The sequence below is a fragment of the Providencia burhodogranariea DSM 19968 genome (assembly GCF_000314855.2).
Lineage (GTDB): Bacteria > Pseudomonadota > Gammaproteobacteria > Enterobacterales > Enterobacteriaceae > Providencia > Providencia burhodogranariea.
Genome location: NZ_KB233222.1, coordinates 2,165,342 through 2,280,684, shown reverse-complemented (window position 1 = coordinate 2,280,684; position 115,343 = coordinate 2,165,342). Strand labels below are relative to the sequence as shown.

Below are 115,343 nucleotides of genomic sequence, written 5' to 3'. Positions count from 1 at the left end.
GGGGATATTGTGAAGTTAACTTGATGTCTACTCAAAGTGCAAAATTAATTGAAGAGTTGAAGCTGCAATCAATGCTTTATACTGTGGCTGAAAAAGGTCAGGATTGTACTGAACTGAAAATCATTGGCTCAATGAAAGAAGCTATGCATCCATTAATTGATGGGGTGAATGCAATAGTTGAGAAAATGGCGAATCCTTCAGTGAGTATTATTTCATTAACAGTAACTGAGAAAGGTTATTGCATCGATCCGGCTACCGGTCATTTAGATCTAAAAAACAGTTTGATTATTCAAGATTTAGCGACACCTTCGACACCCCGTTCTGCTCTTGGTTATATTACAGCAGCATTAAAATTACGTTTTGAGCGTCAATTACCACCGGTGACAATTTTATCGTGTGATAACGTGCGTGAAAATGGTCATATTGCACGTGAGGCGGTATTAGCGTTAGCGCGCTTACAGGATACGGCATTAGCACAATGGATTGACGATAATGTGACATTTCCTTGCACAATGGTTGACCGGATTGTTCCGGCTGCAACCGAGGAAACATTAACTGAAATCGCTCAGCTATTAGGGGTAGCAGATCCTTGTGCGATTGCATGTGAGCCTTTCCGTCAGTGGGTGATTGAAGATAATTTTGTCAATGGTCGTCCAGATTGGGATTTAGTTGGTGCGCAATTTGTGGCTGATGTTGTTCCGTTTGAAATGATGAAGCTACGTATGTTAAATGGTAGCCACTCTTTCTTAGCTTATCTCGGCTATTTAGGCGGTTACGCACATATTTCAGATACCATGACTAATGTAGATTATCGCAATGCAGCTAGAGCTCTAATGTTGGATGAACAAGTACCGACTTTAACTATGCCAGAGGAAACTGATTTAGAGGCATATGCGGATATGTTGATAGAACGTTTTACTAATCCTTCGTTAAAGCATCAAACTTGGCAAATTGCGATGGATGGTAGTCAAAAATTACCACAAAGGTTACTCGACTCTATAGCATGGCATATTGAAAATGGAACAGATTATCGTCATTTGGCCTTAGGTGTGGCGAGTTGGATGCGTTATGTCAGTGGTATCGATGAGAAAGGTCAACCAATTGATATACGTGATCCATTAAGTGATACATTTGCAGCAATTTATGAAAAAGATGGCCTTTCAATTGGAGTGGTCAAAGAGTTATTAGCAATTAAATCTATCTTTGGCGATAAGTTGAGTAAAAATAGCCAATTTGTGGAAAATGTGACTAATGCATATCAACAATTATTAACAGTTGGTGCACGCGCAGCTGTCGCAACCTTATAAGTCGGAGCTAACGATGAAAACATTTATGAGTGAAGATTTTTTGCTAAGTAATGAGGTTGCGCGCCGACTTTATCATGGTTACGCCGCGTCTATGCCAATATATGATTATCACTGTCACTTAAATCCGCAAGAAATTGCTGAAAACCGTCGTTTTGATAATCTCGGGCAAATTTGGTTAGACGGTGATCATTATAAATGGCGTGGTATGCGTTCAGCGGGAATTGATGAATCATTGATTACAGGTCATGCTACTCGTGATTATGATAAGTACCTGGCGTGGGCTAAAACCGTACCAATGACATTAGGTAATCCATTGTATCACTGGACACATCTTGAATTGCGCCGTCCGTTTGGCATTACCGGCAAATTATTTAGCCCTGAGACTGCAGAATTAATTTGGCATGAAGCGAATGAAAAACTCGCTCAACCCGAATTTTCTGCGCGCGGTATTATGCAGCAAATGAATGTGCACATGGTCGGAACTACTGATGACCCTTGCGATCCACTTATTTATCATCAACAAATCGCACAAGATGATAGCTTTCATATTGCAGTGTTGCCAAGCTGGCGCCCAGATAAAGCATTCAAAATTGAATTAGCAGGTTTTAGTGATTACTTGAAAAAACTTGGTCAAGTTGCTGATATTGAAATTGTTCGTTTTGCAGATTTACTGAGTGCACTTGAACGGCGCTTAGAACATTTTTCACAAATGGGATGTGTGGCTTCAGATCATGGGATTGAGAATTTACGTTATGCTGACATTCCAGATGAAAAACAGCTCGATAAAATCTTAAGTAAACGTTTAGAAGGTGAAGTTTTAGATGAGTTATCGGTAGCTCAGTTCACGACGGCGGTTCTAGTATGGCTAGGTAAACAATACGCGCAACGTAACTGGGTGATGCAATTACATATTGGTGCACTACGCAACAATAATAGTCGCATGTTCAAATTATTAGGCCCCGATAGTGGTTTTGATTCAATTGGCGATAATGCAATTGCTTGGCCGCTTTCGCGCCTGCTGGATGAGATGGATAAAACTAATCAATTACCACGCACCATTTTGTATTGCTTAAATCCTCGTGATAACGAAGTGTTAGCGACGATGATTGGTAATTTTCAAGGTGGTGGAATTGCTGGAAAAATTCAATTTGGTTCCGGCTGGTGGTTTAACGATCAAAAAGATGGCATGCAACGTCAATTAGAACAGCTTGCTCAACTTGGCTTGTTAAGTCAGTTTGTAGGGATGCTAACCGACTCTCGTAGCTTTTTATCTTATACGCGGCATGAATATTTCCGTCGTATTTTATGTAATATGCTTGGTGTGTGGGTAGCCAATGGGGAAGTCCCTAATGATGAAAAAATGTTAGGACAATTGGTTGAGGATATTTGTTTTCACAACGCCAGCCGTTACTTTCAGTCAATCAAAAATTAGTATTGTGAAGTTATGGCTTGTCGGATCTCATGGTGGAGGAGCGCTCTTATCGAATTAGAGCTATTATCGGCAAAGGAATGCCTTCACTCAATGTGAATAAAAATAATTTTCTTTTTATTCAATTGATTATCCATGATTTTAGTATCTTTAACTGCTCTTTGAAAGGTAAGTTATATGACTCTTAAAAGATTTTTAATGAAGTGGGGTGGGGTTTTGATTTTAGCATTGAGTTTATATTTTTTGCTTGATTAATCCGCACGTTTTCATTGATATTGATGAACTAATAACTAAAATAATATCACTCTAGTAATCGCCTACATTACTGTTAGTATTGATTGCTAGCGAATTAGGGTTAATGATTATAATAAGGTATTATATTGGTTAACCAATATGTTAGTTTTATTTAACCAGTCTATAAGAAGTTATATTACTCAATGTCAGAACATAAACGTCCTTATCAGAAAGTTGCTCATGATTTACGTCAGATGATCATCAGCAGGAATTATACGACCGGCTCACGTCTACCACCAGAACGTGAATTGGCTGAGATTCTTGATGTTTCTCGAATGGTGGTTCGCGAAGCACTAATCATGCTAGAACTGGAGAATCTGATCGAAGTACGTCAGGGCTCTGGTATTTATATTACAGATCAATTGGCTAAAAAAACGGATAGTCGTGCTGAATCAGTAAGTTCAGCGGGTCCTTTTGAGTTATTACAAGCTCGTCAACTATTAGAAAGTAATATCGCTGAATTCGCCGCTACTCAGGCTACTCCTATTGATATTAGCAACATGCGGCATGCATTAGAGCATCAACGCAAAGAGTTAGTCTCAGGTGAAGGTGATAATGGTGATAAAGAATTCCATTTAGCTATTGCAGAAGCCACGCATAACAGTATGGTGATTGAATTGCTAAAACAATCATGGTCTTGGCGTGACAATAATCCAATGTGGATTAAATTACATACTCATGTCACTAGCACGACTTATCGCCAAGAATGGATTAAAGATCATGAAGCTATTTTGGCAGCGATGGTTAAAAAAGATCCCGTAGCCGCTAAGCAAGCTATGTGGCAACACCTTGAAAATGTGAAACAGCGCCTGCTTGAGTTGTCTGATTTAGATGATCCTTATTTTGATGGTTTTTTGTTTGACTCTTATCCTGTGTGTTTTGCTGAAACTTTCAATAACTAGGTTTAATTTTAATAACGGAGTTTATGTTATTAACAATCAATAGGGCGTTTTCTAAACTGAGTAGTTGGTATATGTTTAAAATAGAAAAAATATTCATAATTGATAGAGGTGTTGGTTATTCAGCACCTTTTTTCATTAATACTTTGCGATAAAATCGTATGCATTTTTAATCTATTATGCTGATAAACATAGGGAAATAAATAATTTTATTACTGACCATAGTACCTTATGGGCATCATAATTAATTAATCAAAATTATGTCGAGTATAAAATCTACTATGGCTTTGATTTAACATACTGATAGAATCGTCCGCTACTTTTTGATTAGGAATGGCGAAAAGACTTCTTGCTGTAAACCTAAATTCATTCACTTTGTACTCTCAACCTTAGATTCCTGTTTATGAGAAAGTTTCTTATTCTGTTACTACTACTCGTTTTGCTGAGTCCATTAGCAATTGATCTCTATCTTCCGGTGATACCTGCTATTGCTATTGCATTGGGGACTCAAGAGTCGATTATCCAATCGACGATCGCGTTATTTATACTGATATTTGGTATAGGGCAATTAATATCGGGTCCTTTAATCGATCGATATGGACGTAAGCCTATCGCAATTATTGGTATTTTGATTTATATCGTTGGTTCTATTGTTGCAGCACTATCGACAACAGCTGAGATATTTATTACGGCTCGAGTACTACAAGGAATAGCTGTCTGCTGTACTGGTGTCGTGGCATTTAGTGGTGTTCGTGACAGATTGAATGGTACTGAGGCTGCAAGGGCGTTTGGTTTTCTTAACGGTACGCTGAATATTGTACCAGCCTTAGCGCCATTATTAGGTGGACTTCTCGCCGAAGTTTGGGGATGGCGTGCACCTTTTTGGTTTTTAACATTATATGCAGTTCTACTTTTAGTGTTGATTGCGGCGTATTTACCTGAAACACGCCCTGAGAGCTTGAAGAATGTTAAAAAAATCCACTTTAATCACTATTTACATATATTGCGTAATAAAAACTTTATTATTTTTGCACTTGTGAATGCTGGAAGTATGGGAATGGTACTGACCTATGTTTCATTTACCCCCACTGTTTTAATGGGTGAATCAGGTCTAACACCTCTCGAATTTTCGATTGTATTTGGTTTAAATGGTTTTTGGATTATGTTTGCCAGCTACGTTGCAAACTATTTTATTCCAAGAATAGGGCGTCCAAATTGCTTAAAGGTGGGAAGCATATTCATGGGGGTGGGTTGCTTAGGGCTTATATTTGGGTTGACTGCCTTACCAAATGCAGTTCAAACTCATTGGTTAGTCTATATGCTACCTGTTGCTTGTGCCTGTACTGGATTGGCTTTTATGATGGGAACAGCAACCAGCTTTGCACTAGAGCCTTTCGAGAAAGAAGCCGGAACAGCATCGGCATTAGTCGGATTTGTACAAATGGCGGGCGGTGCAACATTGGGATTGCTGGCAATTAATTCGTTTCTGCCTGAAAAACTTGCATTAGCAATAATGATGTTATTAGGTTGTATTATCGGATTAGTTGCAAGAAAAGCCAGCTTAAAGCTTGTTGTGAAGACAGGAAAATAAGTAGCGAGATGAGGTATCAATGATTAATCCGTTATTAAAACAACCCAGAGTGGCTAAGTGTGATGTGTTTTGAACGCGAATACATCACCATAGACTGCGTTCTATGGTAATAATAATTTTATTATCAGGACGGTTATCATGAATCAAAAACATTGGTCAAAATATCAATTACTTCATGAAGTTGTAACAAATACCAATATCCATGTTAAAGGTTGCCATAGCTACTATAGCCATTGTTGGGATGGCGGATTTGAACAATCAGTTGTTCGCTATTTGCAAGGCGATGAAGGTAGTCGTGATTGGCAACTCGCTTGGGAAGTTGACCAGCTTTATATTGGTGATTATGTTTGTATTGGCAGTGAGGCTGTCATCTTGATGGGAGGAAATCATACCCATAGAATGGATTGGTTTTGTCTATATCCCTTTATTGAACATATTAATGAAGCATATATAGGTAAAGGAGATACCATTATTAGCGATGGTGTTTGGATTGGCATGCGCGCATTTATTATGCCTGGTATCAAGATAGGAGAGGGCGCGGTGATCGCTGCCAACAGTGTAGTCGTCAAAGATGTAGAGCCTTACAGCATTGTCGGTGGTAATCCAGCTAAGCCGATTAATTATCGTTTTTGCCCTGACACCATTGTTGAGCTTTTGGCATTAAAAATTTATGAATGGCCGGAAGTAAAGTTTAAGGCGTTGAGACCTTATTTATGTGGTTCCGACTTAAAGGCATTAAAAAATGCATTGGCCGATTATCAACGTTGATGTAAAGCTGAATAAGTTAATATATCGTTAAACCTACAAACTAGTCTTTAAAATCCAAACAAAAAGCGAGAAAAATGGAGATCTTTCTCGCTTTTTCTGATGTCAGGGGAATGATCAATAATCATCCCGTTGGCATCCAAATTTATTTTTTACCGATTAGGTAGCCAAATACGAAACCTATACCAGCTGCAACAGTCGCAGCGGCTAATGGATTACTTTTAACTGTATCCACTGCGGTATTTAAGGTATCACAGCCTTGAGCAGCACACTTTTTTACAGCTCCCTTGATTTGATGCTCAGGGGAGTCGGTTGCTTCACCATAGGCTTGCTGTGCAGCACCAGCGGCTTCTTTTGTTTTACTTTCTGCTTTTTCGAATAAACTCATTATATTCTCCTTAATAGTGAACGACAGACATTATTAAGTTTAGCAGACTCTCAAAATTCGACCTGCTATCTACTAAAATTAAGACAATTCCATCTTTATTCGTCAGTACGAATAAAATCTACCAACGCTGGATTAGCAATTTGTTGATAATCTTCTGTATTGAGAATAATTGATCGCTTAAGAGTGCCTGCATTAAAGGCAAGTTCCTCAAAACGTGTAAATAAATGAGGATCAGCAATCAATTTTAATGACGGATGGAAGCTAAAAGGTGGAATGGCTCCAAATACACATTGAGTTAATTCATCAACTTCTTTTGGACTTGCTAGTGAAGCGCGAGTACCGCCAATTGCGTTAGCGATTTTACTCAAATCAGCTTGTTTATCGGCGGGAAGAATAGCAAGCACATGTTGACGGATACCATTTCCCTTTACATGACAGACAAGGCCTTTAGCACCTTGACCTAACTGTGTACCACGGATTTTTGCCACTTCTTCAGACTTACCTGCGGTTGGATGATCCATCACGCGGTATCTGGCATTATGTTTATCAAGTAATTGGATTAATTGGGTAAAAATAGGACTTTCTGACACGACTATTTCCTTTTCTGTTAGCCGAACTTTTAAAATGATAACAAGTTCATACGGATATACAACAATCCCCCCTTATACTTGAAAACGTATTGATTACGATCAGTTGCTGGTATTTGAATTTTATTTATCTAATTTATTATTTAAAAATAAACAAATAGGCATCTCTCATATTTAGTTGGAATTATTTTTAATATATAACTCGGCATCAAACTCTCATAAAAACCATCGAAGTATTTAATACTACATAACGAGTTGCATTTGGTTTTTTCCCTTAATTAATTTTATTTAATTATGGTTTGAATTCTTTGCTTTTAAAGTATCCCTTATAAAACAATAAGTTATTTGTTTTGTGTGATTCAGCTAGTTATGACGTTAATCGATTGTTATATAGCGGATTATTGAGATTGATCATTTATTCACTACCTTTCAAGTGGTAATATACTAAAGTATATAACGAAAATGATAATCTATATCAATCTAATTCGAGTTTACTTTAGGCAGAAAATCAAAATCTTTCTCGGAACATTAATAATATGATGGCCAGATTGCTGGATTGGCTTGCTTTCACTAACTTGAAGCATGGTGGATATAAATAATAGAAATAACAAAACGAATAAAAGATGAACAAAAAATGAATAATAAAATAAGAACATATGTACTATTACCTGTTATTGCAGGAATGACACCTCCTGTTTTTGCAGCTTCATTGCCGGATAATACAATACGTAAAAATGATAAAATGCTAGTCACTGCAAGTGAAATTAATCAAACTTCAAATTCTCAGGCAGGAGCTGGTTTCTTCACATCACAAATTAATATTGGTCCATTAGGTGATTTAGATTGGATAGATATACCCTATTCAACTAATACTATCAGTGGTGACATGATTGATAATCAGCAAGCGAAGAGTGTAAGTGAATTACTAAAATATGCGCCAAGTGCTCAGATGCAAGCTCGTGGCGGTATGGATGTTGGCCGGCCACAAAGCCGGGGTATGCAAGGTAGTGTCGTCGCGAATAGCCGACTTGATGGTTTATATGTTGTTTCAACAACGGCTTTTCCAGTCGAAATGTTAGATAGGCTAGATGTATTGAATAGCTTAACTGGAGCAATCTATGGACCTGCAAGCCCCTCTGGACAATTTAACTTCACCGCTAAGCGACCTGAAGATATTCATCGTCTAACACTTGGCTACCAAAGTCGAAATGCGTATAGCGGTCATGTTGATTTAGGTGGTTATTTTGATGCAGATAATCAATTTGGATATCGTGTGAACTTGCTAGACGAAGAAGGGGAAGGAAACCTCGGTGATAGCACACTTCGCCGTAAATTAGCTTCAGTAGCATTTGATTGGAATATTCAACCAGGTACTCAATTACAACTTAATGCTAGTCACTATAATTTTGTACAAAAAGGCTATCCAGCAGGTTTTAGCTATGGACCTAATATTAAGCTGCCTAAAGCGCCAAACTCGCAAGAAAAACATTTAGCGATGAGCACGGCAGGTAATGACTTAACAACAGATACAGTGAGTACCCGTTTGATTCATGATTTTAATGAGAAATGGACACTTAATGCTGCTGTTGGCTATCAGCAAGCTGATAGAGCGATGCGAACTGTTTCTAGCACAATTTTGAATGATAAAGGTGATATTAAACGTACATTACGAGATTCACCAGCATCCGGTCGATTCAGAGTGTTGAGTAATTCAGTGACATTGAATGGGCATGTGGATACAGGCTCAATAGGTCACGATTTGGCATTATCAACTAATGGTTATGTTTGGTCTATTTATAGTGCAAAAGATGCGAGTACTTCTTATAACTTAGGAAATACGAATATGCATCGTCCTTCACCGCTCGAAGAGCCCGCTAATGGAAAAATTCATACGAGTGGCTCCCGTTATAAAGCAAGTGAAAATAGCCAACAAACAATCACTATTGGTGACACGATAACATTTAACCCGCAATGGTCGGCGATGGTTTATCTGAGTCAAAGCTGGTTAGAGAGCCGCAGTTTCGATGAACAACATCATAAGACGAGCCAAACCAATGCGAATGGTTTGAGTCCAAACGCTGCATTAATGTATAAAATTAATCCACATTTAATGACTTACATTAGCTATGCCGATTCATTAGAAGAGGGGGGAACAGCTCCCCTTGAGGATTATATTAAAAACAAAGGCCAAACCCTCGATCCATACCGTAGCAAACAATATGAATTGGGAATTAAAGCCGATGTGGCGGAGATTAATTTAGGTGCAGCTATCTTTCATTTAGAGCGTCCATTTGCTTATGTTGATAGTAATAATGTGTATAAAGAACAGGGTAAACAAGTTAATACAGGACTGGAATTAACAGCGACAGGGCATGTTTGGCAAGGTCTAAATGTCTATAGTGGCGTTACTTTTTTAAATCCTAAATTAAAAGATACGGTCTCTGAAACGACGAGCGATAAACGAGTGGTTGGTGTACCAAAAGTGCAGGCTAACATTTTGATGGAATACAGCTTACCTTCCATACCTGATTTAGTTTACAGCGCAAACGTACATTATACGGGAAAACGAGCGGCGAACGATACCAACACTAGCTGGGCTGATAGTTATACAACCTTAGATTTAGGTACAAGGTACAGCACTAAAATCAATCAAGTTCCAACTACGCTTCGTCTTTCAGTGAATAATGTGACTGATGAACGTTATTGGGCGTCTATTTTCCCATCCGGTATTGATGGAGAAGGAAAAGGTGGAAGTGCCTTTTTAGGTTCTGGCCGTGAAGTTAGAGCATCAGTAACCTTCGATTTCTAATTTTATCTTCATCATATTTCATTTTGCCATTGGCTAGATAATTCGAGTCATCATCATATCTATGTTGACTCGAATATTATTGTAAGCCGTGAATAGGTAAAACGAATTATTTTGGCGATAGACATTCAAATAACTAGGGGGCTTTTCTTCATTAATTAATATGATTAATAAGAAAACGAATAATTAAATGAAAAAAAATGCATGTCTTTCCGCTGTTATCTTTTGTATGGGCTTATTATTAGCGGGAGTGGTGTCTGCAAAAACCGTTAATCCTGAATTGCGTATTGCAACGCCTTGGCCTGCACAAAATACCATTATCATGATGCTTGGGTATGGTGAACAAATTGTAGGTACTTCGATTATCGCAAAAAAAATCCCGCTTTTTCGGCAAATTTTGCCAAATATTGATCAAGTACCTGTCATTAGTATCAACAATCAGCTGAATCCTGAACAAATCTTAGCGTTACAAACTCAGCTTTTGTTTGTTGCTCAAGGAATGGAGGTACCTCAAATTGATTTACTTAAAAATGCGGGTGTCAAAGTGATTGCATATCCTGCAAATTCAATGCAGGGCATGGTTGATAGAGTGCTAGCGACAGCAAAAGAATTGGGGCCAGATGCGGAGCAAAAAGCATTAGCTTATCAACGTTATTTTAATCGTAATGTGATGATGGTTAATCAGAGATTAGCTGGGCTTAATGAGACTCAAAAACAATCTGTTTATCATAGTATGGGCAGTCCATTATTTACCTCTGGTCGACCATCGTTAAATCAGGATTGGATGGATTTATCAGGTGCTAATAATGTGGCGGAGAATTGGTTTTTAACTAAAAAAAATAACTCTGGAGAGGTATTACTGGAAACAATTATTACTGCAAATCCTAATGTGATTGTGGCGATGAATAAAGAAGATGCAGTAATGATGATGGAGTTTCCACAATGGAGAGAGATTAATGCTGTTAAAAATCATCGAGTGTATGTTAACCCAAAAGGAATGTTTTGGTGGTGCCGTGAAACTTCTGAAGAAGCATTGCAGTTTTTATGGTTAGCTCAAGTACTATATCCTGAACGCTTTGCCGATGTTGATATGAATAAGGAAACTACTGATTTTTATCGTCAATTTTTCGGTGTTGAATTAACGCCGGAGCAAGTAAATAAAATACTCAACCCTTAACCGGTTTTATTCAAACAAAATAAAGTACCCATTTATTGTTTTATTCAAACTACCCTAATTGTTGAGTTAGGGTTCTCATAATTCAAATGAATATTCATAATAAAATTTATGGGTGTATTAAAAAACTAACTTTTCAGAAATATTAGCTGATAAGACTCATTCCTTATTTGTTAACGCCTTAATGTTATGTTATCCAAGATATTTTATTTTGGATTCAACGTATGAATTAAGTTTTTTGAGCTATAAAAGATAATCATAATATTATCTTTTGGATGTAATTCATCACTATTTTGGTTTTTTATATATTGATTACTTTTAAATGATATCAACTGATAACTAATGAAACGAAACAAATAAATATCAATTAGTTATGGTTATTCTATTTTTATTTCTTGTAAACTATGACGAATAGCACACTTTTATAGCTTATTTAGATCTAACTCACAGATAGTGAAAACGTCTTTTGACATAAATTTAACGTATCACTAACATTCATCTTGTATACAAGATGTATTCAATATAAATACAAGACAAATAAACCTCTTTATTACCTAAAAAAGGGTATAGCTATGTCAATAAAAGAGACAACCATGGCTACAGTAAAAGAAAAAGCACCGCCAGGGCGTTTAAGGTGGGGATTAGCGATTATTTTCTTTGTTATTGGGCTAATCGCCTATATGGATCGCGCAAATTTATCGATTGTTGCCGAACATATGATGACAGATCTAGGGCTAAGTAAAGTTCAGTTTGGATTTCTAGGTGCATTATTTTCACTGGGTTATGCGTTAGCACAGATCCCAAGTGGTATTTTGGCCGAGCGTTTTGGCAGCCGAAGAGTTGTCACTATCAGTTTATATATATGGTCGGCATTTACCATACTCACCGTTGTTGCACCAACCTATATATGGCTTTGCATTGTCAGGTTTTTATTTGGTGTTGGAGAAGCGCCACTTTATCCATCAAACGCTGTTTTTAATAGCTGGTGGTTTAGACAAAACGAAAAAGCCAGAGCTGCTAGTTTTCTGCTTTCTGGTTCTTATTTTGGTCCAGTGATTGCGCCAACATTAACCGTTTTTATTATGATTACGTTAGGATGGCATGCCGTTTTTTGGATTTTTGGGGTTGTCGGTATTGTCATCGGTGCAATTTGGTACCTTGTGGCACGCAATAAACCTGAAGATCATCCTAATATTTCACAGTCTGAAATCGCACATATTCAAGAAGGGCGTTCATTTCAAGAAAGTTCCGTTGAATCAGTCAAAGCGCCATGGCGAATTTTTATGCAAGACCGTGCTTTCTGGGCGATTGGTATTCAATACTTCTTTGTTGGCTATATGACCACATTATTTATGATTTGGTTACCAACCTACTTACAAGAAGCTCAAGGTTTCTCATTAACCCACATGGGCATTGCTGCCAGTTTTCCATGGTTAGCCATTTGTATCGCGGTACTTAGTGCAGGAACAGTATCTGATTGGTTACTTAATAAAGGTTATTCTCAGTTGGTTGCTCGTGGATATGTGGCAATCATCGGTTTCATTTTATTCATTATTGGGATTTGTGGTGCAGCGACAACAGAGAGCGCCATTATGAGCGTTGCTTGGCTAACATTAGCACTAGGATCGCTTGGATTACCTGTCGTGACTTCATGGGCGATAGCGGCTGATAAAGGCAAACAATATGCAGGATCTGTCAGTAGCTGGATGAATTTATGGGGCAATTTGGGCGGTGTTATTTCCCCAATATTATGCGGTTGGTTAGCTCAAAATTTTGGTTGGAACGTCGCACTACTATTTAACATTATTCCTGTCTGTTTAGCTGTTATCTGTTGGTTTTTTATTCAACCAGATAAACCTTTAGCCGATACAAACCATTCTGTACTCAATTCTCATTAAAAGGATGAACTTATGTTTATATTAAATCAACGCATTGAAAATTATACACAAAATGACATTGAGCAATATCGTCAAATTTGCCCGTCTACTATAGGTCACATGACAGATTTCGGTTTTATTAAAAATTTGCGTCCACAAATTGATAACTGCCAGTTTATTGGAAATGCAGTGACGGTTCGTATACCACACATGGATTCTAGTGCAGTTCATAAAGTATTTGATATTGTTAAAGAAGGTGATGTCGTTTGCATTGATATGTCCGGTGATATCGACAGAGCATGCTGGGGTGAAATGGTTTCATATATGGCTCGTGAGAAAAAAATTGCGGGTGCTATTATTGATGGCTGTGTGACTGATATAAAAGCCTTACGTGAAATTGGTGTACCTGTTTTTGCTCGTAGAGTTAGCCCATTAACGACACGTATTTTAGGCATTGAAGGGGCTATTAATACCGCAGTTAATCTTGATGGCGTGACAGTTTTTCCAGGCGATTTGGTAATTGCTGATAATGACGGCATTTTTGTCGCAAATGAACAAACGTTAAATGAATATGCCAAACGAGCCTTACACGCGCAACACAGTGAAATTGCGATGAAACAGCGCATTGATGCTGGGGAAACGTTAGCTGCAATTTCTGGCGCCGCAAAATATTTCGAATAGGAATTCAATATGAAAATTGCAATTGCACAGTTAGTGAGTCATCACGATAAAAATCAGACATTAAATAAAGCGTGTTCTGCGATAGAAAAAGCCGCAGAAGGCGGTGCAGATTTAATTTTATTACCTGAAATGTATATGGCTTTTGTTTCGCCAGATAGTGGTATTAGTTATGCCGATATAGCGGAATCACTCGATGGCCCTTTTGTGCGTGGATTAGCAGCGAAAGCAAAAGAAATGGGTATTTATGTTGTTTGCGGAATGTATGAAAAAGCAGAAAATGATCCCAAAAGAGCATTCAACACAACAATTATGTTAAACCGACAAGGTGAGCTAGTATTCCATTACCAAAAAACACACCTTTATGATGCTTTTTCTTATCAGGAATCTCTGAACATTATTCAGAGTAATAATCCTTTAGTACCCGTGGAAACTGAGTTTGGTAAAATAGGTATTTTGGTTTGTTATGAATTACGTTTTCCTGAAGTGGCGAGAAAACTGACACTTGCGGGTGCTGATGTATTGTTAGTGCCAACAGCATGGGTGAGTGGGCCTTTAAAAGAAGAACATTATCAATCATTAGTTAAAGCGCGAGCACTCGAAAATACTATTCCAGTTTGCGCTTGTGACCAAACAGGTAATCTCTTTATTGGCCGAAGCCTTGTTTGTGATGCTCTTGGTGTCACGATAGCATCAGCAGGCTACGACGAAGCCGTATTCTTTGCTGATATTTCAATTGAACATACACATGAAACTCGACAAAAGTTACCGTGTATTCAAAATAGGCGTCCAGAGCTTTATTAAAAATAATTATATTAATTTTTAATATTTTCATCTTTATATATAAAATAATTCGAATTATCTGTAGTGATCGGATGATGTTATTTTTGCTAAACAAATTTTATGAGTGCAGGCAGAAATATTTAGCTGGTTGAGTGATACCAGCTGTATGCATCTTTAAGTATTATAAAGATATGAATATTGGAATGCTAAAAAACCTCATGTGTTATATGAGGTTTTTTGGTTTTTGTAATAAATTGCAGTGATATTTTTATTGGGGAGTTTATATAATGGCAAATGTGGTTAAATATCCAATATCAATAGTAACATGCCCATTCATAATTTACTGACACGTTATAAGTCATCGAATATTCTTCTGTACTGGTTTGGTTTATTACTTGTATACCAGTATTTTGATCTCTATACTCGTGGTACTTCAAGTTGCATGATTGTTGGCTAAATTCGGTTAGCCGAGCTACATAGTTTTCTATGCTCCCGCTTATCTTCCTTTGTCGCTTACATGCAAATCGAATTATTTAGAGTATATACTCAATAAGAATTGAATAAATGGCGTAACCGAAATGAAAGATAAAACACTAAGCCAACAAGCCTACGAAGCTATAAAAGCAAAAATTTTGGCAAAACAATTTGAAGAAGAAAGTTACACTTCTGAAAATATCCTTGTCAAAGAGTTGGGGATGAGTCGTACTCCTATCCGTGAAGCTTTGTACCAATTGCAGAATGAAGGGTTAGTTAAAATCATTCCTCGAAAAGGCGTATTTATTCAACGTTTATCTCTGAAAGAGACGCGGGATTATTACGATTTAAGACTAGCGATTGAAAACCATACATTAAAATTATTACGTGGTTACCTCACTGAAAACGATTTTGTGTTTTTACAAAAAATTATCGATGTGCAATTTGAGCTATTAGAAAGATCTAATTATCACGAGTGGGTTAAAGAGGATGAGCGTTTTCATCGTTATTTTTTATCGTTGCTCGATAACGCAGTTTTCTTAGATTTATCAACTAATATTCGCCAACGTGCTTATTTTGAACCCGATCCACTATATCGCAGTGATTACTATTTGGAATCCACGCGTCAGCATCAACAATTAATCGAACAATTAAAGGCAAAACAGTACGCTGAAGCAGAAGAAACATTGAATGAACATATCCTTCGCGGAAAACGTAATTTTGTTTAATTGGAGCGAACAATGAAAATTGACGATTTTATCGAAAAGCTCAAATCGATAAGATAAAAATTAACGTGACATGTCACATTTTTTATTGTTTTCTTTTAATATCAATTGGTTATTTTAAAATAGTTGTGTTGTTGAAGTAAAGTTTAGCGAGAATAAATGCAAGCGTAATTTAATACTGCCTGTAGTGGGACAGGCAGCAAAATAATTATTGATGGCGATCTTTAAGACGTTGAATAATGGTACTTAAATCTAAGTCTTGATCTTGCAATAACACCAGTAAGTGGTAAATCAAGTCAGCAGCTTCGTTGGTTAGTTCAGCTCGGTCATTGACGGTAGCAGCCAAGGCCGTTTCAACACCTTCCTCACCCACTTTTTGTGCAATGCGCTTGGTACCACTCGCATAAAGGCTTGCGGTATAAGAGCTTTTGGGATCTGCGGTTTTACGTGACTTGAGTAATGTCTCTAGTTCGAATAAGAAACCCCAGTCACTTTGTGCTGGTGCAAAACAGCTTTCAGTCCCATTGTGGCAAGTTGGCCCGACGGGCTGTACGAGAGCCAATAAAGTATCACTGTCACAATCCGGGTAGATATCAACTACGTTGAGGAAATTACCGGACGTTTCCCCTTTGGTCCATAAACGTTGTTTAGTTCTGGAAAAAAAAGTCACCTTGCGGCTTTCTAAGGTCGCTTGTAATGCTTCACGATTCATATAGCCTAGCATGAGTACATCACCTGAGGTGGCATGCTGGACGACGACGGGCATTAGTTCATCCACTTTTTCCCAAGCCAGTTGGTTACATTGTTCTGTCGTTAACATACTCTGATTTGAACTCCATTTTCTGCAAGGTATTGCTTTAATTCACCAATATTGATGATCTGCTTATGGAACACTGAAGCGGCTAATGCACCATCAACGCCAGCTTGGGTAAATGCATCAAGGAAATGCACTTGTTCACCCGCACCGCCAGAGGCAATTAATGGAACTTGGCAAACTTCACGAACTTTTTTAAGTTGTACCAGATCATAGCCTTGGCGTACACCATCTTGGTTCATCATATTTAAAACAATTTCACCAGCGCCACGTTGTTGAACTTCTTTAACCCAATCTAAGGTTTTCCAGCGAGTTTGTGTAGTACGTTTTTCATCACCAGTGAACTGATAAACTAAATAATCACCGGTTTCTGCATCGAACCAAGTATCGATACCAACAACGATACATTGCACACCAAAACGTTCTGCAAGGCGGCTGATCAGTGTTGGATCTGACAAGGCCGGTGAGTTGATAGAAATTTTGTCAGCACCAAATGATAGAATTTGCGCAGCATCGTCGACACTTTTAATGCCACCCGCGACACAAAATGGAATATCAATCACTTCAGCAACTTTTGACACCCAGCTTTTATCGACGACACGGCCATCAGACGATGCAGTAATATCATAAAAAACTAATTCGTCAGCACCTTCTTGGGCATAACGTTGAGCAAGAGGAACTATATCGCCAATGATTTCATGGTTGCGAAATTGAATGCCTTTAACCACTTGCCCATCACGAACATCTAAACAAGGAATTATGCGTTTTGCCAACATTCGATTGCCTCCGCAACAGTAAATTTACCTTCAAGTAATGCACGACCGACAATGACTCCTGCAGCACCAGATGCCGGGATTGCCGCTATATCATCCAGAGAGCCAATACCACCAGAAGCTTGAAACGCAATATCAGGATATTTTTGGCTGATTTCTTGGTATAAATTAACATTCGAGCCGGTCAATGTGCCGTCTTTAGAGATATCGGTACACAAAACATGTTTTAACCCGAAAGGTTGGTACATTTCAATGGCTTGCTCAAGAGAAAGATTTGAGTTTTCTTGCCATCCACTGATTGCAATCTCTTTGATGCCTTGCTCATTGATGCGTACATCTAGAGCTAGCACAATAGCGTTGCCACCGTATCGTTCAAACCAAGATTGAACTAATTCAGGTTGCTTTACGGCAGTTGAACCAATCACTACACGACTTGCACCAGCGTCAAGTAATGCTTTAACATCTTCTTCTGTGCGGATACCACCGCCAACCTGTACTGGAACAGAAACACCCGCTAATAATTTTTTAAGTAATGGGATTTGGCGTTTTTGTGGATCTTTGGCACCAGTTAAATCAACTAAGTGCAGTAACTTAGCACCTTCTTGTTCATATTGTTGCAAACGCGGTAGTGGGTCATTGCCATAAGCAGTTTGCTTGGCGTAATCGCCCTGGTGTAACCGAACAACGTTTCCATCAATTAAATCTAATGCAGGAATGATCATCTCAATTACATCTCCAAAAAGTTTTGGATCAGGCGAGATCCAGCTGCACCCGAACGTTCAGGGTGGAACTGAACGCCATAAAAATTATCTTTGCTCACCGCGCTGCTAAACTGATTTCCATATTGTGTGTGTGCAATGGTATTGGCTGAAATTGGCATTGCGTAGCTGTGCACAAAATAGAAATAAGCATCATCGCTAATGCCTCTAAATAAAGGGTGACCCGCTAAGGCTTGTACTTGATTCCAGCCGCTGTGCGGGACAGGTAAGCCATTGGCATTCATTTTTTCAATGGGGCTATCAATGAGATTAAGTAAAGTGATCGGGGTTTCCCCTTCTTCGCTAACACTTCCCATTAATTGCATTCCTAAGCAAATGCCTAAAACGGGTTGAGTTAACGCCTTGATTAAAGGCACCAGTTCACGTTCGTGAAGCTTTTCCATGGCCGCGCTAGCAGTACCGACACCCGGCAGAAAAACTTTATCTGCTTGCAAAATAGTATTGGTATCACGGCTGATTTGCGGATTATAGCCTAAGCGTTTCACGGCATAAGCTACTGATGCTAAATTGGCACAACCCGTATCAAGGATGATAACGTTCATTAGAGAACCCCTTTTGAGCTAGGTAGAGTATCCCCTTCGACACGGATAGCTTGGCGCAGTGTACGGCCAAAGACTTTGAATAAGCTTTCCGCTTTGTGGTGATCGTTTTTACCCTTAGTTTTGAGGTGTAGTGTGCAGCCCATTGCATAAGAGAGTGAGCTGAAAAAGTGTTCAATCATTTCAGTGCTCAAATCGCCAACGCGCTGATATTTAAATTCTGCTTTATATTCAAGGTGTGGGCGACCTGAAATATCTAATGCACAGCGAGCTTGGCATTCATCCATAGGAAGCACAAATCCAAAGCGTGCAATACCACGTTTATCACCTAGCGCTATTCTCAATGCTTCCCCAAGTGCTAACCCTGTATCTTCAACTGAGTGATGATCGTCAATAAATAAATCGCCTTTAACGTCGACATTTAAACGGAAGCCACCGTGGGTTGCGATTTGATCAAGCATATGATCAAAGAAGCCAACGCCAGTATTGATTACACTACCACCTTCACGATCTAGCCAAACTTCCACTTGGATATGGGTTTCTTTGGTGACTCGCTCAACCAGTGCGTGGCGGTCACGCTTGGTGAGTTTATCCGTAATAGCAACCCAATCGAACGACTCAGGACAATAACGTAAGCCTTGAATACCCATATTTTCAGCTAGTTGTAGGTCAGTTTCACGGTCACCAATCACATAGCTGTTGGCGAGATCCAACTTGCCTTCTGTGAGATAGTTTTCAACCAATCCTAATTTAGGCTTACGGCAAGTGCAGTTATCAGCGGGTTTATGAGGGCAGATTAATACTTCATCAAAATTGATGCCTTGTGATTCAAATATTTGCATCATTAAGTTATGAGGTGGCTCGAAGTCAGCGGTCGGGAAGCTGTCAGTCCCTAAGCCATCTTGGTTAGTTACCATCACTAAACGATAATTTGCTTTTTGTAATGCCAGTAAACTTGGAATAACGGCTTTTTCAAAGGCTAATTTGTTGAGGCTATCGACCTGAAAATCAGTTGGCGGCTCAGTAATTAATGTACCATCACGGTCAATAAAAAGTATTTTTTGGCTCATGAGTATTTCCTATTTTCAGGGTTAGCAAAGTGCTTCGATAGCTTCAATAACACGGACGTTCTCGATTTCAGTTCCAATCGTGATCCGCAGGCAATTAGTCAGTCCCGGTTGCTTACTTTGATCACGTAAAATAATGCCTTGATCCCACAACGCTTTAAAGACTTTATTGCCATCAGTAAAGCGAACTAAAATGTAGTTAGTCTCACTTGGATACACTTTTTCGACAACAGATAATTCATTTAAAGCTTCAAACAGCGCAATACGGCTTTCCGTAATGGTAGCAACACGATGTTTCATTGTCGCAATCCCATCCATATCCAACGCTTTAGCGGCAATCATAGCCACGGGTGTAGATAATGGGTAAGGTGCAATGACTTTCAGCAATACTTCAATAATTTCAGCAGAAGCTAAAGCAAAGCCACAACGTAGGCCTGCCAATGCAAATGCTTTAGATAACGTTCTTAATATGACAAGATGTGGGTAATTAACTAACCAACTTGCAACGCTGTATTGTGGGCAAAATTCTATATAAGCTTCGTCAATCACAACGAGTGCAAGGCCTGCCGCCATTTCTAATACTTCAACAAGATCTTTATTATCAATAATATTGCCCGTTGGATTATTTGGGCTACAAATATAGATCAGTTTGGTATTGGATAAGTTTTCACGAATGGACTCGATGTTGAGAGACCAGTCAGACAGTGCTGCAATTTTTTTCTGCTCAACGCCAAAAGCTTCAGCGCTCACACTATACATACCGTAAGTAGGTGGGCAGAACATAACGGCATCTTTACCGGGTTCGCAAAATGCACGAATTAATAGTTCGATAGATTCGTCAGCACCGCGGCACACCAAAACTTGTTCAGGCGCAACACCTGCATAGGCAGCATAATTAAGAATAACATCTTTTGGTTGGCATTCAGGATAGCGGTTTAGGTTATGCTCATTGAACTGATATTCAGGTGCAATAGGATATTCATTGGCATTCAACCAAACATCCCCATTTCCACCTAAACGGCGAGCTGACATATATGGCGTCATCTCTTTGACATTTTTACGCGCAAGGCTAGCAGCATTAAAAGTTTTGCTCATGGCTTACTCCTGATTTTGTTTTCTTAGTTCGTTAACTCGTAATGTAACGGCATTTTTATGAGCAGTAAGCCTTTCTGCTTGCGCTAATGTTTCAATGGTAGTCGCGAGTCCTAATAACCCTTGCGCTGAAAGCTTTTGAACGGTCATTCGTTTCATGAAATCGGCAAGGCCAAGACTTGAATAGGTTGAGGTATAACCATAAGTCGGTAATACATGGTTAGTGCCTGATGCATAATCGCCAGCAGATTCAGGTGACCAATCCCCCACGAAAATAGAGCCAGCACTGATGATCCTATCCACGAGATCATCTGCATTACGTGTTTGCAAGATCAAATGCTCAGGGCCATAGCGATTACTGATTTCAACGCATTGGTCAATAGAGTCAGCAATAATCACTCGACTTGAGTTAAGCGCCTCTCTGGCAATATCTGCACGAGAAAGTTCAGCAAGTTGTTTTTCCGTCTCGTTGATAACACGCTGAGCAAAATCTTGATTATCAGTCAGTAAAATAACTTGCGAATCAGGGCCATGCTCAGCCTGAGAAAGTAAATCAGCAGCCGTAAATGCGGGGTTAGCTAAGCTGTCGGCAATAACCAAAACTTCAGATGGACCCGCAGGCATGTCAATTGCAGCACCTTCATGACTTTGGCTTACTTGGCGCTTAGCTTCTGTTACATATGCATTACCCGGCCCAAAAATCTTATCTACAGCAGGAATGCTTTCAGTACCAAATGCCATTGCTGCAATTGCTTGTGCACCGCCTACTTGGAATATTTCACTAATACCGCACAATTTTGCCGCATATAAAATTTCATCTGCGATTGGTGGTGGTGAACACAAAATAATTTTACGGCAGCCTGCGATATTGGCAGGAGTTCCTAGCATCATCACGGTTGATAGTAATGGCGCAGAACCGCCTGGTATATATAAACCGACAGCATCAATCGGGCGAGTCACTTGCTGACAAACTACACCTGGCTGAGTCTCAACGCTAATCACTGTTGGTTTTTGTGCTTCATGAAAACGGCGAATATTGCCAATTGCCGTATTCATTGCAGTCTTAATATCATCACCAAGACGTGATTCAGCTTGTTCAACAGCGTCTTGAGCGATACGGATGGTGGAAATGGTCGTTTTGTCAAAGCGTTGACTAAACTCAATCAGCGCACTGTCACCTTGTGTTTGTACTTGCTCAATAATTTGCCTTACGGTAACACCGATGCTCGCAGATGCTGCGATAGCAGGGCGTGTTAGTAACGCGTTTTGTTCAGCAGCACTGCATGTTGACCAGCGAATAGGTTGGTTAAATCCCATTTCCATCATGCTTACTCCATCATTTTTTCAATTGGTAGAACTAAAATGGAACTTGCACCCAATGCTTTGAGTTTTTCCATTGTTTCCCAGAACAGGGTTTCACTACTGACCATGTGCATTGCAACGCGGTTTTGGTCACCCGCTAATGGTAGAAGTGTTGGTCTTTCGGCGCCCGGAAGTAGAGCGATAATCTCTTCTAAGCATTCGCTTGGTGCGTGCAGCATGATGTATTTGGATTCACGTGCTTGGATAACACCTTGAATACGCGTCATCATGCGGTCGATAAGCTGTTGCTTATCAGCAGACATTTCACCATCACGTTGAATTAAACAGGCTTTTGAGCGATAGATAACTTCAACTTCTTTCAGCCCGTTAGCTTCTAGTGTTGCACCTGTTGAAACAAGGTCACAAATGGCATCGGCAAGACCTGCACGCGGGGCAACTTCAACTGAACCGTTTAACAAGCAAGATTTGAATTGAATACCTTTCTCATCGAAGTAACGCTTTAGCAGGTGTGGATAGGAGGTGGCAATACGAGAACCATTTAAGCACTCTGCGCCTGTATAGTTAAAGTCAAGAGGGGCCGCGAGAGAAAGACGACAGCCGCCAAAGTCAAGGCGACGTAATGTTTTATAGGATGCATTGTCGCCTTGTGCTTGACGGTTTAATAACTCTTCTTCAAGCACGTTTTCACCAATAATTCCTAAGTCAACAACGCCATCCATTACGAGTCCTGGGATATCGTCATCACGTACACGAAGTAAATCAATAGGCATATTTTCTGCATAAGCAATCAGTCGCTGTTGTTGTAAATTGATTTTAATTCCGCAACGCGCTAGCAGTTCTCTTGATTCATCGCTCAGTCGACCAGATTTTTGAATTGCAATTCTTAAACGTGATTTGTCTAACATATGTTTACCCTGTCTATTCGGTTATATCTTTTTGATTAATCATAAAAAAACCCTCGGAAGATAATCTTCCGAGGGTTTTCTCTATTTCGCATTTCTGCCACCGGAAGAGTCGTTGATCGTCTTCCAGCACACATCGCCCAAAAGACTAATCAGGATGATGGTGATGATGATGGTTGCGTGAAATACGAGTCATAGTAGTTTCCGTTTTAGTTATTTAGTGATGCTATAAGTTGCTTAAACATTCATTACTCAACAAACTATCCGATTTCGCCCCCATAATGCAACTCTTTTTTTAAATAAGCGATAATAATTATATACCCTGATCATCTTAACATTGTTTAGAACACGGTTTAAAAGGTGAAAACCACTCAGTTAACTCAAATTATTTTGTGCCACTATTGAGTGGAGAGTATTAAATTAAGGTAAAACATACTCAACAGAACCTAATATGCTCGGAAATCAAACTATTTTCAGTTAACCTAATGAGCAATTAAGGCTGTTGCTTGACATGAAGAGATGAGAAATGAAAAAAGTTGCGATTGTTGGATTAGGTTGGCTAGGTTTACCATTAGCCAGAGCATTGTTGTCTGATGATATCGAAGTAACAGGAACTAAAACGACACCAGATGGCATTGCGGCTGCTCGCGCTATGGGAATTGATTGTTACTCTTTACAACTTACCCCTGAGTTAATATGCGATGCTGATGATTTGCAGCAATTACTAGATGGCACTGATGCTTTAATCGTTTTACTGCCACCTTCAAAGATTAATGTTGCTGATTATATTGATGCTGTTCAGCAGCTGGTTGATACCGCATTAGTATTTCATGTTCCACGAGTGATCTTCACTTCATCAACATCGGTTTATGGTAGTGCAAGTGGTGAAATTGATGAAAATAGTGATTTACAGGCAGAAACCGCTTCTGCGCAGGCATTAATCAAGGTTGAAAATTGGTTACATGATTTGCCGAATATTTCTGTCGATATTTTACGATTAGCTGGATTAGTGGGTAATAATCGCCATGCTGGGCGTTTTCTTGCAGGAAAAAAATCACTGAAAGGGGCTACTCAGCCAGTAAACATTGTCCATCAAGATGATGTCATTGAGGCGATCAGGCTATTGCTTAAACAGCCTCAAGGTGGTCATGTTTATAATCTTTGTGCACCAGAACATCCAACGCGAGCCAATTTTTATCGCCAAGCGACACAATCATTAAATCTTGAGTTGCCTGAATTTGCAAAAGAAGGCGAAGGGGTTGCGGGAAAAGAAGTGAATGGAAATTGTATTTGTGAAGAGCTTGGGTTTGAATATCAATATCCAAACCCAATAGATATGCCAATGAGCCTATAATTATTTAAGTGGGATCATGACAATCTTTTGAAATGCAGGACGTGTTTTAAGTTGTTCATACCAACGCTCTAAATTGTGAAATGCAGGGCGTTCGGTAGCGATTTCGCGCCAAGGATAGAACAGTGGTGCAATAGCAATGTCAGCAATACCAAATTTTTGACCGCTAAAATAAGCTTGTGCTGCAAGCGCGTCATCTGCGATTTTAAGTAGTTTCTCAATATTTTGATATATTGTACGAACAACCTCAGGATCACGTTCGTTAACAGGAACACGCACAATTTTATTCATCATTTGTTTGATATTATCGAATAAACTGCTGCCTCCCCAGTCTATCCACTTATCGGCAGCGGCTCTTTCTTGGATATCTTGAGACAATAATAAGTGAGAATGATCAAACTTTTCCGTAAGGTAACGTAAAATGGTATTCGATTCCCACAGGGTAAAGTGATCATCCTGTAAAGTTGGGATTGTGCTGTTTGGATTCATTTTCTTGTATTCAGGTGTATCAAGCCCACCAAAAGGGCCACCAACATCTTTTTGCGCATATGCCACGTTCAGCTCTTCAAGGCACCAAAGGACTTTTTTGACATTTGACGAATTTGTACGACCCCATACAGTTAACATAATTTTCCTCATAATTTCATTTTTGAGTTATTTAGCGAGATAAAGATAGATGAAATTGTATGATAGGAACAATCTTTATTTGTTGTTGATAGTCTCTTAGGGTAAAAAGTCCTATATTAATAATGAATTAACCGTTTGAGTATTTGTAAAGGAGTAACCGATGAATAGAAAAATTTTAACTTTAAAGGCTCGATATCTTGGAACTGGATTGGGCCTTTTAGTGGCTGTGAGTAGTTGCGTTTACGCAGCAGAGACACCGGTTGCTCCACAAATTGACGCAAAAGCCTTCGTCCTGATGGATTATGATAGTGGCAAAATTTTAGCGTCTAGCAATCCTGACGAGCGTTTAGATCCGGCAAGCCTAACCAAAATTATGACGAGTTATGTGATTGGGCAAGCGATTAAAGCAGGTAAAATTACGCCTCAGGATATGGTTACTGTTGGTGTTGATGCATGGGCAACAGGCAACCCTGTGCTAAAAGGCTCATCCTTGATGTTTTTAAAGCCGAAAGATCGTGTTTCAGTTTTAGATTTAAATAAAGGGATTGTGATTCAATCTGGTAATGATGCCAGTATTGCACTGGCTGATTATGTCGCAGGAAGCCAAGATTCTTTCGTTAGTTTGATGAATCAATATGTTCAACAAATTGGTTTGAAAAATACCCATTTTAAAACTGTGCATGGTTTAGACTCTGATGGTCAATATAGCACCGCGCGTGATATGGCTATTTTGACACAAGCAATGATCCACGATGTTCCTGATGAATACATCTTACATAAAGAAAAAGAGTTTACCTTTAATAAAATTCGTCAGCCTAACCGTAATCGTCTATTGTGGAATGAAAACCTGAAAGTAGATGGCGTAAAAACAGGACATACCAGTGGGGCAGGCCATAATTTAGTCGCCTCTGCGACTGATGGCCCAATGCGCTTAATTTCTGTTGTTTTAGGTGCCCCAAGTGACCGAGTACGTTTTTCTGAAAGTGAAAAGTTATTAACTTGGGGATTTCGTTTCTTTGAAACGATCACGCCAATCAAAGCAGATCAAACTTTGCAAACACAAAGGGTGTGGTTTGGTGATAAATCTGAGGTGGCACTAGGCGTTGAAAAGGATGCAGCGGTGACCATACCGAAAGGTCAACTACAGAACTTAAAAGTCAGCTATGAACTGACCAATCCTTCGCTTGAAGCCCCATTAGCAAAAAATCAAGTGGTTGGTACTGTAAACTTTATTTTAAATGATGAGGTTGTTGAGCAACGTCCACTTGTTGTGAAAGATGAAGTCGCAGAAGCAGGCTTTTTTGGTCGTATTTGGGATTATATTGCTAAAATGGTAAGTGGCTGGTGGAGTGCTATTTTTGGTTAATAAAAAATAGATATCTAATATTATTAAAAAAGGCGCATAAGAAGCGCCTTTTTTTAATAATATAAAAATACTCTTAAAAATACATTATATTTTACAGATAAACTTCAATTGCAATATTTTCATTTTACTTTAATAATTAAATATATCATTTGGTGTTTAATCATTTCTAAATAATCATTTGTTGAAATGATGTTCATTTAATTGATATATGATGTTGAGTTAATAAACGGATTTAATTTGTGTATTTAATATGGAGAATGATATTTATGGCTATGACTTTAGAAGAAAAAAAAGCAGAATTAGCAGCAAAAACAACAACCCAAGGCATTGGTGAAAATAAGGTATTAGGCGGGAATGCAATTAATCGTGGGCATAATCGAGGTGTTATTGAAGGTGGTTTGGCTTATGATGGTGGATTAGGTAATGGTATTACTCAAGGTGGTAAAGCAATAAATAATAACTTGAATGAAGATACCGTAGCAGGTGGATCCGTTATAAACCATGGTGCTAATAATGGTGGTATTGGTGGCGGAGATGGTATTAACGATGGTATAAACAAAAATACCCTTTTAGGTGGTTCTGTTGATAATAATTTAGGTTCTGTTAATAAATCAGATTCTTTTATTAAGGGCGGTGATGCAATTAGGGAAATACAGCGATGCGTTGAAAGCTATGAAGGCTTTCAAATTCAATTAAAAGAAATGCAAGAAGATTATGCAAAAATAAAAAGCCAAATTGAAATTGGTCAAATAGAAGGACACGAAATATCACATGCCGAACAACAACAATTAGGTAAATTATTAAAAGAAAAAAATGATGAAATTAATAGGTTGAATGATAATATAAAAAACAATCTTAATGAAATTGAAAAAATCACTACTGAATCATTAGAAAAAGATACTATAGTTAACGTTATAAAAGCAGATTTAGAAAAAGTCATTAATCAAAAAAATGAACTTATGACTCGTTTGTCCGAAGTTGAAATTAAAAAAGAAAATGCGTTCAGTCGTATTGAAAAATTAAAAGAAACTATCGAGCAAAAAAATAAGCAATTATCCGATTATCAAAAGAAAATTGAAGGGGATAGTGTAAATAAGGATGAACTAAATAAAAAAATATCAACATTACAAAGTGAATTGAAAAGTAAAGAAGCTGATTTAGTTAACAATCAAAATTTAATTGATAGAAGAGAAAAAACAATTTCTAAACTCAATAGCCAAATTTTGACAATTGAAGTTGAATATAATCAAAAACAAGATGAACTAAGATTACAATTGAAAGAAGTTATGGATCAGATCACTACCTTAGCTAAGGAAGGTAAAGATAAACTCTCTGATTCTGCAACTGCTACAGTCGGTACCACAATAACGGCGACAACAGTAGAAACAATCACTTCGATTGATGACTCTCAATCTTCAACATCTGCAATATCTTCGAACTCCTCAACAGTTAATGGTGGAAACGTTCAAAATACAGGCACTAACTCAGGCTTGATAAAAGCAGGAGATAGTAATAGTCAATCAATTATTATGAATACTGAAATTAATATTGATAAAGGGCATGCTGCTGATATCGTCGCAAGTAATTTAGTTGAATCAATGAGCGGAATGGTGAGTAAAGCTGAAGGTGTTGTCAGTGATGTTATTGGTTCGGTGGAAAAAAATACGAAAAGTGTTGTCGTGTTTGCCCAAAATAACTCGACTCAAGTAGTTTGTTAATCATTCATTATTAGATAAATAGAGGCCTATATTTTGTAGGCCTCTTTATTGATGATGCGCCTTGATTGGTGCTGTCTGTTGACTGTGGTGGTTAACAGATGACTCGGAGGTGAAAGTCCTCTACACGTCTGATAAGGGGAAGTGTTAGCTGAACGACAAGGGTGTTCATCGCGAGGTGAAATCTGAAGGAAGCTGAAAGTAAAATGCAGGTCTGACGAACAGGAAGCGGTTTAGGCGGCACAGTGGGGTAAGGCGGCCATTATCGTCAACGCCCAATACTTATACGGAACCGGAACCGTACGTACGGTGGTGTGAGAGGACGACGGGAGTGATCCCGTCTCCTACTCGATCAAGACATGGTAAAAGAAGATAAATTAATCGCAGTGCGCAAGCTTAATCGCTAAGCCACCTTGCGAAGTCTCTCGGTATTTTGAATTAATATCTTTACCTGTTTCGTACATTGTTTCGATAACTTTATCGAGGCACACACGAGGATCACTGACGCGACGCAATGCCATTCGAGCAGCATTGACAGCTTTCACAGCAGCGATAGCATTACGTTCAATACAAGGCACCTGAACTTGCCCACCTACGGGGTCACAGGTTAAACCAAGATTATGTTCCATGGCAATTTCAGCCGCAATACAGACCTGTTCAGGGCTACCACCCATCAACTCTGCAAGACCAGCAGCAGCCATAGAACATGCAACACCGACTTCACCTTGGCAGCCAACTTCTGCACCTGAGATAGAAGCATTCATCTTATATAGTGTTCCTATCACACCCGACACCATAAAATAGCGGGTATAAGAGTTTTCATTAACAGGGCGAATGAACTTGTCATAGTAGGCCAAAACTGCTGGTACAATACCGCAAGCACCATTAGTCGGTGCAGTGACAACACGGCCACCGGCTGCATTTTCTTCATTTACGGCCAATGCGTACATATTGATCCAGTCAATCACGACCATTGGGTCAGTGTTGGTGTTATCACTAGTAACGAGCTGGCGGCGTAAAGCTGCGGCACGGCGAGGAACACGCAATGGTCCTGGTAATAAGCCTTCAGTTGTGACACCGCGTTCAATACCCGCTTTCATCACATTCCATACATTAGATAAATATTGATGGATTTCGTGTTTGCTGTGTAAGGCAAGTTCATTTTGCATCACTAAAGCAGAAAGAGATAAACCAGTTTCTTTACAGTGTCTTTGTAGATCAGCGGCATATTGATATGGATAAGGAACTTGCACGGATTGATCATTTGATTGACCAAAATGTTCTTCATCGACAATAAACCCACCACCAATTGAGTAATACGTTTTTATGTAGATAATTTCATCTGAATTAAATGCAGTAATGGTCATGCCATTTTCGTGTAAAGGCAAATTAGTTGAATGAAAGTTCATTCCACCTTTAATAGGGAAATCAACTTCATGTTGACCATCGGCAAGTAATAATTTACCACTTTGTTCAACATGACGAATAAAAGCAGGAATTGCATCAATGTCGACAATGTCAGGCAAATTACCTGCAAGGCCCATAATAATGGCAATGTCAGTCGCATGTCCTTTACCTGTTAGTGATAAAGAACCATAAACATCAACAGTGATTCGTGTGGTTGATAAGAGTAAATTCTGTTGAATTAAATCTTCAACAAATTGCTTACCCGCTTTCATCGGGCCAACGGTGTGGGAGCTAGAGGGGCCGATACCAATTTTGAAGATATCAAATACGCTAATCATATTCAGCGCTTCCTATATTAGGTAGGTCTTTAATTTTATAGGCGTGTTATGCCGTGTGCTCCGGCATCTTAGTGAGGGAGGGGAGTGTCCGCCGGAGTGGAGCACTACCCCGATAAAATTTAATTAAAAGAAAAGCTTATAGACTGCCGCAGAGATAGCGACTAGGCCCATAATAACGACAAATCCATTGCTTAATTTATGAGCGTATTTACGCATTGCAGGCACTTTGCTAATAGCATAAACCGGCATCAAGAACAGAATGATAGCGATAACTGGGCCACCAAGGCTTTCAATGATATCTAACACGCTTGGGTTCAGTGTAGCAACCAACCAAGTAGTGACTAACATGAAAATTGCAGTACCACGATTTAATTTACGGACATCAATGGTTTTACCTTTTGAACGGTAAGCTCGTTCTACCAAGCCATTGAAACCTTCACGAGCGCCTAAGTAATGACCAAGGAATGATTTAATTATAGCAACAAAAGCGATAATTGCTGCAGCAAACTTGATGAAAGGCTGATCAAAGTATCCTGAAAGATAGTCAAGAATACTGATATTGTCATGTTTGGCTTGAGCAAGGTCAGCTGATGAAAGTGTAAAAACACAGCTAATCACAAAGAACATTACTGTTAGCACCATTAAAATGTGTGCAGATGCTAAGATGCGTGAACATTTTTTCTCAGCTTGATCGCCATATTCTTCACGTTTAGCAACAGAGAATGCAGAGATGATTGGTGAATGGTTAAAAGCAAACACCATGACTGGGATGGTTAACCAGATAGTTACCCAAATACTTTGTCCGCCAGAATATTTCGCTGCTTCAGCAATACCGTCTAGGGTTAATGTATCTAGTACAGCTCCATTCCAATATGGGATCATATATAAAGAAAACGCAACCAGAACGGCAATGAATGGGAATACCAGCATGCTCATGACTTTGACAATATATTTTTCGCCAAATGAGACAATTGCCATGATCCCACCAACAAGAATTAATGCCAGTAACCAGCGTGGTGGTGCAGCAAAGCCCATCAATTCAGTCAGAAATTTATTCACATTATTGGTGATAGAGACACCATAAACTAGCAGAATTGGATAGATGGCAAAGAAATAGAGCAGTGTGATCCAGTTACCAGCGGTGCGACCAAAGTGCTCTTCAACTACTTCAGTAATATCACCATCAGGCTTTGAGCCAGATAATACAAACCGGGTTAACCCACGGTGAGCAAAGAATGTCATTGGGAAGGCTAGTACCAACATCAGTAGAACAGGAACTAATCCACTTAATCCCGCATTTATCGGTAAAAATAAAACACCAGCACCGATAGCTGTACCATATAAACCAAGCATCCATACTGTGTCAGTTTTACGCCAAGTGCGAGAATCTGTAGTTTGTGAGGCTGTTTTACTGATGGAATCAACTTTTGTTGTATCCATAATAGTCTCCGAAATAAAAGTCAAAAAATAAGCATTCTGTATGAGAAATAAACCGCATACATGTTTTTAATCTTTTGGTACGAACAAATTATCGCCAAATATAAAGTGCAGTTTTTTGTTTCTACGTAACAATCTGATTGGAAATAAAAATAGAATTTAAAGTAAAATTATTTTCAATCAGTTTTATTACATCTAAATTAGATAACCCGATTTTGAGGGTGCAAATGTACAGATTTCCAGTGGAAATCACTGTGATCATACTCCCAAAAGCGAAAAATGTCCTAATTATTGATATTTGTCGATTTTTATAAAAATGTTAATATATTTAGCTTAAGGTTAATTAAAATGAGAGTGCTGGAAGTGTAAGAGAATAATTAACTCCATATGGTTATGAATAAATTTATATTGAGATAGAAATTTATTATTATATTAATAATTTATTTGATTTTAATTTCATATTATTAATTTAATCTAATTTTAGAAAAAAAACAATTGAGATAATATCATTTGATCTTGAGGTTTTCATTGTATCCATATGATATTTAATGAAATAAATAATGCGCACTAAGTAGTTTCGCATGCAACTAATAATGACTTGTAGTATTACTATATTTTCAATACATTAATAAATTATGAGGCTGCTAAGTAGAAAATGAATTAGTTATTTTTCGTCGCGAAAAATAATGAATAAACGTAACAAAATATTTGTTAATAATTTGTTGCATTAATCTGTGTTTCATTTGGATGTTTTGGGATTCAAGGAATAAAAAATAAAACGAAATATTGATTCAACTCAAATTTAAATGAGTAGAGTACTGGCGAAAATAACGCCAGTACTGATGGTTTGAGCTATTTCTAACCTATATTATGTTGCTATCAGATAAATATGATTGCAAAGTTTTCTACTTTAGGCACAGAATTACCGATAACTCACAAGTTATTTTTATCGATAGCAGCCCTTAATCTAAGTTATTTAGAATATGTTAGGCTTGGAGCCAACCTTTACGAATTAAAACAGCAAAAACGCGGTGGTAAAGGTGAGTTAAAGGTGCTTGGATTTTATGACCAACAATGGCCCAAGCGATTTGAGCTAAGCCGCAGGCGATAATACCTAAAATAAAAGCACCAACCATATCTAATGGCCAGTGAACACCAAGATAGATACGTGACCAAGCAATCATAATTGCAGGAACTAGCATCAATAAACCAACCCAAGTTCTTAACCAGAACAAGAATGCAAATACAAAGGTAAAGACAATAGTGCCGTGGTTACTTGGAAAAGATGAGGTAGGGTTATGGTCGAGGAAATTGGTGCCAATTCCTACAATGAAAGGGCGATCATGCGGGGCGACTATACCAATTAGCCATGAAATAGCTAAACCAATGACTAATGCAAAAGCTGTTTTACAAACAAACGCTCTCTGACGAGTCATATCCGGTTTTGCTCCCCAAAACCAGCATGCGGCAGTAAATAAGGGAAAAAGTAATATTAAGCGCTTAGCTATCACAGTGGCTATTGCGATAGTGCCACTTGCAGACTCTGGGGTCGCGTTGATGAGATTGAAAAGATCAAGATTAAGTTGTTCCAGCACAGCAAAGTACCTCGGGAAATAGTGATTGTGAAGACTCTGGAGCAAAAGATTAAAGGCTCTTTCCTGATAGGTAAAGCACCTTTGTCTTAATATTTATCAATTAAGCAGATAAATTTATGTTTCTCTGGTATTTGCTCAAGTGTAAATAGTTATTCAGATATGTAATCGCTGTTATACGAAGAAGAAGTATACAAAAGAATAGGAAGCCTATGGTTAACCAACGAGTGATGATATCGAGATTAAAGCAATTATTTTCAATATGTGTTATTAAAAGTTTAAGTACATGCAATCATCATTTTTAGATGAGTTGGTTGCTACATTCGATCAGTTACCCAAAATATAGAGTTTGCCTATACTTATCGATATATTTTTATTGTATACGTATAAGCAACTCGAATTATTTTGAATTTATTATAATATTATAATATAATAATATTAACCATAATGTTTAATTTATAGTTACTATATTCCCATGATTTAGCATATAAAGGTAATGTCCCTACATGTCTCCCTGAATCAATGTATGGGTTATCTTCTTTTAAATACTCAAATACTAATTTGAATTTATTTTCATTTGATGAGTTATACATGGAGGCTGAATTCATTGAAAATAAATTATCATCATTAACCTTACTCATTCTTAAATATATAACTTGTTTTTCTTCGTGTATATTAACAACAAGAACTTTAATCAGTGAATAGTCATGTTTATACCATATTAATTCATTTTCTCCTTGTTCTTGATGAACGCAAACAAAGCCAACATGTTCGACTTGGGCATCGGAGTAATCAAATGAAAACTCGAATTTTGAATTTTTTTCTTTATTGAAAACTAAAGGGATGATTAAAGCGCTATCGATGTGATTTTCTGAACAAGTGTAAGGGATTTCATTTAAAATTAACTCATCTATTTTTTTAAATAAATAGTCAACATTAGGTCGATATCCTATACCATCTTTAACTCCTTCTGTGTAATTAGATAACTTAATTATTTTTCTCATTTCCCATGCAGAAAGAATAACATTATTTCTTTTTGCATAATCTTGAAGCAATGCAAGCGCTCCACTACATAATGGTGTTGCACTAGATGTTCCTGAAAAAGTATTTGTATAATTACGGTTATTACCAGGGAATTGCTGGAGTGAGCCATATCCTGTTGTGGTTACACTCCAATCCCCCCAAGAATTAAGAAGCGATGTTTCTTGATTATAGTTTGAAAACGAAACTCGTGTACCAGTGTCATGATGACAAGCTCCGATTAACATACTTCCATTATCACCAAAATTGTTCATCACACCAGGAATACTTAAATCTAATGCCCCATTACCTGCGGCTATAATAACAGTAGCACCTTTATCTATAAGTATTTTTATTCTTTCCCACCATGAGCGTGATGTGGTTACTGGAAGTAGTTTATCATCAATTAAAAACTGAATATCTAAACTAATAATATCACCCGCTTGAGTATCGTTAACAATTAAATCTAAATCACCAGTATCATAGAAATAATATTTACATCCATAAGCAATTCCTGTGACCCCAAAGTTATTTCTAGAGCCTACGATACAACCTGTAGATGCAGTTCCATGATTACAGTCCTCACTTTCAGGGCGGCTATTAATGACGGTTATGTTTGAATCTTTTAAATCTTCATGATTTCTATAAATGCCAAAATCTAGATGACGTACAACTACATTTGAAGCATCTATGTTTTTATTCCATGCATTTCTAATATTCATTCCAGAAGGTTCATTTAAATATGTTTGTAATAAAGAAAAATCAGGCGTGGTATCATTATATTCAAAATTATTAATATAATAATGATTGTTATTTCTTGTGTTTAATAGAGTGTTCAGCGGGGAATATCCATTAGTATTTGGAGATACACAACAATATTCTATATAATCTAATTTATCTATCATTCTAGCCAGTGAGTTTAAATCTTCAAAATTAGTATTGCCATCATATTTTAAATATTGATAATCACTTAATTTGTTTTTTTCATTATTTTTGTTTGAATTTAAACTTAAAGGAGTTAGCTTTAATTTTAAATTAATATCTGATTTTATTTTTTCATTTAGTTTTGTAGAATGTTTTGTTTTTATTTTAATTTCCAAATAGTACTTATCTATTCCGTCAATCTTTGAGTTTAATGATTTTTCTGTGCTACATGAATAAATATCCACATAATTTCTATATGTTTCATTACGTGGGGTTTTATTTTTTTTTGTGAATAAAATCTCATTTGAATTGGTTTTTTTTAAAAATCCATTGTTGTCTTTAAAAGATAATTCAATGTTATAAATCCCTGTTTTTTCTATTTGAAACAAATGATTTTCTTCTTCTGTTAAAATTGATTCAATGGTTTTATTTCCTGAAACTAAATCGATTTTTATCTCTTTTTTTAATGGGTTATTAAAATTTACAACTATTCCATTTTCATTGTTGTTAATGAATTTAAATACGTTAATTTCCATGGTTATATTTACCTTTTTTAATGAGCTAATTAAATTAGGGTTGAAATTATTTTTAGTGATAATTCAATCTGCTTATTTTGTGCAAGTACAAAGTTAGTTATCAGTTTTTTATTTTATTACATGATTATTTTTTTTAGTCGTATAAATATTTAAATTTCATATTGAATATACATAAATTTAATATTGTTATATAAAATAATTTTTATTTGGATACTGACACTAAAGAGTGAAGGTTTAAAATGCTGTATATGAAATGATCATTTTAAATGAAAAAGGGGGACTAATTCTGATAATACGCTTATGATCTTTTAACTGTTTGATAATAAATCGAAAAAGCTCATTATTGTTTTTACCTATGAGGGCGGGTGTTATCGTTACGGGGTATTTATAACAGGCAATAAAAAACCCGATAGCGATAAACGTAAAGTTGGCTATCGGGCTCCTCAATATGGGGACATCAAAGAAAAGCAGTGGCATAAGTTAAGACATGCAGTGAATATGAAAGTTCACCGATAAAAAAAATAATTCGTTTATTTTTTGTTTACAATGCGGAAATAGCACAAATAGAATAAGCGAAGCCATTAATTACTCATAGATTGAATAAAGAAGCTTCGCTTGGATAGGCTTAGTGTTATTTTTTACTGGTACAGATTGAGGTTTTCTTTAGCGTAAGCTTCAAAATCAGTGCAACCGCCGATGTGTTTTTCATCGATAAAAATTTGCGGTACAGTGAGAACCTCTTTACCCACTGTTTTTGAAAGGTCTTCTTTGGTGAGGCCTTCAGCATGAATATCTACATAACGATAGTCAAAGTCATCACGCTCGTTCTTGAGTTTTTCAGCTAGCTCTTTAGCTCGAACACAATATGGGCAGCCAGGGCGACCAAAAATAACAGTGTACATAGTATCTCCTTTAAGACTAACTCAGTTTTTTTATCCAGAATACCCCATACTATGCCAATAACAATTAGGAAATAAAAGTTGATTTTACCTTTTGTTTGTATAGGCCTTGATTATAATCCGCTAATATAGATAAAAATATTACTTCAGCAGTAGGTTGATATTGCAAGGAGGGCATACAATAGATACCCATTATAAGCCTATCCGCAGGCCGTGAAATGTACGACTCTGTATGCCATACTGCTTGATGCATAATGATTAATAAAAAGCGTAAAGGATATTTGATGAATAAAAAACCACAACGTGAAATGCGATCACTCTCTGATTTACCTAAGCCTGTTTTAATTTTAGAGGTCGTGGGGATTATTTTGCTTATAGTTGTACTACTTTCAATGAATGGATATCTGGAACTTCCTGAACCTCTAATGCAACAAAGTGCACTCGTTACGATGGTTTTGGTCGGAATTGGATGTTTAATTCCTGCGACAATCAATATCGTATGGCGAGCTATTCACGGGTTAACTTTCTTAGGGATTGATAATCAAAAACCGTTAAGACCAGGGGCGAGAAAAAATAAAATCACAGATAATAAAAAGGATGAAAAGGGCGAATAAGCACGGTTTTACTGGCGTTTTTACACATGATGTGTGAAAATTGTCCGCTTTTCCTGATTGCAGTTTGTCGTGAAGGGAAAATTTCATAAGTTATCATTTGAGTTGAAGAAGGTTATTACCCATGGATTCTATTTGTTACCCAGACATTTCACAGTTTCGTGAATGGCTAGACCAACTCAAAACGTCCTATTTCGAGTGTGATTCTTGTGCGGCAATACATTTACCGCACATGCAAAATATCGAAGGTATTTTTGATGCCAAACTTGATATTATCAATAACGTACTCGTTCTATCCGCCCTAGCAGAGCTCAAACCAACAGCGATAGTGACATTGGTGGCAAATATTAGTCAAATTAATGCTAGTTCATTGACTGCAAAAATCTTTCTTGAAATTAATAATGAAAACTTACCTAAGCTAATAGTAAGTCAATCATTCTCTCTTGAAGCTGGGATGACTTATCGCCAGTTTTGCCATTTTTTACAGCAAACTGAAGAGCAAATCTCATCAATTGTCTTTGAAATATATAGCAATAATCTGCTCTATGGAAATCAAGATGAATTTGATGAAGAAACAGCCGATCTTGATGTTGATGATAAACCTTCTGTAATCATTCATTAGTCCTTTTTATTATGCATTGTGAAAAATATGAGGCAGGGGATTGTCGCTCCTGCCATTGGCTTGAATTGCCAGCAGAGCAACAGCTCAAACTAAAACAAGAAAACTTGTCTTCCTTATTACCTTCATTAGAAAAATCTGTTTTTCAAACACCCATTACGAGTCCTGAAACTAAGTTTCGTAATAAAGCGAAAATGGTTGTCAGTGGAAGTGTAGAGAAACCGATATTTGGGATTATTAATTCACAAGGACAAGCTGTCAGTTTAACAAACTGCCCACTATATACAGATGGCTTTCTTGCTGTGTTCGACATTCTTAAACCCTTTATTGCGCGTGCAGGGCTAACGCCTTATAACATTGAACGCAAAAGGGGGGAATTAAAATATCTGTTATTAACACAAAGCCAGCATAATGGGCAATTTATGCTGCGATTTGTTCTACGTTCAGAGAAAAAATTAGAGCAGTTAAAAAATGCATTACCGTGGTTAAGAGAGCAACTACCTCAATTAGCTGTTATTACTGTCAACCTTCAGCCAGTCCATATGGCAATTTTGGAAGGTGAGCAAGAAATTGTATTAACAGAACAGCAGGTTTTACGGGAAGAATTTAACCAAGTTCCTCTGTTTATTCGCCCTAATAGTTTTTTTCAAACGAATCCAGTTGTTGCGGCACGCTTATATCAAACTGCTCGGGAATGGGTGAAAGAGCTAAATATTACCAATATGTGGGATCTGTTCTGTGGTGTTGGTGGTTTTGGTCTTCATTGTGCAGATAAACAGACTAAATTGACAGGAATTGAAATAAGCGTGCCAGCGATCGCGAGTGCTACGCAATCCGCTCAAGAGCTTGGTTTATTGCATATTGAATTTCAAGCGTTGGATTCAACAAAATTTGCGGTAAGTAAAAATGATATTCCCCAACTTGTTTTGGTTAATCCACCAAGACGAGGTATTGGTAATACATTGTGTGAATACCTTTCCACTATGCAGCCTGAATTTATTTTATATTCAAGTTGTAATGCTCAAACGATGGCAAAGGATATTGAACTGCTTGTAGGTTATCAAGTTTCTAAGGTTCAGCTCTTTGATATGTTTCCACATACGGCTCATTATGAAGTATTAACTCTATTGTTTAAAAACGTAGCATAATAATCTAATCCGATGATGTAGATGAATTAAATATAGCAATCAGGTCATTTTCTGATTGCTATAAAGATAATTAAAAACGGTAGGTTACGCCTAGCATAATATCATTTGATTGAGCTTTAACTTTTGATGTTTGTGTTTGGCTATCATAGGTATTGGAGATAGTTGATTTTCCCGCGTCAAGATAGCGATAACTTAAATCCATAGAAAAATCTGTATTAATGGCATATTTCATACCTAAACCTAAGCTCCACGCAAAGTTATTGTTAGTTTTAGATTTAGAGAATTGATTTTCAGAATTATTAATATAATTGCCATTCGCATCCCATTCGGAATACTTATAGTCAGCTTTATGCTTGAGGCTGGCCAAACCAATTCCGGCGCTAATATAAGGGGTAAATGCACTTTCATTTCTAAAATCATAAAAGCTATTTAGCATAAATGTATTTAGAGTGACTTCATTTTTTGTATCATCTGAATCATGACCCCATGCTCCAAATTCCCTACCAAAGTTATTATTGGCGGAAGCTTTCCCGCGCATCATAATATCTAACTCAGTTCGTATTGGCAGATTGAACTGTTCATAAAAATCATAACCTAATGCGATTCCACCGCCAAATACCCCTTTGTTTTTACTACCAAAATGATAGTTGTCATTATCGGTTGATTCGGCTTCAGACACATGCCATTTTTAGTCTGACATTTTAACAATTGAAGTACCTATTTTACCTGTTACATAAAAACCATTTTTATCGGTAGCAAATGCATTGCTAGTTAACCCAATTGTTACTAAAGCAACTAGTGAGACTGAATTTTTCATTATTTATACCATTATATGAATTATTAAGTAGTTAGTTTTATACCAATAAACAAATGGCACTGTGCTTTTGTTTATTGCTCATATAATAAATTGTTTTATAGTAAATGTTAAAGTTAATAAAATTAAAAATATATAAATAGTTGGAGTTAAAATCTAAAAAATACTTTTAAAATCGCTATTGCTAAATGAAACAATTATCTAATAATGAATACACGTATTTTGATGTTAATACACTACGATTGTTTGATTTATTGCTGAATTATTATTCATAAACGCTAATAAAAAGGCCTGTCAATAAACAAGCCTTTTAAATATAAGAATAACTAAATAAGTTAGTTATTAATTTCGATGTTCGAAGGCGAGTGCTTTGCGTTCAATTAAACGCATAATAATGGTTAATATTGCATTTACAACAAGGTAGATAATCCCTGCTGCGACAAAAGCCATCACATCCCACGTTCGCCCAAATACCTGACTGCTATAGCCCATAATGTCCATCATCGTAATGGTACTCGCGAGAGAGGTGCTCTTAAAGATTAATACCACTTCATTCGAGTAGGATGACAGGGAGCGTTTAAATGCATAAGGTAAGATAATACGCATAGTTTGTGCTTTAGACATCCCTAATGCTTGGCAAGATTGCCACTGTCCAGATGGAATAGCCTTTACAGCACCGTGAAATAATAAGGTTGAATATGCTGCACTATTCAGAGCAAGAGCAACCATTGCACAGACCCAAGGTGTTGAAATAAAGTCCCAAAGGAGAGGGTAGTTCTGTAGTGATTTAAACTGGCTTGGGCCATTATAAATTAAGAAGAACTGAACCAGCAAAGGTGTGCCTGTAAACAGCGTGATATAAACCTTAACAGCTTGAGAGACAAACGGTGTTTTAAGTGACAGTATTAATGTGAATAAAACTGCCAGAATAAATGCAACAAATAGGGCACTGAATGTCAGAGATAAACTGGTTGGTAACCCAGGTAAAATATCGAGGATTAAATCGATCATTTCGATTCACCTCGCTCGAAACGTGTCGTGCGTAATTCAATCCGTTTCAAAACTAACTGGCTCAATAAAGTGATAGCAAGATAAATAAGCCCAACGATCGCATACCAAGTAAAAGGTTCATGTGTCCGGTTAACAATCGTTTTTGTTTGTAACATCAAATCATTAACGCTAATTAAGGAGACTAACGCAGTATCTTTGAGCAAAACTAGCCATTGGTTACCTAGCCCCGGCAGAGCATGACGCCACATCTGTGGCATGATGTAACGAAAGAAAATGGTACGTTTATGCAAACCGAGTGCAAAACCAGCCTCCCATTGACCATAAGGTACAGCCTTTAATGCTCCCCTTAAAGTTTGCGAAGCATAAGATGCATAGAGAAGAGCTAAGGCTATTACGCCACAAACAAAAGGTGTAAAATCAAATTCACCGCTATCAGCAAAGAAAATGCTAGGGTCAACTTGCAATGTAGTTTCCCAAAAACCGAGGTTAATGCTGATCCCATCACCCAATATATTGATCAGTTGCAGCGTGCCGAAATAAACAAATAACACCACTAGAAGCTCAGGTAAGCCTCGGATTAATGTTACCGAGCACGTTCCTAAGAAGGCTATTGGTTTAAAGCGAACGGATTCCCATGCTGTGAATAGCATAGCTAAGATTAGGCCCAGTATTAAGGCAGAAACAGCAAGGCCGACGGTTATACCGGCGGCACTTGTTAAAAAAAGAAAATTGTTCATTAATTGTATCGATTATTGTTCAAACCATTTTTTGTAGATAACGTCATAAGTGCCATCAGCTTTAACTTCTGCTAATGCTTTATTCATTTTATCTAATAATTCTTTGTTACCTTTACGAACAGCAATACCTAAACCAATACCAAAGTATTGTGGATCTGTGACTTTATCACCGACAGCAGCTAAATTTTCGTTACCTTTAGCTTTAATCCATTCGTCAGCAACCGCGGTATCACCAAAGACGGCATCAATACGACCATTTTGCAGGTCAAGAACAGCAGATTGGTAGTTATCGTAAGGAACAACAGTCATATCTTTATGTTGTTCCATGATGTATTTCTGATGAGTTGTTCCGTTCTGGACACCAATTTTTTTATTTTTTAACTGATCAATAGAAGAAATTTTTTCTTTAACAGCAACAAACTCTGCTGAGTTCGGGTAGTAGGTATCAGTGAAATCAACTTGTTGTTGGCGTTCTGGCGTAATGTCGATACCTGCCATTAATGCTTCAAAACGACGGAATTTTAAACTAGGAATTAAACTGTCGAAAGATTGGTGTGTGAATGTACAGGTTGCATTCATTTTTTCACACACTGCATTTGCAAGGTCAACATCAAAGCCCACGATTTGGTTGTTTTTATCAAACATTTCAAACGGTGCATAAGTCGCTTCTGTTGCAAAACGGATGGTTTCTTTTTCTGCCGCAGTTGCCGATAGGGTTACAGCGCCAAGTAGTGCAGCTAATATAATTTTTTTCATTGCTTAATCCTATATCTAAGGTTAATAAACCTTACTTAATGTGACAGATAATTTGCAAATGCTTCAGTTTGAGGGGCTGAAAAATGACTGGCATCCCCTTGTTCAACAATATGGCCGTTTTCCATATACACCACACGGCTAGCGGCTTTACGGGCTATCTCAACTTCGTGAGTGACGATAACCTGTGTAATTCCAGTTGCTGACAACTCGCGAATAATATCGACAACTTGTGCCGTAATTTCAGGATCGAGAGCAGCTGTTGGCTCATCAAAAAGTAGAACTTGCGGTTCCATCATCAAAGCTCTTGCAATTGCAACTCGCTGCTGTTGACCGCCAGATAAATGTAAAGGAAAGCGAGTCGCAAATTGAGTTAAGCGTAAACGTTCCAGTAATTTTTCAGCTTTTGCTTTTGCTTCTTGACGTGACAATTTTAAGACTCGGCAAGGTGCTTCAATCAAATTATCCAATACAGTCAAATGCGGCCATAAATTGTATTGTTGGAAAACCATTCCTACATTTTGGCGAAGCGTACGAATTGCTTTCGCATCAGGAGATGAAGCAAAATCAAATTGCTGACCCGCAATGTTAAGTAAACCTGACTTTGGCATTTCAAGCAGATTTAAAACACGCAGTAGCGAGCTCTTACCTGCACCGCTAGGGCCCAGCAATACCATGGTTTCCCCAACAGGACACTCTAAGTTAATATCAAAAAGTGCCTGATGAGAGCCGTAGAAACAGTTTATATTTTTTAATTGAATGCTCATGCTTACCAATAATACCTTGTTTAACTGACATCGATATTAATCGGGTAAGCATATTTATGCAATAATATATGCATAAAAATTTGGTTTTTTTCTATCTAAAAGACAATTATTCTGAAGATGGAGGCTCTATTTGTTGCTGACTAGATAGCTGTTGATCTCGCTCAAACGCTAATTCGCCAATTCTCTTCGCCATTCCTTTAAAAATAAATAAATGTGCTGGCATCATGGCAAACCAATAGAGTAAACCACTGAATCCCGCAGGGTGCCACCATGCACGGACATCAATAGAACGTCTACTACCACTATCATGAATAGTGAACGTTAATCGACCTAAGCCAGGAGCTTTCATACCAAAGAGGAGAGTAAGTTGTTTTTTTGGCTCAATATTAATCACTCGCCATCCATCTATCTCATCACCGAGTTGGAGTTCTTCGCGATCGGGTCTACCATACTTCACTTTGTTGAACATCATGTCATCCATAATGGCGCGTGTTTTCCAAAGTGCGTTGGCATAAAAATAGCCATCTTTTCCACCAATTTGCTGCACAACATGCCATAGAGATTCTGTGCTTGCAGAAGTACCTAACGTAAAGCCAGCCTGTTTCGGATAAAAGCCATAACCAGGACGCCAGCGTTTTCTGACTTCGGGATCATAGCCCCAATCTGCATTATCAATAGCATCAGCTTCTTGAGCCAATGTTGTTCTTACTGCGTCCTCAAACGAAATTAATGTTTGAGGGATCAGCTCGCGCAATGCTTTGTCATCTGCCGGGAGGTCATGCTGCAACCCTTGGATAAGCTCTTTTGCAATAGAGGGAGGAACCGAGGTAATCAAACTGATGAAATGTACGGAAATCATACTGATAGGGATAGGAATTGGGATCAGTAATCGACGTTTACCACTGACATGAATAAAACGCTTAAACAACTCTTGGTAGCTCATGTATTCAGGGCCACCAGCATCAAAAATTCGACTTTCAGTAGGTGGAATTCTCATCAGTTCAGTTAAGTAGAACAAGATATTGCTCAGCGCAATAGGGGATGATTTAGAGCGAACCCAACGAGGTGGTGTCAAGATGGCTAAGTTATAAACCATGTCACGCATGATTTCAAAAGCAGCAGAACCTGAACCGACTATGATAGCTGAACGAATTTCAGTAATAGGTACTTTGCTTTCACGTAAGATTTCTCCCGTTAATCGACGAGAAATTAAATGCTGCGAATAACTATGACCATGCTGCAGTGAGCTGAGATAAATAACATGTTTAACATCGGAGTCATTAAGAGCTTGTTGAACATGACGAGCAGCAGTACGTTCGCGTTCAATTAAGTTTGCCTGATCAGCCATGCTATGAACGAGAAAGTAGACAATATCGATATCTTTCATTATGTCTTGGAGTGTATCTGGATCCTGTAGGTCGACATAAATGCATTGGGCATCTTGCCAACCTTGTGAGAGCATCCAATCGACACGTCTTGCTGCTGCGGTGACTTGGTGGCCTTGTTTAATTAACTCTGGAATCAGATTTTGCCCGATATAACCACTGGCACCCAAGACTAAAACACGTTGTTTTTCGTTCATGTTGATTTCCTGTTTTACTCTCATATGTCGCTATTGTGACTGATATTCTACTTATGTAAAGCATGTTAAATATTGTCATTTTGCGATTTACCGCTTATCTAAAAATTTATAAATAAGCGGTAGTCTATTAGAAAACAGAAGTTTACGAAAAGAATGCCATCAAGATCGGTGTCATCAGACTAAGAACAAACCCATGAACAATAGCCGCGGGCACAATTGAAACGCCCCCACTTCGTTGCAAAACGGGAAGTGTAAAATCCATCGATGTAGAACCACAAATACCCAAGGCCGTTGAGCGGTAGCGGTTAATGATCATTGGAATTAGCATAATTGCAGCAAGTTCACGCGCTAAATCATTAAAGAAAGCGGCACTGCCCATTACAGGACCATAAGCATCTGTTAGAACAATACCTGTTAATGAGTACCAGCCAAATCCAGAAGCTAATGCCAGCCCCATCTTAACGGGTAAGCCTAACAATAAAGCTGCAATGGCTCCGCCAATCAATGCACTGATCGCCATTACCAGAGCAATAATCGTACCACGGCGGTTTACGAATATTTGTTTAATGCTCATACCGCTATTACGTAATTGTAGACCGACAAGTAATAACAATATCATTAACGCAATTTGGCTACCTTTTTCAGCATAATGTAGGAAATCAAAGCCGATTAAGCCAACTAAAAAACCAAGGATTAATACACCGCATAGTTGCAGTGACTCAAAAACCATTTTCAGTCGAGAAGGCGGTTTCTCTTGCTTATGCAGAGGTATCTTCCAAGGATCAATCTTATCCAATAAAAGTAAAGCAATAAGGTTAAGAGAAAATATGCAAGCAAAGAAAGTGAGTGCATAAACTAAAATTGAAACTAGATGAACACTTAAGTTTTCAAGTAATGCGAGTGTGATCCCCATTAAAAATAAAATGATATACACCATCGAATTTAATGAACGATGGATGGCACCTAGGATCGTCCTGTTTTTTATGGGGATAAGATAACCGAGTATTAACGGTAGTAAAATAATGAGTAGCCCTGAATACATTTTGCATCCTTAAAATTTAGCCCATTAACAATGGGTTAGACCCAAAATAATTCGAGTTGCATGATCACGACAAACTAAGCAATTTCGATAAACACAGAAAAGACTGTGATCGGATAGTAGGCCTTGTTTACATAGCCCACCAACGGCAACTGGTGTTATACAGTTCGAGCGTTTAGTTGTTACCGTTTATATTATTTTAGTGAGTCTATGGTTTTGACATGCACGACGAATAGCATTTATTGCCATATCGCCTTTTTCTCCAGTTATTGATGGAAAATAGGATAAAAAGACTGAAAAATAAAGTTTAACTATTTTATAACACTATAAATGGATGCTCAATACAGTGTGCTCTATTGTTGTGAATATATTTAATTTGAGCGTACTATTGTAGTCATGCTATCCGTGAATGAGGTAAGCTTTGGGTACAAATTATTGTCAAGGAGAGAGTATATGTATCTGGAACGTGTCGAAATATACGGTTTTAGAGGGATTAACCGGCTCTCATTAGCTTTGAATCGCAATACAGTATTGATTGGTGAAAACTCGTGGGGAAAGTCGAGTCTTTTAGATGCATTAACCCTTTTACTTTCTCCTGGGCAAGAAAATTACCAGTTCAACCAATATGATTTCCATCAACCTGCAAGTGATGAGTCTGCAAGATTCCGTTCATTGCAAATAGTCCTAAAATTTTGCGAAAGTCGCAAAGGCCGGCACTCTTCATTTCGTTTTAGAAATCTTGCTTCTGTGTGGGTCGATAACGATGATGAGCTAAAGCATATCTATTACCGTGTCAGTGCTGAACTAAAAGACGATGGTAATATTATCGTAGATCGTAGTTTTCTCAATGCTGGTGGTAATAAGCTATCTCTAGACAATGTTGGGAAATATCTCAAAGAGATTGTTCGGTTATATCCTGTGATCCGGTTACGAGATGCCCGTTTTTTGCGCACATTAGACTCTAATATGATGGTTGCTGGCGATAAAGAACCTCGCGATATATTTAATTCCCGAATGAAAGAGCTAACCCAAGCATTAATTAATAATCCACATCGCCTGAGTGACGAAGAGTTAACGGAAGGGGTGGATGCAATGCAAAAATTGCTTAGTCACTATTTTGCTGGCCAAAGTAGTCATATGTTCAAAGAGAACAATGTGGTTAGAGGGTTAGAACCACATAAAAGAGGATGGCATGCTTTAGATAACATCAGTCGTATTATCGCTAAGCCAAATCAGCGTAATATTCGGTTGATTATATTAGGAATGTTTTCTTCGTTATTACAGTCAAAAGGCGATGTACAGTTGGATAAATATGCTCGCCCATTAATAATTGTCGAAGATCCTGAAACACGTTTGCACCCAATTATGCTGTCAATTGCTTGGGGGCTATTAAACTTATTTTCTTTACAGCGTATTACGACAACAAACTCTGGGGAATTATTGGCGCAAGTCCCAATTGAAAATCTTTGTCGTTTGGTGCGTGATTCAGGTAAGGTTTCCGCCTTTCGTTTACGTGAAAATGATTTATCACCAGAAGAAATCCGTAAAATTTCCTTTCATATTCGCTTTAATCGACCATCAGCTATGTTTGCGAGATGTTGGTTATTAGTCGAAGGGGAAACGGAAATTTGGTTAATGAATGAGTTGGCTCGCCAGTGTAATTACTATTTTCAAACCGAGGGAATCAAAGTCATTGAGTTTGCGCAATGTGGTCTTAAGCCGTTATTAAAGTTTGCTAACCAAATGGGTATAGAATGGCACACACTGGTTGATGGAGACGAAGCTGGAAAAAAATATGCGGCGACAGCAATGCACTATGCTGACAAGATGAATGATCCTGAAAGAGACAGATTAACGAGATTACCGGCCCTAGATATAGAACATTTTTTATATCGCGAAGGTTTTGGGCATCTTTTTCATGAAATATCAGGGATCCCTGATAATGGCAAAGTTTCTGCTCGTCGAGTCATTATTAAAGCAATTTCCAAGACATCTAAGCCTGATCTTGCTATTGCGATTGTAAATCGTGCCGCAGAATTAGGGGCAAATTCGATTCCATCACATTTAAAGAACATGTTCTCACGAGTGGCTTGGTTAGCACGAGGTAAAGCCTATTAAAGGCTAAAGAGAAGATGCAGGTTAATCTGTTCTTCTGAAAATCAAATAATTTAAAAGAGGGCTTAGCCCTTTTTTTCATCATAGGTAACAATTTAATGAGAGCAAATTCACGGAAAAAATCGTTTGTTTCCATGCTGATTATGCTGTTTGTGGTTGGAACTACTGTATTTTTTTGGGGAAGTGAAAAAAAAGAAGAATTTCAAACTATTGCCGTCACTCGAGGTGACTTAAATAAACAAGTCCAATCAACAGGTAAACTCAATGCCGTCCGAACGGTTGATGTAGGAGCTCAGGTTAGTGGGCAGTTACAGACCTTGTATGTTAAAGAAGGCGATAAAGTAAGAAAAGGTGATTTATTAGCGGTCATCGATCCGCAAAAAGCACAGAACGAAGTGACGGAATCTCAAGAAAGGAGTCATGAGCTACAAGCGAATTTAGCATTGGCAAGAGCAGAGCTTAAATTTGCTCAGGCGACATATCAGCGTCAACTGAGTTTATCCAAATTACAAGCCGTATCTAAACAAGATTTAGATCAAGCGGAAACAGAGGTGAATGTCAAAAAAGCGCAAGTTGCTAATTTTGAAGCTCAAATTAAACGTAATTTAGCAACGTTAAATACAGCAAGAACTAATCTTACATATACGCAAATAACGGCACCTATGGATGGAACAGTAACATCGATTAAGACGTTAGAAGGGCAAACTGTTATCGCAGTGCAACAAGCCCCAACGATTCTGACCTTAGCTGATCTTAATACTATGATGGTTAAAGCTGAAGTTTCAGAGGCTGATGTGATTTATCTCAAGCCAGGGCAGCAAGCTTCTTTCACAGTATTAGGTGCGCCAAATAAACGTTTTTCAGGTGTTTTAAAGGATATTTTACCGACACCTGAAAAAATTAATGATGCGATTTTTTACTATGCTCGCTTTGAAGTTCCAAATCCTGAACAATTGCTGAAATTACAAATGACAGCACAGGTTAAAATTGAGCTTGAGTCCCATAAAAATGTACTACTTTTACCTTTATCAGCTTTAGGGAATGAAGTGTCACCGTTAGTTTATGAGGTAGAAATTCTCAATGGTGAAAGTGCTGAAAAGAAACAGATTAAAATCGGCAGTCGTAACGATGTTTATGTTGAAGTAATTGATGGCCTAAAAGAAGGTGAACAGGTGATCATCAGCCGTAGTAATACGGGGAATTAATATGTCAGCTTTATTAGAGCTTAAAGATATTACTCGACGCTATCCCGCAGGCGAAAGTGAAATTACGGTACTTAAAGGGGTTTCATTAAAGATTAATGCGGGGGAAATGGTTGCGATTATTGGTGCATCAGGGTCAGGTAAATCGACCTTGATGAATATTATTGGTTGTTTGGATAAACCGACTACCGGTGAATATTTCGTTGCTAAACAAAAAGTTTCATTGCTTGATGAAAATCAATTGGCAGAATTACGCCGAGAGCATTTTGGTTTTATTTTTCAGCGTTATCATTTATTAAGTCATCTTACTGCCGAGCAAAATGTAGAAATGCCCGCCATTTATGCTGGAACAGGGAAAGTACAGCGTCGTGAGAGAGCGATTGAGTTACTAAAGAAATTAGGTCTTGAGGAACGAGTTGCATATCGTCCAAGTCAGTTATCCGGCGGTCAACAACAACGTGTAAGTATTGCGCGTGCCCTGATGAATGGTGGGCAAGTAATTCTAGCGGATGAACCAACAGGTGCACTTGATAGTTACTCTGGTGAAGAGGTGATGAAAATCCTCAAAGACCTCTGTGCACAGGGGCATACTGTAATCATTGTGACTCATGATCCAAAAATTGCGCAACAGGCTGAACGAATTATTGAAATTAATGATGGTGAAATTATCAATGATTCAGGTTCGATTTCACAGATAAGAATACCACCAGCACAAGAAAACTCGAGCCGAAAATTAACATTAGGACAAATTTATGGTCGGTTCAGCGAAGCACTTTTGATGGCTTGGCGAGCGATGGTGGTCAACAAAATGCGTACTTTACTCACGATGCTTGGGATCATTATTGGTATCGCATCTGTTGTGTCGATCATGGTGATTGGCGATGCAGCTCAAGAAATGGTACTCAATGATATTAAATCGATTGGAACTAATACTATATCCGTTTATCCAGGTGAGGATTTTGGTAGCGACGACGCACAAAATCGGCAATCACTAAAAACTTCAGATGTGGATGCCATTGCTCAGCAACCCTATGTACAGGCAGTATCAGGTAAGCTAGCGAAATCTACTCGGCTACGTAAAGGTAATTTAGATGCCTCTGCACAACTTATGGGGGTAGGTCAAAATTATTTTCAGGTCTATGCAACAAAATTTTCTGAAGGTATGAATTTTACACCAGATATGGTTGAACGAAGAGCACAAGTAGTCGTCATTGATGCGAATACTAAACGTCGTTTCTTTCCTAACCAAAAGCAAGTCATTGGTGAAACGATATTGATAGGTAATATGCCTGCGACAATTATTGGTGTGACAGCTGAACAAAAATCAATTTTTGGCTCTGATAACTCGTTATCTGTGTGGCTACCGGATACCACAGTAAATAGTAAAATTTTGAATCGGCCTTATCTGGATACGATAGTGGTTAGAATCAAAGAGGGAAGCAATGCCAAATCAGCAGAACAGCAAATCACACGGTTATTGACGTTACGCCACGGAAAGAAAGATATATTCACTTATAATATCGATACGTTGGTAAAAACTGCGGAAAAAACGACTAGAACGATGCAACTTTTTCTGACATTAGTTGCTGTTATCTCATTAATCGTTGGGGGGATTGGCGTCATGAATATTATGTTGGTGTCAGTGACGGAAAGAACTCGAGAGATCGGTATTCGTATGGCCGTAGGAGCTAGAACTAGTGATGTTATGCAACAATTTTTGATTGAAGCAGTTTTAGTTTGTTTATTTGGTGGGCTAATGGGCATTGGGCTTGCTTATGGTATTAGCTTGATTGTGCAAATGGCTTTACCTGGTTGGACGTTTATTTTTGAACCTATGGCGATTATAAGTGCATTTGCCTGTTCGACGATAATTGGTGTCGTTTTTGGATATCTACCCGCGAGAAATGCAGCGAGATTAAACCCTATTGATGCATTAGCTAGGGAATAATAGCAATATTATTGTTGTTTTCTGAAGTTTCTCTTATTATGGAAGAGAAACTTCAACTTATTTATTTTTATACAAATTTCCCTCCTCAGCCTCTTAAATTCCCGTTATAGTAGTATCGGCATATTTAAAAAAAATGTTCTAAAAGGTAAATTTTACTTGCGGTTTGGTATCAAACATAGATATCATTCATCTCGTAGAATAAATGAAACCTGGTTCCATAAAATGGAACTAAAACATTAAAGCCAAAATAAAATAAACAGCAAAGATTCACACAGCAGGAATACTAAATGGCGAATAAAACAGGTGAAGATTATTCATTGGCTAGAGTACCTTTTAGTGCTCGTCGGCCATTCTACGAAGTATTAATACTCCGAATTGGTTCACTAGCCTGTGTTTCACAGGTGATGTTAGGTGCAGCGCTCGGATATGGGCTAACTTTTTGGCAAGCGTTTTGGGCCACAATGTTAGGTTCAGTCATTTTACAAGTTGTTAGCTGGGCACTAGGTGCAGCAGCGTGCCGTGAAGGAATGTCAATCAGCCTGTTATCAAGGTGGGCTGGGTTTGGTAAGTTAGGATCAGCTTTAATTGGTGGAGCAATTGCAATTTCACTAATGGGGTGGTTCGGCGTACAAAATGGTTTCTTTGCGGATGGAATGTATAAAGCGACGAATGTGCTAACACCAGGGACTTGGTCGCTTATTACAGGTATTGCGGTCACGATTATTACGGTATATGGGTATCGCTTTTTATCTATTACTGCCAATATTTCAACGCCGCTATTTTTACTTGCATTAGCTTGGGCTACCTATAATTTGCTTTCAGGGCAGGATATCGGTGCTCTTATTAGTAGTACAGAACCATCAGGGCCGCGTATGAGCATGCCCGCAGCTATTACCATGGTTGCTGGCGGATTTATCATTGCAGCAGTAACAACTCCCGATATTAGTCGTTTTATGAAAAGCCCAAAAGAGGTTTTCTGGATGACACTTATCGGGACTTTTTTTGGTGAATTGTTAGTCAATATGATTGCAGTATTGATGGCACTCGCATTACATACCTACCAAGTATTTGACTTGATGATGACATTGACGGGCTTGATTGGTGCATCAATTGTTATCTTTTCAACCATAAAAATGAATGATATTAATCTATATTCATCATCATTAGGTTTTTCCACATTATTGAATGCTATTTTTAACAAGCATTTCGACCGTCGTTATCTAACTTGGATTATTGGTATTTTTGGTACTATTGCCTCAATGTTAGGTATTTTAGATAACTTTATCGGTTTCCTCATTTATCTGGGAATAGCTATTCCTCCCGTCGCAGGCATCATGGTTGTTGATTACTATCTATTAAAACGTGATCGCAAAGAGCTTGATACGACGAGAACGCAAGGTGTATTGCCGTCAACATGTGAAGCTTTTAACCCTATAACATTAATTGTTTGGGTGATAGCTGTTGTGGTTGGTTGGGGAAGCTCTGAGCTAGGTCCTTTCAATGCAGACTTTGGGGTGCCAGCACTTAATTCACTCGTTATCAGTGCTATAGCCTATTGGCTAGGTATGCGTTGGCAAGGGCGTATAAAAGGTGTAGGTACAGTTCACTTCCGTAAAGTCAATCACTCAGATTAAGGATGTGAGCATGGGTCATAACATTGTTAAAGTTGCTCTTGCACAATTTAATTCCTCGCTAGGTGACAAGAAAAATAATTTACAACGAATGGCAGATCTCTGCCATCAAGCAGCCGATCAAGACGCTAAATTGATCTGTTTCCCTGAGCTGGCCACTACAGGGTATCGTGGTGACCTATTGACCACTAAATTATGGGATCTCAGCGATACTGATGGTAGTGAAACTTATCAATTATTTAGTTCTCTTGCGACAAGTTTAGATCTCACGATTGTGAGTGGCTTTGTCGAGCGTGGTCGTTACCTCGGTGAAATCTATAATTCTGTTGGTGTTTGGAATCCAGGTTGTGATGGAATCAGCGGTGTTTTCCGTAAAGTTCACGCATTTGGTATTGAAAAACAGTGGTTTCGTAATGGAAATAGTTACCCTGTATTTGATACGCCAATCGGTAAGATTGGCATCATGATTTGCTATGATATGGGGTTTCCTGAGGTTGCTCGTATTCTCACCTTAAATGGAGCTGAGTTATTAATCGCACCATCAGCATGGTGCGTTCAAGATAGAGATATGTGGGATATCAATACTGCTTGCCGAGCGCTGGAAAATGGTAGCCATTTACTGGCAGTTAATCGCTGGGGTAATGAAGAAGAACTACATATGTTTGGTGGTAGTAAAATTTTAGGCCCTCGTGGTCAAGTACTTCGTGAGGCTAATTGTGATGGTGAAGCGTTATTGATTGGTGAGATTAATTTCCTCTCTCAGGCACATACCCGCCTTAGCATCCCTTATTTAAGAGATAGAAAGCCACAAAGCTATGAGCAATTGGTGCAGAATTCTCAGTTTACAGGTGAATTATGAGTATTCTCTCGAGTGTTGTTGACGTATATCGGTTATTTCTTCGCTCTGGTGATGAGCTAACGGTAACAACATTAGTTAATGAATTGGGGATGCCAAAAAGTTCAGCGTCACGTTTATTAAAACAGATGTCTGAGTATGGTTTGCTCGAAAAGAAAAAAGATGCGCCAATTTATCGACCTGGTTTGATCATCATGGAATTGGCTCATCGCGCTAGGGGAATGAATCCGCTAATAGATATGTCTCTTGAATCTCTTGATGAAATAACCAAAGAAACAGGTTTCACGAGTTATGTTTCTTTGCGTGACAAGGACCAAGTGAGAGTGGTGCATGCTCGGATTGGTAACAGCATGCTCCAAGTGATTACTCAGCCGGGTACAAGATTGCCTATCGCAGGTACTTCAACAGGGAAAGCGCTATTATCTCGTAATTCTTTGAGTGAAAGAGAGGTGATCATTTGTCAAGAACCGGAAGAAAAGCAAGACAAGTTACGTCAAGAACTGAATCAAATTGAAGAACGTGGTTGGGCTTATTCAATCAATGAGGCTGTGCCTGGTGTCGCTTCAGTATCGAGTACAGTGTATGACCCTTCACAAGGGACACTATATGCACTTTGCTTGAGTCTGCCGGCATCACAAATTACTCCCGAATTATTGGCAAAGTTAGCCGCTAAAATATGTCATAAGGCATCCTATCTAGGTAGTATGGTAGGCGATCCGTACTGGTTAAAACGCAGTACCAAATCATAAAATAAAAAAAATATGTAGGATTGTTAACATTAACAATCCTACAGTGCGTATATACGCCTTCATCAGGAAATCAGATCGATAGATCTGAAAGTAGTAAAAAATACCAAGGGAAATTTATGAGTTTAAAACAGACCCTATGTGTTTACGAGTTGATCGATAGCGCAGCCGTTTGTGGGAATGATATTGTTGCTTTATTTAATGATTTTACGGCAATTGAAGTATCTTCAAAAACAGTACAAGACGAAAAAGGGCAGAGTGATTTTGTTCGTATTGTTATTCCGGGAAGCGAAGGCAAATTACGAGGTAAAAATGCACCAACACTAGGGATCATTGGTCGCTTAGGTGGAATTGGTGCGAGGCCATCTCGTATTGGTGTAGTTTCTGATGCTGATGGTGCAATTGCAGCGATTGCTGCGGCACTTAAATTAGCTGAAATGAAACAAAAAGGTGATGTATTACTGGGAGATGTGATCATTTCAACTCATATCTGCCCAACTGCACCGACACGCCCTCATACTCCTGTCGATTTTATGGACTCACCGCTTAAAGACGAGACAATGAATGAACATGAGTCGATCTCGGAAGCGGATGCTATATTGTCAGTGGATACTACCAAGGGCAATAGACTACTCAATCATAAAGGTTACGCGCTATCTCCAACAGTCAAAGAAGGTTATATCTTACCTGTTTCTGAAGACTTATTAAGTTTGATGGAATGGAGTAGTGGCCAACATGCTGTAACTTTCCCACTCGCAGTTCAAGACATTACGCCTTATGGAAATGGGCTCCATCATATCAATAGCATTATGCAGCCAGCGGTATCAACAACAGCTCCTGTTGTTGGTGTTGCTATTTGTACGCAAACAATTGTGCCTGGTTGTTCAACAGGTGCTAGCCATGAAATTGATATTGCGTCATCCGTAAAATTTATGATTGAAGTTGCGAAGGAGTTTAGTAGCGGGAATTGTCAATTTTATGATAAAGAACAATTTACATTACTGAAATTACTTTATGGTGATATGTCTCGTATCCAGACCCAAAGTCATTAGTTAGAAGATTAAAGTCTGAATTAAAAAATAGACACAGTTAACTACCGCAGATTATAAATGTGTAATCACTAAATCGATAAGTAATTAACTGTGCTCTATTAACCCAGTTACTCTTGAGACACAGCCTCTATATTTGTATTATTAACCGTACTATCCTCAATAGGAACAATGAGGTTCGCATGATTCCCTTTCGGGCCAATATTGATACTAAAATTGACTTTCTGGCCTGCCTTTAATGTCCTGTAACCATCCATTTGTATACAGGAGTAATGTGCAAAAATGTCTTCGCCTCCATTCTCTGGGCAGATGAAACCAAAGCCTTTGGCATTGTTAAACCATTTAACTGTACCTGTCTCCATACCTCGTCCTTCATATTTGCAAGTTGTGTTTGACATAAATGCATAATCTCTACGCATTGGCTAAGTATAATTACCCATATTGACTGTCTGCAAATCATACTGTAGTGAATTGACCTATGACGTCAAGTGATGAGTTTGAGGTTTTAAGGTAAAGTGATGAAAATTGGATATGGGAGGCACGATCATTTTCATAAAATTTGAAGTTGATCACAAAATCTTAGCCGTATGAGTTACGCTAAATAGCATGTTACACTGTAGCTGTAGGGAGCCAGAGATTGATAAAATAAATGATTCCCACTGTGTTTTACTGTTATCTTGATTAATAGAAATCATTGATAATAAAGGCTATGCTTAATTGAATTTATAACTCTGAGCACGACAAGTAATGAGCGATTTTTTTGGTATATTTAAAACAGACGTCATCTTTAAGGACGAAGTGGAGCAAATTTTACAGCCCCCTTCAATGTATAAAGTTCTATTAAATAATGATGATTACACTCCAATGGATTTTGTTGTTGAAGTGTTACAAAAATACTTTTCTTTTGATGAAGAACGCGCTACACAGATAATGTTAGATGTTCATTTTCAGGGCAAAGGGGTTTGTGGGATTTTTACGGCAGAGGTAGCAGAAACTAAAGCGGCACAAATTAACACTTATGCACGTGAACATGAATACCCTTTACTCTGCACAATAGAAAAAGTGTGATTTATACTTTAGGTATTTCAAGATATATGTAGGCAGTAAGCGAATACCCAGAAGAGTATGCGTGATTATATCATTAATATTCGGGTCATTGAGCGATACTAACCCCATGTAACTTGAAGTATGATGGGTATAGCTTAATATCAATTTTGGGAGGTGCTTATGCTCAATCAAGAATTGGAGCTTAGTCTAAACGTCGCATTTGCAAAAGCGAAAGACAATCGACACGAATTTATGACGGTGGAGCACCTATTACTGGCATTATTGAGTAATACGTCTGCACGTGAAGCATTGGATGCCTGTAAAGTTGACATTGTCGTCCTGCGACAAGAACTTGAGCATTTCATTGCACAAACGACCCCGCTGTTACCTGAGCATGATAATCGCGATACTCAGCCAACATTAAGCTTTCAACGCGTATTGCAACGTGCGGTCTTCCATGTCCAGTCATCGGGGCGCAATGAAGTGAGTGGCGCTAACGTACTCGTTGCTATTTTTAGTGAACAAGAGTCTCAGGCTGCTTATTTATTACGCAAGCATGATGTGAGTCGCTTAGACGTGGTGAATTTTATTTCTCATGGCACGATAAAAGGCGAAGAAGCACCTTCATCTGAACAAGATATACCGAATAGTAATGTAAACAACGAAGAGCAGCCTGTTTCAGATGATCACATGGATAGCTTTACCACTAACCTTAATCAACAGGCTAAACAGGGTAATATCGACCCTCTCGTTGGGCGTCAGGCAGAATTAGAGCGTACCATTCAAGTATTGTGCCGTCGCCGTAAAAATAACCCATTGTTGGTGGGGGAATCAGGTGTTGGTAAAACCGCGATTGCGGAAGGGCTTGCATGGCGAATAGAGCAAGATGACGTTCCTGAAGTGATGAAGGGATACACTATTTATTCATTGGATATTGGTTCTCTGCTTGCTGGAACTAAATACCGCGGTGATTTTGAAAAACGCTTTAAATCACTGCTAAAAATGCTTGAAAAAGATCCTAAAAGTATTTTATTTATCGACGAAATTCACACTATTATTGGTGCTGGCGCAGCTTCTGGTGGGCAAGTCGATGCGGCTAACTTAATTAAGCCATTATTATCAGGTGGTCGTATCCGAGTTATTGGTTCAACGACTTACCAAGAATTTAGCAATATTTTCGAGAAAGATAGAGCGTTAGCTCGTCGTTTCCAAAAAATTGATATTGTTGAGCCAACGGCTGAAGAGACTGTACGTATCATTAATGGGTTAAAACCTAAATACGAATCTCACCATGATGTTCGCTATACCGCGAAAGCGATTCAGGCAGCGGTGGATTTATCTGTTAAGTACATTACTGACAGGCACCTTCCTGATAAAGCAATCGACGTTATTGATGAGGCAGGAGCTAGAACTCGCTTAGTTGCACCGAGTAAGCGTAAAAAAACGATTGGTATTCCTGAAATTGAATCTGTTGTTGCTCGTATCGCACGGATCCCAGAAAAAACGGTATCTTCTAGCGATAAAGACAGATTAAAAACACTTGATGCGCGTTTGAAAATGCTAGTATTTGGGCAAGATAATGCGATCGCTGCTTTGACGGAAGCGATTAAAATGAGTCGAGCTGGATTAGGGCCTGATCATAAACCAGTTGGTTCTTTTTTGTTTGCCGGTCCAACAGGTGTCGGTAAAACTGAAGTCACAGTTCAATTAGCTAAAGCACTAGATATCAAATTGTTGCGCTTTGATATGTCTGAGTATATGGAACGACATACAGTAAGCCGCTTAATTGGTGCACCTCCGGGATACGTCGGGTTTGATCAAGGTGGGTTACTCACCGATGCAGTTATCAAACATCCTCATTCGGTGGTTCTACTTGATGAGATAGAAAAAGCACATCCAGATGTATTTAATATCCTTCTTCAAGTGATGGATCATGGAACTCTGACAGACAATAACGGGCGCAAAGCAGATTTTCGTAATGTAATTGTGGTGATGACAACCAACGCAGGTGTACAAGAGACTCAACGTCGTTCAATTGGTTTTGCAGACCAAGACAACAGTACAGATGCGATGTCGGAAATCAAAAAAACCTTTTCGCCTGAGTTTCGTAATCGTCTGGATGGCATTATTTGGTTCAATTCGTTATCTGTTGAAATTATTACTCAAGTTGTGGATAAATTCATTGTTGAACTACAGGCACAATTGGATGAGAAAGGGGTATCGATTGAGGTTAGTCGAGCAGCTCGTAGCTGGTTGTGTGAGAAAGGTTATGATAAAGCGATGGGAGCCCGACCTATGGCACGCGTCATTCAGGATAACCTGAAAAAACCATTAGCAAATGAATTACTGTTTGGTTCGTTAACTAATGGCGGCTCGGTAAGTATCGGGCTTGATGATAAAAGTAACACACTGACATACAGCTTCAGTAGCGTGCACAAGGCCTCGCCGGAGGATGCGGTATTCTAACAAATAGACCACAGGTGTGTTGTGCAGCTTGCACAGCACCTGTGGCAGTATCAGGCCTTGCCTGAAGGGATATAATCAGCGGCTACGGAAAATGATACGGCCTTTGCTCAGGTCATACGGAGTTAACTCTACAGTTACCTTGTCGCCTGTCAGGATGCGGATATAGTTTTTACGCATTTTTCCAGAAATATGAGCAGTCACAACGTGACCATTTTCTAGTTCAACACGGAACATTGTGTTTGGCAGGGTATCCAGTACTGTTCCCTGCATTTCAATATTGTCTTCTTTGGCCATCTAATCCTCTAAGTCTAATAACCATGATTTTTAACGTGCAAGATAATGCCCAAAAACCCTCGTTAAGTAAAGAAATGTCGCATTTTAAAGCGATTTTTCTTGAGTAGTATAGGCATAAAATTACTTAAAACCAAAATTCATTGTTCGAATAGTGGTGATATTTCAATCGATTGCGGTAACCAGCAGACTGGGTTAATCGCATTGTTACGCCACCGATAAAGAATATTTAAAAAATCCCTACGGGATATTTCTTTTGCGCCTAATGAGGCTGTGTGGTGATTAAGTACCTGACAATCAAAAAGCTGCCCATTATAGCGCAAAAAATGAAAATAGAATGTAATAAAAGCAAATTTGGATGCATCATTCATTCTACTGAACATTGATTCCCCACAAAACAGGTGCCCGATGTTCACGCCATACAAGCCGCCAACTAGCTTTTCACCATACCAAGCCTCGACAGAGTGTGCGATTCCATGTTGATGCAAAGCCTGATATCCAGCACGTACTTCAGGTAAAATCCATGTTCCTTCTTCTCGTACCGAGCAAGCTTCAATGACTTCCTTGAAAGCATGATTGATAGTGATACGATATTTTTTCTTTCTCAATAACTTTTTCATTGAACGGCTGATATGTAATTCGCCGACCATTAAAACAGCTCTTGGGTCGGGCGACCACCACAGCGGTAGCTCATTTGGATTAAACCAAGGAAATATACCGTCATAATAGGCCGCTTTTAACCTTTCAGGTGAGAGGTCTCCACCTATAGCAAGTAGCCCGTTTGGTTCCCGCATTGCCTCATTGACGGGCGGGAATAAATAAGAGTTATCATCAAGTTGGTACATTGAGTATCTCAGATAGCATGTTGCTGCATATGCCGTTGACGAAATTGGAAATAACGGCCTTTCAAATCAATAAGATTTTGATGTGAACCTTTTTCAACAATTTCACCATTATCCATAACACAAATAGTATCCATTTGATCTAACCCCTGCATCCGGTGTGTGATCACAATCAGTGTTTTATCAGCACATTTTTCTTTTAGCAATGCGAGGATTTGTTGCTCTGTTTGAGCATCAAGCCCTTCTGTTGGTTCATCCATTAAAACCAATGGCGCATTATGTAATAAAGCTCTAGCAATACCTAAACGGCGTTGTTCACCACCGGATAATTGACGACCACCTTCTCCCATCCAAGCATTGAGCTTTTGCTCATTTTCCAGTAGGTTGCCAAGCCCAACCTGTTCTAACACGTCGTTGAGCTGCTTATCGGTAGCTTTTTCGTCAGCGAGTAAAAGATTATTACGTAGTGTATCACTAAAAACGTGCACACGCTGAGGAACAACCGACATCGCTGCACGTAAATCCTCTTCGCTATAATCAGCAATAGGTTGATCATTAATCTTGATAACACCACTGTTAACATCCCATGCGCGGGTTAGCAATTGTAATAGTGTTGATTTACCACAACCGGTTTTTCCCAATAATGCAATGTGCTGCCCTTGGCGTAGTGAAAGCGATACGTGTTTTAAGACAGCAAAAGGCTGCTCAGGATAAGTAAATGAAACATTGTCGACGACGAGGCTTTCCAGTTGTGATAATACGGAACCTTTGTTAGGGAAAGTGACTTCAGGTTTTGCATCAATCAGCTGAGATACACGTTCAGCAGAAGCAATTACTTGCCCCATATGTTGGAAGGCGACAGCAACAGGGCCGAGCGTTTCAAAAGCGGCTAACGCGCAGAAAACAAATAAGGCAATTAATGCGCCAGGTTCGCTATTTCCACCAACATGATCTGCCGCCATCCATAATAGTAGAGTTGCAGTAAAGCCTGAGGCAAACAAAATAATTGCCTGAGATAGTCCTGTCAGGTTAGCTTGCTGCTGCTGACGCACTTGCCATTGGCTTTCAATAGTTATTAGCGTTTGACGGAATCGAGGTAGGGCGCCGAATAATGTTAGTTCGGCTTGACCTTGTAAAGCAGAGGTTAAAATAGTGCGATAATGAGCTCGTAAATGAGTCAATTCTTGGCCGATAGGTTTACCTGCACGATAAAATACAAATGGCAAAGTAAACAGTAGAAATAGCATGATACCGCCAAGCGTCCAAGCTAAACGAGTATCAAGAAAGCCTAAACCGAAAGTTAGCACGAAGATTACGACAAAAGCTGCAAAAATCGGTGATATAACGCGTAAATAGAGGTGATCTAAAGTTTCAACATCAGCGACTAATCGGTTGAGTATCTCGCCTTGACGAAAGCGACTAATACCTCCCGGTGAGAGCGGGAGTATTTTGCTAAAGGCAAACACGCGTAAGTGTGAAAGGACTCTAAATGTTGCATCGTGGCTGACTAATCGTTCTGCATAGCGGCCAGCAGTACGGAAGATAGCGGCCCCTCGTACACCAGCAGCGGGCAGCATATAGTTAAAGTAGTAAAGCCCAGGAAAACCAGCAATCGCTGTACCTGCAAGGAACCATCCAGATAAGGTCAGTAATCCAATACTTGCTAGCAACGTTACGATAGCTAAAATCATTCCAAGCAGGATTAAGAACCAATGACGGCGATACAGAGCCAGAAAAGGTAATAAAACTCTCATCATCAAAGCTCCTCACTGCGGTGGGCCAGTAAACGGGCAAATGGCCCTTCAGATTGGCTTAGTTTTGCGTAATCACCACGCTGAATGATTTTCCCGTCAGCCATCACCCAGATTTGGTCATAATTAATCGTTTCTTCTAGCAAGTGAGTTACCATGAGAGTGGTTTGCTTTTGTGCTAGTTGATTTAAGGTGTGCATAACGCGCTGCTCACTATGAGCATCAAGGCTAGCTGCTGGCTCATCTAATAGCAGAAGATGAGATGGTTTTAGAAGTGTACGAGCAACGGCGACACGTTGTGCTTGGCCAACCGAGAGCCTAGCTGCATAGTCTCCAAGACGTGTGTTTAATCCTTCTGGAAGCATAGGTAAAAACTCTGAAACGTAAGCGTCATCAATAGCTTGCTGTATTTCGGCTTGTGATGCATTAGGTTTACCTAAGCAGATATTTTCAACCAAAGTTTGCTCTGGTAAATGAGGGTTTTGGCCAACCCAGCCAATTAGTGCACGCCATTGCTCTGGGCATAGCTCATTGAGCTCTTCACCATTAATTTTAATCGACCCTCGATAGGGTAGAAAACCTAATAGTAAATTGAGCAGAGAGCTTTTTCCTGCACCGCTTTGACCGACAAGTGCAATTCTCTGGTTGGCGGCAATAGTAAAATTCAAAGGACCTACAAGGCATTGCCCATCATGAGATAAAACTTCTAGCTCAGTAGCCTGAATTTGAATGGGCTCGTCTTTTAGAATTTTATTGCCTACGGTAGTTTTTTGCTCACCGTCGCTCTCCAAAAGTGTGACGAGTGTTTCAGCGGCGCCAACCGCTTGTGCTTTTGCATGATAGTAAGTACCTAGATCCCGTAGTGGTTGGAAAAATTCAGGCGATAAAATCAGAGCAAGGAAGCCAGCAAAAAGAGTAACAGGAAGGCCATAGCTACCAAAATGGAATTGACCAAGATAGGAGAAGCCAAAATAAACCGCGACAATAGCAATTGAAATTGATGCAAAGAACTCTAAAACGCCAGAAGAAAGGAAAGCCATTCTCAGGACTTCCATTGTTCTGGAACGAAAATTCTCAGTAGATTCCTGAATTTGCTCTACTTCAGCTTTTTCGCGAAAAAATAAACGTAAAGTCTCTAAGCCACGCAGCCTATCAAGAAAGCTGCCACTAAGTCGACCAAGTGCAACAAAATTACGGCGGTTAGCATCTGCAGCACCTAGGCCCACTAACGCCATAAAAATGGGAATTAATGGCGCTGTCACAAGTAGAATTAATGCTGCAGCCCAGTTAAATGGGAAGATAGCAATTAAAATCATAATTGGGATAATACCAGCAAGGTACATTTGCGGAAGATAGCGAGAATAGTACTCCTGCATATCTTCAATTTGTTCCAATACAATGGTAGCCCAACTACCAGCAGGCCTGCCTTTGACCCACACAGGGCCTAATTCTTGGAGCTTATCGAGTACTTGTGTACGGATCTCTTGGCGTACCATTTGTCCACAACGAAATCCGACACGTTCTCGAACTAACGTCACGAGTGCGCGTAGCACAAACACAACCAAAAGTAATATAAATGAGGTAACCAGTTGTTCTCGTGGAATATGATCCATAATGAGAGCTTGCAGTATTACCGCTAAAAACCATGCTTGTGCGATAATAAGCAGGCCACTAACAATGCCTAATAGCATAGAAATACGCAACCAACGCTTTGCGGAAGTGCTATGCTGCTTTAACCAACGTACCAATTCAATCTGTCTTGTTTTATCCATAATGATTTAGTGTGCAGGTGTTTTAATACCCATCATACTCAAGTTGTCGTTAGTGACTTATTGCAGGCGAAGCCTAAGACTTGAATCACAATGTTAGTCGTGGCTCTAAATTTCTTCGCCGGTAGCCTACAGCAACTTGAATAATTTAAGGTATGTATTGAGAGTATGCCGCTAGCTAAAATGCGTAAAAGATTAAAGACTAACGGAGTTTTTTCTATCATAACAGCTTCTTTGAGATATGTTATATAATAAAAGCGTGTTATTAAAATAGCACAGTTTATTGTTAGTAATATGTTTTATAAAGGTAAAATATAATAATGTGAACTAGCGTTTATTAAAATCGTAGTAAGTGAAAGTGCGAGTTAATTTAAACTGAACATCAGGTAATAAAATCACTAAAAGTAAGTTCAGTGATCAGATTTATTGCCCTAAAAACGATTAATCCAAAAAGTTAGATGTACTTAAACTTAATGAGCTTTGAGCTTAATGAGTAAGTGAGGTGACATAGGGGTTACTTCCTGATCGCACAATTAGAATTCAAATAATGACATAATAATTGAATAATGATGTAGTGCATAAATTACAATGGTTAAACTTAAACCTTTGAAACTAAAGGGTTTTAATTGAGGTTTGTCGTATGGGATGCAATTTTCTACCACAAAACGTGACATGTCACGCTATATATTTATCGATAAAATTGTTTTTTTGCACTCCCTGTAAATAAACTTTATACCAAGTTAACTTGAAGCGTCACAAGTTTCCTTTACTCATCTATGCTCAGAGATGAATATCTAAATTTATTTAATTTTAACAAATCGTTGGCAGTAAAATGATAACAGATTGAATAACAAAAAATATTTTGACCAAAAAATAGGAATAACCACAAATATATTATCCTTGTAGTTACTAACTTGTACTGATTTCCTTTCTGGGAAATATTTTTAATATTTATAGGCTACAAGGTTAAAGCTCAATATAAGCTTACACCAAAACAAGGTTGTATTTTAGCAAGTCAAATGCAGATAACGCATTTATTCGAATGGTTACCGAGATTGATGGTAATTTGTAGGGTAGTAAGGCACCACAAGATGCCTTGCTGTATTTAGCGATGGCTATTTTTTGTCTGCTAGCCCGTCGAGATAACGTTCTGCATCAAGTGCGGCCATACAGCCTGTACCTGCTGAAGTGATAGCTTGGCGATAAATATGGTCCATTACATCACCCGCAGCGAAAACGCCCGTGATAGAGGTTTGAGTCGCATTACCGTGGGTGCCTGACTGAACTTTGATATAACCATTTTCCAAATCAAGCTGGCCATCAAATATCCCTGTATTTGGGCTGTGTCCAATAGCAATAAACGCGCCCATAACATCGAGATCTTCAGTTTCGTCAGTTTTAGTGTTACGTAGACGAACGCCAGTCACACCCATATCATCACCTAACACTTCATCAAGTGTGCGGTCAGTATGCAGGGTAATATTGCCGTTTTGCGCTTTATCCATCAGGCGGTCAATCAGAATTTTTTCTGCGCGGAAACTATCACGACGGTGAATTAAATGCACTTCTGATGCAATATTTGACAGATAAAGTGCTTCTTCAACCGCGGTATTACCACCACCGACAACGGCGACTTTTTGATTACGATAGAAGAAACCATCGCAGGTTGCACAGGCTGAAACGCCACGCCCTTTAAATGCTTCTTCTGATGGCAAACCGATATAACGTGCTGATGCGCCAGTCGCAATAATCAGTGCATCACAAGTATATTCATTTTCATCACCAAATAGGCGAAATGGACGCTGTTTAAGGTCAACCTTGTTGATGTGATCTGAAATGATTTCAGTTTGAAATTTTGTTGCGTGTTCATACATGCGATCCATCAAACCAGGGCCTGTTAAGCCTTCAGGATCACCAGGCCAGTTTTCAACTTCAGTGGTTGTTGTTAACTGACCACCTTTTTCCACGCCAGTAATCAGCGCTGGGCTCAGGTTTGCTCGCGCGGCATAAACTGCGGCTGTGTAACCAGCGGGACCAGAACCTAAAATGATTAACTTGCGATGTGTGGCTGTGCTCATGAATACCTCATTTTTAATCTAAAAATAGCAATAGTACGATTGTAGGAGAATTGTAAGGTTAAAAAAAGTGATTTAAATGCTAAGTAAATTGCAGTCTGGCTATTTTTGCGATAGATAATAGTGATAAAAGTAAAAATTAAGTATCGCAAATAGGTTCGCAAGAGCACGCCAGATTTTTAGGAATTATCCTGAATCCTTGCTAGCGAAACGTTTGACTAGACAAAAAAGCGAAATCTTGTACTGATTTTTATTCATTTTCTTTGACAATCGGCTGTGCATTTGCGAAAACATCTATGTAAGAGTTAATTATCTAGCTAGCTAATGTTAATGACGAACTTTTGTTCTTGCTGGAAAGCTAACTTTACGACACTTATAACTTAATAAATAGGTAATCATTGTGGGCAAGAATTCTGTTCACGTAGATTTCGGCATTGCGCATAAAATTTGCTCCTGAACACGAATACCTAAATAAATAAAGTATGAGCGAGGATGGTGCTGTTTTATAGGTGTGAAAAATAACAATTAGAGAAAGAGAGATAAAGAGATGATTGACAATAAAAAGCGTCCAGGAAAAGACCTCGACCGTATCGATAGAAATATACTCAACGAACTCCAGAAAGATGGACGTATTTCTAACGTGGAACTGTCTAAACGTGTTGGTTTATCACCAACTCCATGCTTAGAGCGTGTTCGTCGTTTGGAGAGACAAGGGTTTATTTCTGGCTATACAGCATTACTGAACCCGCACTATCTAGATGCATCACTACTGGTTTTTGTTGAAATTACCTTAAACCGTGGCGCGCCAGATGTTTTTGAACAATTCAACACTGCAGTTCAAAAACTTGAAGAGATTCAAGAATGTCACCTTGTTTCTGGTGATTTCGATTATCTGTTGAAAACGCGTGTGCCTGATATGTCCGCTTATCGTAAGCTGCTTGGAGAGACCCTTCTGCGTCTACCAGGTGTGAACGATACTCGTACCTATGTAGTTATGGAAGAAGTTAAGCAGAGTAACCGTCTGGTTATTAAAACTCGCTAACAGGCTTAGAGAGTCTCATTCCTGCACAACATTTGTCATTGTTGTCGCACTGCAGTTTCAACGCTGAGTTTACTCAGCGTTGTTCCGTTTGAGGCAGTAAAATCACTTCAAATTAATAATTTTTAACCTCTCCATTTTAATATCTATCGGTTGTTTTATGATGTTTACTGAAATAACAGTAAATAAACGTAATTTTTAGTTTCAATTTGTTGATATTAAAGCTATAAATATTTAAGATTTTTAACTTCAAATAGAAATTGAATCCTAATCATTAAGATGAAATACTGCATCCCAATGTATCAATACTCGTCATACTTCAAGTTGCATGGTTGTTGATTGCGCTCAGCTAGTCGAGTTACATAGTTTATCTATGCTCCCCGTCTATCTTTCCTTGTCGCCTACATGCAAATCGAATTATTTTGAGTATATAGCGGTTTAGTTTGCCATAGCAGCAACAAGTCACGCACAAGAAGGTGATTGATGTTAGAATGGCCTTCAACAATGCGCGTATAATCATTGCGAATTCAAATGAGTTCGTCTCGACACGAGTGACATCATCAGTAAGCAAAGAAACAGTAATGAGCCAAGAATACACAGAAGACAAATACATTCGATTTAAAAAACTCAGTAGCGGAAGACGACTACTCGAAGTCATTTTGCTCGCCATTTGTTTGAGCGCCATCTTCTTAATGGTTGCATTGATGAGTTTCAGCCCTTCAGATCCAAGTTGGTCGCAAACAACGTGGAATGCACCAGTGAAAAACCTTGGCGGTAGTGTTGGCTCATGGAGTGCAGATATTCTATTTTCGGCGTTAGGGATCCTTGCATTTGCTGTCCCTCCGTTATTACTGCTTGGGTGTTGGGCTATTTATTATTATGAAAGCCAGCGCCGCTATATTGATTTCTTCTCACTCGCATTACGTCTGATAGGTGGGGTAGCATTAATCCTCTCATCTTGTGGGTTAGCCGCACTTAATTTTGATGATTTACCTAATTTCTCCTCTGGTGGTGTCATTGGTAGTGTATTCAGTAATGCTATTATGCCATGGTTTAACCCGTTAGGAGCCACCCTAGCATTGCTATTCCTATGGGCAATAAGTTTCACGTTATTTACAGGTTGGTCTTGGTTAACGATTGCTGAGAAAATAGGCGCAGCGATACTAATTCCGTTAACCTTGGTAACAAATCGTGCACGGGGTGACGATTATGATGAATATGATGTAGAAGAAACCGAAGGTGCATTACAAAGAGCGCAAGAAGCTGAAAGGCAAGCTATCGATGATACTCAGGCAGACAGTGATGATGTTTTATTTTCAGCACCAACGATAAGTGAGCTAGCAACGACAGATGTTGATGTGACTCCAGCACACATTCAACCTATTGAGATAGCTGCTGTGAACTCAGCAGTCCCATCATTAGAAACAGAAGCAGAAATTTTGCCTTCATTTTCTGCATCAGAACCTCAGTTAGAATCGCAATCAGAATCCAAATCAGAACCACAAGAAGCTTACCACTTTGAAGTTCCTGAAGATTATCAACCGGTTTTATATGATAAAGATTTCGAGTTTAAAACGACTGCTGGTGAATACGGCTCAAATCAAGTTGCTGAGCAACAAACTCCTCAACAACAAATAGAAACGCATCAAACTTCTTATAATAAACCTTCAGATTTTACGCCTGATAAGCCGTTACATCAGTCTGTTAATCCTCAGTCTATAAATAATGTACAATCTCAATCTGTTGAGTCTAGTAATACATGGCAATTATCAAGTAAGGAGCCATTTGTTCCTGCCGAGAGTCAAGGTATCCAAGAAACTGATGTTAAAAATGAATACCAAAATTTTTCATCGTCTTCGACACCAATATCGACTGTCAGTGATGTAATATCATCAGTAAGTGAGCAATCTGTTACCGATAGAATTGCTAATCCTGCTGCTTTAGCGGCTACAGGGATCTCGGCGGCAGCACTTGAACGCCATGCTCAGATCAAACAAAATGCTGAACCTGAATTACCACGCCCAAACCCAGTTCGTTTACCAACTCGTCGGGAGTTGTACGGAATTCATATTCCTTCTCAGCGTGATGCCGAAATTCAGCGTCGTAAAGACGAAGCACTGCAACGTGAGCAAGTTTATCAACAGTGGTCTTCTTCCGATGACCATCAGGAAGCTGATGATGAAAGTACCGATATCCTCCGCGAGCAGTTCTTGCAGCAGCAAAGAGAACGTTACGGTGAAGAAGATGCATCAACCTATGAGGTTGAGCCGGCAGTTTCTCATGACATATCCAAAAAACAAGAATCTGAAGAGATAGAACTAACCGCTTCACATTATACTCAACCTGAAATTGAGCATCGTTGGCCTTCAATGGCAACACAAGCTGAGCCAATGGAGCTGCATACTCATCAATTTAGACCAGTTGAAAATAATTTGACCGGTCGCAATGAAGATGAAGGTTATCGAGTAGAACCACAATTTAATCTGAGTGAACAATTCTCTGTATTAGACAGTTTCTCGCCTGTTGATGATTTAGTGAATGATGACCCCGTTGATCCGGTATTTATGCCATCATTCACTGCAACAACGGCAAGTAATCCATCAAATTTGCCTCAACATGGTGAAATGGTTAGAAATGTAACTTCAGAGCTGGATTCTCCTGTGGCTCCGGTACATACTTTTTCGCAGCAGCAGCAGCAGCAGCAACAGCAGCAGCAGCAGCAACAGCAACAGCAACAGCAACAGCAAGATAGTCTGTTCCATCCATTTTTGGTGCGTAATGATCAACCATTACCAAAACCAACAACACCAATGCCTTCTTTAGACTTGCTTGCGAGTCCACCATCACAAGAAGAGCCTGTTGATATGTTTAAATTGGAACAAACAGCTAGGTTGATTGAAGCACGATTAAATGACTACCGTGTTAAAGCTGAGGTCGTTGGTTTCTCTCCTGGCCCCGTTATCACTCGCTTTGAGCTAGATTTAGCACCGGGTGTGAAAGCGGCTCGTATCTCCACGCTTTCACGAGATCTTGCGCGTTCGCTTTCTACAACTGCGGTCAGGGTGGTGGAAGTTATTCCGGGGAAACCTTATGTTGGGCTTGAACTACCAAATGAAAAACGCCAAACCGTCTATTTAAGAGAAGTGCTGGATTGCGAACAATTTAGGCATAATCCATCACCACTCACCATGGTGCTAGGAAAAGATATTGAAGGTGAGCCTGTAGTTGCTGATTTAGCGAAAATGCCACACTTGCTGGTTGCCGGTACAACAGGGTCAGGTAAATCGGTTGGGGTCAATGCAATGATCCTTAGTATATTGTATAAATCGAAGCCTGAAGATGTCCGTTTTATCATGATAGACCCGAAAATGTTGGAGCTTTCTATCTACGAAGGCATTCCACACCTATTGACTGAAGTTGTTACCGACATGAAAGATGCCGCGAATGCATTACGTTGGTGTGTCAATGAAATGGAACGCCGTTACAAATTAATGTCCGCGCTTGGTGTACGTAATCTCGCTGGCTACAACGACAAAATTAAAGCTGCTGGTGAAATGGGACGCCCAATTCCAGATCCTCATTGGAAACCTGGTGATAGCATGGAAACAGAGCATCCAACACTGAAAAAAGAACCCTACATCGTAGTGATGGTAGATGAATTCGCTGACTTGATGATGACTGCAGGCAAGAAAGTCGAAGAGTTGATCGCACGCCTTGCCCAAAAAGCGCGTGCAGCAGGTATTCATCTCGTGTTAGCGACTCAGCGACCATCGGTTGATATTATTACAGGATTAATCAAAGCCAACATTCCAACACGAATTGCATTTACTGTCTCCAGTAAAATCGACTCCCGTACTATTCTTGACCAAGGTGGTGCTGAATCACTATTAGGCATGGGCGATATGCTATATTTACCACCAAATTCCTCGATCCCTGTGCGTGTTCATGGTGCCTTCGTACGTGACCAAGAGGTTCATGCAGTTGTGAACGATTGGAAAGCACGTGGTCGACCACAATACATTGATAGTATTACAAAATGTAGTGATGAAGGTGAAGGTGGTAGCGGTTATGATAATGCTGAGGAAGAGTTAGATCCATTATTTGATCAAGCGGTAGAATTTATTGTCGAAAAACAACGTGTTTCCATATCAGGTGTTCAACGTCAATTCCGTATTGGCTATAACCGTGCGGCACGTATTGTTGAGCAAATGGAAGTACAGCAAATTGTGAGTGAGCCGGGGCATAATGGAAATCGCGAAGTGCTTTCTCCGCGGCAAGCAGATTATTAATATTAATTGTATGTGTAATATAAGTGGGTATATATCTAAAATATTGTGGATTGATCTGAATGAATAGCGAAGCAACCGCGAACCATATAGGTAGATATATGGCTCAGGTTTTGGAATTCGTCTTCATGCGTAGCAATAAGCAACAAGTTAGATAGATATAAAGGCGTAGCGTCTCTTATAGTATTGATAAAAGGTCTTTGTTCGATGAAAAAAATGATGTTATTGGGCGCATTCGTCCTCAGTTTACATATCGGCTCAGTACTGGCAGACGCCAGCCAAGATCTTCAGGAACGCCTGAATAAAGTTAATAGCTTTCACGCCAGTTTCTCTCAAAAAGTGACTAGCCCAGAAGGTGATCTGGTGCAAGAAGGTGTTGGTGAATTGTGGCTTCAACGCCCCAATTTATTTAACTGGAACATGACATCTCCGGATGAAAGTGTTTTGGTTTCTGATGGCAAAAATTTATGGTTCTACAACCCTTTTGTTGAGCAAGTCACGGTGACTAATTTAGCAGATGCGACACAAGACACGCCATTTTTACTGATTACTCGCAATAACCCGTTAGATTGGAAACAGTATTCCATCATTCAGCAGGGTAATACCTTTGACCTAAAACCTAAATTAACCAACGGCACATTGAAGCTTTTTTCGATCACGGTTTCGCCTGAAGGAACAATTGAGAAATTTTCAGCTATTGAGCAAGACGGGCAAACCAGCGCTTATCAGTTGAAAGAGCAAAAAAATGGCAATGTCGATAAGAGTAAATTCTCATTTACTGTACCTAAAGGTGTGACACTTGATGATCAGCGTTCTGGTGGCAAATAAGAGGAAATAGTGGGTAACCTATCACTCGATTTTTCACAAAATGAATTTCAACCTCTGGCTGCACGTATGCGCCCAGAGGTACTTGAACAATATATCGGTCAAAAACATTTATTTGCCAAAGGTAAACCGTTACCTCGTGCAATAAAATCGGGCCATTTACATTCAATGATTTTGTGGGGGCCTCCAGGAACAGGTAAAACAACGCTAGCTGAAATTATTGGTCACTACGCTCAAGCGGATATAGAACGAATATCTGCTGTCACCTCTGGTATTAAAGAGATCCGCGAAGCAATAGAAAAAGCCCGACAAAATCGTAGTGCAGGGCGTCGAACTATTTTATTTGTGGATGAAGTTCATCGCTTTAATAAAAGCCAACAAGATGCATTTTTGCCACATATTGAAGATGGCACAATTACCTTTATTGGTGCCACGACTGAAAACCCCTCTTTTGAATTAAATTCAGCGCTCTTGTCTCGAGCCCGAGTTTATTTACTCAAGTCTCTAGATGTCAGCGATATTGAAGAAGTGTTATTGCAAGCAATGAGTGATTCAACTCGTGGGTTGGGAGGGCAAAATATTATTTTGCCTGATAGCACTCGGAAATTAATTGCAGAGTTAGTTAATGGTGATGCAAGGCGTTCACTCAATCTCTTAGAAATGATGGCTGACATGGCCGAAAGTAATGACCAAGGCCAGCGTGTTTTAACGGCTGAATTACTCAAAGAGGTTAGTGGGGAACGTACTGCGCGTTTTGATAACAAAGGCGATCGTTATTACGACTTAATTTCTGCTTTACATAAATCAGTACGCGGTTCTGCGCCAGATGCTGCACTATATTGGTATGCGCGCATTATCACCGCTGGAGGAGATCCGCTGTATGTCGCACGTCGTTTATTAGCGATTGCTTCTGAAGATGTCGGTAATGCAGATCCTCGAGCCATGCAAGTCGCTATTTCTGCATGGGATTGCTTCACTCGTATCGGGCCAGCAGAAGGGGAAAGAGCGATTGCACAAGCGATTGTTTACTTAGCCTGTGCTCCCAAAAGTAATGCTGTTTATACCGCCTATAAAGCAGCGCTAGCTGATGCACAAATGCAACCTGACTATGATGTTCCTGCTCATTTACGAAATGCACCGACTAAGCTACTTAAAGAGTTAGGGGCAGGGAAGGAGTATCGCTATGCGCATGATGAAGAGAATGCTTATGCTGCGGGGGAAGTCTACTTTCCGCCAGAAATGCAACATACTCAGTATTATCAGCCAACAAATCGCGGCTTAGAAAGTAAAATAGCCGAAAAATTAAACTGGTTAACGCAGCAGGATCAAAATAGCTCAACAAAACGCTATCGCTAATGTGGGCAATACGGTAAGGTTAACTAATGCACCATAATAGCCCATCTTGCAGTACGGGGATATTAAGCGCGTTGTTTAAGCTAATTTGTGTTAAACTTCAACGGCTATCAGCATTTAGTTTCATCAATGCATCGGTAACAAAGAGTACCGTAAGACATGCGGGATTTTAAGCCTGTAAAGGGATGTAATATTTACATACTCTATAAAACAGGAACTTACCCAGACGAGTTAGTCTAAGGTTTGAATATGGTAAGCATTCTCACTCTAAAGGTGAAATGATTGTCTAGAATATAAGTACAAAATAATTTAAGTTGTCCGCATGCTATTAGCATACCGACAACTTGAAGTAAGACAGGTATAGCGCCGGAGCGCGTTATATTGAATCCCATCATTTACTAACAATAATCACAGGATAAGCATGCTCGATCCCAATTTACTGCGTACGGAGCTAGACGCGGTTGCTGAAAAACTGGCTCGCAGGGGTTTTACCCTTGATGTGGAAAAGCTGCGTGAATTAGAAGAGCGCCGCAAAGTTTTACAAGTTGAAACTGAATCCCTGCAAGCAGAACGTAACTCGCGATCGAAAACCATTGGTGCAGCTAAGGCTCGTGGTGAAGATATCGAGCCACTGCGTCAGGAAGTGAATCAGTTAGGCGAGAAATTGGATTCCGCTAAGTTGGAGCTAGATAAGCTACAACAAGAAATTCGTGATATTGCATTAAGTATACCGAATATTCCTGATGACGAAGTTCCTGATGGTAAAGATGATTCTGATAACGTTGAAGTCGCACGTTGGGGTGAACCTCGCCAGTATGACTTTGAAGTTAAAGATCACGTTAGCCTCGGTGAATTAGCTGGTGGTTTAGACTTCCCAGCAGCAGTTAAATTGACTGGTGCACGTTTTGTCGTGATGAAAGGTCAGATCGCTCGTATGCATCGTGCACTTACACAGTTCATGTTAGATCTGCATACAGAGCAACATGGCTATCAAGAGCTGTACGTTCCTTACTTAGTTAACCATGATACGCTTTATGGTACAGGTCAATTACCAAAATTTGGTGAAGATCTTTTCCATACTAAGCCACTGGATGAAGAAGCTGGAAGTACCTATGCATTAATTCCGACAGCTGAAGTTCCAGTCACTAACTTAGTTCGTGATGAAATTTTAGAAGAAGATGCACTACCACTTAAAATGACTGCGCATACACCATGCTTCCGTTCAGAAGCTGGCTCTTATGGCCGAGATACTCGCGGTCTGATCCGTATGCATCAGTTTGATAAAGTTGAGATGGTGCAAATTGTTCATCCAGAAAAATCGATGGAAGCGCTGGAAGAATTAACGGGGCATGCAGAAAAAGTGCTGCAATTACTGAATCTACCGTATCGTAAAGTTATTCTTTGTACGGGTGATATTGGTTTCGGTTCACGTAAGACGTATGACTTAGAAGTTTGGTTACCGGCTCAAAATACTTACCGTGAGATCTCTTCATGTTCTAATATGTGGGATTTCCAAGCGCGTCGTATGCAAGCTCGTTTCCGTGGCAAGAATGATAAAAAACCTCAGCTTGTTCATACACTGAACGGTTCAGGTCTTGCTGTTGGGCGCACATTAGTTGCTGTGCTTGAAAACTACCAATTAGCAGATGGTCGCATCGAAGTGCCTGAAGTTCTTCGACCATATATGAAAGGTCTAGAGTATATAGGCTAATCATCGCGTCATAATTAATTATGAATATAACCGTCACTATTGCAGTGGCGGTTTTTTATTTTTTGTTTTTAAATTATCAAGAAATATTTTAAAAAGTTAACATTAAATTTGAATATTAGTTAAATAAAAATGCAACTATTATTTAAGTATAATATTAACTTTATTTTGTTTATAGCGTAAATTTAATTACCTCATTTTTTATGTCTAATTTACTGATTTCGATATATGGACATCATACTCCACGTTATTTTGATATTGATTATTTTCAATTAGATTTGTTTTATCATATTATTAATACTTTGTGGATAGCATCACTTGTCATTTAGATACGACATGAATTATATTAGTAATAGATTTTATATCTTTATTAATCTTCAAGTTTTATTATATTTTAATTTTTTATTAAAAACCAAATTTATATCACTAAGTGCCCCATCAATAAAAATATTACTATAGGAAACACTTTGTATATGAGTAGGAAAGATAGAATATTGGAAAAAGTGATTGAATTAACGCAAAATAATTCAATAAGTGCGACGACAATTGAAATAGTTGAACAAACTGGAATATCAAGAGCTAACGTTAGTCATTACCTAAATATCCTGGTTAATGAAGGATTAATTTATAAAACAAATACGCGCCCAGTTCAATATCATACGAACAAAAAGGAACTTATTGGAAACGTAGAAAAGAATACAACTGAATATTTAAAGTCAAATATCCCTGATCCCTTTTATTATCTTTTAGGATATAACTCAAGCTTAAAAAAACAGATCAGCCAAGCAAAGGCGGCAGTGATTTACCCACCTAAGGGGTTACATACTTTATTAACAGGAGATACTGGCGTAGGAAAAAGTCTTTTTGCAACTTTAATGTACAAATACGCTGTGTTCATGAATCGTCTGGCAGATAATGCACCATTCATTGTATTTAATTGCGCTGATTATGCAAGTAATCCTCAGCTACTTGTTTCCCATATTTTTGGTCATGCTAAAGGGGCATTCACAGGTGCTGATAAAGACAAAGCAGGATTAATTAGTGAAGCAAATGGCGGAATGTTATTCCTAGATGAAGTACACCGGTTACCCCCAGAAGGTCAGGAGATGATCTTTTATTTTATGGATACGGGGACATACGGCTTCTTAGGTGAGACAAAACGCCATAGAGAATCTGAAATATTACTCGTCTGTGCAACCACTGAAGAACCTAGCTCAGCACTGTTATCAACTTTTTTAAGACGTATCCCGATTACGATACATCTTCCTAATCTCGCCCAACGAACACCAGAAGATCAAATTGAGCTGGTTAAATTCCTCGTAGAGATTGAATCTAAACGAATTAACTGTGCAGTATCGCTTGACCCAGAAAGTGTCAAAGCTATTGTGGGTTCTTCATTTACTGGCAATATTGGCAAATTAAAGTCCACCATACAATCTGTATGTGCTCAATTTTTTATTGATAAAAGTGCTCATGAAAATCATATAAATGTAAACTTTGAAGCACTAGAATTGACCACGAAAATGGGCGTTTTTAACCTAGAGCGTGACAATGACTATCAATCTAAAATAAAGCGAGCAATTGGTGATGGTATTCATGTATCACCAGATAGTCCACATTATCAATTATCAAATGACAGCTATATCGATTTAACTAAGCATGATACGCCTTTTAAGGTTTATGAATTCATTGATAATAGAATGAATTTTATCTTAGACCAAAAATTCGATATCCAACAAGTTAATCGCTATATTACATCTGAACTTAATAATTTCTTGTCATTTAACATTCAAAATAGCAAAGATAATTTTGATCATGGCATCGATAGTAAAATACTTAATTTCTGTTATTCATTACAAGCTGAGATTACGTTGCAACTTGGTAAAGAGTTAGGCAACGGATTTGTTTATTTATTTGGCTATCATTTACAGAATATTATCGACAATCCACAAACTTACCGTGTGAATACTTGGACTCGTCGTTATGCCATCGATAAATTTAAAGAATATGGTTCTGCTCAGACCATCAAAACACGGCTTCAAAGTGATTTTAATGTTTCGATTAATGATGATGAGGTTGCTTACCTCACTATTTTGTTATCATCTCTTGTTGTTCATGAACGAGGGAAAGTCATACATATTATTGTTGCCACTCACGGTGAAAAAATTGCGAGTAACATGGCAGATATCGCTAAAAAATTAATTGGCGAACAGAATATAACAGCCGTAGATATGCCACTGGATATTCGTCCAAATCAAGCTATAGATAAAATCAAAGGAACCATTATATCGACCGAAAATGCAAAAGGTTTTTTATTACTGGTTGATATGGGCTCCTTATTGCAAGCTGGTGAGATAATCGAACAAGAATATAATATTCCTGTCAAAACATTAGATATGGTTTCCACTCCTTTAGTGATCGAAGCCCTACGTAGAACGGTAATTTTGAATGCAGATTTAAATGAAATCTATTTTAGCTTACAGCACTTTAAAGGTTATGGCGCTAATAAGCCGGATTATCTCGCATTAACGGAAAAACCATTAGCGATTCTGGCCATTTGTTCAACAGGGAAAGGGATCGCTAAAAAATTACAAGATCTATTACGCTCTATTCTAGATGAAATGAATCGAAAGGATATCCACATCGTCAATATTTCAGTTGATGAAGTCTTATCAGAAAAACACAGCTTACTCACCGATTATCAGGTTTTATTATCAGTAGGGGTCATAGATCCGCAATTAGATGCACCGTATATTCCATTAGCCCATTTATTCACACCCGCTGGAGAATTAACTTTTCAGAATGTTATTGGTAGAAGCTTTACAACAGGAAAATCGGATGAAAATCCAGTGACGGTAACTAAGCTTTCAGAACAATACTTACAAGATTTTTTAGTATTTTTAAATCCGAAGAAAATTGTCCCAATTATAATGTCTTTTATTCGAAAAATAAGAGAAGAGCGAGAACTGGATGATTTTGGGAAAGATTTACTAAAAAATTGTGTTCATATTTGTTTAGCACTGGAAAGATCGATTCGACATGAATCTATTGAGTATAATAAAAATAATAAACAAAAATTGATGGATAGTCAGTTATTTAAAATTTATCAACATGCTAATTATTTACTTGAAGAAAAAATTGGTGCTAAATTAAGTGATGATGAACTGTTTTATATTATTGATATGATTGAATCTGAATAAATAATACGGGCAGACCTAGAGGGTTTGCCCGCATTCTCGATGATTATAAAACGTAGTGCTACTCTAGATTAGCATGATTCTTACTGACGTCAGCATATGACAATTCTTTTAATTGCATTAATTCTAAACAAATAATATCGCCAAATACCATTAATGATTGTTCAAATAACGTTGTCATTGGTTGAATTGATTGATAGGTTCCTTCCCCAGATTTTGATCCACATTTGAAATTGACAATGACGTCCGATTGCTGAGCAATTGAACTGTGTGGGCTAGAGGTCAAGTGAGCAATTTTAGCACCAATTTTTTTAGCGCATAGAGTGATGTGTTTAGGAATTAAAGATTCACCAGAACCCGAACCTACAATAAGCAAATCATTTTTACTTATTGGGGGTTCATTTACCGCACCGACAATATGAGCTGAAATACCTAAATGATTAAAGCGTTTAACCATCGTTTCTAATGCTAATAATACCCGTCCGACGCCGGTGACAAATATTTTGTCGGAAGCTAAAATAATAGCAATATAATCATCTGTTTGTGCTGGATCTATGTGTGATAATACAGTTCTTAATTCCTGACTGATATGATCTACACGCTCGATATATGAGAGTTTATCCATTACATCACCATCATTCCTTTACAATAAGGTTCGGAATTTTTGTACATTATTTGAATCAGGTTTTCGAGATCATCGATGCTTACTGTATGAGTAATCAAGTCATCAATTTTAAGTTTACCTGACTGAATTGCTTCCGCGGCATCTTTCCATTCATCGTGTGGATTCAATTTATAAACGGAATTGAATACGCCTAAAATAGTTGCTTCCTTACGCATAAATTTGTCATAAGCTAAGCGAGGTAAAACCATATCTGAATGCGGATTACCAAGTAGTAGAACCTTTCCATATACACGGCAAGATGCCAGAGAATTCACCAATCCAGAGGAGGAGCCACTGCCTTCGACACAAACATCAGCACCATGGCTATCCGTATTATCGAGTACCCATTGTACGGGGTCTGTTTCCCTTGCATTACATACCAAGTTAAAACCGAGTTTTTTGCAAAAATCAATTTTTTTCGGGTCGACATCGACGAGTAGTACTTTATTCGCACCATAGATTTTCGCCCAGCGAGCAACCATGATCCCAATGGGACCCGCGCCATAAATAACGACATTATCATTTAAATCTAAATGTGCTCTGCGCATGACGTGCAATCCAACAACTGCAGGTTCAAGCATGGCCGCTTCACGCAGATCTGTCTTATCATCTAACAGAATTAAATTGAATTCAGGTATTGCGACGTACTCACTAAAGCCACCGTCTTGTCTAGAACCAAAATAGCTGTAGTTTGTACATTTAGCATAGTGGTGCTCATGGCAAAATTGACATTCATTACAAGGTATTAATGGGAAGATTGCCGCTTTTCTGCCGATCAACACACCATCAACGCCATCTCCAACAGCTTCGATTTGTCCTGCAAATTCATGACCTAATACTAACGGATAATGGTAAGGACCATTAACAAATGCTCTTGGAATATCAGAGCCACATACGCCAGCGGCACAAACTTTAAGTAATACTTCACCAGCACCAGCGGTAGGTTTTTCACGTTCTTGTAATTCAAATTGCCCTAATTGGGTTAATGATAAAACTTTCATATAAACTCCAAGATCTGAATTGAAGATATATACCCGTCATACTTTAAGTTGCATGGATATTGATAGAACTCAGCGACCCAAGTCAAAATGTCATTTTTATGACTTGGGTTTTATCATCAGATAATGCTTTGTTTATTTATATCGTATAATTTAAATTAATTAAGGTATAAAGTTTAAATTAGAAGCTTAAGCTGCACCTGGTACAGCTAGTAGCCCAAGATAAGAGGTTGCGATACCAAAGATGAAAATAATCGCAATAACCGTATTTGGTTTCATTTTTTTTCTGATCATTCTCAGAATTGAAATAGTAATTAATAAAGGGATCAGTGACGGTAATAAGGTGTTTAAAATATCTTGGAATACAATATCAATACCATTGATGTTAATTGTGGCTGGTGTCATTACATCAACTCGAGCTGCAGCCATACCACCAACTACCATAAGACCAATTAAGCCAAATGCATTGGTTAATTTATCAATTAATCCTTTCTTTAATAGGTCGAGAATAACTGTTCGGCCTTTTTTATAACCTAAAAAGAACATATTTAAACTACAGAATATCATGATAAATTTATAGGCGACCTCAAATATGATAGGACCAGCTATATTACCTTGTATAGCTAAGTTACATGCAATTGCCGCTAGAATAGAATAGACAATGGCCTGAATCGTATCACCGATACCTGCGACAGGTCCCATTAATCCAGAGCGCAATGATGTAATAGTATTAGCAGGAATATCCGCGCCATTCGCACGTTGTTCTTCCATTGCAGAAGAAACACCTGTAATTACCGTACCGCAAAATGAGGGTTCTGTATTAAAGAAGTTGAGATATTTCTTTAATTCTCTAACCTGACTCTCTTTGTCATTTGGATATAATTTCCGAATGACAGGCACCATGGCGTTGGCTTGTCCTAATGCTTGTAAACGTTCATAGTTATAACAAGCTTCAGAAGAATAATTTAATGCCCAAGCTTTTAATAATTCGATTTTTGTGAGTGACTGTTTCTTTATGATTACATCAGTTTCTGCTATATTACTCATTATATCCACCTCTTATTTATTCTTTATTTACAGATGGTTTTAAATCCATATTCATGATAACTGCTGCAATAATGGCAAATACAGCGATACCCATAATATCTATTTTTAGGAATGCAACTAGGAAGAAACCAAGGAAGAAAAATGGCATTAAATGTTTCTTTCCTAAGAACGATACAAGCATTGCGATACCGAGTGCAGGCATAATACCACCGATAACTTGGAATGCTTCAACAAGGCTTTTTGGTATTTGTGATAGCATGCTCTTCATAAAATCTGCACCTAAGTAAACCATGCAGAAAGCTGGAATTCCGACTAAAATTAGTGCAACAAAGAATGATGGAACATAGTTCATAATCCGCATGCCAGTTATATTCCCATTATTTAGCATGGTCTCGGCTTTATGAACCCATAATGCATTAATACTCATTGCAGCTTGGAATGTGAGGATACCTAATAAAGAAAATGGCACGGCAAATACAACAGCAGTGGAAGGTTCAGCACCACTTAATATTGTCATTGCTGTTCCAAATACAGATGCGACAGGTAAGTTTCCTGGCATGGTCCCGCCAACAGTCATCCAGCCTAAATAGGCTAAGTTGATATAAGCTGCGGCTTTCATTCCTTCAATAGGATCGCCTAATGCAATTGCAACTAAAAACCCGGATATAATTGGATAGATCCAAGAGCGGGTTATTAAATGCATACCCCACCAGTTGGTAATTGTCGCAATTAACATAACTAATATTGCTGGGATTAACATGGTTATTATCCTTCAGTGTAGGATCAGATATTTTTATTATTAATATTATAAGTGTTGTAATAAATCACTCGGGTTATCATTTGGTATAACTTGTATTAAGATAGGTAAACCCGTTTTGCTTATCTCTCTAAAGGCCTCTCTTTCTGATTGTGATGCAGCTAGATTACGATATAATTTTGTTCTATTTTCATTCACTCCCATACCACCAACAGTAAGTGTATCGAAATTAACATCTTGTTTGATCAACTCCCAAACAGGTAGCGGACTTTTAACTAAGATAATAATTTGGTCATCTCGTCCATCATTTTGAATATTTTTTAAAATTGATACTGCATTATCTACAGAATAGATATTTAACTGCATATGACTTGGCACTGCCATTTCTAATACTGAAATCATAAAATCATCATTAACTAATTCATTATCAATAATGATAATTTTTGATGCATTTAAATGTTTAACCCATCCCGTCATAACTTGACCATGAATTAATCTATCGTCAATACGTAATAGTGAAATATTAGACATAATACATCTCCATTTTGTTATAGTGGTTTTATCGCATTTTTTCCGACGGTTACTGCTAACTCAACAAGTTCATCTAAATTTTCAACTTCGGAACGTTCAAGTAAAATATTGAGCAACATAGGAATATTAACTCCGGGTATTATTCGAGTTCCTGGCCTATTTTTTACAATAAAGGTTGAGGCATTAAATGGGCTACCTGATAGCATGTCCACAAGTATCAAGATAGGAACTACCGTGGGTAAGGTTTCAATAGCCTTAGTTATTTTTTTGATTAAGCCTTCCATATTTTCATCGGGTAAAAAGTCTAAGGTCATCACATCTTCTTGATCGCCTATAAGCATACGGCTGGTTTCTAATAGCTCATTCGCTAACTTTCCATGTGTAACAATCACAACGGTACACTTCATACTTTGCTGATCCCCTTATAATTCTGATTTGAGCTTTGAAAGCGAATATTTGCTATTTAACTCGGGTAATATTTTTAAACTCTGGTTGCTTGTCATATAGAGCATGTTTCGTGCCAACTTTATATTATTCTTATAAAACAATATGATAGTTGATACTGTTTTACCTTGTTTTTTAGTGTTTCTTTTTTTGAATTAGTGTTTCACGTCATTGATACACTAAACTTACAAGAGTTTTAAAAAACACTCGTGTTTCGCAGAAGAGTGATTAAACAAGAATATAAAAAGGTGATGTGATGAGTGAAAAGCAGAAAATGAATGCATTTTCTGAACATCAGAAGCTGAGAGCAGATTTATTTGCTTAGCGTTTTATTTAAATCAAAAAAATACCCAGTCACACAACGTGCTGGGTATTTTTAATCATTATTTATCAGTTATACACAAGTCACATAGATTGTATTACCTATATGCACCTTGAGTATTTTTAGTTAATAATTTACTCAACGATTGAGTTTTGTTGTGCTTTATTATCATGTGCAAAGAAGATACTGCGATAGCTAGTATAATAACCAACGTACATAATAGGCATGGTGATCAACAAACCTAATCCTAATGGAATTGCTGAAATAACTAAAATAATAGCCATTACGATAAAGAACAGAATACCGGGAAGGATATTTTTAGAGACAGCTTTCAAGCTAGCTGAAATAGCTGCACCGACTTTAAAATCATGGTTCATGATAAGTGCTGGTGCAAACCAAGTCATTGCAGCTGCTAATAAACTTGCGATAGCCATTATAATGAAAATATAGAAGAATGAACCACTTAATGCCATAACGACATCTGGAGATATTGTTCCATACTCATTCATTTCCATAACCGCTCCAAGTACAGCAGTACCACCAATCATTAGTGCGATAATCATGCCAATCAGCGTTACACCGAAATTAATCGCACCCACAGCAAAAAGAGCACCAAATTTTTGCTGGAAACCAGCAAATAATGAACCAATATCCACTTCGCCGGTTTTACGTTGTTTTTCACAAATCACAATAATGCCACCAATTAGGATTGGTGTCAGAAAGCTAACGAAAAAGTTCACAAATGGGATCATTGAGACGATAAGAATGAAAGCGAAGAAAATAATATTGATCAGTACCCACATTCCCAGTTTTTCTTTAACGATTGCCCAAGATTGGCTAATCCAATTAATGCCTTCACCTGCATCAACTGCACGTGGCTCGGGTAGAAACACTGAGTTATCAGTTTGATTATATTCGTTTGCAGAAGGGGTTGGTGTGTTCTGCGCATTGAAGTTTTCATTGTTCATGATGGAGAAATAGTCCGTTAGTAGTGAGTTAGCTATATATTATTATGTATAAATACTTTAAATAAAAAATCAAATCTTGCTAAGTATGATCTAAAATGGGAAAAAATTAAAGCAGACTATTCTGGTAAGTTTTATACTCTTAATTAAGGTATTGATTTCCCAAAGCAAAATTATAAGTCGATATATTGGATAATAAATCATAAAAAATAACATTTAAATTAATTTAGATCCTGAATATGAACTCAATAGGTCATCATTATTAGATAAACTAATGATGGTTATCTATGATTTTTATAAAAAATGCTATAGATATAAAGTATTTTATAAACAGATTTAATAAATATGAGTCGAATTCAAGATAAATAAAAAAATACAACATACAAGGGTGAGATTAAGATGATATTAATATAGGTAAGATATTTTTTATAACATAAAACTATTCTTAGAATATATGATATATCACTGTTTTTAGTGCGAGCCTGGTATCTTAATTATACTCTTAGACTGTATGAGGATAGTTTTACTTACCAACTAAATTAAATTTTAATGAGTTACGTTTTATATTATTAGTCTAAAGATGAATTAATTTTTGTAACGGGATAAGAAACTAATGGTTTAATTTCTTTTAGTACAAACATACTTTGCATTTCTTTTATACCAGGGAGGCGGCGGATGACCGACATAGCAAAGTCTGCATAAGAGTCTAAATCATGAGAGACGACCTGCAATAAAAAGTCGGCATCACCACCGATACTATAGCAAGATACTACATTTTCTAATTCACTAACTTCTTGCTCGAATTTTTTAGCTTCGGTTTCACTGTGACTATCAATAGTTACTCGAACAAACACCATGACACCTAAACCTATTTTTTTACGGTTAAGGATCGCTCGATAGCCTTGAATAATATTATCTTCTTCCAGCTTTCTCACTCGTCGCCAGCAAGGTGAGGCAGACATACCTACTTTATCTGCGAGTACTTGATTGGTAATGCGGGCATCATCTTGCAGTAGTTTAAGAATTTTGATTTCTGTCTTATTTATTGCCATATTAGACATTTCCTTGCTTACTATTATTATTAATAGGTTAATTTATTCCAAATCATAGCCTAAAACAGATGAGATAGGTAACAACTTTCTGTTTATTAATGACATAATCATCACAAGCTCACGCTAGAGTGGATAGTCACTTTAGCAATATATCAATATATAATTTGAAAATTAAAGAGGGAACTATGCAGTTTGATGCTTCTGTAGATCGTTGTGTGATTATAATTAATCAAAATTTACCCCTTGGCCTTGCTATTAATGCAGCGAGTATTATTGGTGTTGGAATTGGCAATGAAATTAAACAACTTATTGGTAAAGATTTAATAAGTGTCGATGGTGTTGATTATCCCGGCGTTATTTCATCCTCATTACCAATATTAAAAACGACAAATGATATAATAAAAAAATACAAAAAGACTGCTCTAAGCTTGAAGGTATTTATATTCTACCGTTTAGTTTAATTGCTCAATCGTGTAAAAATTATGATGATTATGCTCAAAAGCTAACGAACACTCAAGATCAGGATATTCAATTAGCAGCAATTGGTTTGGTTGGTAATAAAAGTAAAATTAATAAATTAACGGGCAATTTATTACTATTTAAATAGGAATCTAACCTGCGATCAATTCTTAAAGAAATACTTCAATTTGCATGCCGAACATTGTGAATAGTATTTTTTATTCAGAGGCTCGAATGTATTTATAACAATGTTAGGATCACTTCATACATCTTGAATTGTTTTTCGATGAACAGTAATGGATATATTTATTGCTGGAATTGGAATGAATATTTTTATGGGGGAGTGTAGGCTCTACACGAGGGCAGAGCCTAGCTAATCTATTAATACATGACGTTGTGGCCATAGCTCTCAAGTATGCCTTTCACACGTTCCATGATCTCTTTTGAGGGGGGGGTAACATCAGCAAGCTTGTATTCCTCACCCATCGTTTCCCATTTATGTCTACCTAATTCATGGTAAGGGAGCAATTCAATTTTCTCGATATTTTTCATGTCCTTAGTGAATTCACCTAATAGATGAACTGAGTGGTCATCATCACTCCACCCCGGAACAACGACATACCGTACCCACGTTTTTTGATTACGTTTTGCAAGGTAGCGAGCAAACTCAAGTGTACGATGATTAGAAACACCCACCAGTACCTGATGAATCTCATCATTAAGTTGTTTTAAATCTAACATCACTAAGTCTGTAGCATCTATTAACTCATCAATAACAGGGTCATAGCGACGAACAAACCCATTTGTATCAAGGCAAGTATTAATATTTTGCTCTTTACAAGCTCGGAACCAATCACGGACAAACTCAGCCTGCAAAATAGCTTCACCACCGGATGCAGTTACACCGCCTCCAGTCGCATTCATAAAATGGCGATATGTGACAGCTTCTTTCATTAGCTCATCTACGGTGACCATTTTACCCGTATGTGTATCCCACGTATCACGGTTATGGCAGTACAGACAACGCATTAAACAGCCTTGAAAGAAGACAATAAATCGTATGCCTGGGCCATCAACGGTCCCGCAGGATTCAAAAGAGTGGATACGACCTAATATAGACATAGCAGGAACTCCAAAAATACCCGTTATACTTCAAATTGCAGTTGAATTGACTGACTGATTTGACTATATATGTAGCTATTTACGATTTTAGTAACTACTTACAATCAATGACTTACAATCAAAAATTTAAATTATTCGGGTTTAGTTCTGAAAAAGCCCCATGAGTCCGGGGCTTTTATTTATATTATTTTAATTGCTAATTATTACATTGAACTGGTAAAAGTACGAGTAATAACGTCTTGCTGTTGTTCTTTAGTCAATGAATTAAAGCGCACTGCATAACCAGAAACACGAATGGTCAACTGTGGATATTTCTCAGGGTTTTCCATCGCATCAAGTAACATTTCCCGATTCATTACGTTGACGTTCAAGTGCTGGCCACCTTCAATTGATGCTTCATGATGGAAATATCCATCCATCAGGCCTGCCAAATTCGCTTTACGGACATCATCATCTTTGCCTAACGCATTTGGTACGATAGAGAAGGTATAAGAGATACCATCTTTCGCGTAAGCAAACGGCAGTTTAGCAACAGAAGTCAGTGAAGCAACAGCACCTTTTTGGTCACGACCGTGCATAGGGTTTGCACCTGGTCCGAATGGTGCACCAGCACGACGACCATCTGGAGTGTTACCCGTTTTTTTACCATAAACCACGTTAGACGTGATTGTCAGGATAGACTGAGTTGGTACTGCGTTGCGGTAAGTATGCAGTTTCTGAATTTTCTTCATGAAACGTTCAACTAAGTCACAAGCGATATCATCTACACGAGAATCGTTATTACCGAATTGTGGGTATTCACCTTCGATTTCAAAGTCAATTGCAATACCATCTTCATCACGAATTGGTTTAACTTTTGCGTATTTAATAGCAGACAGTGAGTCAGCTGCAACAGACAGACCTGCGATACCACAAGCCATTGTACGATATACATCACGGTCATGTAGAGCCATCAGTGCAGCTTCATAGCTATATTTATCATGCATATAGTGGATGATGTTCAATGCAGTGACATATTGTGTTGCAAGCCAGTCCATGAAGTGGTCCATACGATCCATCACTATGTCGAAGTCAAGAACTTCGTCTAGGATTGGGGCATGTTTAGGACCTACTTGCATTTTCATTTTTTCATCAATACCACCATTGATGGTATACAGCATAGTTTTCGCTAAGTTTGCACGAGCACCGAAGAACTGCATTTGTTTACCAACAATCATTGGGCTCACACAACATGCAATAGCGTAGTCATCACTATTGAAGTCAGGGCGCATTAGGTCATCATTTTCATATTGAACTGATGATGTATCGATAGAAACTTTCGCTGCATATTTTTTAAAGCTAATAGGCAGTTTTTCTGACCACAGGATAGTCATGTTAGGCTCTGGAGAAGGGCCCATAGTGTATAGTGTGTTCAAGAAACGGAAAGTATTCTTAGTGACTAGGGTACGACCATCAAGACCCATACCCGCCAGTGATTCTGTTGCCCAGATTGGGTCACCAGAGAACAGCTCATCATATTCAGGCGTACGCAGGAAACGTACCATACGCAATTTCATGACTAAATGGTCAATCAGCTCTTGAGCTTCTTGTTCAGTCAGATGACCCGCATTAATATCACGTTGAATATAAACATCTAAGAATGTTGAAACACGGCCAAATGACATTGCTGCGCCGTTTTGTGATTTAACTGCCGCTAAATAGCCGAAGTAAGTCCACTGAACGGCTTCTTTTGCGTTAGTTGCTGGTGCTGAAATGTCATAACCATATTTTGCAGCCATTTCTTTAATTTGACCCAATGCACGATGCTGTTCAGCAATTTCTTCGCGCAATTGGATAGTCATTTCCAGATCTTCACCTTGCTCTAATCTAGCTTGCAAAGAATTGAATTGGTTAAATTTATCTTTCATCAGGAAATCAATACCGTACAGTGCAACACGACGGTAGTCACCGATGATACGACCACGGCCGTATGCATCAGGCAGACCTGTTAAGATGCCTGATTTACGGCATTTTAGGATGTCTGGGGTATAGACATCGAAAACACCTTGGTTGTGGGTTTTACGGAATTCAGTGAATGTTTTTTTCAGGCTAGGATCTAAAATACGGTCATAAGCTTTACATGAACTATCGACCATTTTGATCCCACCGAATGGGATAAGACCACGTTTCAGAGGAGCATCAGTTTGCAGACCAACGATCTGTTCTAAATCTTTGGTAATGTAACCAGCATCATGTGAAGTAATCGTTGACGCAACGTCAGTGTCAAAATCAACAGGTGCGTGAGTGCGGTTTTCGATTTTGATGCCTTCCATGACTTTTTCCCACAACTTATCAGTTGCTGGGGTTGAGCCTGCTAAGAAAGATTCATCACCTTCATATGGAGTATAGTTTTTCTGGATAAAGTCACGTACATCAACATCACCCTGCCAGTTACCTTGGTTAAAACCTTGCCATGCTAAAGCGAATTTTTCATTTAATTCTGACATGATACTTTTACCTTTTAACAATGGATCTTTTAAGGATCTTAATAAATCGTTTCGTGTGTATTAGTGGCTATTTATATTTTTGCCACTACGTAGATGCATGAACCAATAAATTAGGCCGACTAAAAGTGCGCCGCCAATGATATTACCGATAGTTACTGGTATTAGGTTGTCTGTAATAAAATTGCCTACGGTCAAATGAGAAAACTGTTCTGGTGAAACACCGATTTGAGTCCAGTATTCAACAGGAGCAAATTCTTTAATCATGATCCCCAATGGAATCAAAAACATGTTTGCGATGCTGTGCTCAAAACCACTAGCAACGAACATGGCAACAGGGAGCACAAGCGCCAATAATTTATCAGCAAGGCTACGACCTGAGTAACTCATCCAAACCGCTAAGCAAACCATTAAGTTAGCTAAAATACCTAAACAGACCGCTTCAATAAATGTGTGATGAAGTTTATGGTCAGCAGTTTGTAGAACATTTAATCCCCATTGACCATTTGCAGCCGTATATTGGCTAGCAAACCAAATCAAAGCAACAAAAAATAGTGCACCAAAAAAATTACCAATATATACATTAAACCAATTTAGGAACATCTGCCCCCAAGTGATTCTGCCCGTCGCTTTTGACACAATAGTGAGCACAGTCGAAGTAAAAAGGTCAGCACCGCAGACAACAACTAACATTAACCCTAGAGAAAAGCATATGCCTCCAATGAGTTTCATAAAACCAAATGGAGCCGCTTGTGCACCCGTGGTCGCTGTAATGTAGAAAACAAACGCGATTGAGATAAAGATACCAGCAGTGAATGCTGACATATATGTAATTGCAGGATGTTTGTTAGCTTTGTAAACACCAGCATCATCTGCAACTTGAGCCATTACAGCCGGGGGCAAAAGATTAAAAGGGTTGTCAGCTTTCATACTAACACTCTCTTATAAAGTTGATTAATTATAGCACGCAACAATAGTAACAAACGGGGTAAACCAGAAAATTGATATGGATCATTAACTCGGGTAAGAAACCATGAATGATTGTTGCTTAAAAGTTAAATGTCAAGGTATCTAGTTGATTATAAAGTAATAAATAAATTTTAAATTTTATTAATTTTTTTTAGGATATAAGTATTTACGTAGATATGACGTAAATAAATTAGGTGAATTGTTGTTTAATTATTGCAAAAAACAGTGTGTATTTAATTAATTTAACTTATATAAAGATAATGGCCCGAAGGCCATTATCTAAAAAAGAATAACTTAAGGAATGACTAAGCATTTTCACGCTTGGCTTTTTGCAACTTTTCATAAGCGGCAAGTAAAGCTTGGTGAGCTGGAAGTGCTTTTAATTCATCATCAATTGACCATAAACCATAGAAGCAAGATTCTCCCACAATAGCTGCGGATGCAGCATCAACAGCTTCTTGGCCATACATGCGTACAAATGCCGTGTAGTATTGTGACATGTCACGTTGATCTTCTTGGCTTAAGAGCAGTAATGTATGTAGGCAGCGATAATAGTTAGCGCGCTCAGCAGTGAATACCGAGCTATTAAAATCTTGTGTCCATTCAACCCACGCTAGTGCTTGTTCAAGATCCCCACCAGCCAGAGCTAACATTGATTTTAACTCACCAATACGTAGATTGCTCCAGCCATTATCTTTGCCTACGGCAAGGCCAAGTAATTCGCGTACACGTGTGAAGTCATCAAGCCCTTCATCGTCTAATTGCTCAATAAAGGCGAGGTAATCCTGTTTTTCCCACTGGCTATTAGGAAGATTGATAATGGTGTCACGTAAAAATGCCCCCATTGCATTGTTGGCGATATGCAAGTCTTCGACAGGGTAGATGTCAGACATACCCGGAACTAAAATACGGCATGCATAAACATCTAAATGGTTGTAATCTGCAATATAGACTTCAGCATCTAATTGGTTAAAGATTGCCATCAGTGTTGCGAATTCTTCTTGGGTCGTTCCTTTGAAGCTCCAATCTGCAAATTCATAATCTGCATCATCTTTAAAGAGATCCCAGCTAATCAAGCCGCTTGAATCGATAAAGTGAGTTTCTAAGTTAGTATGTTCAGCAACTTCTTCATCATCAAAGGTAGGTGCATTGAACACGTCGAGGTCTTTTAGTCCACGACCTTGCAACAGCTCTGTTACTGTACGCTCTAAGGCGACACCAAAATCTGGGTGGGCACCAAAAGAGGCAAAACAAGTCCCATTTTGTGGATTAAATAGAACAACACAGATAACCGGGAATTGACCGCCCAGTGATGCGTCGTAACAAAAGATTGGAAAACCTTCTTTTTCAAGTGTTTCAACCGCTTCGACAACACTTGGGTAACGAGCCATGACTTCATTAGGAATAGTCGGAAGGCTGATACTTTCTGCAATAATACGATTTTTAACGAAACGTTCAAAAACCTCAGATAGGCCTTGGACACGGGCTTCGTTTGCCGTGTTACCCGCAGACATACCATTCGAAACATACAAGTTACCAACGATATTCATTGGAATGTAAACAGTTTGGTTATCAGATTGGCGAGTAAAAGGAAGTGCACAGATACCACGTTCTTCATTACCAGACTGTAAATCAATTAATTGGCTGCTAGCAAGCGCATCATCAGGATCATAGAATTTACGTAAACGAGCATCTAAAATACCTTCAGGCAAACTGTCATCTTCGGTTAATGGGAACCATTTTTCATTCGGATAGTGAACAAAATCACCTTCGGCGATAGATTTGCCTAAATAGAAGTCAGCAAAGAAATAGTTAGTCGATAAACGTTCAAAGTATTCACCAAGTGCTGAAGCGAGCGCTGCTTTTTTACTTGCTCCTTTGCCATTGGTAAAGCATAACGGGCACTCTTTATCCCTAATATGGACTGACCAAACATTAGGAACAGGGTTCAGCCAAGAGGCTTCTTCAATATCAAATCCCAGCTTTTTCAATTTAGTTTGAAATGCATCGATGGAAACTTCAAGGGCGGCATCTTTGCCAGGAATAAATGTTTGGCTCATTGTCAGTCACTTGTTAATAGAGTGTATAGGTGGCCTATAATACGGATTTTTCGGAGCCTGCTCACGCTTTTTATTCTAAACATTACAAATCATCTGAAAGTTAATAGTTTTGCCGAAAAAATATAGAGGCATCACGGAAATACTGCTCTAATTCCACATAATAACTACAGTTTATATAAATAGAGGCTATAAGATGAAAAGTAGTAATAAAGTATTATTGGCGACAGTTATCTCATTCTGTACGGCATCAGCGTTTGCTTTACCGAATATTACGGTATTAGCAACGGGAGGAACTATTGCTGGAGGAGGTGACTCTGCAACGTCCTCTAGTTATCAAGCCGGTAAAGTAGGAATTGATGCTTTAATTAATGCAGTGCCTGATGTTAAAAAAATTGCCAATCTCAATGGTGAACAACTGGTGAATATTGGTTCACAAGATATGAATGACCAAGTCTGGTTAACTCTCGCTAAAAAGATTAACCAAGAGTGCGACAAAACCGATGGGTTTGTGATTACTCATGGTACTGATACTTTAGAAGAAACAGCTTTTTTTCTTGATTTAACGACGGCTTGTCAAAAGCCGATTGTATTAGTTGGTGCAATGCGTCCTTCAACTGCACTGGGTGCTGATGGCCCTCTTAATCTTTATAATGCCGTGGTGCTTGCAACAGATAAGTCGGCAGGCGAGCGCGGGGTTTTAATTGCGATGAATAATAAAGTGGTGCATGGACGTGATGTGGTTAAAATGAGCACGACTGAAGTGCAAGCTTTTGATGCTGTTAATGCAGGGGCTCAAGGTTTTATCCATGATGGTAAAGTTACTTTTTATAAGCCTGCTGAACCTCGCGAAAATAAAGCAGCTTTCGATGTCAGTAAGCTAGAAAAATTACCACAAGTTGGCATTGTTTATAATTATGCAAATGCTTCAGCGGCACCGGTCAAAGCATTACGCGATGAAGGTGTAGAAGGAATTGTGAGCGCAGGTGTTGGTAATGGAAACATGTATAAAGCTATCTTTGAAGCATTAGCGACAGTGGCTAAAGATAATATTGTTGTGGTTCGTGCGAGCCGTGTTCCAACAGGCTATACAACGCGTAACGCTGAAGTTGATGATAATTTGTATGGATTCGTTGCCTCAGAAAGATTAAACCCACAAAAAGCACGTGTTTTGCTCCAACTAGCATTGACACAAACTAAGGATCCGAAAAAAATTCAACCATTATTTGAAAAATACTAGAAGAACAACGTGTTGCTAATTTAGAAAATTAAACAGGCCGTGAACAATAATATTACGGTCTTTTTAAACTGGTTATTATGCTAATTAAATTAATATTATTGTTATGGTATTGAGGTCGCATCAGAGTATGCTTGACCGTTTACAACGGCAAATTTTTTGTACTATTAGTCAGCTTGTGAATTAATTTGATTTGCAACAATATTAGCTGTAATAAGTGCCAAGCAAGGTACGAGAGAAAATAGCAAAAATAACCAAATTGAAGCCGACTGTGTACCTGTTATGCCTCCAGGGGAAGATAATCCTGAAAGGTTAGCTATCATGCCAGCCAAAGATGCGCCAAAAGCGGTGGAAAACAGTTGTAATGTAGTGATCGCTGAAGAAGCTTTTTGTGATTCATTTTCGGCAGATACGAGCAATACTCGTGTAAGCAAATGTGGCCAAGCTGCGCCAATGCTTGCTCCTGTCATAAATAATGCTATGCATATAATCCATATTTGAAACTCTTCAATATAAACAATATTTGTCATGAATAATGCAAGGGTTATTAAGGCGATGAAAGTGAGCAGTGGGCCTATGCGAATAACTTTGATTGTGATGGAGGGTTTTAAAGAGGATGTCACAATGGCAGCACTAGACCACCCAGCACCAACGAGAGCGGCTAAGTAACCTGAAAGTAGTGGATTAATACCATGCAATATTTGGAAAAAATAGGGAACGAACACCTCTGTTTGAACACTAAGCCCCAATAACGCCATAGTTAAATAGATGGGAGCTAATTGACTAGAAAAATGAAATGTTCTACTAGGAAAAATTGTATTGAAACCACGACGCTCGATTACAGCCAAACGTATACACAATAAAATAGCGATTATCATTCCGATAATAGGGATCTGTTTATCTTGGCTTAAACTCCCGAAAGAGATGGCTAGCACGGCACAAGAGAGTATTAAAAGGGCTTGTAAGGGAACAGGTTCTGGAGTGCATTGTTTATTAGAATTTAGGGTGGGTAAAACTTGCCATGTTAACCATAAATAGGGTATTCCAACGATAGCTAAACACCAAAAAGCGCCTCTCCAAACATCATATTCAGCAAACATACCACCAAGAGCAGGTCCTAGTAATGTCGCCATTCCCCACATACTCGACATCATGGCAATAACCCTAGACCACAGGTGTTGTTCGAATACAATGTGTACCATTGAGTAAGATAAAGTCAGTAGTATTCCACCACCAGCGCCTTGAATGATCCGACCAAGCAACATAACAGGCATAGAGGGGGTGACGGCACAAATAATTGTTCCGATTAGAAAAATCACGGTGGCAAACATATAGCTTTTCCGAGGACCTAAGTGGTTAAGAATTCGCGAAGTTAATGCTGATAAAATAATGGATGAAAGAATAAATAATGTAGTGTTCCATGCATAAAAATCAATCCCACCAATATCGCGTACAACTGAAGGTAGAGTGGTTATGGTGATATAGACGTTGATAGCATGAAGGCAAATACCACCTGATAACGCAAGTGTGAAACAAAGATTTTTCCCTGTAAGTAATGTACGCCAACCTTCTTGTTGGTTGTTATCGAGATGATTTTGCGGTTGCTTCATTTTTTTCTCTATTTTCATGTGAATTTTATTATGTGAACATGTTCACCCATACGATATTTTAAGAAAATATTATTCGATTCATATATCAGCTTAGCAAATTAGGCTGACATGGGCGTATTTTTAAAACGTAATTATGAAATTTAAATAAAGATTAAAAAAATCGCTATTTAAATTTTATTAATGTTGATTTTTATATTAAAAGTGTTAAATGGATAAAAAACCAAAATAAAACCAATAAGCCATATTAATAAAGCCAAAAAATTAACTTACTGAAAATTAGATAATTTTGGAAGAACAATCAATTAATAGGGTTTATTAATTGGTTGTAATAATTTTTATTTATCAATAATTATATATTAATTAAGAATGAAATATAATTTCTATAATTAATGGTTAATTTAATCCCATTGATTAATTAATGTGACGCGAATCTTGTTTTATGAATAAAATCATTTTTTGTCTTGATAATTTTCATTGCGAAAATACTATAAGTGAATATACGTGCATGCGTGTTAAGGTTAATTTTATTAAAAGAACGACTACAAATAAATCACATTGAAAATAATATAAAAAGCTGAGGGAATACTAAATGATTAATATAAATGTCAATAGTGGCAGGAGGATTCTTGCGCTTAAAATAATGATTACATTACTTCCAATAACCTATCAACCAATAAGTTTTGCCGAACAATTTTTAGATAATTCAACTCTTAAAGGTGGAATTTATTATTGGCAACGTGATCGATCAAGAAAAGATTTAAATCCAGCTAGTGATAAATATAAAAAATATGTGGATAATCTTAAACATTCTAGTGCAAATGCCAGTCTTGATTTTTCATCGGGTTATTTTCAAGATGTTATTGGTTTAGATCTTGCGGCATTTACTGCGGTTGAATTATCAAATGGTGGACCTGCTGCTCCTAATGAAATAGGTTTTAGTAATGCAAAATCACGATGGGATGAAAAATGGAACGGTGACACTAGTGGTTTCAGTGTTTATAAAGCGGCAGCTAAAATGAAATATGGTCCATTTTGGGGAAAAGGTGGCTATATTCAGCCTTCAGGGCAAACACTATTAGCTCCCCACTGGAGTTATATGCCAGGAACCTATCGAGGGGTTGAGGTGGGTGCAGCATTTGATTTTGATGAAAAAGGTGAGCTTAGCATGTCTTATATGTGGACAGACCACTATAAAGCACCTTGGTATAGAGACATGTATAACTTCCGTGAAGCCGATGGGAAGACAGGTATTAGCTATTTACATTCAATTGGTTTGAAATATGATTTTAAAAATTCTTTAGTGCTGGAAGGTGCGTATGGCCAGGCCAAAGACTATATGGATCAATACTTTGGTAAAGTCGCCTATACCATGCCAGTTGCTTCACGTGATTTAAGTATGTCTTATCAATTCTATGGAGCGAAAGATAAAGTAACAAATGGTGCTGTCAATGATGTCTATGATGGGCTTGCTTTCCTCCAAGCAATGACATTAGGCTATACCTACGATCAATTCGATTTCCGACTTGAAGGTACATATACTAAAGCTAAAGGTAATCAAGGATATTTCTTACAGCGTATGACACCGGGTTATGCAACCTCAAATGGCCGATTAGATATTTGGTGGGATGGCCGCTCTGACTTTAATGCAAACAATGAAAAAGCCGTCTTTGCTGGTGTGATGTATGATTTGAAAAAATGGGATCTAGCTGGCTGGAAAGTTGGAACATCTTATGTGTATGGATGGGATGCAAAACCAAGTACCAATCCCAAATTTAATCAAGATGTACGGTTAAAAGAAAGTGCTTGGAATGTTGACATCTTATATACCATCCAAACTGGCAAAGCTAAAGATACCTTATTTAAATTACACTTTACTAAATATGATAACCATACCGATATTCCTACTGGTGCAGGTGGATTCGGGAATATATTCCAAGATGAAAAAGATATTAAGTTTATGGTTATGATGCCGTTCACTATTTTTGATGGAACAGCTACTACAACCAAAAAATAATAGAACAGTGATAGGCTTTTAATTTAATGAAGATATTATAAATAATAAAAACTTAAATGGTTTAGTATGTACCAATAATTGTTTTTATAGTCAGAATTCAAATTGATTTCTACTAAATGAAATAAGGTATGTAATTTTGTGTTTGCTCCCTGATTGTTTACCATAGAAATAGATTTTTTATCGTTAATGTCTATTTATATTATGTTCAGATAAAAAATAATATTGATAGTTAATAAACGGGGGAAATATTTCTTATACCTAAGGCTGATTAGGGAGCTAGCATAGATTAAATTATTGTATGATTAAATATCACTTAGCTAATTCTAATGATAAAGTGTTTATTTTAAAGTATCTAACAGATAACACGTATTCTAAATCGATGGAGATGTAAAATAGTGATTTTTTTCTAAATGATTAGAAGGATAATATAAAAGTCTCAATCCTTGAGACTGATTTTTCTGTATAGTATCGCTGTTCTATTTCACGATGTTTTGCATTTTATAGATTAGATTATGTTATTTTTCTGCTATATTAATTTAAAGTTATACAATATCAAGTTTTAATTCAATTTTATTAATCTTGGTTTGTAGCTCTTCTTTTTCATCGTTCAATAGTGAAATCTCATATTTCATATTTATTATCCCCGTATTAAGGGAATCTCTGATTTGAGATGCAGAAGTTTTCCCGACATTTATATTTGCTATTTTTGCAGCAGCAGCACGTTCAGCCTGATAACGGGCCCCATGGAATATATTCTTTAAAAATCCATTAGGTTTTCCTAATTTGAATTTTCCATTTTTAAACCTAACAATTGAATTTTCATCATGTTCAGTTATAAATTTATTTACTTTTATTAATATATTGTGCTTATTGTTAATTATGTCTTCTTTAATAGCAATTGGTTTATTATAGTATATGTGAATATTATTATTTATAGCGTTAATCGTTCGAGTTAATTTGTTTATTTCTTGATATGATTTTTCTAGTGAAGGTTGTGATGTTTGTGTAGTTATAATAGCATTATCAAAGTTAGTGTTAGATATTTTCATAGGAATAACCCCTAGTTATTTTAAAGGTGAATAAATTATATTTTATATGGTTAATGCCTGAATAAAATAGCTTAACTTATTCTTCATCACTAATGAAAAATATTGATTCATAAATTTAATTTTCATTTTTTATAATTCATTATATTGCTTATAACGGATATGAATTTCATCTTTGATACTATTTAATCTTTCTGTGAATTTTATGAACTAAAATTTAGATTTTTAGTTTTTTTTGTAACCTATTGATTTTAAGCGTTTAATTTGCGTGATTTTTGATTGGATTGAATGGTTATTGAAATGAAAAGTATTTGTTTTTTTGATGCATGATTTTAATGAATTATACTATCTATATTTTTTATTTTTCCTGAATTTTATTTTCAACAATTAATTAAGAGTTATTTATTAATGAACAACTATCTTGAATAAGGGTAAATATAAATTTATATTTATATTATATCAAGTGAGGAGTAAATTTTTTTTAGAGTAATGGTTATTAGTTAATCTTGATATGCTTAGTTGAAAGATCTTGGTGTTATGATATCAGGTCTCTAAAATGGATAATTTAAAAAGTATTTTTTTAAATTGATTGTAGCTCTTAACTATTGACTAATAACCATATTATAAACTCTAAAAAAAGACTACTTAGGTGAGACTATTATTCGTTTATACTGTTAAATTATTTAAAACATCAGATATACCACTTTTATTTTAAAAAAGAAGAACATCTTCTAAAAGTGTTAGAGTGGGTTATAGTTATATTTATTAGCAAAAACTCTCGCGGCACATGTTTTCAAAATACCATTAGTATTGTAGAACTGTTAATTTTTTAAGATTCATTTTCGGTCGAATTAATCGAGGATATGATTTTTTCTTTTGAGAAGTGAAAATAAAATTGAGAAAGAAGTGCCTCAATAAAAAATACCAGACAGGGCAGCTGACTGGTATTAATTTATTGAGTTATTTGTTATAGAGATAACTCATTCTAAATAGTATTAAGATGATAACGTATTATTCTTTTGCTTCGTGAGCATCTGCGTTATCACGGCAACTGCCGTCTGCACAGTGGCCGTATAGATATAAGCTATGGTTAGAAAGCTTAATTCCATGACGAGCTGCGATATTTGTTTGACGATCTTCGATTGATTTATCAGAAAATTCGATAACTTTTCCACAGTCTAAACAAATCAAATGGTCATGATGGTGTTGTTGCGTCAGTTCAAAAACGGATTTACCGCCTTCGAAGTTATGGCGCGTTACAATACCTGCATCATCAAACTGGTTTAATACGCGGTATACCGTAGCCAGACCGATCTCTTCGCCCATATCAATCAGCTTTTTATAGAGATCTTCCGCACTGACGTGATGGCACTCAGGCTCCTGAAGTACTTCCAAAATTTTTAATCTTGGAAGAGTGACTTTGAGTCCAGCATTTTTCAATGCTTTATTGTTGTCTGTCATGCGGGTTTGTCCTGTATCTTAAATCATAAATTTAACAATAATTAGACGTTTATAACATAAATTCAGTTGTCTTCTAAACTGATTTACAATTATAGACATGGAAATAGAAAATAGAAACCATGCATTGTCTCATTATTATGATAATGTCAGTAATCTGTGCTGATTGGCAAGTTAACCAATAATTTCTGCCAGCGACATCTCTTCTGAAATTTGTTTTACCCATGCATCGACGCGTTCTTCAGTTAGCTCTGGCTGGCGGTCTTCATCAATTGCAAGCCCGATAAAATGGTTATCATCAGCCATGCCTTTAGATATTTCAAAATGGTAGCCATCTGTTGGCCAATGACCCACGATGACTGCGCCTCGTGGTTCAATAATATCGCGAATGGTGCCCATTGCATCACAGAAGTACTCTGCATAGTCCTCTTGATCACCACAGCCAAATAAAGCAACAAGTTTACCTTCAAAATCAATTTCTTCGAGAGTTGGGAAAAAGTCATCCCAATCACATTGAGCTTCACCATAGTACCAAGTTGGAATACCTAGAAGCAGGATATCGAAAGCCTCAATATCTTCTTTGCTACATTTTGCGATATCATGAACTTCAGCGTTGTCTTTGCCTAATCTTTCTTGGATCATTTTGGCAATATTTTCTGTGTTACCTGTATCACTACCGAAGAAAATGCCTATGACTGCCATAAAGTGAATAACCTCTTGTTTTTCCGATCTGGTTTAATGTATTAATAGGGCCAGATAGGGCTAAATTTGAACTAAAGTAAGTAGAATTTTACGCCCCATTTTGGCGAAAAAATGCGAAAAAGTCTGTCGAATTTGTGTGATTTATGAAGATGAATTATTTACCTGAAGGCTCATAGACCTGTTCTAATTGAGACATGAGTATTTCTTCAATTAGTTCGCTACGGCTCATGTTTTTTTCATCAGCCAACTGGTTCAAAATGGCGACAGCATCTTCATTTAATTTCAATTCAACACGGCGCAGTCCTTTGACTTTATCTCGCTTGAGTTGGTTACGTTTGTTGATTCTTAATTGCTCATCCCGCGAAAGCGGACTTGTTTTAGGTCGCCCAGGCCTGCGTTCCTCAGCGAACAAATCAAGTGTAGTGCGATCAGTTTGTTCTTTTGCCATATTTTTTTAATGCTAAAGGGCGTGTACCAATAATCCAGCGCGCAATGATACCCTAGCTGCTTCTCTTGTGCCATAGCTGCATGTTGAGCGAAAGTCATTGATAGTAAAAAAAAGAAAGGTTTGATTGAAAAAGCATCAACGTGTCATTCATTGATGCTTTTATTAGATTAACTAGTCTGTTGTTGCCACAAATGAGCATATACGCCATTTTGTTGTAGTAAATTTTCGTGTGTATCCATTTCTGCGACTTCACCATCACGAATAACACAAATTTTGTCTGCATGCATAATCGTATTTAAGCGATGAGCGATGCTGATCACGGTTCTTCCTTTTGTTATTAAAGGCATATTAGCCATAATAGCGGCTTCTGATTCGTAATCTAATGCAGATGTAGCCTCGTCGAGTATTAGTATATCAGGTTCAGTGAGCAAAGCTCTCGCAAGAGCAATTCGTTGGCGCTGCCCTCCTGAAAGATTGAGGCCGCGTTCTGATAAGTGATAATCAAAGTTATCCGGTAATGACATCACAAATTCATAAGCCCCTGCGAGTTTAGCCGATTGAATAATGTCATGATCGCTGGCTTGCGGCTTACTCAAACGAATGTTTTCTTTTATAGTTCCTACAAATAACATGCTTTCTTGTAATACTACGCTCATACGACGCCTTAATGCGACAGTATCACTCACTGATAAATCCATACCGTCTACTATCACTTGCCCATGTTGGGGAATGTATAATCGTTGTAACAGTTTCGTTAAGGTACTTTTTCCAGAACCAGAAGGCCCTGTAATACCAATAAATTCACCCGCTTTTACAGATAAAGAGAGGTTATTAAGAACTTCTGGCGTTTCAGGTTGATAACGAAAACGGATATTTTGAAAATCAATCTGACCTTGAATTGATGCTGAGCTGACTATACCTTTTCTTTCATTTTCAACGGGTTCATCGAGAATGTCTCCTACTCGACGAAGGGAGATAATGGTATGTTGAAAATCTTGCCAAATTTGAGCTAATCTCAAAACTGGTTGGGTTACATGAGCGCTTAACATGTTATAGGCAACTAACTCACCAGGTGTTATCCCACCATTCATAACTTCCTTTACTCCAACCCAAAGTAAAGCGGCAATCGTTATCTTGCTCACAAGAGTCATTAATTGTGATGCAACCTCACTCCGTATAGATACTTTAAATCCTTGAGTTAATTGTTTACTAAGGAGTTTTTGCCAGCGTTGATAAAAGTATTTTTCGGTTGCTGTCGTTTTAATTGTTTCAATTCCGGTTATAGCTTCAGTTAAAAAGGTTAATCCATTCTCATCAGCTTGATAAGACTTCTCGGTTTGCTGGCGAATTATCGGGCCAAGTATCATCCATAGAATGAAAAAAACGACTAAGGAACCAATTAAGATCCATGACATGATCGCGCTATATGAAAATAAAACAGCGATAAATAAACTAACGAATAGTAAATCGATAAATAGCATCAATGTTGAGCCAGTTAAAAATTGGCGAATATGAGCCATTTCTCTTATGCGAGCAATGATTTTTCCAGTAGGGCGCAATTTAAAATAGTTCAATGGAAGCGCCATTAAATGCCGATATAATTTGCCTGATAATTCAGCACTTATTTGAGTACTTGTATGGCTAAAAATTTTATTTCGAATGAAACTATAAATAGGCTCAGCAAATGAAATACTCACTATGGCTATTGCTAATACATGAAGGCTATTTAAACTGCGTCCAACTAGAACTTTATCGATGACATTTTGAAATAATAACGGGCTGATTAACGCAAATAGTTGCACAATTGCGGCCAGTATAAAAATGTTTTTGAGTTGAGAGCGTTGGCGTAATATCGATGGGATAAACCAGCCAATACCAAATTTTATTTTTTGTTCACTTTCAAATTGTTCTTTTACTAATAGTAGGGAGATATTCGCTGTTTCATTCAATTTATAATTACACCATTTAGATTGTTCCCCAGTCTCAGGATGAATTAAAATATGTTCGTCGTCTTTGTTCTTAGATAAAACTAGCCAATATCCATTTAGGCAGATCAGAGCAGGGAGTGGAATATCGGTCAAAATTGGTTTGTCTAGTGCAAGAAGTGAAGTTTCATAACCAGAAATATGGGCACATTCCCTAATTTCCCAATCTGTAGGTGAAATAGATTGCATACCAATTGAATGCATTAATTGATCTTTAGTGACATTTTTCTGGTAGTAGTTGGCTATCCAGACTAGCGCTTCTAAACCATAATTATTTTGATTTGTGGCCATTGATTATTTCTCCCTCATTGCAGTAGAGGTATATTCCTGAATTGGGCTCAATAAATAATCGATAACGCGACGTTTTTCAGTTTTGACTTCTGCTGTAATAGATAAACCTGGGGTGAGCTCTATTTCCTTATTTTCGACAAGCAAACTTTTTTTATTTAAGCCAATTTGTCCTAAGAATACCAAACCTAATTGCTCATCTTGGGTGCTATCTCTTGAAATAGAAATAACCTCACCTTTAATAGTGCCATAACGTGTATAAGGAAAAGCATCAATTTTGACCGTAGCACTTTGTCCTTCACGAATGAACCCAATGTCTTTATTTAAAATTTTCACTTCAGCAAGTTGAACATCATTGTTGGGAACGATCACCATAAGTTGTTGAGCGGGCTGTAATACAGCACCTATAGTATGGGTTGCTAATTGCTGTACTGTGCCATTAACAGGTGAGCGAATAATTTTTAATTGTTCTCTTTCCTGATTTTTGAATAATTCCTGTTCAGATGAAGCATGATTAAATTCAGCTTGTCTGTATTTATCATACCATTCTTGAGTTTTTTGGGTTTTTAGCTTATTAAGTTTTTCCTGTAATGAGTGGTTCTGACTATTGAGTATTGCTAAGTCGGCTAATTTAGTCGTTTTTTCTTTTTTAGCCATTAAAAGCTCACGCTCTTGTTCTAAAAACTCTTTTTCACTAATTATCTGTTTTTTATTAAGTGAGCTATAGGCACGGAGGCGTTTTTTAATGTTAATGATGAGAGCATGTATGTCCTTTAGTTCGTGTTCCCTTGCGGTATAATTAGTTCTATTGAGTGTGATTTCATTATTAATTTCATTAACTAACGCATCATATTCATTTTTAATACTTTTATAACTAAGTGCTACCCGTTGTTGCTCTTTTGGTAATAATTGAGCAAACTCAGCAGATAACTCAGGTGGTTTTTGATTAAGCAACGAGTGGTGAACTAACTTTTCAATAAGTTGAAAATTAACTTTATAGCTGAGATTAAGAATATCTTGATTTATGCCTAACACATTAACCCGTAACAAGGCATCACCTTGTTTAACCTTTTGGCCGTCAGTGACATAAATATGTTGGAGGCGACTAAGTTCGAATGCTTGGATTAATTGTGTTCGACCTGAAACAATTAACTTACCTTGCATTGTAGCTTGAATATCTAACTTCCCAATATATGACCATATAATTGCACATAAAATACCTAAACTAATAATGATCGCTATCGTTAATGCGAGATAAGAAGGCGGACTTTTAAGTAGTGCTAAATGAGACGGTAAAAAGCTATCATACCGTTTGTTTGTAGATTGTTTGTTCATAACTACCATCCATGTAATTATTTAAAAGATTGCTGTAATGCCCATAAATGTCTATAAAACTGACCTTGTTCAATTAATTGCTGATGACTTCCTTGTTCAATAATTTTGCCTTCTCGCATAACAATAATGCGTTGATGATGACGAATTGTGGATAGGCGGTGAGCGATGGTAATAACCGTTCTACCTTGAGCAATAACTTGCATATTTTCCTGAATGACAGCCTGGGACTCATCATCCAACGCACTGGTGGCTTCATCGAAAATAATAATTTTAGGATTTGCTAGAAGGGTTCGAGCTATAGCAATACGTTGGCGTTGGCCTCCGGATAACGAAGCCCCCCCCTCTGATAAGACCGTATCATAACCCATAGGCAATTTTAAAATAAAATCATGCGCTCCGGCCATTTTAGCGGAATGCATTACTTCATCCAAAGACGCATTGGGACGAGTTTGAGCTATATTATCGAAGACTGTTTGATTAAAAAGAAAATTTTCTTGTAATACGATACCAATTTGTTCTCTTAATGAATGAATACTTACAGATGCTAATGGAGTACCATCAAGTAAAACAGTGCCTTTTTCAGGTGTGTATAATCGTAATAATAAGCGCGCTAGAGTACTTTTACCTGAGCCTGATGTACCAACTATTCCCAATGTTTCACCAGCACGAATAGATAAATTAAAGTTATCGAGAATGTAAGGCATGTTAGGTTGGTAACGGAAAGAAATGTCATGTAAATCAATATTACCGTGTAAGGTCTTATGTGCACCTTGTTTCGTTTGTTCTGTCGGTAAATTTATAATTTGAGCCAACTTTTCAATTGCAACTTTGGTTCTGATATAGTCACCCCATAGCTTGACAAGTTTCACTAGTGGCTGACTTGCATGGTTAACCATCATATGAAACGCGATGAATTGCCCAATTGTTAATTGTAAAGCTAGTACTTCGGATGCCCCTATCCATAAAATAATGGCACTCGTGAGTTTCTCTATCACCATAACGATGTGTTCAGATCGTGAATTTATTTGGCCTGCAACAAAAGTCGTATGGCTCATATCGGATGTTTGATTATCCCATCGACGGGTAAAATTAGGTTCAATTGAAAGACTTTTTGCTGTTTCAATGCCATTAATACTTTCGGTGAGAAAAGACGTATTGATAGCAATATTGGAAAATTGTTGATGAGCAGCAGCTTCAATCTTAGGTGTTAGCCACCAAGCAACAAGTAAATAAAACGGAATAGAACAAATAAATACGAAAGTGAGTATCGATGACAATAAACTCATAACATAAATAAAAACAAATAAAAATAATACATCAACACAAAGCGTAAAAAAGCTCCCAGTCAAAAATTCACGGATAGTTTCCAATTCTTTAACTCTGGTCACAATCGCACCAATTTGCCTAGTTTTAAAAAATGAAATGGGGAGATGTAATAAATGGTTAACTAGCTTTAATCCTAAAGTTATATCAATACGATTAACCGTATGATTGTAAATGTATTCTCGTAACCCTCTGAGTGTAACTTCAATACAGGCCGCAACAATCAGACCAAATATAAGCACATCAAGTGTTGCTAAACTATTATGGACTAATACCTTATCCATAATAACTTGGATTACAATAGGCGAAACTAAAGCAAGTATTTGTAGAATAAATGAAAACAATAAAACCCAACTAATAATCACTTTATATTTTAAAAACTCAGTTCTAAACCAAGTAACGTTAAATTTTTTCTGTTTTTGTTTTACGTGTAACCACTTGCCACTCCATAATTGATTGAATTCAGACATGCTCCACAATTCAGGTGGATGATTTCCAAATCGTTGTATAAGAACTTGCTCATGATTGAAATTAGCTAATAAATATACATTCCCATCATTACCATAAATAATTGATGGGCTATCTATTTTTTTTATTTGTTTTTCTCTTTGGTTTTTATATTGACATTTCACATTAAATTTTTCATTTATTGATTTTAATATATCACTCAAATTTTCTTTATGAATAATTGCCTGATTGAATTCTTCATGATTAATATCACCTGTTAATTTAATTATAACGCCAATGAAATATAATATTGATTGTGTTTTTTCATGTTCCATTTTTTATGTAAATATTCCTTTAATATATAATATGTATTTGGTTGTTCTTTTTATAACTATTGTTTATAAAATATGGTTTTTTTAAACTAATGTGTATAATATATCAAATCATATAAATACTATTATGCTAACTCTCCAATTAAAATATTTTGTATTTTTATCTAGGTTGATTTTTATGTCATATACATACAATAAAGTTCAGTTTTATAGAAATTGAATGGCTTTGGTATGAGATAATACAGAGATAATAATTATAAGTGTATCGAAGTTAGTCTTATAATTATTATTAATAATTATAAGACTAACTTGAAATGCATACAGTTAACATCCCAAGTTGTGGTAAGTTTATTTGAACTCAGGTAATGAAAGAAAACGGTGAATTGCTCTCAATACTTGGTCTGGCTTTTCCGCATGAACCCAGTGCCCAGCATCTGCAACGACCCAAGCTTTTGCATTTGGAAATTGCTCTGTAATTTCCTTACGATGTTCAGATTGAACGTAAGGAGAGTTCCCGCCGGGAATTAATAAGACGGGTTTATTCCAAGCAGGTACGGTTTCCCAACCAATAATCAGTTCATAGTTATCTTTGATTATTGGCAGGTTAAATTTCCATTCACCTTGACGAAAAGATTTGAGTAAAAATTGAATAATACCGTCTTCTTCAAGATATTCGCGCATAATTAGCGTTGCTTCTTGACGCGTTTTCGCACAGCTTTTAAGCACGGCTTCCAATGCTGTAATAATCGTGTCATGACGGCGAGTCTGGTAAGTAACAGGAGCTATATCAATAACAACGATTTTTTCAATGAAATCAGGTGCAATTTCTGTCGCTGCCATCGCAATTTTCCCCCCCATTGAATGGCCGATTAAAATGGCATTGTGATACCCTAATGATTGTAAAAGTGTCATCACATCTTGTGCCATTTCGCGATATTGCATTTTTTCAGAGCGAAAGGAGTCACCATGGTTACGTACATCAATTTGAATTGTTTCAAAATACTTCTGTAGATCGCGGCCGATAACACCCAAATTGTTAAGATCCCCAAATAGCCCATGAATAAGTACAACAGGGGTTGGTGATATAGGTGTTTCAGGTTTATGGATAGTATAGTTTAACAGGTTTGTCATATTGAATTATCAACTGGTTAATCGACATATAAATATATGATGGCATGTAGTGCGTCAAAATCCAAATAAAGGGATTAATCATACGGTACTACCAATTAATGAAGGAAGTGAATCTAGCTATTCTGATTAACTTAAAAATACGTATTTTTTATCATCAAACACAAAATAACCAATAAGGCGTTAACTTACTGAAATACCGTTAAACTTAGGTTCATGTTTGCTTTAAGTTATTGAAATTTTAATTGTTTTGTTTTTTTGAAATCTATCTTATAATCTCAAAGTAAATTTTAGTTAAAATAAAGTACTGGGAAAAAATGAAAACGATAGAAGTTGATGAAGAGCTTTACCGCTATATTGCCAGCCATACACAACATATCGGTGAAAGTGCATCGGATATTTTGCGCCGTATGTTAAATTTTAAGTCCGGTCAGCCAGTACAAGTAAAAAAACTCGGCAATGAAGAGCCAGAAGAGGCTGTACAGACAAAAAATACACAAATTACGCCGCAAAATCCGGTTCGAGTGGTGAGAGAACTATTACTCTCTGATGCTTATGCAGAAAAAAACAAAGCAATAGACCGTTTTATGCTGATTCTATCTACACTTTATAGTTTAGATTCAACTATTTTTGCTAATGCAACAGAGTCAATGCATGGTCGTACCCGTGTTTATTTTGCAGGTGATGAGCAAACGTTATTAGCTGCGGGTAAACAATCTAAACCGCGCCATATTCCGGGAACACCATACTGGGTGATCACCAACACAAATACCAATCGCAAACGCAGCATGGTTGAAGCCATCATGCAGGAGATGCAGTTTCCTGCCAATGTGATTGAGAAGGCTTGCAGTACTATCTAAAAATTGAAGCATTGCTGGTATCGTTAACCCGATGCCATTGCTTTGGGAGAGAACAAGTGACAATACATGAACGTGCAGGGCAGCTTCCGCTTCAGACTGATTTGATTAATGTCGCACAACTGACAGCTCAATATTACCAGCTACAGCCACAGTCTGGTAATTCAGAACACGCGGTGAAGTTTGGTACATCAGGCCATCGAGGTAGCTCAGCTCGTAAGAATTTTAATGAAAATCATATTCTCGCGATTGCTCAAGCTATTGCTGATTTACGCAAACAACAAGGTGTTACTGGGCCGTGTTTTGTTGGTAAAGACACTCATGCATTGTCTGAAGCTGCCTTTATTTCCGTGATTGAGGTTTTAGCTGCTAATCAAGTCAATATTGTTGTTCAAGCAGATAATGGTTTTACGCCAACTCCTGCTGTATCCCATGCTATTCTTAGCTATAACCAATACCATCAAGATATTGCAGATGGCATTGTTATTACACCTTCGCACAACCCACCTGAAGATGGCGGTATTAAATATAATCCATCAAATGGCGGGCCTGCTGATACAGATTTAACTTCTGTGATCGAACAAAATGCAAATCAACTACTTGCAGATAACCTTGTTGGTATTAAACGTATTTCTTTTGAAGATGCACAGGCAAGTGATTTTGTAATAGAACAAGATTTGATAATGCCTTATGTCATAGCTCTAGGTGAAGTGGTTGATATGAAAGCCATTCAGCGAGCAGGCTTAAAAATTGGCGTGGATCCACTTGGCGGTTCAGGTATCGAATATTGGCGAAAAATAGCAGAATACTATGAATTAGATCTTGAATTAGTTAATGACCAACTGGATCAGACTTTCCGATTTATGCCGCTTGACCACGATGGAATCATCCGTATGGATTGCTCATCACGTTGGGCAATGGCCGGTTTATTAGGCATGAAAGAGAAGTTTGATTTAGCCTTTGCTAATGATCCTGATTATGATCGTCATGGCATCGTGACTCCAGCAGGTTTAATGAATCCAAACCATTACCTTGCTGTTGCCATTGATTACTTATTCCAACATCGTCCTCAATGGGGAAAAGATGTTGCGGTAGGTAAAACACTAGTATCAAGTGCGATGATAGATCGTGTTGTTGCTGATATTGGGCGCGAACTTATCGAAGTTCCTGTCGGTTTTAAATGGTTCGTTAACGGGTTATTTAACGGAACATTGGGCTTTGGTGGTGAAGAAAGTGCGGGAGCCTCTTTCTTGAAATTTGATGGAACACCTTGGTCAACAGATAAAGATGGCATTATTCTGTGCTTACTTGCCGCTGAAATTACAGCTGTAACGGGTGAAAACCCTCAGCAACGTTATAATAAACTCGCTGAGAAATTTGGCTCACCTGTATATAGCCGAATTCAGGCAAAAGCAACACACGAGCAAAAAGCTAAGTTGAGCAAATTATCACCAGAAATGGTATCTGCGGATACTTTAGCCGGTGATAAAATAACTCAACGCTTAACAACAGCTCCAGGTAATGGCGCTTCTATTGGCGGGCTTAAAATTATGACTGACCACGGTTGGTTTGCTGCACGCCCATCAGGCACAGAAGAAGCATACAAAATTTATTGTGAAAGTTTCCGCGGTGAAGAGCATTTGCACCAAATTGAGCAAGAAGCGATAGAAATTGTTAATAAGGTTATTGCTTAATAGCAAATTAATTGTTTGTTGATAGAAACAGTCTAGATCCCGATTATAGTCAATATTCTATAATCGGGATTTTATTTTGTTAGTTATCTATTTCATCATAATATTAAGGTTATATTTGTTGTGATGCCATTGACAAAATCCCTCTCTTTTTTATCAACAAATCTGTCGTATCGTATTTCTAATCAACTCGACAATAACCGTTGCAGCAAGCAGCGCGTGATGATACAACCATAGTCACTGAGTTAACTTAACAAACATTATTGAAGATAGGGTGAGGTCAATGAGTCAGGTTTATAATTTCAGTGCGGGCCCAGCTATGCTGCCCGTTGAAGTCATGCGTCGTGCAGAACAAGAATTTTGTAATTGGAAGGGGTTAGGTGTTTCAGTTATGGAAGTCAGCCATCGTGGCAAAGATTTTATTGCTGTAGCAGAAGACGCTGAGCAGAACTTGCGTGATTTATTAAATATCCCACAAAATTATAAAGTATTATTTTGCCATGGTGGAGCTCGCGGCCACTTTGCAGCATTACCAATGAATCTATTGGGTGATAAAACAACAGCTGATTATATTGTTGGTGGTTATTGGGCGGAATCAGCAGCAGAAGAAGCAAAAAAATACTGCACTCCGAACATTATTTACGTTAAACAAGAGAAAGATGGTGTTGTGAGTGTTAAACCCATGAGTGAATGGCCACTCAGCAAAGATGCAGCCTATATTCACTATTGTCCAAATGAAACTATCGATGGACTTGCTATTCACGAAGAACCTGATTTTCCAGATGATAAAGTCATTATTGCGGACTACTCATCGTCTATTTTGTCTAAACCCATTGATATCAGCCGATATGGTGTCGTTTATGCTGGTGCGCAAAAAAATATTGGTCCGGCAGGTCTAACTATTGTCATTATCCGCGAAGATTTGTTGGGTAAAGCATCAACACAGACTCCTTCAATTTTTGATTATTCCGTTCTTGCTAAATATGATTCAATGTTTAATACACCACCAACATTTGCCTGGTACTTATCTGGTATGGTTTTCAAATGGTTAAAAGAGCAGGGTGGTTTGCAAGAGATGGCAAAACGCAACTATGAAAAATCTCAGCTGTTATATAATGCAATCGATAATAGCGAATTTTATATCAACCGCGTTGCAGTTGAAAACCGCTCTTGGATGAATGTTCCATTTCAGATGCAAAACCCAGCGTTAGATGCAAAATTCCTTGAAGAAGCAAACGCATTGGGCTTATTGTCACTCAAAGGACATCGTGTTTCAGGTGGCATGCGAGCATCAATTTACAATGCAATGCCATTAGCAGGTGTTCAGGCCCTTGTTGATTTTATGGCTGATTTTGAACGTCGCTACGCGTAAATAACTTATCCAGCTCACTATTAGTGTTGGGCTGGATTTTGAAATATCATTTTTGATAACGATAATAAATAATTAGGCAAACAATACTGGAGAATCTGCTCTTTATGCAATCCCTGACATTACAACCCATCTCTTCCATCAACGGTACTATCAACCTGCCAGGGTCTAAAAGTGTATCGAACCGAGCTCTTTTATTAGCGGCAATGGCTAAAGGCACTACGGTGCTAACAAACTTATTAGATAGTGATGATATTCGCCATATGCTGAATGCATTAAGCTTGCTTGGCGTTGAATATCAGCTCTCCAGCGATAAAACACGCTGTTCGGTACAAGGTCTTGGCGGTCGTTTAAGCCATTCAAATGAACTAGAAATATTCTTAGGTAATGCGGGAACGGCTATGCGACCATTAACCGCAGCATTATCGCTTGCTGAGAACAATATTATTTTGACGGGTGAACCTCGTATGAAGGAGCGACCAATTGGTCACTTAGTCGATGCATTGCGTGAAGGTGGTGCAGTCATAGAATATTTAGAGCAAGAGAACTATCCACCAATCCGCCTACGTGGTGGCTTTTCTGGCGGAACAGTTTCAGTCGATGGTTCAGTATCGAGCCAATTTTTGACTGCGCTCTTGATGGCGGCACCATTAGCTCAACAAGATACGGTTCTTAAAATCTCAGGTGATCTAGTTTCAAAACCTTATATTGATATCACATTGGCATTGATGGCTACTTTTGGGATTAAAGTGGAAAATCATGAATATCAATGCTTTGTGATTAAAGGGCAACAGCAATATCAATCGCCGGGTGAGTACCTTGTTGAAGGAGATGCTTCATCTGCTTCTTATTTTCTTGCCGCCGCCGCCATTAAAGGCGGTACAGTTCGAGTAACAGGCATTGGCCGTAATAGCCTGCAAGGTGACACGAAATTTGCTAATGTACTCGAAAAAATGGGCGCCATAATCCGTTGGGGTGATGACTTTGTTGAATGTGAACGAGGTACCCTTAAAGGGATTGATATGGATATGAATGCTATTCCTGATGCAGCAATGACAATTGGAACCGTGGCTCTGTTCGCTAAAGGTGAAACAGTTATTCGTAATATCTATAACTGGCGAGTTAAAGAAACGGATAGGTTGTATGCAATGGCAACTGAATTACGTAAAGTTGGCGCAGAAGTGGAAGAAGGGCATGATTTTATTCGTATTAAACCTCCAGTAAAACTTAAACATGCTGAAATTGAAACTTATAATGATCACCGCATTGCTATGTGTTTTTCGTTAGTTGCTCTGTCAGATACACCCGTTACTATTCTTGATCCTGGTTGCACAGCAAAAACATTTCCTAATTATTTTGAACAATTAGCGCATCTTAGCTAATTTTTGAATCATTCGAATGACTGGCATTAGCTAATTTAGTGTCAGTCAAATCTACCTCTGCACTTGTGATTTATCCTCTAGTTTAAATATTTTTATCTCTTACATTCTAACCTGCTTATTTCACAAAACTGTCGAGTAGGTATAATATCGGCACAGATTTTAATTGCAGGTGGTTACACTACTTGCAGAGAAGGAGACCTTTTATGGAGGCAATTGCCCCTGTAATAACCGTTGATGGACCAAGCGGAGCTGGTAAAGGTACGTTATGCCAAGCGCTAGCAAATAAATTTGGATGGCAATTATTAGACTCTGGTGCGATTTATCGTGTTCTCGCATTAGCTGCATTGCACCATCATGTCGATATCCAATCAGAAGATGCGCTAGTCCCACTTGCTGCTAATTTAGATGTCCGTTTTGTTCCCGAAGAAAATCAACTGAAAGTGATCTTAGAAGGTGAAGATGTCTCGAATCAGATTCGCACAGAGACTGTCGGCAATACGGCTTCTCAAACAGCTACTTTTCCTCGTGTAAGAGAGGCATTGCTTCGACGTCAGCGAGCGTTTAAAACCATGCCGGGCCTAATTGCAGATGGTCGAGACATGGGAACAGTGGTTTTCCCTGATGCACCTGTTAAAATTTTCCTTGATGCTTCCGCTGAAGAACGAGCTCATCGACGTATGAAGCAGTTGCAGGATAAAGGGTTTGATGTTAACTTTGAACGACTTTTGGCCGAAATACAGGAACGTGATTATCGGGACCGTAACCGCACGGTTGCACCTTTAATTGCCGCTAAGGATGCTTTAATACTCGACTCAACAAGTATGTCTATTGAGGAAGTCATTGAAAAAGCACATGCCTATGCGAAAAAAATTCTGCAATTATCTTAATAATTGGCTGTATTTTAACTCATAATGTAGATAGTATACGCACTTAATACTATGTTAATTTTTTGACTTGGCATAGTAGCAACCTTATGACATGGAAAGTTGTGGGGTATGTGAAACAACCCCATCTGGCCGGATGCTGAATGGACGTTAATTAAAAACTCTTGAAGATCATTAATATGACAGAATCTTTTGCTCAACTCTTTGAAGAATCCCTGCAGAATATTGAAACTCGTCCTGGTTCTATCGTCCGTGGTACAGTTGTTGCCATCGATAAAGACGTTGTTCTGGTTGACGCAGGTCTGAAGTCTGAATCTGCAATCCCAGTAGAACAATTCAAAAATGCTCAGGGTGAGCTTGAAATCCAAGTTGGCGACGAAATCGACGTAGCTCTGGATGCAGTAGAAGATGGTTTCGGTGAAACTATCCTTTCTCGTGAGAAAGCTAAACGTCACGAAGCATGGCTGATGCTGGAAAAAGCTTACGAAGAAGCTGAAACTGTAACTGGTGTTATTAACGGTAAAGTTAAAGGTGGTTTCACTGTAGAACTGAACGGCATTCGTGCATTCCTGCCAGGTTCACTGGTAGATGTTCGCCCAGTTCGTGATACTACGCATCTGGAAGGCAAAGAGCTAGAGTTCAAAGTAATTAAGCTAGATCAGAAACGCAACAACGTTGTAGTTTCTCGTCGTGCTGTAATTGAATCTGAAAGCAGCGCAGAACGTGATCAACTGCTAGAAAATCTGCAAGAAGGCATGGAAGTTAAAGGTATCGTTAAGAACCTTACTGACTACGGTGCATTTGTTGATCTTGGCGGTGTTGATGGCCTGCTGCACATCACTGATATGGCTTGGAAACGTGTTAAACACCCAAGCGAAATCGTCAATGTTGGTGATGAAATCACAGTTAAAGTTCTGAAATTCGACCGTGAGCGCACTCGTGTTTCTCTAGGTCTGAAACAACTGGGCGAAGATCCTTGGGTCGCAATCGCTAAACGTTACCCAGAAGGTACTAAACTGACTGGTCGCGTTACTAACCTGACTGATTACGGCTGCTTCGTAGAAATCGAAGAAGGCGTTGAAGGTCTGGTTCACGTTTCAGAAATGGATTGGACTAACAAAAACATCCACCCATCTAAAGTTGTTAACGTTGGTGATGTTGTTGAAGTTATGGTTCTGGATATCGATGAAGAACGTCGTCGTATCTCCCTAGGCCTGAAACAATGCAAATCTAACCCATGGCAGCAATTTGCAGAAACTCACAACAAAGGCGACCGCGTTGAAGGTAAAATCAAGTCAATCACTGACTTCGGTATCTTCATCGGATTGGAAGGCGGCATTGATGGCCTTGTTCACTTGTCTGATATCTCCTGGAACGTTACAGGCGAAGAAGCAGTACGTGAATACAAAAAAGGTGACGAAATCGCAGCTGTTGTTCTGCAAGTCGACGCAGAACGTGAGCGTATCTCTCTAGGCGTTAAGCAGTTAGCTGAAGATCCATTCAATAACTACTTAGCTGCAACTAAGAAAGGCGCAATCGTTACTGGTAAAGTTATCGCAGTTGATGCTAAAGGCGCAACTGTTGAGCTGACTCTGGGCGTTGAAGGTTACCTGCGTGCATCAGAAGCTTCACGTGACCGTGTTGAAGATGCAACTCTGGTTCTGAGCGTCGGTGATGATGTAGAAGCTAAATACACTGGTGTTGATCGTAAAAATCGTGTAATCAATCTTTCTGTTCGTGCAAAAGACGAAGCTGATGAAAAAGATGCTATCGCAACTGTGAACAAACAAGAAGAAACTAGTTTTAGCAACAACGCAATGGCTGAAGCTTTCAAAGCAGCTAAAGGCGAATAATTAAGTTGGGGGTAACAGATGTTGCCCCTTTGTAACGGTAGTTTAGGGAGGTACTATGACCAAGTCTGAGTTAATAGAAAGACTGGCTAGCCAGCAATCGCATCTTTCAGCAAAAACCATCGAGGAAGCAATTAAAGAAATTCTCGAACATATGGCTGATACGCTGGCTAGTGGTGAACGTATAGAAGTCCGCGGATTCGGCAGTTTTTCTCTTCACTACCGTGCTCCGCGTGTTGGGCGTAACCCAAAAACTGGAGACAAGGTGGAATTGGAAGGCAAATACGTTCCTCACTTCAAACCAGGTAAGGAATTGCGTGACCGTGTAAATATTTATGATCAATAACTGATTATAAATCTTAATTATTAGTTCAAAACGGTGCTTATGTTTAATGCGCCGTTTTTTATTTGTTATCCTTGAATGCCACTCAATTACCTCCCGTTAACCAACCAACCAACCAACCAACCACACACACACACACACACACACACACACACACACACACACACACACACACACACACACACACAC

At 38.1% G+C, this 115,343-nt stretch carries 92 protein-coding genes, 1 pseudogene and 1 other annotated feature (1 of these 94 cut by a window edge); of the genes and pseudogenes, 42 read left to right on the top strand and 51 right to left on the bottom strand.

The window, feature by feature from the left end; translation table 11 throughout:
• The 5 genes from OOA_RS09715 to OOA_RS09695 all read left to right on the top strand — a co-directional run.
• Positions 1–1,307, top strand: the 3' portion of a protein-coding gene (locus OOA_RS09715) for a fructuronate reductase (protein ID WP_008911978.1). Its footprint begins 160 nt before the window's first position; only the last 1,307 of its 1,467 coding nucleotides appear in the window; its start codon lies beyond the left edge, outside the window; the stop codon is at positions 1,305–1,307.
• Positions 1,308–1,320: 13 nt separating this feature from the next.
• Positions 1,321–2,739 carry a glucuronate isomerase gene (gene uxaC, locus OOA_RS09710; protein ID WP_008911977.1) on the top strand — a complete coding sequence of 473 codons (1,419 nt, stop codon included), beginning with the start codon at positions 1,321–1,323 and terminating at the stop codon, positions 2,737–2,739.
• A gap of 434 nt (positions 2,740–3,173) precedes the next feature.
• Positions 3,174–3,932, top strand: a complete 759-nt coding sequence (locus tag OOA_RS09705; protein WP_008911976.1) for an FCD domain-containing protein — start codon at positions 3,174–3,176, stop codon at positions 3,930–3,932.
• A gap of 400 nt (positions 3,933–4,332) precedes the next feature.
• On the top strand, positions 4,333–5,520 hold the full coding sequence (locus tag OOA_RS09700; protein ID WP_008911975.1) for a multidrug effflux MFS transporter: 1,188 nt from the start codon (positions 4,333–4,335) through the stop codon (positions 5,518–5,520).
• 138 nt (positions 5,521–5,658) lie between these two features.
• Positions 5,659–6,288, top strand: coding sequence for a CatB-related O-acetyltransferase (locus OOA_RS09695; protein ID WP_008911974.1), 630 nt, complete (start codon positions 5,659–5,661; stop codon positions 6,286–6,288).
• A gap of 142 nt (positions 6,289–6,430) precedes the next feature.
• Here the strand turns inward: OOA_RS09695 and OOA_RS09690 are convergent, their stop codons facing one another.
• Entirely contained in the window at positions 6,431–6,673 is a 243-nt protein-coding gene (locus OOA_RS09690) for a DUF883 C-terminal domain-containing protein (RefSeq protein WP_008911973.1), read from the bottom strand.
• 95 nt (positions 6,674–6,768) lie between these two features.
• Positions 6,769–7,194, bottom strand: coding sequence for a YbaK/EbsC family protein (locus OOA_RS09685; protein WP_236611214.1), 426 nt, complete (start codon positions 7,192–7,194; stop codon positions 6,769–6,771).
• A 700-nt stretch (positions 7,195–7,894) separates the two neighbouring features.
• Between OOA_RS09685 and OOA_RS09680 the strand changes: the two genes are divergently transcribed.
• From OOA_RS09680 to OOA_RS09655, 6 genes are all read left to right on the top strand, one after another.
• On the top strand, positions 7,895–10,069 hold the full coding sequence (locus OOA_RS09680; RefSeq protein ID WP_008911971.1) for a TonB-dependent receptor: 2,175 nt from the start codon (positions 7,895–7,897) through the stop codon (positions 10,067–10,069).
• A 187-nt stretch (positions 10,070–10,256) separates the two neighbouring features.
• Positions 10,257–11,243 (top strand): ABC transporter substrate-binding protein, encoded by a 987-nt coding sequence (locus tag OOA_RS09675; protein ID WP_008911970.1) that lies wholly within the window; start codon positions 10,257–10,259, stop codon positions 11,241–11,243.
• A 569-nt stretch (positions 11,244–11,812) separates the two neighbouring features.
• Positions 11,813–13,138: an MFS transporter gene (locus OOA_RS09670; protein WP_008911969.1), complete on the top strand. Its 1,326-nt coding sequence runs from the start codon at positions 11,813–11,815 to the stop codon at positions 13,136–13,138.
• Positions 13,139–13,150: 12 nt separating this feature from the next.
• Positions 13,151–13,798 carry an RraA family protein gene (locus OOA_RS09665; protein WP_008911968.1) on the top strand — a complete coding sequence of 216 codons (648 nt, stop codon included), beginning with the start codon at positions 13,151–13,153 and terminating at the stop codon, positions 13,796–13,798.
• A gap of 9 nt (positions 13,799–13,807) precedes the next feature.
• On the top strand, positions 13,808–14,599 hold the full coding sequence (locus OOA_RS09660; protein WP_008911967.1) for a carbon-nitrogen hydrolase family protein: 792 nt from the start codon (positions 13,808–13,810) through the stop codon (positions 14,597–14,599).
• Positions 14,600–15,156: 557 nt separating this feature from the next.
• On the top strand, positions 15,157–15,780 hold the full coding sequence (locus tag OOA_RS09655; protein ID WP_008911966.1) for a GntR family transcriptional regulator: 624 nt from the start codon (positions 15,157–15,159) through the stop codon (positions 15,778–15,780).
• A gap of 205 nt (positions 15,781–15,985) precedes the next feature.
• Here OOA_RS09655 and hisIE read toward each other — a convergent pair whose 3' ends face one another.
• From hisIE to hisG, 8 genes are read right to left on the bottom strand one after another with little or no spacing between them, the layout of a single operon-like run.
• Positions 15,986–16,597, bottom strand: a complete 612-nt coding sequence (hisIE, locus tag OOA_RS09650; RefSeq protein WP_008911965.1) for a bifunctional phosphoribosyl-AMP cyclohydrolase/phosphoribosyl-ATP diphosphatase HisIE — start codon at positions 16,595–16,597, stop codon at positions 15,986–15,988.
• Positions 16,591–17,367, bottom strand: coding sequence for an imidazole glycerol phosphate synthase subunit HisF (gene hisF, locus OOA_RS09645; RefSeq protein WP_008911964.1), 777 nt, complete (start codon positions 17,365–17,367; stop codon positions 16,591–16,593). Before hisF ends, hisIE begins: the two co-directional genes overlap by 7 nt.
• Positions 17,349–18,086 (bottom strand): 1-(5-phosphoribosyl)-5-[(5-phosphoribosylamino)methylideneamino]imidazole-4-carboxamide isomerase, encoded by a 738-nt coding sequence (gene hisA, locus OOA_RS09640; protein WP_008911963.1) that lies wholly within the window; start codon positions 18,084–18,086, stop codon positions 17,349–17,351. The genes hisF and hisA overlap by 19 nt, the downstream gene beginning before the upstream one ends.
• Positions 18,087–18,091: 5 nt before the next feature.
• A complete protein-coding gene (hisH, locus tag OOA_RS09635; RefSeq protein ID WP_008911962.1) occupies positions 18,092–18,685 on the bottom strand; it encodes an imidazole glycerol phosphate synthase subunit HisH in 594 nt (197 codons plus the stop codon).
• A complete protein-coding gene (gene hisB, locus OOA_RS09630) occupies positions 18,685–19,752 on the bottom strand; it encodes a bifunctional histidinol-phosphatase/imidazoleglycerol-phosphate dehydratase HisB (RefSeq protein WP_008911961.1) in 1,068 nt (355 codons plus the stop codon). Before hisB ends, hisH begins: the two co-directional genes overlap by 1 nt.
• A gap of 21 nt (positions 19,753–19,773) precedes the next feature.
• A complete protein-coding gene (gene hisC, locus OOA_RS09625) occupies positions 19,774–20,844 on the bottom strand; it encodes a histidinol-phosphate transaminase (protein ID WP_008911960.1) in 1,071 nt (356 codons plus the stop codon).
• Between the two features lie 3 nt (positions 20,845–20,847).
• A complete protein-coding gene (hisD, locus tag OOA_RS09620) occupies positions 20,848–22,167 on the bottom strand; it encodes a histidinol dehydrogenase (RefSeq protein WP_419177160.1) in 1,320 nt (439 codons plus the stop codon).
• Positions 22,168–22,169: 2 nt separating this feature from the next.
• Positions 22,170–23,069: an ATP phosphoribosyltransferase gene (gene hisG / locus OOA_RS09615; RefSeq protein ID WP_008911958.1), complete on the bottom strand. Its 900-nt coding sequence runs from the start codon at positions 23,067–23,069 to the stop codon at positions 22,170–22,172.
• 41 nt (positions 23,070–23,110) lie between these two features.
• Positions 23,111–23,239: a sequence feature (His leader region), on the bottom strand.
• Between the two features lie 353 nt (positions 23,240–23,592).
• On the opposite strand from hisG, the gene OOA_RS09610 reads away from it, so the two are divergent.
• Entirely contained in the window at positions 23,593–24,420 is an 828-nt protein-coding gene (locus tag OOA_RS09610) for an SDR family oxidoreductase (protein ID WP_008911957.1), read from the top strand.
• Here OOA_RS09610 and OOA_RS09605 read toward each other — a convergent pair whose 3' ends face one another.
• A complete protein-coding gene (locus tag OOA_RS09605; RefSeq protein ID WP_008911956.1) occupies positions 24,421–25,044 on the bottom strand; it encodes a glutathione S-transferase family protein in 624 nt (207 codons plus the stop codon).
• A 160-nt stretch (positions 25,045–25,204) separates the two neighbouring features.
• Between OOA_RS09605 and OOA_RS09600 the strand changes: the two genes are divergently transcribed.
• Complete coding sequence (locus OOA_RS09600) at positions 25,205–26,410, top strand: serine hydrolase (protein WP_008911955.1); 1,206 nt, start codon at positions 25,205–25,207, stop codon at positions 26,408–26,410.
• A 266-nt stretch (positions 26,411–26,676) separates the two neighbouring features.
• Positions 26,677–28,128: a hypothetical protein gene (locus tag OOA_RS09595; protein WP_008911954.1), complete on the top strand. Its 1,452-nt coding sequence runs from the start codon at positions 26,677–26,679 to the stop codon at positions 28,126–28,128.
• A gap of 374 nt (positions 28,129–28,502) precedes the next feature.
• On the opposite strand, the gene OOA_RS09590 is transcribed toward OOA_RS09595, so the two are convergent.
• The 5 genes from OOA_RS09590 to OOA_RS09570 all read right to left on the bottom strand — a co-directional run bounded on the left by OOA_RS09590 (position 28,503) and on the right by OOA_RS09570 (position 36,281).
• Complete coding sequence (locus tag OOA_RS09590) at positions 28,503–29,870, bottom strand: L-serine ammonia-lyase (RefSeq protein ID WP_008911953.1); 1,368 nt, start codon at positions 29,868–29,870, stop codon at positions 28,503–28,505.
• Positions 29,871–29,993: 123 nt separating this feature from the next.
• On the bottom strand, positions 29,994–31,310 hold the full coding sequence (locus tag OOA_RS09585) for a serine/threonine transporter (protein WP_008911952.1): 1,317 nt from the start codon (positions 31,308–31,310) through the stop codon (positions 29,994–29,996).
• A gap of 983 nt (positions 31,311–32,293) precedes the next feature.
• On the bottom strand, positions 32,294–32,902 hold the full coding sequence (ybjG, locus tag OOA_RS09580) for an undecaprenyl-diphosphate phosphatase (RefSeq protein ID WP_008911951.1): 609 nt from the start codon (positions 32,900–32,902) through the stop codon (positions 32,294–32,296).
• A 419-nt stretch (positions 32,903–33,321) separates the two neighbouring features.
• The gene (locus OOA_RS09575) at positions 33,322–35,379 is read right to left on the bottom strand and encodes a S8 family serine peptidase (RefSeq protein ID WP_008911950.1); all 2,058 of its coding nucleotides are present in this window, start codon (positions 35,377–35,379) and stop codon (positions 33,322–33,324) included.
• Positions 35,380–36,017: 638 nt separating this feature from the next.
• Complete coding sequence (locus OOA_RS09570; protein WP_008911949.1) at positions 36,018–36,281, bottom strand: GrxA family glutaredoxin; 264 nt, start codon at positions 36,279–36,281, stop codon at positions 36,018–36,020.
• Between the two features lie 281 nt (positions 36,282–36,562).
• On the opposite strand from OOA_RS09570, the gene OOA_RS09565 reads away from it, so the two are divergent.
• From OOA_RS09565 to rlmC, 3 genes are all read left to right on the top strand, one after another.
• Positions 36,563–36,892: a YbjC family protein gene (locus tag OOA_RS09565; protein ID WP_008911948.1), complete on the top strand. Its 330-nt coding sequence runs from the start codon at positions 36,563–36,565 to the stop codon at positions 36,890–36,892.
• A gap of 121 nt (positions 36,893–37,013) precedes the next feature.
• Positions 37,014–37,511, top strand: a complete 498-nt coding sequence (locus tag OOA_RS09560) for a YbjN domain-containing protein (protein ID WP_008911947.1) — start codon at positions 37,014–37,016, stop codon at positions 37,509–37,511.
• 11 nt (positions 37,512–37,522) lie between these two features.
• Positions 37,523–38,656 (top strand): 23S rRNA (uracil(747)-C(5))-methyltransferase RlmC, encoded by a 1,134-nt coding sequence (rlmC, locus tag OOA_RS09555; protein ID WP_008911946.1) that lies wholly within the window; start codon positions 37,523–37,525, stop codon positions 38,654–38,656.
• Positions 38,657–38,726: 70 nt separating this feature from the next.
• Here the strand turns inward: rlmC and OOA_RS09550 are convergent, their stop codons facing one another.
• From OOA_RS09550 to OOA_RS09520, 8 genes are all read right to left on the bottom strand, one after another.
• Complete coding sequence (locus tag OOA_RS09550) at positions 38,727–39,335, bottom strand: outer membrane protein (RefSeq protein WP_008911945.1); 609 nt, start codon at positions 39,333–39,335, stop codon at positions 38,727–38,729.
• 9 nt (positions 39,336–39,344) lie between these two features.
• Positions 39,345–39,473 carry a hypothetical protein gene (locus OOA_RS20995; protein ID WP_269078032.1) on the bottom strand — a complete coding sequence of 43 codons (129 nt, stop codon included), beginning with the start codon at positions 39,471–39,473 and terminating at the stop codon, positions 39,345–39,347.
• Positions 39,474–39,812: 339 nt separating this feature from the next.
• Positions 39,813–40,481 carry an arginine ABC transporter permease ArtM gene (gene artM / locus OOA_RS09545; RefSeq protein ID WP_008911944.1) on the bottom strand — a complete coding sequence of 223 codons (669 nt, stop codon included), beginning with the start codon at positions 40,479–40,481 and terminating at the stop codon, positions 39,813–39,815.
• On the bottom strand, positions 40,478–41,218 hold the full coding sequence (gene artQ / locus OOA_RS09540) for an arginine ABC transporter permease ArtQ (protein ID WP_008911943.1): 741 nt from the start codon (positions 41,216–41,218) through the stop codon (positions 40,478–40,480). Before artQ ends, artM begins: the two co-directional genes overlap by 4 nt.
• A 12-nt stretch (positions 41,219–41,230) precedes the next feature.
• Positions 41,231–41,974 (bottom strand): arginine ABC transporter substrate-binding protein, encoded by a 744-nt coding sequence (gene artJ, locus OOA_RS09535; RefSeq protein WP_008911942.1) that lies wholly within the window; start codon positions 41,972–41,974, stop codon positions 41,231–41,233.
• A 35-nt stretch (positions 41,975–42,009) separates the two neighbouring features.
• Entirely contained in the window at positions 42,010–42,738 is a 729-nt protein-coding gene (gene artP / locus OOA_RS09530) for an arginine ABC transporter ATP-binding protein ArtP (protein ID WP_008911941.1), read from the bottom strand.
• 106 nt (positions 42,739–42,844) lie between these two features.
• A complete protein-coding gene (locus OOA_RS09525) occupies positions 42,845–44,320 on the bottom strand; it encodes a DUF2867 domain-containing protein (protein ID WP_008911940.1) in 1,476 nt (491 codons plus the stop codon).
• A gap of 142 nt (positions 44,321–44,462) precedes the next feature.
• On the bottom strand, positions 44,463–45,362 hold the full coding sequence (locus tag OOA_RS09520; RefSeq protein ID WP_008911939.1) for a LysO family transporter: 900 nt from the start codon (positions 45,360–45,362) through the stop codon (positions 44,463–44,465).
• A gap of 450 nt (positions 45,363–45,812) precedes the next feature.
• Here OOA_RS09520 and OOA_RS09515 point away from each other — a divergent pair, with 450 nt between their 5' ends.
• The 7 genes from OOA_RS09515 (at position 45,813) to OOA_RS09485 (ending at position 54,909) form a co-directional block, all read left to right on the top strand.
• Positions 45,813–47,477 (top strand): ATP-dependent nuclease, encoded by a 1,665-nt coding sequence (locus tag OOA_RS09515; protein WP_008911938.1) that lies wholly within the window; start codon positions 45,813–45,815, stop codon positions 47,475–47,477.
• A 95-nt stretch (positions 47,478–47,572) separates the two neighbouring features.
• A complete protein-coding gene (gene macA / locus OOA_RS09510) occupies positions 47,573–48,679 on the top strand; it encodes a macrolide transporter subunit MacA (RefSeq protein WP_040690923.1) in 1,107 nt (368 codons plus the stop codon).
• Position 48,680: 1 nt separating this feature from the next.
• Entirely contained in the window at positions 48,681–50,624 is a 1,944-nt protein-coding gene (gene macB / locus OOA_RS09505) for a macrolide ABC transporter ATP-binding protein/permease MacB (protein WP_008911936.1), read from the top strand.
• A gap of 287 nt (positions 50,625–50,911) precedes the next feature.
• Positions 50,912–52,258 (top strand): purine-cytosine permease family protein, encoded by a 1,347-nt coding sequence (locus tag OOA_RS09500; RefSeq protein ID WP_008911935.1) that lies wholly within the window; start codon positions 50,912–50,914, stop codon positions 52,256–52,258.
• A gap of 10 nt (positions 52,259–52,268) precedes the next feature.
• Entirely contained in the window at positions 52,269–53,114 is an 846-nt protein-coding gene (locus tag OOA_RS09495) for a nitrilase-related carbon-nitrogen hydrolase (RefSeq protein ID WP_008911934.1), read from the top strand.
• Positions 53,111–53,860, top strand: a complete 750-nt coding sequence (locus tag OOA_RS09490) for an IclR family transcriptional regulator (RefSeq protein ID WP_008911933.1) — start codon at positions 53,111–53,113, stop codon at positions 53,858–53,860. Before OOA_RS09495 ends, OOA_RS09490 begins: the two co-directional genes overlap by 4 nt.
• A gap of 116 nt (positions 53,861–53,976) precedes the next feature.
• Positions 53,977–54,909 (top strand): DUF1177 domain-containing protein, encoded by a 933-nt coding sequence (locus OOA_RS09485; RefSeq protein WP_008911932.1) that lies wholly within the window; start codon positions 53,977–53,979, stop codon positions 54,907–54,909.
• A 107-nt stretch (positions 54,910–55,016) separates the two neighbouring features.
• Here the strand turns inward: OOA_RS09485 and cspD are convergent, their stop codons facing one another.
• A complete protein-coding gene (gene cspD, locus OOA_RS09480; RefSeq protein WP_008911931.1) occupies positions 55,017–55,268 on the bottom strand; it encodes a cold shock-like protein CspD in 252 nt (83 codons plus the stop codon).
• A 385-nt stretch (positions 55,269–55,653) separates the two neighbouring features.
• Here cspD and clpS point away from each other — a divergent pair, with 385 nt between their 5' ends.
• Complete coding sequence (gene clpS / locus OOA_RS09475; RefSeq protein WP_008911930.1) at positions 55,654–55,974, top strand: ATP-dependent Clp protease adapter ClpS; 321 nt, start codon at positions 55,654–55,656, stop codon at positions 55,972–55,974.
• Positions 55,975–56,133: 159 nt separating this feature from the next.
• A complete protein-coding gene (gene clpA / locus OOA_RS09470) occupies positions 56,134–58,419 on the top strand; it encodes an ATP-dependent Clp protease ATP-binding subunit ClpA (RefSeq protein ID WP_008911929.1) in 2,286 nt (761 codons plus the stop codon).
• A 75-nt stretch (positions 58,420–58,494) separates the two neighbouring features.
• Here the strand turns inward: clpA and infA are convergent, their stop codons facing one another.
• The 5 genes from infA to trxB all read right to left on the bottom strand — a co-directional run bounded on the left by infA (position 58,495) and on the right by trxB (position 65,150).
• Complete coding sequence (infA, locus tag OOA_RS09465; protein ID WP_004244560.1) at positions 58,495–58,713, bottom strand: translation initiation factor IF-1; 219 nt, start codon at positions 58,711–58,713, stop codon at positions 58,495–58,497.
• A 137-nt stretch (positions 58,714–58,850) separates the two neighbouring features.
• Entirely contained in the window at positions 58,851–59,555 is a 705-nt protein-coding gene (gene aat / locus OOA_RS09460; protein WP_008911928.1) for a leucyl/phenylalanyl-tRNA--protein transferase, read from the bottom strand.
• 8 nt (positions 59,556–59,563) lie between these two features.
• On the bottom strand, positions 59,564–61,306 hold the full coding sequence (gene cydC / locus OOA_RS09455) for a heme ABC transporter ATP-binding protein/permease CydC (protein ID WP_040691268.1): 1,743 nt from the start codon (positions 61,304–61,306) through the stop codon (positions 59,564–59,566).
• Between the two features lie 2 nt (positions 61,307–61,308).
• Entirely contained in the window at positions 61,309–63,075 is a 1,767-nt protein-coding gene (gene cydD / locus OOA_RS09450) for a heme ABC transporter permease/ATP-binding protein CydD (RefSeq protein WP_008911926.1), read from the bottom strand.
• Between the two features lie 1,112 nt (positions 63,076–64,187).
• Entirely contained in the window at positions 64,188–65,150 is a 963-nt protein-coding gene (trxB, locus tag OOA_RS09445) for a thioredoxin-disulfide reductase (protein ID WP_008911925.1), read from the bottom strand.
• A 544-nt stretch (positions 65,151–65,694) separates the two neighbouring features.
• Here trxB and lrp point away from each other — a divergent pair.
• The 6 genes from lrp (at position 65,695) to OOA_RS09415 (ending at position 77,558) form a co-directional block, all read left to right on the top strand.
• The gene (gene lrp, locus OOA_RS09440) at positions 65,695–66,189 is read left to right on the top strand and encodes a leucine-responsive transcriptional regulator Lrp (RefSeq protein ID WP_004918089.1); all 495 of its coding nucleotides are present in this window, start codon (positions 65,695–65,697) and stop codon (positions 66,187–66,189) included.
• 578 nt (positions 66,190–66,767) lie between these two features.
• The gene (locus OOA_RS09435) at positions 66,768–70,475 is read left to right on the top strand and encodes a DNA translocase FtsK 4TM domain-containing protein (RefSeq protein ID WP_040691266.1); all 3,708 of its coding nucleotides are present in this window, start codon (positions 66,768–66,770) and stop codon (positions 70,473–70,475) included.
• A gap of 204 nt (positions 70,476–70,679) precedes the next feature.
• Positions 70,680–71,300: an outer membrane lipoprotein periplasmic chaperone LolA gene (gene lolA, locus OOA_RS09430; protein WP_008911923.1), complete on the top strand. Its 621-nt coding sequence runs from the start codon at positions 70,680–70,682 to the stop codon at positions 71,298–71,300.
• A gap of 9 nt (positions 71,301–71,309) precedes the next feature.
• Positions 71,310–72,653, top strand: coding sequence for a replication-associated recombination protein A (locus OOA_RS09425; RefSeq protein WP_008911922.1), 1,344 nt, complete (start codon positions 71,310–71,312; stop codon positions 72,651–72,653).
• Positions 72,654–73,071: 418 nt separating this feature from the next.
• A complete protein-coding gene (gene serS, locus OOA_RS09420) occupies positions 73,072–74,361 on the top strand; it encodes a serine--tRNA ligase (protein WP_008911921.1) in 1,290 nt (429 codons plus the stop codon).
• Between the two features lie 470 nt (positions 74,362–74,831).
• Complete coding sequence (locus tag OOA_RS09415; protein ID WP_040690917.1) at positions 74,832–77,558, top strand: sigma-54-dependent transcriptional regulator; 2,727 nt, start codon at positions 74,832–74,834, stop codon at positions 77,556–77,558.
• A 58-nt stretch (positions 77,559–77,616) separates the two neighbouring features.
• On the opposite strand, the gene hxlB is transcribed toward OOA_RS09415, so the two are convergent.
• The 8 genes from hxlB to OOA_RS09375 form a co-directional block, all read right to left on the bottom strand.
• Positions 77,617–78,180: a 6-phospho-3-hexuloisomerase gene (hxlB, locus tag OOA_RS09410; RefSeq protein ID WP_008911919.1), complete on the bottom strand. Its 564-nt coding sequence runs from the start codon at positions 78,178–78,180 to the stop codon at positions 77,617–77,619.
• Positions 78,180–79,220 (bottom strand): galactitol-1-phosphate 5-dehydrogenase, encoded by a 1,041-nt coding sequence (locus OOA_RS09405; protein ID WP_008911918.1) that lies wholly within the window; start codon positions 79,218–79,220, stop codon positions 78,180–78,182. The genes hxlB and OOA_RS09405 overlap by 1 nt, the downstream gene beginning before the upstream one ends.
• Before the next feature lie 186 nt (positions 79,221–79,406).
• Positions 79,407–80,264 (bottom strand): PTS system mannose/fructose/sorbose family transporter subunit IID, encoded by an 858-nt coding sequence (locus OOA_RS09400; RefSeq protein WP_008911917.1) that lies wholly within the window; start codon positions 80,262–80,264, stop codon positions 79,407–79,409.
• A gap of 16 nt (positions 80,265–80,280) precedes the next feature.
• The gene (locus tag OOA_RS09395) at positions 80,281–81,024 is read right to left on the bottom strand and encodes a PTS mannose/fructose/sorbose/N-acetylgalactosamine transporter subunit IIC (protein ID WP_008911916.1); all 744 of its coding nucleotides are present in this window, start codon (positions 81,022–81,024) and stop codon (positions 80,281–80,283) included.
• A gap of 45 nt (positions 81,025–81,069) precedes the next feature.
• On the bottom strand, positions 81,070–81,552 hold the full coding sequence (locus OOA_RS09390) for a PTS sugar transporter subunit IIB (RefSeq protein ID WP_008911915.1): 483 nt from the start codon (positions 81,550–81,552) through the stop codon (positions 81,070–81,072).
• 17 nt (positions 81,553–81,569) lie between these two features.
• Positions 81,570–81,959: a PTS sugar transporter subunit IIA gene (locus OOA_RS09385; protein ID WP_008911914.1), complete on the bottom strand. Its 390-nt coding sequence runs from the start codon at positions 81,957–81,959 to the stop codon at positions 81,570–81,572.
• Positions 81,960–82,452: 493 nt separating this feature from the next.
• On the bottom strand, positions 82,453–83,286 hold the full coding sequence (locus tag OOA_RS09380; protein ID WP_008911913.1) for a BPSS1780 family membrane protein: 834 nt from the start codon (positions 83,284–83,286) through the stop codon (positions 82,453–82,455).
• A 566-nt stretch (positions 83,287–83,852) separates the two neighbouring features.
• The gene (locus OOA_RS09375; protein ID WP_008911912.1) at positions 83,853–84,335 is read right to left on the bottom strand and encodes an Lrp/AsnC family transcriptional regulator; all 483 of its coding nucleotides are present in this window, start codon (positions 84,333–84,335) and stop codon (positions 83,853–83,855) included.
• 185 nt (positions 84,336–84,520) lie between these two features.
• Here OOA_RS09375 and OOA_RS09370 point away from each other — a divergent pair.
• Positions 84,521–84,942, top strand: a pseudogene (locus tag OOA_RS09370) (DUF2000 domain-containing protein).
• 233 nt (positions 84,943–85,175) lie between these two features.
• Here the strand turns inward: OOA_RS09370 and pflA are convergent.
• From pflA to ycaO, 4 genes are all read right to left on the bottom strand, one after another.
• Positions 85,176–85,916: a pyruvate formate lyase 1-activating protein gene (gene pflA, locus OOA_RS09365; RefSeq protein ID WP_008911910.1), complete on the bottom strand. Its 741-nt coding sequence runs from the start codon at positions 85,914–85,916 to the stop codon at positions 85,176–85,178.
• 203 nt (positions 85,917–86,119) lie between these two features.
• Positions 86,120–88,402: a formate C-acetyltransferase gene (gene pflB / locus OOA_RS09360; protein WP_008911909.1), complete on the bottom strand. Its 2,283-nt coding sequence runs from the start codon at positions 88,400–88,402 to the stop codon at positions 86,120–86,122.
• 60 nt (positions 88,403–88,462) lie between these two features.
• Positions 88,463–89,329: a formate transporter FocA gene (focA, locus tag OOA_RS09355; protein ID WP_008911908.1), complete on the bottom strand. Its 867-nt coding sequence runs from the start codon at positions 89,327–89,329 to the stop codon at positions 88,463–88,465.
• A 344-nt stretch (positions 89,330–89,673) separates the two neighbouring features.
• Entirely contained in the window at positions 89,674–91,428 is a 1,755-nt protein-coding gene (gene ycaO, locus OOA_RS09350; RefSeq protein ID WP_008911907.1) for a 30S ribosomal protein S12 methylthiotransferase accessory factor YcaO, read from the bottom strand.
• A 193-nt stretch (positions 91,429–91,621) separates the two neighbouring features.
• Between ycaO and ansB the strand changes: the two genes are divergently transcribed.
• On the top strand, positions 91,622–92,665 hold the full coding sequence (gene ansB / locus OOA_RS09345; protein WP_008911906.1) for an L-asparaginase 2: 1,044 nt from the start codon (positions 91,622–91,624) through the stop codon (positions 92,663–92,665).
• A 164-nt stretch (positions 92,666–92,829) separates the two neighbouring features.
• Here the strand turns inward: ansB and OOA_RS09340 are convergent, their stop codons facing one another.
• Complete coding sequence (locus OOA_RS09340; RefSeq protein WP_008911905.1) at positions 92,830–94,272, bottom strand: MFS transporter; 1,443 nt, start codon at positions 94,270–94,272, stop codon at positions 92,830–92,832.
• A 589-nt stretch (positions 94,273–94,861) separates the two neighbouring features.
• Between OOA_RS09340 and chiP the strand changes: the two genes are divergently transcribed.
• Entirely contained in the window at positions 94,862–96,286 is a 1,425-nt protein-coding gene (gene chiP, locus OOA_RS09335; protein WP_040690914.1) for a chitoporin ChiP, read from the top strand.
• Positions 96,287–96,828: 542 nt separating this feature from the next.
• Here the strand turns inward: chiP and OOA_RS09330 are convergent.
• From OOA_RS09330 to OOA_RS09295, 8 genes are all read right to left on the bottom strand, one after another.
• A complete protein-coding gene (locus OOA_RS09330; RefSeq protein WP_008911903.1) occupies positions 96,829–97,335 on the bottom strand; it encodes a hypothetical protein in 507 nt (168 codons plus the stop codon).
• Positions 97,336–98,343: 1,008 nt separating this feature from the next.
• On the bottom strand, positions 98,344–98,793 hold the full coding sequence (fur, locus tag OOA_RS09325) for a ferric iron uptake transcriptional regulator (protein ID WP_008911902.1): 450 nt from the start codon (positions 98,791–98,793) through the stop codon (positions 98,344–98,346).
• 171 nt (positions 98,794–98,964) lie between these two features.
• Positions 98,965–99,492 carry a flavodoxin FldA gene (gene fldA, locus OOA_RS09320; RefSeq protein WP_008911901.1) on the bottom strand — a complete coding sequence of 176 codons (528 nt, stop codon included), beginning with the start codon at positions 99,490–99,492 and terminating at the stop codon, positions 98,965–98,967.
• 154 nt (positions 99,493–99,646) lie between these two features.
• Complete coding sequence (ybfE, locus tag OOA_RS09315) at positions 99,647–99,940, bottom strand: LexA regulated protein (RefSeq protein ID WP_008911900.1); 294 nt, start codon at positions 99,938–99,940, stop codon at positions 99,647–99,649.
• Between the two features lie 167 nt (positions 99,941–100,107).
• On the bottom strand, positions 100,108–102,216 hold the full coding sequence (locus OOA_RS09310; protein ID WP_008911899.1) for a type I secretion system permease/ATPase: 2,109 nt from the start codon (positions 102,214–102,216) through the stop codon (positions 100,108–100,110).
• Between the two features lie 3 nt (positions 102,217–102,219).
• Positions 102,220–103,548, bottom strand: coding sequence for an HlyD family type I secretion periplasmic adaptor subunit (locus tag OOA_RS09305; protein ID WP_008911898.1), 1,329 nt, complete (start codon positions 103,546–103,548; stop codon positions 102,220–102,222).
• A 17-nt stretch (positions 103,549–103,565) separates the two neighbouring features.
• Positions 103,566–105,653, bottom strand: a complete 2,088-nt coding sequence (locus OOA_RS09300; RefSeq protein ID WP_008911897.1) for a peptidase domain-containing ABC transporter — start codon at positions 105,651–105,653, stop codon at positions 103,566–103,568.
• A gap of 345 nt (positions 105,654–105,998) precedes the next feature.
• Positions 105,999–106,781 carry an alpha/beta fold hydrolase gene (locus OOA_RS09295; protein ID WP_008911896.1) on the bottom strand — a complete coding sequence of 261 codons (783 nt, stop codon included), beginning with the start codon at positions 106,779–106,781 and terminating at the stop codon, positions 105,999–106,001.
• A gap of 314 nt (positions 106,782–107,095) precedes the next feature.
• On the opposite strand from OOA_RS09295, the gene seqA reads away from it, so the two are divergent.
• From seqA to ihfB, 7 genes are all read left to right on the top strand, one after another.
• Positions 107,096–107,638 (top strand): replication initiation negative regulator SeqA, encoded by a 543-nt coding sequence (gene seqA, locus OOA_RS09290; RefSeq protein WP_008911895.1) that lies wholly within the window; start codon positions 107,096–107,098, stop codon positions 107,636–107,638.
• A 56-nt stretch (positions 107,639–107,694) separates the two neighbouring features.
• Entirely contained in the window at positions 107,695–109,329 is a 1,635-nt protein-coding gene (gene pgm, locus OOA_RS09285; RefSeq protein ID WP_008911894.1) for a phosphoglucomutase (alpha-D-glucose-1,6-bisphosphate-dependent), read from the top strand.
• Between the two features lie 280 nt (positions 109,330–109,609).
• Entirely contained in the window at positions 109,610–110,698 is a 1,089-nt protein-coding gene (gene serC, locus OOA_RS09280; RefSeq protein WP_008911893.1) for a 3-phosphoserine/phosphohydroxythreonine transaminase, read from the top strand.
• 104 nt (positions 110,699–110,802) lie between these two features.
• A complete protein-coding gene (gene aroA, locus OOA_RS09275) occupies positions 110,803–112,077 on the top strand; it encodes a 3-phosphoshikimate 1-carboxyvinyltransferase (RefSeq protein ID WP_008911892.1) in 1,275 nt (424 codons plus the stop codon).
• Positions 112,078–112,280: 203 nt separating this feature from the next.
• Positions 112,281–112,964, top strand: coding sequence for a (d)CMP kinase (gene cmk, locus OOA_RS09270; RefSeq protein ID WP_008911891.1), 684 nt, complete (start codon positions 112,281–112,283; stop codon positions 112,962–112,964).
• A gap of 176 nt (positions 112,965–113,140) precedes the next feature.
• A complete protein-coding gene (gene rpsA / locus OOA_RS09265) occupies positions 113,141–114,814 on the top strand; it encodes a 30S ribosomal protein S1 (protein WP_008911890.1) in 1,674 nt (557 codons plus the stop codon).
• A gap of 55 nt (positions 114,815–114,869) precedes the next feature.
• Positions 114,870–115,157, top strand: coding sequence for an integration host factor subunit beta (gene ihfB, locus OOA_RS09260; protein WP_008911889.1), 288 nt, complete (start codon positions 114,870–114,872; stop codon positions 115,155–115,157).
• The last annotated feature ends 186 nt before the right edge of the window (positions 115,158–115,343 follow it).

What these genes read in the sequence shown, in the direction of transcription:
- OOA_RS09405 (WP_008911918.1), bottom strand. Translation starts at nt 79,220, where the DNA reads ATGAAAGTTTTATCATTAACCCAATTAGGGCAATTTGAATTACAAGAA.
- pflA (WP_008911910.1), bottom strand. Translation starts at nt 85,916, where the DNA reads ATGTCTATATTAGGTCGTATCCACTCTTTTGAATCCTGCGGGACCGTT.
- macA (WP_040690923.1), top strand. Translation starts at nt 47,573, where the DNA reads ATGAGAGCAAATTCACGGAAAAAATCGTTTGTTTCCATGCTGATTATG.
- cydC (WP_040691268.1), bottom strand. Translation starts at nt 61,306, where the DNA reads ATGAGAGTTTTATTACCTTTTCTGGCTCTGTATCGCCGTCATTGGTTC.
- OOA_RS09690 (WP_008911973.1), bottom strand. Translation starts at nt 6,673, where the DNA reads ATGAGTTTATTCGAAAAAGCAGAAAGTAAAACAAAAGAAGCCGCTGGT.
- infA (WP_004244560.1), bottom strand. Translation starts at nt 58,713, where the DNA reads ATGGCCAAAGAAGACAATATTGAAATGCAGGGAACAGTACTGGATACC.
- OOA_RS09665 (WP_008911968.1), top strand. Translation starts at nt 13,151, where the DNA reads ATGTTTATATTAAATCAACGCATTGAAAATTATACACAAAATGACATT.
- OOA_RS09330 (WP_008911903.1), bottom strand. Translation starts at nt 97,335, where the DNA reads ATGAAAATATCTAACACTAACTTTGATAATGCTATTATAACTACACAA.
- serS (WP_008911921.1), top strand. Translation starts at nt 73,072, where the DNA reads ATGCTCGATCCCAATTTACTGCGTACGGAGCTAGACGCGGTTGCTGAA.
- OOA_RS09415 (WP_040690917.1), top strand. Translation starts at nt 74,832, where the DNA reads ATGAGTAGGAAAGATAGAATATTGGAAAAAGTGATTGAATTAACGCAA.
- ansB (WP_008911906.1), top strand. Translation starts at nt 91,622, where the DNA reads ATGAAAAGTAGTAATAAAGTATTATTGGCGACAGTTATCTCATTCTGT.
- OOA_RS09310 (WP_008911899.1), bottom strand. Translation starts at nt 102,216, where the DNA reads ATGGCCACAAATCAAAATAATTATGGTTTAGAAGCGCTAGTCTGGATA.
- OOA_RS09485 (WP_008911932.1), top strand. Translation starts at nt 53,977, where the DNA reads ATGAGTTTAAAACAGACCCTATGTGTTTACGAGTTGATCGATAGCGCA.
- OOA_RS09585 (WP_008911952.1), bottom strand. Translation starts at nt 31,310, where the DNA reads ATGGATACAACAAAAGTTGATTCCATCAGTAAAACAGCCTCACAAACT.
- cspD (WP_008911931.1), bottom strand. Translation starts at nt 55,268, where the DNA reads ATGGAGACAGGTACAGTTAAATGGTTTAACAATGCCAAAGGCTTTGGT.
- rpsA (WP_008911890.1), top strand. Translation starts at nt 113,141, where the DNA reads ATGACAGAATCTTTTGCTCAACTCTTTGAAGAATCCCTGCAGAATATT.
- ihfB (WP_008911889.1), top strand. Translation starts at nt 114,870, where the DNA reads ATGACCAAGTCTGAGTTAATAGAAAGACTGGCTAGCCAGCAATCGCAT.
- OOA_RS09685 (WP_236611214.1), bottom strand. Translation starts at nt 7,194, where the DNA reads ATGGATCATCCAACCGCAGGTAAGTCTGAAGAAGTGGCAAAAATCCGT.
- uxaC (WP_008911977.1), top strand. Translation starts at nt 1,321, where the DNA reads ATGAAAACATTTATGAGTGAAGATTTTTTGCTAAGTAATGAGGTTGCG.
- OOA_RS09600 (WP_008911955.1), top strand. Translation starts at nt 25,205, where the DNA reads ATGAATAGAAAAATTTTAACTTTAAAGGCTCGATATCTTGGAACTGGA.
- OOA_RS09680 (WP_008911971.1), top strand. Translation starts at nt 7,895, where the DNA reads ATGAATAATAAAATAAGAACATATGTACTATTACCTGTTATTGCAGGA.
- clpS (WP_008911930.1), top strand. Translation starts at nt 55,654, where the DNA reads ATGAGCGATTTTTTTGGTATATTTAAAACAGACGTCATCTTTAAGGAC.
- OOA_RS09520 (WP_008911939.1), bottom strand. Translation starts at nt 45,362, where the DNA reads ATGTATTCAGGGCTACTCATTATTTTACTACCGTTAATACTCGGTTAT.
- trxB (WP_008911925.1), bottom strand. Translation starts at nt 65,150, where the DNA reads ATGAGCACAGCCACACATCGCAAGTTAATCATTTTAGGTTCTGGTCCC.
- OOA_RS09565 (WP_008911948.1), top strand. Translation starts at nt 36,563, where the DNA reads ATGAATAAAAAACCACAACGTGAAATGCGATCACTCTCTGATTTACCT.
- OOA_RS09595 (WP_008911954.1), top strand. Translation starts at nt 26,677, where the DNA reads ATGGCTATGACTTTAGAAGAAAAAAAAGCAGAATTAGCAGCAAAAACA.
- OOA_RS09575 (WP_008911950.1), bottom strand. Translation starts at nt 35,379, where the DNA reads ATGGAAATTAACGTATTTAAATTCATTAACAACAATGAAAATGGAATA.
- OOA_RS09305 (WP_008911898.1), bottom strand. Translation starts at nt 103,548, where the DNA reads ATGAACAAACAATCTACAAACAAACGGTATGATAGCTTTTTACCGTCT.
- hisH (WP_008911962.1), bottom strand. Translation starts at nt 18,685, where the DNA reads ATGAACGTTATCATCCTTGATACGGGTTGTGCCAATTTAGCATCAGTA.
- aroA (WP_008911892.1), top strand. Translation starts at nt 110,803, where the DNA reads ATGCAATCCCTGACATTACAACCCATCTCTTCCATCAACGGTACTATC.
- OOA_RS09380 (WP_008911913.1), bottom strand. Translation starts at nt 83,286, where the DNA reads ATGAACAATGAAAACTTCAATGCGCAGAACACACCAACCCCTTCTGCA.
- artP (WP_008911941.1), bottom strand. Translation starts at nt 42,738, where the DNA reads ATGAGCATTCAATTAAAAAATATAAACTGTTTCTACGGCTCTCATCAG.
- hisF (WP_008911964.1), bottom strand. Translation starts at nt 17,367, where the DNA reads ATGTTGGCAAAACGCATAATTCCTTGTTTAGATGTTCGTGATGGGCAA.
- OOA_RS09375 (WP_008911912.1), bottom strand. Translation starts at nt 84,335, where the DNA reads ATGGCAATAAATAAGACAGAAATCAAAATTCTTAAACTACTGCAAGAT.
- seqA (WP_008911895.1), top strand. Translation starts at nt 107,096, where the DNA reads ATGAAAACGATAGAAGTTGATGAAGAGCTTTACCGCTATATTGCCAGC.
- lrp (WP_004918089.1), top strand. Translation starts at nt 65,695, where the DNA reads ATGATTGACAATAAAAAGCGTCCAGGAAAAGACCTCGACCGTATCGAT.
- OOA_RS09605 (WP_008911956.1), bottom strand. Translation starts at nt 25,044, where the DNA reads ATGTTAACTGTATGGGGTCGTACAAATTCGTCAAATGTCAAAAAAGTC.
- OOA_RS09695 (WP_008911974.1), top strand. Translation starts at nt 5,659, where the DNA reads ATGAATCAAAAACATTGGTCAAAATATCAATTACTTCATGAAGTTGTA.
- OOA_RS09560 (WP_008911947.1), top strand. Translation starts at nt 37,014, where the DNA reads ATGGATTCTATTTGTTACCCAGACATTTCACAGTTTCGTGAATGGCTA.
- serC (WP_008911893.1), top strand. Translation starts at nt 109,610, where the DNA reads ATGAGTCAGGTTTATAATTTCAGTGCGGGCCCAGCTATGCTGCCCGTT.
- artM (WP_008911944.1), bottom strand. Translation starts at nt 40,481, where the DNA reads ATGATCGATTTAATCCTCGATATTTTACCTGGGTTACCAACCAGTTTA.
- OOA_RS09390 (WP_008911915.1), bottom strand. Translation starts at nt 81,552, where the DNA reads ATGTCTAATATTTCACTATTACGTATTGACGATAGATTAATTCATGGT.
- OOA_RS09490 (WP_008911933.1), top strand. Translation starts at nt 53,111, where the DNA reads ATGAGTATTCTCTCGAGTGTTGTTGACGTATATCGGTTATTTCTTCGC.
- OOA_RS09435 (WP_040691266.1), top strand. Translation starts at nt 66,768, where the DNA reads ATGAGCCAAGAATACACAGAAGACAAATACATTCGATTTAAAAAACTC.
- ycaO (WP_008911907.1), bottom strand. Translation starts at nt 91,428, where the DNA reads ATGAGCCAAACATTTATTCCTGGCAAAGATGCCGCCCTTGAAGTTTCC.
- lolA (WP_008911923.1), top strand. Translation starts at nt 70,680, where the DNA reads ATGAAAAAAATGATGTTATTGGGCGCATTCGTCCTCAGTTTACATATC.
- OOA_RS09705 (WP_008911976.1), top strand. Translation starts at nt 3,174, where the DNA reads ATGTCAGAACATAAACGTCCTTATCAGAAAGTTGCTCATGATTTACGT.
- OOA_RS09515 (WP_008911938.1), top strand. Translation starts at nt 45,813, where the DNA reads ATGTATCTGGAACGTGTCGAAATATACGGTTTTAGAGGGATTAACCGG.
- OOA_RS09295 (WP_008911896.1), bottom strand. Translation starts at nt 106,781, where the DNA reads ATGACAAACCTGTTAAACTATACTATCCATAAACCTGAAACACCTATA.
- OOA_RS20995 (WP_269078032.1), bottom strand. Translation starts at nt 39,473, where the DNA reads ATGAAAAATTCAGTCTCACTAGTTGCTTTAGTAACAATTGGGTTAACT.
- OOA_RS09590 (WP_008911953.1), bottom strand. Translation starts at nt 29,870, where the DNA reads ATGATTAGCGTATTTGATATCTTCAAAATTGGTATCGGCCCCTCTAGC.
- artQ (WP_008911943.1), bottom strand. Translation starts at nt 41,218, where the DNA reads ATGAACAATTTTCTTTTTTTAACAAGTGCCGCCGGTATAACCGTCGGC.
- OOA_RS09610 (WP_008911957.1), top strand. Translation starts at nt 23,593, where the DNA reads ATGAAAAAAGTTGCGATTGTTGGATTAGGTTGGCTAGGTTTACCATTA.
- hisA (WP_008911963.1), bottom strand. Translation starts at nt 18,086, where the DNA reads ATGATCATTCCTGCATTAGATTTAATTGATGGAAACGTTGTTCGGTTA.
- OOA_RS09700 (WP_008911975.1), top strand. Translation starts at nt 4,333, where the DNA reads ATGAGAAAGTTTCTTATTCTGTTACTACTACTCGTTTTGCTGAGTCCA.
- OOA_RS09495 (WP_008911934.1), top strand. Translation starts at nt 52,269, where the DNA reads ATGGGTCATAACATTGTTAAAGTTGCTCTTGCACAATTTAATTCCTCG.
- ybfE (WP_008911900.1), bottom strand. Translation starts at nt 99,940, where the DNA reads ATGGCAAAAGAACAAACTGATCGCACTACACTTGATTTGTTCGCTGAG.
- artJ (WP_008911942.1), bottom strand. Translation starts at nt 41,974, where the DNA reads ATGAAAAAAATTATATTAGCTGCACTACTTGGCGCTGTAACCCTATCG.
- hisC (WP_008911960.1), bottom strand. Translation starts at nt 20,844, where the DNA reads ATGAGCAAAACTTTTAATGCTGCTAGCCTTGCGCGTAAAAATGTCAAA.
- OOA_RS09655 (WP_008911966.1), top strand. Translation starts at nt 15,157, where the DNA reads ATGAAAGATAAAACACTAAGCCAACAAGCCTACGAAGCTATAAAAGCA.
- aat (WP_008911928.1), bottom strand. Translation starts at nt 59,555, where the DNA reads ATGTACCAACTTGATGATAACTCTTATTTATTCCCGCCCGTCAATGAG.
- OOA_RS09525 (WP_008911940.1), bottom strand. Translation starts at nt 44,320, where the DNA reads ATGAACGAAAAACAACGTGTTTTAGTCTTGGGTGCCAGTGGTTATATC.
- hisIE (WP_008911965.1), bottom strand. Translation starts at nt 16,597, where the DNA reads ATGTTAACGACAGAACAATGTAACCAACTGGCTTGGGAAAAAGTGGAT.
- pflB (WP_008911909.1), bottom strand. Translation starts at nt 88,402, where the DNA reads ATGTCAGAATTAAATGAAAAATTCGCTTTAGCATGGCAAGGTTTTAAC.
- fldA (WP_008911901.1), bottom strand. Translation starts at nt 99,492, where the DNA reads ATGGCAGTCATAGGCATTTTCTTCGGTAGTGATACAGGTAACACAGAA.
- macB (WP_008911936.1), top strand. Translation starts at nt 48,681, where the DNA reads ATGTCAGCTTTATTAGAGCTTAAAGATATTACTCGACGCTATCCCGCA.
- OOA_RS09300 (WP_008911897.1), bottom strand. Translation starts at nt 105,653, where the DNA reads ATGGAACATGAAAAAACACAATCAATATTATATTTCATTGGCGTTATA.
- rlmC (WP_008911946.1), top strand. Translation starts at nt 37,523, where the DNA reads ATGCATTGTGAAAAATATGAGGCAGGGGATTGTCGCTCCTGCCATTGG.
- OOA_RS09675 (WP_008911970.1), top strand. Translation starts at nt 10,257, where the DNA reads ATGAAAAAAAATGCATGTCTTTCCGCTGTTATCTTTTGTATGGGCTTA.
- focA (WP_008911908.1), bottom strand. Translation starts at nt 89,329, where the DNA reads ATGAAAGCTGACAACCCTTTTAATCTTTTGCCCCCGGCTGTAATGGCT.
- fur (WP_008911902.1), bottom strand. Translation starts at nt 98,793, where the DNA reads ATGACAGACAACAATAAAGCATTGAAAAATGCTGGACTCAAAGTCACT.
- clpA (WP_008911929.1), top strand. Translation starts at nt 56,134, where the DNA reads ATGCTCAATCAAGAATTGGAGCTTAGTCTAAACGTCGCATTTGCAAAA.
- hisB (WP_008911961.1), bottom strand. Translation starts at nt 19,752, where the DNA reads ATGAGCCAAAAAATACTTTTTATTGACCGTGATGGTACATTAATTACT.
- cydD (WP_008911926.1), bottom strand. Translation starts at nt 63,075, where the DNA reads ATGGATAAAACAAGACAGATTGAATTGGTACGTTGGTTAAAGCAGCAT.
- OOA_RS09385 (WP_008911914.1), bottom strand. Translation starts at nt 81,959, where the DNA reads ATGAAGTGTACCGTTGTGATTGTTACACATGGAAAGTTAGCGAATGAG.
- OOA_RS09660 (WP_008911967.1), top strand. Translation starts at nt 13,808, where the DNA reads ATGAAAATTGCAATTGCACAGTTAGTGAGTCATCACGATAAAAATCAG.
- hisD (WP_419177160.1), bottom strand. Translation starts at nt 22,167, where the DNA reads ATGATGGAAATGGGATTTAACCAACCTATTCGCTGGTCAACATGCAGT.
- OOA_RS09500 (WP_008911935.1), top strand. Translation starts at nt 50,912, where the DNA reads ATGGCGAATAAAACAGGTGAAGATTATTCATTGGCTAGAGTACCTTTT.
- cmk (WP_008911891.1), top strand. Translation starts at nt 112,281, where the DNA reads ATGGAGGCAATTGCCCCTGTAATAACCGTTGATGGACCAAGCGGAGCT.
- hisG (WP_008911958.1), bottom strand. Translation starts at nt 23,069, where the DNA reads ATGTTAGACAAATCACGTTTAAGAATTGCAATTCAAAAATCTGGTCGA.
- OOA_RS09395 (WP_008911916.1), bottom strand. Translation starts at nt 81,024, where the DNA reads ATGTTAATCCCAGCAATATTAGTTATGTTAATTGCGACAATTACCAAC.
- OOA_RS09570 (WP_008911949.1), bottom strand. Translation starts at nt 36,281, where the DNA reads ATGTACACTGTTATTTTTGGTCGCCCTGGCTGCCCATATTGTGTTCGA.
- OOA_RS09670 (WP_008911969.1), top strand. Translation starts at nt 11,813, where the DNA reads ATGTCAATAAAAGAGACAACCATGGCTACAGTAAAAGAAAAAGCACCG.
- chiP (WP_040690914.1), top strand. Translation starts at nt 94,862, where the DNA reads ATGATTAATATAAATGTCAATAGTGGCAGGAGGATTCTTGCGCTTAAA.
- hxlB (WP_008911919.1), bottom strand. Translation starts at nt 78,180, where the DNA reads ATGGATAAACTCTCATATATCGAGCGTGTAGATCATATCAGTCAGGAA.
- OOA_RS09340 (WP_008911905.1), bottom strand. Translation starts at nt 94,272, where the DNA reads ATGAAGCAACCGCAAAATCATCTCGATAACAACCAACAAGAAGGTTGG.
- OOA_RS09400 (WP_008911917.1), bottom strand. Translation starts at nt 80,264, where the DNA reads ATGAGTAATATAGCAGAAACTGATGTAATCATAAAGAAACAGTCACTC.